The following is a 115,343-nucleotide window of genomic DNA, read 5'->3' as shown; positions in this document are numbered from 1 at the left end:
CTCAAGATATTAGATGGCTTCGTAAAGAGCATGTCCATAATATTTTAGATATGATTTTAATGTATGATCGTGAGGCAAAATATGACCCGACGTTAGAAGAAACATCTGACGATTTGTTAAGGCTATTCCTTGATGAAATTGAGCTGTATTTCCAAAACTATTACGGAACAGGTGCAGATATGGTTGCAAAGAAAGAGAAAGAGATGTTTATGAAACAATTGTGGGATCGTTCGTATGCGAAAGGGTATGTGGATCCAAATAGTGCGCCTTATAAAAAATGGCAAAATGTATTACATGTTCCCGATGAAGAAGAAGTGCCAAAAACGAATGTATAATGAGTGAAAAGGGAATCCTTAAGAATGGCAATACAACTTTAGAAATGAGGGATTCCGATGCCGTTTTTAGGAAGTGTATATCAAATATTTGGATTATATCCAGAAATTTATTATGGAATGATTTCCGCGGAAATTGCAGAGCAACAAATGGAAGAGCAAAAAGGGCAAGAAGATCAAGAGACTGAAGTATAAAACCATGCAGGCTACTCGCCTGCGTGGTTTTTTCGTGTTACAATAAAGCGAATTTTTTAAGGGAGAGAAAGAGATGAAATGGATTTATTTTATTATTATCAACGTTATAGCATTTAGTATGATGGGGCTTGATAAGCGAAAAGCAAAGAAAAAGCAGTGGAGAACGCCAGAAAGTACGTTGTTTTTATCAGCTGCAGCTGGAGGGGCGGTTGGAGCTTGGACTGGTATGTATATGTTTCATCATAAGACACATAAAAGTAAATTTGTCTTCGGTATTCCGGCGCTCGTTATTATAACAGTAGGAGTGTTTTTATACATATAACGGATTGGCAAGAGGAATGTCGAAAGAAATGCAGATTGAATATTGGTAAAGTAAGCATGTGAGACTTTATAATGAAGAAAAAAAGAGAAGAGGAGAAAAAGAAAGATGGGGAGTCAAAAAACGCAGCAAAAGCAGGGGATTATATATGCAGCAGGTGCATATACGATGTGGGGAGTCCTTCCGATTTATTGGAAATGGGTGGAGGAAGTTCCGGCAGATGAAATATTAGCGCACCGCATCGTTTGGGCATTTGTTTTTATGTTGTTAGTTTTAGGAGTAACGAAGAGATTTCGTCAGTTTGGTGGGGAGTTAGTGGCCCTTTTTAAACGACCTAAATTATTAATGTCATTAACAATTGCTTCGGTACTTATTAGTGGAAACTGGTTTGTATACATATGGGCCGTAAATCATAACCATGTAATCGAAGCAAGTCTTGGCTATTATATTAATCCACTTATAAGTATTTTACTTGGTACAGTTGTTTTAAAAGAGAAGCTTAATTTTTGGCAATATGTTGCGGTTGGTTTAGCTGGAGTAGGTGTTGTTATTTTAACAATACGTTTCGGATCAATTCCATGGGTTTCTCTTTCACTTGCCTTTTCATTTGGATTATATGGATTAACAAAAAAATTATTAAATTATGACGCGACAATTGGGCTTACGATGGAAACGATGTTAGTGACGCCATTTGCGCTTATATATTTGTTTATGACAGGAGTTCATGGCTTTGGTTCGTTCGGTTCTATTTCGGCAATATCAACGTTTCTTTTAATAGGAGCGGGTATTGTTACAGCATTACCACTCTTTTATTTCGCTAAAGGGGCGCAACTTATTCCGCTCTATATGATAGGGTTTTTACAATATATTGCGCCGACTATTAGTTTAATTTTAGGTGTTTTCGTCTTTGGTGAGAAATTCACATCAACTCATATGATGGCATTTTTCTGTATATGGGTTGCTTTATTTGTCTTCTCGATAGCGAAAACAAAGTTTTTACTACAGAAACAACCGAAATTTATTAAAAATAAATCAGCAAAAGTATCATAATGCGTAGTATTTTCTACGCATTTTTCTTTATACTTATAATTATATAGAAATTCCATTATAGTCAGTGAGGAGCTGAAAAACATGGAAACAATTTTACATAATGATCCGCTTATGGCAGCTATAATTTCTTGGTTTATAGCACAGTTAACGAAAGTCGTTTTTAAATTAATAAAAACAGGCGAGTTTGATTTTGCTAAGTTTTTTGCTTCAGGTGGAATGCCAAGTTCGCATGCTTCGACTGTTACTGCACTTGCTACAGGTGTCGGAGTTGTGGAAGGTGTGGAGAGCACGGTTTTTGCGGTTGCCGCTATTTTTGCCATTATTGTTATGTACGATGCTTCAGGAGTAAGGCTTGCGGTAAGTAAGCAGGCGAAAATATTGAATGATTTTTTTCATGGTAGACAAACAGAATATAAAAAGTTAAATGAACTCGTTGGACATACACCGTATCAAGTTGTTGTCGGTGCGCTATTAGGAATTGTTGTCGGGGTTGGATATTGTTTGTAAGCAGAATGTGTGTAATGCACATTCTGCTTTTCTTTGTTTTCATACATATTTAGCTGACTTTTCGAATATCGTATACGGACTTAGAAAGGATGGGTGAGCAGTGTGCTACTATATGACAAAGTGCGTGAGGAGATGGGACGTAGAATTACTGCACTTCAAACGATGCAAAGACAAGATGGAACGTGGCGATTTTGTTTTGAAGGAGCACTGTTAACGGATTGTCATATGATCTTTTTACTCAAATTATTAGGGCGAGACGAAGAAATAGAACCGTTCGTGAAAAGGTTAGCGTCTCTTCAAACAAATGAAGGAACTTGGAAATTATATGAAGATGAAAAAGGAGGGAATTTATCCGCAACGATTCAAGCATATGCTACTTTACTTGCTTCGAAAAGATATTCGAAAGAAGATGTGAATATGAGGCGAGCTGAAATGTTTATTAAGGAACGCGGGGGAGTTTCTCGTGCTCATTTTATGACGAAATTTTTATTAGCGATTCATGGAGAATATGAATTTCCTGCGCTTTTTCACTTTCCAACGCCAATCTTATTTTTACAAGATGACTCCCCCCTCAGTATATTTGGGCTAAGCAGCTCAGCGCGTATACATTTAATTCCGATGATGATTTGTATGAATAAGAGATTTCGTGTAGAGAAAAAGTTATTGCCAAATTTAAATCATATTGCAGGCGAAGGTGGGCAATGGTTTCGAGAGGAGCGGTCTCCGCTGTTTCAATCGTTTGTAGGTGATGTGAAAAAGGTAATATCATATCCATTATCGTTACATCATAAAGGATATGAAGAAGTAGAACGCTTTATGAAAGAGCGTATAGATGAAAATGGAACATTATATAGTTACGCGAGTGCTACGTTTTATATGATTTATGCTTTGCTTGCATTAGGGCACTCTATTCAGTCTCCAACTATTGAGAAAGCTGTGACAGGATTAAAATCTTATATATGGAAGATGGACAGAGGAAGTCATTTGCAAAATTCTCCTTCTACCGTATGGGATACCGCTTTACTTAGCTATTCATTGCAAGAAGCTAAAGTTACAAATGAAAATAAGATGATTCAAAGGGCGACAGAGTATTTATTGCAAAAACAACAAACTAAAAAAGTAGATTGGAGCGTACATGCATCATCACTTGTAGCTGGCGGTTGGGGATTTTCAGATGTTAATACGACGATTCCTGATATAGACGATACTACAGCTGCTCTTAGAGCGTTAGCGCGAAGTAGAGGGAATGATAGAGTAGATAAGGCGTGGGGAAGAGGCGTGGAATGGGTAAAAGGATTACAAAACAACGATGGAGGCTGGGGAGCTTTTGAAAGAGGTGTAACGAGCAAGTTACTAGCGAATTTACCGATTGAAAATGCGAGTGATATGATTACAGATCCGTCAACACCAGATATTACAGGTAGGGTGTTAGAATTATTTGGAACGTATGCACCGAATGAATTGCCTGAAGAGCAAAAAAAGAAAGCTATCAAATGGTTAATGGATGTACAGGAACAGAATGGATCATGGTATGGAAAATGGGGGATATGTTATATATATGGTACATGGGCAACAATGACAGGCTTACGTGCATTAGGAGTTCCTTCAACTCATCCATCGTTGAAAAAAGCAGCTTCATGGCTCGAACATTTGCAGCATGCAGATGGAGGTTGGGGAGAATCCTGTCAAAGTAGTGTAGAGAAAAAATTTATTTCTTTACCCTTTAGCACGCCGTCACAAACAGCGTGGGCACTTGATGCACTTATTTCTTACTACGATCAAGAAACACCGATTATTCGAAAAGGAATTTCATATTTGCTCGCGCAGTCTACTATGAATGAAAAATATCCTACGGGTACAGGGTTACCGGGTGGCTTTTATATTCGCTACCATAGTTATGGGCATATATATCCGTTACTTGCTTTAGGGCACTACGTAAAGAAATATAGAAAATAAACCGAGAGATACTCTCGGTTTATTTTGATGGGTAGTAGGTCCCTGTTGAAAAGAATAAGGAACGTTGTAGTGCCTTATTTTTCTGTTGATTGGCGTTTTTGACGTGCATCAGCGGCATTTGCACGTGCGTTTGCTTCTAAGTCATTGTGGTCAGCGAGTTCACGAGAAAACTCAACATCAATGCCATCAGCAGTTTTGTTTCGATCTAAATTCTTTTTTTTCATTCGACACAATCTCCTTGTGTTTTATCCCGCATAACGGGTAGTAAAACTCCCACCTCAAAATTCAGATGGAACAAAGAAGCTAGGTGGGAGATTAACTGCCCGTAAATGCCCGATTGGTGAGGGCTAATAATCAGTGGGGAATGAACAAACTCCCCACTGATTAAAGTTTCACTTTATGCGACGTTGCAAAGTTAGTTTGACACAAATAGACTTTTTTATACAAAGAGGATTTGGAAAGCATAGAGCCGAAATATACAGTATAACGAATAGAAATGGGGGATAGGGATGGACTTGTTGAATGGGAAAACAGCTGTTGTAACGGGTGCTGCGCAGGGGATTGGAAAAGAAATCGCACGAGTTTTTGCAAAACTAGGGGCTAAAGTATTAATTAGTGATGTAAATGAAGAGAAGCTACAAGAAACGACACGTGAATTATCAGATGAAGGGTATGATGTGAGCTTATATCGATGTGATGTGAGTAATCAAAATGAAGCGAAGTCGTTAATTGAATATGCGGTGCAAAAATTCGGTACATTACATATTTTAGTGAATAACGCTGGGATTACAAAAGATGCAATGTTACATAAGATGGAGAAGTCTGCTTGGGAACAAGTATTACAAGTGAACTTAACTGGCGTTTTTTATTGTATGCAGCCAGCACTTCTTTATATGAGACAACAACAGTATGGACGGATTATTAATATTTCTTCTATTAGTAGGGAAGGAAATATTGGACAAGCAAATTATGCGGCTACAAAAGCAGGGGTTGTAGGCTTAACAAAAACAGCAGCGAAAGAGGTTGGAAGTTTTGGTATTACGTGTAATGCGATTTGTCCAGGATTTATGGATACTGATATGACAAAAACAATACCGGATAAAGTAAAAGAGAAAATGGTTGGAGCGATTCCAGTTGGAAGAATCGGAACACCGGAAGATATTGCAAACGCAGCTGCCTTTTTAGCATCAGAGTATGCGTCTTACATTACAGGAGAGGTATTAAATGTGAGCGGTGGGTTGCAAGTGTAAAATACATAATGAAAAGAACCTGACCGAGTAGGTCAGGTTCTTTCTCGTTAATTTAAGTTAATCCAAACGCTCTTCACTTCTGTATAGTTGTTCAGCGCATAAGATCCCATTTCGCGGCCAAGACCAGATTGTTTAAACCCTCCGAATGGAGATGCTGCATCAAAGACGTTATAACAGTTTACCCATACTGTACCTGCACGTACTTTACTTGCGATATAATGTGCCGTTTTTACGTTTTCTGTCCATACACCAGCCGCTAAGCCGAATTGTGATTTATTCGCACGATCAATTACTTCATCAATATCGTTAAACGGTAATGCGGAAATAACTGGACCGAAAATTTCTTCTTTAGCGATTGTCATCTCATCATTTACATCAGCGAATACTGTAGGAGAAACGAAGTAACCTTGGTCGAATGGTTTGTTTCCTCCGCAAAGTATTTCAGCACCTTCTGCAATCCCTTTTTCAATATAACCCATTACACGTTTTTGTTGTTCTTCAGAAACGAGAGGTCCGATTGTAGTTTCTGGATTTAGACCAGCGCCTTGATTTAATTTTTTTGAATATAGAACGAGATCAGCCATGACATTATCGTACATTTTCTTCGGAATAAATAAGCGTGACCCAGCACAGCACACTTGTCCTTGGTTAAACATAACACCAGAAAGCGCAGCTGGAATCGCTCGAGATAAGTCAGCGTCTGGTAAAATAATGTTTGGCGACTTACCACCAAGCTCTAAGGTAACGCGTTTTAACGATTCAGATGCTTGTCTCATAATTTGTTTGCCGACTGGAGTAGAACCTGTAAATGCAATTTTATCTACGAGTGGATGATTAACGAGAGCTTGTCCAGCTGTTTCACCGAATCCAGGAACGATGTTAACAACGCCTTTCGGGAATCCAGCTTCTTCAATTAATTCAGCTAAGTATAGAGCGGATAGTGGAGTTTGTTCTGCAGGTTTTAAAACGATTGTACATCCTGTTGCAAGGGCTGCACCCATTTTCCACATTGCCATAAGAAGTGGGAAGTTCCATGGGATAATTTGGCCGACAACACCAACAGCTTCATGGCGTGTATAGTTAAAATATTCACCAGAAACAGGGATTGTTTGTCCAACGATTTTTGTAGCCCATCCAGCATAATAGCGCATATGTTCAATTGCAAGAGGAACGTCTGCTGCTAAAGTTTCGCGGATTGGTTTTCCGTTATCTAAAGTTTCGAGCTGTGCCAGCTCTTCTTTATGTTCTTCCATTAAATCAGCAAGCTTGTACATAAGGCGGCTGCGTTCAGCGGTGCTCATGCGTGACCAAGGACCTTCATCGAAAGCCATTCGAGCAGCTACAACAGCTTTATGAATGTCTTCGCGACCAGCTTCAGCAACGATAGCGAGTGTTTCACCAGTTGCTGGGTTAGGAGTTTTAAACGTTTTTCCAGAAGCGCTTTCAATGAACGCTCCGTTCACATATAGTTTCTTTGTGCCTTGAAGAAATTTCTCTACCTTTTCATGAAGATTTACAGCTAGTTGACTCATTGTATAACCCCCTTGAAAATATAATTTAAACGCAGTACGAGACGGCGTTTATTCCGAAATCAAGGATGTGGGAACTAGATGAAAAGCCTCTACTTAAAATCATAAATAACAAATGCTGAAAATTCAAATTTCATTTTCATTACAATTGTAAAAAATATGTAATGAAACATTGTATTCTATATAATTACAAAAAATCCTGCGCGTTTTTGTTTTCTAGTAGGAAAAACTAGAAAAACAGTGGTACAATTATACATCGTGAGAGGAGGGAGAAAATGAAGAATTATCATGATGATCCGCGCTTTCGAGTTGCCCATAGAGAAGCGTTAATTGGTCTTGGATTAGCTATTATTAATTTTATAATATGGTATGGATTTGCTTATGGGCTTGGAAGTAAGGATCCGAGTGAATATACATATGTATTAGGTTTTCCAGCATGGTTTTTTTATAGCTGTATCGTTGGATTTATCGTAATGGTTATTTTGCTTATTTTAGTTGTTCGTTTTTTATTTCAAGATATTTCACTCGAAGAGGAAGAAAAAAGTGAGGAATGATAGATGAATTGGTATGTAATAATCCCAATGATAATTTCTTTTATCGTTGTGTTTTTAATTGGTGTATATGCATCAAGACGTGTACAAGCAGCCACTAATAATAAATTTTTACAAGAATATTTTCTTGGTGGGCGTGAACTAGGTGGCTTATTATTAGCTATGACGATGATTGCTACGTACGGTAGTGCAAGTAGCTTTATCGGCGGGCCTGGTATTGCTTACAATATGGGTCTTGGATGGGTGCTGTTATCAGCGATTCAAGTTGTAACAGGATATATCGTTTTGACGGTTATTGGTAAAAAGTTTGCTATTATCGCTAGGAAGATGGAAGCGATTACGCTTATTGATTATTTAAAGGGCAGATACAATAATAAAGCGGTAGTTGTTCTTTCTGCGTTATGTATTATAATCTTTTTGTTCTCAGCAACAGTAGCCCAGTGGGTTGGCGGCGGACGATTAATTGAGTCGCTAACAGGACTTTCCTACACAACGGCACTATTTTTATTTACATTTTCTGTACTTGTGTATGTGTTAATTGGTGGATTTCGTGCAGTCGCTTTATCAGATACGTTATTAGGAATCATTATGTTAGTCGGAACAACAATCATTTTAATTGCTACTGTCATTGCTGGTGGCGGAGTTGAAAAGATTATGCAGGAACTTATTCAAATTAATCCGAATTTAATAACACCGTTCGGAGCGGATGGAAGTTTAACGAAATCATATGTCACATCATTTTGGATTTTAATTGGAATTGGTGTCGTTGGATTACCGCAAATTAGTGTGCGTGCTATGTCTTATAAAAATTCAAAAGCTATGCACCAAGCATTAATCATTGGAACGGTTGTCGTCGGTACAATTATGATTGGTATGCATTTAACAGGTGTGTTTGCAAGAGTAGTCCTTCCAGGCATAACGGTACCAGATAAAGTAATGCCGCTACTCGCGATGGAAGTGTTGCCACCTTGGTTAGCTGGAGTTTTCTTAGCTGCACCAATGGCAGCGATCATGTCTACTGTGAACTCCTTATTATTACTTGTAAGTTCGTCAATTATTAAAGATATATATGTGAACTACATAAATAAAGATGCCGCGGATAGTACGATAAAGAAAGGTAGCCTATGGATTACTGGTATCGTAGGATTACTCGTATATGCTGCCGCTATTAAGCCACCAGACTTTTTAATTTGGTTAAATTTATTTTCTTTCGGTGGTTTAGAAGCAGCTTTCATTTGGCCGATTGTGTTAGGTTTATATTGGAAAAAAGGAAATGCAACTGGAGCTCTCGCGTCTATTTTAGTTGGAGTAGGTTCCTATATGTTTATTCACCTTTGCTACCCTAATCCATTCGGTATACATACAGTTGTTTTCCCGATTTGCTTTGCATTTATTGCTTATATAATTGGTAGTATGGTTACGATGAAAAAAGTCGTATCATAAGAGAAAAACGTAGTTTCTTCATATAAGAATAAACTACGTTTTTTTTGTATAAAATTTTCTTTTTCAGTCTGTATTCCGCCATACATTCATAAAGTAATAACAATTGATAGGATGGAGTTGAGGTCTATGAAAAAAATATTATTTTTAGGAGACCCAGGAATTGATGACTCTTTAGCAATTATGTATGGATTGTTGCATCCTGATATTGATATTGTTGGAGTAGTAACGGGATATGGGAATGTAACGCAGGAGAAGGCGACGAGTAATGCGGCATATTTATTACAGTTAGCAGGGCGGGAAGATATACCGGTTATTAATGGAGCGAAAATTCCTTTATCTGGGGAGTTTGTAACATATTATCCGGAAATTCACGGAGCAGATGGCTTGGGACCTATTAAGCCTCCGAAAGCCTTTTCTCCAAATATAAAATCATTTTGTGAGTTTTTCCGTATTCTTGAAAAATATAAAGGGGAATTAATTATTGTTGATGCTGGTCGATCAACAACATTAGCGACAGCATTTATTTTGGAGAAACCGATGATGAAGTATGTGAAGGAATATTATATAATGGGCGGTGCTTTTTTAATGCCCGGGAATGTTACGCCAGTCGCGGAGGCAAATTTTCATGGAGACCCAATTGCATCACAATTAGTGATGCAAAATGCAAAAAATGTGACATTAATACCGCTTAACGTTACTTCAGAAGCGATTATTACACCGGAAATGGTGAAATATATTACGAAACATTCTAAAACGAATTTCAAGAAATTAATAGAACCGATTTTCAGTTATTATTATAAAGCTTACAAAAACCTGAATCCTAAAATAACAGGAAGCCCAGTGCACGATGTAGTTACGATGATGGTAGCGGCAAATCCATCTCTTTTAGATTACGTGTATCGCCGTGTTGATGTCGATACGATTGGAGCTGCAAAAGGAGAGAGTATCGCTGATTTTCGCCCGCAGCCTGAAGCGAAAGCATTGAAAAATTGGGTGAGGATTGGTTGGTCATTACATTATAAAAAGTTTCTTGAGGATTTTGTGAAAATTATGACGTAGACATAATAGGAACATACAAGTTAAAATAATGGAGATGATTATTAAAATAATCATCTCCATTATTTTGTTTTTAAGAGATAAATAGAGAAGAGTTACACAATAGGAGAGGAATTTCACTTGAAAAAAACTATAGTATGCGCAGTGATTGTGGGTATTTTTGTTTTGCTGATATCAGGTAACTTTTTAGTGAAAAAAGTGTGGAGTTCAAATAATGATGATGCGCAGTACATAGCATCCTTTATTGAAGAACATAAAGATGAAAAGAATAGTGCACTTTTAATAAAAAGAAATGATAAAGTCGTGTATTCTGTAAATCCAGATGTTGTATTGCCAGTTGCTAGTACGATGAAGTTAATTGTGGCGCTTGAATATACGAAACAAGTTACAGAGGGGAAAATCGATCCGTCTAGTTTCGTTTCAATTAATGATGTGAATCGTTATTATGTACCGAATACAGATGGTGGTGCACAAGATAGATGGCAAAATTATTTGCAAAAAAAAGAAAAGATAACTGAAGGAGCGGTTTCTTTAGAAGAAGTTGCAAAAGGAATGGTTAAGTTTAGTTCTAATGCAAATACTGAATATTTAATGGAGGTATTAGGATTAGACAATATTAATCGGAATTTACAAAATTTAGCGCTTCCTGCACATCAACCGCTATTTCCGATCGTTTCATCTTTATACATTCCGGGATATTTGCATAAAGAATTACATGTTCCAAAATATAAAATAGAGAAAAAGTTAAAAGAAATGTCTCAAGAGCAATATCGTGAATATGCTATGATTATTCATGAACGCTTAAAAAAGAAGGGACCATTATTACAGAAGGAAATTCCTCTGTATTTAGAGGAACGTTACGACAAAATTTGGTCGGATAGACTGCCGGCTGCTTCCGCTAACGATTATATGGTACTGCTTCAAAAGGCAAATCATCAAGGCGGTCTTACAGAAGCGGAAGATAAAGTGTGGGCGAATATCGTCGAAACAGATATGAGTGCAAAGAAATATCGTAAAACATTCAGGCATGCTGGGCAAAAGAATGGTTATACACCATGGACGGTAACAAAAGCAGTTTATGCAATGGATAAACGCGGAAACTGTACAGAAATTGTTTTCTTGGCAAATAATTTAAATGAAGATGACAGTGCTGAAATACGTAAACATTTAGCAAATCTACACTTCCAAGTGTTGCAAAGTGATAAGTATGATGCGACTTTTATTAAATAAACTCGGTGCTATGAGCGCCGAGTTTATTTTTATCTCGTAAACGCCTGATTGGTTTAACTAATAATCAGTGGGGGATGAACAAAACCCCTACTGATTAAAGTTTCACTTTATGTACAAGCACTTTTTCACCATCCCTGGGTATGATGGGTAGTAACACTTAGGCGAAAGGGGAAAAGGTGATGAAACAGAGTAAAGAAGAGTTTATTAAGAATGAAGGCGCTGATTTCCCTGGGAAAACATATGTAGATTGTGTATTACAGCACGTATTTAATTTTCAGCGTAATTATTTATTAAAAGATATGTTTCAAGTGCATAGGGCACATATTACTATGTTAACTGAAGAAAAGTTAATGAAAAGAGAAGAAGCGAAAGTTATATTAACCGCACTTAAAAAAGTAGAGGGGATTCCAAAGGAGAAGTTGCTATATACAGAGCAACATGAAGATCTTTTTTTCTTAGTTGAACATTTGCTTTCTCAAGAAGCAAAGTGTGAATTTGTAAGTAATATGCATATCGGTAGAAGTAGAAATGATATGGGTGTAACGATGTATCGCATGAGTTTACGGCAATTTGTATTGCGGTTAATGGAACATCATTTATTGCTGCAAGAAAGTATGCTGGAGCTCGCCGGTGAACATATGGAAACAATTATGCCCGCGTATACACATACACAACCGGCGCAGCCGACAACATTTGGTCATTATGTTTTGGCAATTTATGATACGATGCAACGAGATTTAGAAAGAATGAAAAAAGCGTATCATCTTTTAAATCATTCTCCAATGGGGGCAGCTGCCCTTTCTACAACAAGCTTCCCAATTAAGCGAAAACGAGTGGCACAGTTACTTGGGTTTACAAATGTAATTGAGAACTCATATGATGCTGTTGCTGGAGCGGATTATTTATTAGAAGTTAGCTCATTACTTATGGTAATGATGACGAACACGAGTAGATGGATTCATGATTTTTTACTATTAGCGACGAAAGAATATGATGGGATTACTGTAGCGAAGCCATATGTGCAAATAAGTAGTATTATGCCGCAAAAACGAAATCCTGTTTCAATTGAACATGCCCGCGCTATTACGAGTAGTGCTTTAGGGGAAGCATTTACTGTGTTTCAAATGATTCATAATACACCATTTGGCGATATTGTCGATACGGAGGATGACTTGCAGCCATATTTATATAAAGGAATCGAAAAGGCGATTCGTGTTTTTTGTATTATGAACGCAGTTATTCGAACGATGAAAGTAGAAGAGGAAACGTTAAAAAGTCGTTCATATAAACACGCGATTACGATTACAGATTTCGCAGATGTTTTAACAAAAAACTATGAAATACCATTTCGGCATGCACACCATGCAGCAAGTGCGATTGCGAATATGTCATTGGAGCAGAAAAAGGAGTTACATGAATTACATTTCAAAGACATAAATGTATACTTACAAGAAAATTTGAAAGTAACTTTATTAGAAGAAGAGTGGAAAGAAATTATATCACCAGAAGCTTTTATTCAAAAAAGAAATGTATATGGTGGACCGAGTAAAAAAGAGATGGAGCGTATGATTAATAAACGTAAAGAATCGTTTCGAAAAGAAGAAGAGATATTTGAGAAGGAAAAGAAGAGAGTGTTGCATGCTGAAAATGATTTGAACACATTAGTTTCAAATATTATCGAATCGTAAAAGAAGGATTTAATGAATTAATCGCCAATACTTAATTAAAATATAAATCGAGGGAAGAGATTGTCGATGATTCAATTACACGTATATGAAGAGGTTCTCCGTTTTAAAGAAGATGTTACACCATTTTTAGAAAAGAATGAGCAGGAAAATAATCTATTATTAGGTGTATTACAAGTGGCTCAAGAACCGATATTTATGGGTGTAGCGAAACGAGGAGAAGAAATTACAGTTGTATTTCTTCAAACAGAAGAGAAGATACAAATGATTGTTGCAACTTCTGAAATTTCGGAAGTAGATATAGCGAAACTTGCAAAAGAGTTAACGAAAGTATATCCGGATATTCCTGGATTGATCGGTAATAAGAAAAATGTACAGAAATTAGCGGAAGAGGTTGCGGTGTTAGAAAATAAGAAAACTAATGTTGTAATGGAACAAGGTGTGTATGCATTACAACAAGTTAAGAAAAAGTGGAACGAGGAGGGGATTTTTCGAGAAATAAATAGTGATGAGCTACCATTAATAGAAAAATGGATATATCAATTTTGCGAAGACGTGAAGCTCCCAACTACGAAAGAAGAAGCGAAACAAACCGCACATACATTAATCACTAATAATCGTCTGTTTGGTCTAGAAGTGGATGGTAAACTTGTTTCTGTAGCTGCAAAAACGAGACCGACTACAAATAATATAACAGTCAATTTCGTTTATACGCCGAAAAAAGAACGGAAAAAAGGATATGCATCTATTTGTGTAGCCGCACTTAGTCAACGTATGTTAGATGACGGATACAAAACAACGACATTATATACCGATCTAGCAAATCCAACATCTAATAAAATTTATCAGGAAATTGGTTATGAGAAAATTGTGGAGTCTATACTTATATTTATTGAATAGTAAAAAGGCGCGCTATGAGCGTGCCTTTTTACTATTCATCAATTCGAATAACCTCGCCTTGCGGAAAGTCCGCAGTTTCTAGTAAGTTACGAATAGCTTTCGCAACATATTCAGGTGACAGTAGCTTTCCTTCTTCTTTTAATGCGGTGAATCGATCTAAGTTAATAAAGTCTTCCTTATTTGTTTCACGAATTTGTGCTTGCATATTTGTATCAACAACGCCAGGTGCAAAAGCGACAGTTTTTACAGGATATTCTTTTTCTGCTTCTTCAGTAGCTACGCATTGTGTAAACATATTTACACCGGCTTTCGTTGTACAGTAAGCTCCCCATCCAAAGTAAGGATTTTTTCCTGCACCAGATGAAATGTTTATAACACGTTTATCTACTTTCCAGTCTTTCGTATGTTTCAGGAAAGTGGAAGTAAGAATCATTGGTGCGATTAAATTAATATGAACGTTCGTAATGAATTGTTCACTTTCTGACTTTTCAATAGGTTTCATTGGTGCAACTGTACCCGCATTATTAATTAAATGAATCGATGAGACATTGTCTTTTTGAATAGATGAAAAGACTTCGTTAAAATGAGTTTCTAAATTATGTACATCTTGAAGATCTATGGAATGGAAAATACAATTGCTGTTGTTTTGCTCTGCGAGTTTTGTAAGCTCTTTATTCTCTCTTCTAGAAATAGAGATGACGGTTGTATTTTCTTCTAACAATTGTGTGGCGATTGCCTCACCTAAACCTTGTGAAGTTCCTGTTACGATAACGTAGCGCATAGTGTAGTAAACTCCTCTCCATATATGTGGAATTTTGTTGGACAACGTACATTGTATAGTTTGTCTACATTTTATAGTATAGAGCACTTTTTACTATAAATGAAATGAGATGATTATGTGCCTTTTATGAATCGCTTTACGACAACAGTAACTGGTGCCGTCACGTTCACTGGGAACACGTTAGGACTAAGTCCTACATCGCCTGCACCAAATAATAACTTCGGTACGATTGATGTGTTTACAACGATAAATACATCGCTTCAAGTACCTGGATTCCCGGCAGGAACAACGAATGACTGGCCATTAAATTCTTCAAATGCAATTTTGAACCTTCCAGCAGGGAGTAGTGTTTTATACGCAGAACTAGTGTGGGCTGGCACATACCGGACTGATACTGAAGATGTGACAGCATTTTTAAATGATAATATTTCATTTACAACACCAGCAGGAACATTTTCTGTTACACCAGATCCTGCAACTGCACAACAAGGCTCAGTAGGGAACCAGTTTTATTACGTACGCTCTGCTAACGTAACGAATCTTGTTAACGCAAGGGGAGCAGGAACGTATACAACGGGTGCTGTACCGGCTACAAGAACTTCTGCTGATCCAACAGTTAGTCGTTCAGCTGGTTGGACGCTTGAGGTAGTTTATCAAAATGCAAGTTTACCACTTCGGAATTTGTCAGTGTATGCAGGTCAAGAAATTATCGATGCTTCATCACCACCAGTTGATGCTACTATTTCAGGTTTCGCAACACCATCTACAGGTTCTGTTACAGGAAGAGTACTTGTAACTGCTCAAGAAGGTGATTCTAACATTGTAGGAGACCAACTTCGCTTTGGACCGAATGCGAATGCTACAGTTGCTTTATTCGGACCGAGAAATCCCGCAAATAATTTCTTTCAGTCACAAATCTGTAATGACAGTGGGAATTTAGATACAACTGGCACCTTTGGGGATTTGAATCAGCCGTTAGGGATAGCTTTGGCCGTCCGAAGACAAGGATGGGATATTACGAATGTAGATGCTTCGTCATCCTTAGTCAATAATCAAACGTCAGCGACTGTTCGCTTCGTTACAAATGGAGATGGATATGCTGCAGCTGGTTTTGGTGTTCAAATTGATGCGACAGGGCCAATTATAAATCCTGTTAAATCTGTTGATAAAACCGTTGCAGCAGTAGGGGATATCCTCACTTATACAATTACAGTTCCAAATACAGGAACGGGAAGTGCGGATAACGTTGTATTACAAGATAGTATTCCGAATGGAACGACCTTTATTGCTGGTAGTGTCACAGTAGGTGGGATAACCCAGCCGAGTGCAAATCCAGCCATTGGAATTAATTTAGGGACAATACCTAATAATGCTCAAAGAATCGTTACATTTCAAGTGAGAGTCACGTCATTCCCAAGTCCGAATCCAATTCCAAATCGTACGATGGTGTCTTACCAATTCCGTCCTTTCGTAGGAAGTCCACTCGTTACAAGTACAGCTTCTTCAAATACAGTACAGACGACAATTAATCGTGCGAATTTAAGCTTACAAAAATCTGTAGATTTGCAAACGGCAACAATTAATGACGTATTAACGTACACAGTTAATGTGACGAATAATGGAAATGTCACTGCAAATAATGTTATTTTTGTTGATAGTATACCTGCTGGAACAACATTTGTAGCCAATAGTGTTACGATAAATGGGGTAGCACGTCCTGGAGCAAATCCAGCAAGTAGCATTAATCTCGGAAGTATTAATGCCTCGCAAACGACTGTAGTGCGTTTTCAAGTTCGAGTGACATCTAATCCTCTTGTAAATCCAATTCCGAATCGTGCGAGTGTAACATTTAACTTTATTCCAGTGCCTGGTCAACAACCAATTTCAGGCCAAGCGACAAGTAATACTGTATTTACTACAATTAATATAGCTGATATAAGAACGAGAAAAACAGTAGATAGAGCTTTTGCGACAGTTAATGACGTTCTTACGTATACCGTTACAATTGAAAATACAGGAAATGTACTGGCGACGAACGTTATTTTTCAAGATCCAATCCCGCTTGGAACGGCTTTTATACTAAATAGTGTAACTGTAGATGGAGTTTCGCAACCTGGGGCAAATCCGGCGACGGGGTTTGCAGTAGCTAATATATCTCCTGGCGGAAGTAGGACGGTGACATTTCAAGTTCGAGTTGTATCAGCACCATCAGGTGGTACCGTTGCAAATCGTGGGAATGTATCTGCTAATTTCATCGTAAACCCGAATCAGCCACCAATAACGATTAATAGACAAACGAATACAGTTGTAACGCAAATTAATACAGGCGGTTTAAATGTAATAAAAGAAGTAAATACAACTCAAGCGGCAGTAGGGGATACTTTAACATACACGATTGCCGTCCAAAATACAGGTAACGTTTCGTTAACAAATGTGTTTTTCCAAGATACTACTTCTTCAGCCGTTTCTTTCGTTGCAAACTCTGTAACGATTAATGGAGCACTGCAAAGTGGACTGAATCCGAATTCAGGATTTTCTCTTCCGAATATCCCTGCGGCTCAGACAGTTGTAGTTACATTTGAAGTATTAATTGAGCAGGATCCGCCAAATGAAGATATTTTAAATAGTGCAACTGTATCCGCGAATTTTCAAGTGGATCCGAATGAACCACCGGTTACTATTACTGTTCCGAGTAACGTCGTGAATATGGCTGTACAAACAGGGAGCTTTGAAGTTATAAAATCTGTGAATACCGGTGTTGCAACTGTAGGGGATATTTTAGTATATACAGTTGAAATAATAAACGCAGGAAGTGTGCCAGCTACAAATGTATTTTTCCAAGATGCCATTCCACAAGGGACGTTATTTATTGAAAATAGTGTATTTGTTAATGGAGTTTTACAAGAAGGGGCAGATCCGGAATTCGGATTTACATTAAATGATTTGCCTACTGGTGAGAGTGTGACTGTTACATTCGAAGTATTAATTGATGAAATCCCGCTGGGGAATAATGTTGTAAATAACGCGAATATCACCGGAGATTTTCTTGTAAATCCAACAGAGCCACCAATTACTGTAACAGTGCCGAGTAATACCGTAATGACAGTCGTAAATTCAGCAGGATTAAATGTAATGAAAAGTGTAAATGCAAGTGAGGCTGGTGTAGGAGATACGCTAACATATACAGTTAATATACAAAATAGCGGCACGGTAGTAGCAACGAATGTATCATTTCTCGATCCGATACCAGCTGGTACAACATTCGTAGCGAATAGTGTAACGATTAACGGAACCCCGCAACTAGGATTAGATCCGACTATTGGTTTTCCGCTTGCTAATATTCCGGTTGGATCGATGGTAACAGTCATTTTTCAAGTGTTGGTAACAAGTGTACCGACGAATAGAGTACTTCCGAATAATGCAAATGTCACTGCGGATTTTCAAGTAAGTCCTCTGCAGCCACCGATTACAATTGTAACGATTAGTAATATCGTTGTGACACGAGTAAATGTAGGTTCAATTAATGTAATGAAGAGTGTAAATACGCCGCAAGCAGGTGTAGGAGATACGTTAACGTATACGATTCGTATTCAAAATACAGGAACTGTTCCTGCAAAAAATATTATTTTTCAAGATCCGATACCTGCCGGAGCTGCGTTTGTCGCGAATAGTGTAACGATAAATAGTGTTGTTCAGCAAGGAGCAGACCCTGCGGTAGGTTTTCCAGTTCCGAATATTCCAGTTGGGCAAACCGTTACAGTTACGTTTCAAGTTACAGTGACTAGTGTTCCAAGTGGTGGAAATATAAGAAATCAATCAAACGTTACGGCAAGTTTTCTTATAAATCCGGCAGGACCTCCTGTAACGACTGTGACGGATAGCAATTTCGTCGTGACTCAAGTAAACACAGCACAGTTAAATATACAAAAATCTTCATCTGTACAACAAGCTGCACTCGGAGAAACTTACACGTATTCTGTTGTCATTCGAAATAACGGTACAGTTACAGCAACGAATGTTTCCTTCATTGATACAGTTGCTCCAGAAACAACATTTGTCGCGAATAGTGTAACGATAAATGGAACTCCTCAACCTGGATTGGATCCGAATGTTGGTTTCCCGCTTCCTAATATTGCAGCTGGAACATCATTGACGGTAACATTCCAAGTTACAGTAGTTGCGCCGTCTACGCGCGGAGCGGTATTAAACACGGCGTCTGCTACAGCCACTTTCTTGTTAAACCCTTTACAACCACCTGTAACAACGACAAATTCAAGTAATACAACAGTAGTTACGATACCGTTACCTCCTCCTGGTGAAGTAACAGCAACAAAAACAGTTGACGTTGCAACTGGAGCCGTTGGAGATGTATTAACATATAGCGTGCTAATTACGAATGTAGGAATTATACCTGTTACAGATGTGCTCTTCCAAGATGTCATTCCAGAAGGAACGACATTTGTTGAAAATAGTGTAACGATAGGTGGAATACAGCAACTTGGTTTAAATCCAGAAATAGGCTTTACAGTTATTCCGTTATTAAACCCTAGTGAAAGTATTCCTGTAACGTTCCAAGTAACTATTACAGAAACCCCAGACAATGAAGTGATATTAAATGATGCAGATGTTACATTTACTTCACAACCAAATCCAATGGAACCGCCGATTACGCAAACAATATTAACAAATTTAGTCGTTACGACAATTAATATAGCTTTTATTTTTCCATTAAAAATAGTAGATAAAGAAGTAGCTACTGTTGGAGAAATTTTAACGTATGATGTACTGATTTTTAATTTTGGAACAGTAGCAGCGACAGATGTTCAATTTATTGATTCTAGTTCCACTGGTGTAGCATTTGTTCCAGGAAGTGTGAGCATTAACGGCGTACCAGAACCGGGATTAAATCCTTTCATCGGTTTTACAGTTCCTGATATACCTGTTAATGATTTTGTACTTGTCACATATCAGGAAATGGTAACGAGCATACCAGAAGGTGGTACGATTGTTAACTTTGTGGACGTTACAGCTACATTTGCTGTTAGTGAAACAGAGCCACCTATTACTGAAACGACGACAAGTAATACGACATTAACTAAAATAAATGCATCTGGTTTGAATGTTTTAAAAACAGTAAGTCAACCGATTGTTGCAGTAGGCGACACAATCACATATACAACAGTAGTTCAAGATACAGGGACAGTGGCAGCGACGAATGTTCAATATAGTGATGTATTACCTTCCTCTATAACATTCGTTCCGAACAGTGTAACGATAGATGGTGTGTTACAACCTGGATTCAATCCTAATAATGGATTCCCGCTTCCAGACATAGATCCAGGGGAAAGTGTAGAAGTCACATTTCAAGCAACAGTTGTTAGTGTCCCGTCCAATGGAACAATTGCCAATACGGCAAATGTTACTGGAAGCTTTATATTAGTACCAGGAGAACCACCAGTTGTAGTGAATCAGCCAAGTAACACAACGCTCACAACTGTAAATAGAGGACGCTTTAATATTATTAAACAAGTAAATAGAGCCGCTACCCTTGTTGGAGATGTATTAACGTATACGATACAAATAACGAATACAGGAACAGTGACAGCTAACAATGTTCAGTTTATTGATACGATTTCAGCAGGAGCGTCATTTGTAGATAATAGTGTAACGATAAATGGAGCCGTGCAACCTAACTTAAATCCGATTACTGGATTTCCAGTTGGAGATATACTCGTTGGCGATACAGTTATAGTGACGTTTCAAGCGACAGTTACAACCATCCCGTCATCAGGAACAATTACGAACGTTGCAAATATAACAGGAAGCTTTACTTTAGTGCCAGGAGAGCCACCAGTTATAGTAAATCAGCCAAGTAATACTACAATAACAAGGGTAAATAGAGGTCGATTCAATGTTATAAAAACTGTAAATAAACAAGCGACGAGATTAGGAGACACTTTAACTTACGCTGTGCAAGTAACAAATACGGGAACAGTGGCAGCGACGAATGTTCAGTTTATTGACGTTCCATCAGCTGGTTTAGAATTTGTTCCAGGAAGTGTGCAGATAAATGGGATTCCGCAAGTAGGTTTAGATCCTTTTGTAGGGTTTTCATTACCGGATCTTGCAGTAGGGGATAGCGTATTAATTACATTTGAAGTAAATGTAATCGCAATTCTGCCTTCGAGTAGCATTATGAATACAGCGAGAATAACTGGTGATTTCGAATTGATTCCAGGAGAACCTCCGTTTACAATTACGAATTCAAGTAATACGACAGTCACACCAGTAAATAGAGGCAGTTTAGATATGCTGAAAGAAGTAGACAATTCAATTGTTGGAGTAGGAGATACGGTAACATACAGTGTTCGCATATTAAATACTGGCACGGCTGATGCAAGGAATGTTCAATTTATCGATGTTTTATCTCCGGAAGCTGTTTTTGTACCAAATAGTGTAACGGTGAATGGAGTAGCGCGTCCAGGAGTGAATCCACAGGTTGGATTTACGATACTAGACATTCCAGTCGGTGAGACGGCGATTGTAACATATGAAGCTACGATTACAAGTTTTCCAGATGGTGGTACAGTAGTGAACGTTGCTGGGGCGTTAGCAGAATATATTTTAGTACCAGGAGAGCCGCCAGTTACAGTGATGGACACGAGTAATACAGTTATTGTAACGGTAAATACTGCAATCTTATTTGTTGCAAAAGGAGCAAACTTTGAAGTAGCGATGGTAGGAGATGTTGTCACGTATGGAATTGCTGTTATAAATGATAGTACAGTTCCTGTGACGAATATTGTTTTAACAGATATCGTTGATCCAAATACGTTATTTATAAATGGCACGGTAACGGTAAATGATGTACCTCTTCCATTTGCCAATCCGAATACTGGTATTCCGTTAGGTGATTTTCAGCCAAATGATGCGGCAATTATTAATTTCCAAGTTGTAATAACAGGAGGGCAAATAAATAATTTAGTCACAAATACTGCTACAGTGAATGGACTCGCAACTGTAAATCCGAACCAGCCGCCTGTATTAGTTGAAAGTGATAGCAACACAGTTGTTATCCCATTTATTACGCCGAACGTCTCGACGACAGTTGTAAAAAGGGCAGATCTTCAAACGGCAACGATAGGAGATGCCATTACGTTTACGACCGTTATTACAAATACGGGGGATACAACAATACAAAATATTCGTTTTCAAGATATGCTAGATAGTAGTGTTCGATTTGTCCCTGGAAGTGTTGTGGTCGATGGTGCGACAGTGCCAAATGTAAGCCCTGCAATAGGATTTATTATAGGTAATTTAAATCCTGGTGAAGCACGCACAGTTTCATTTCAAGTAGCAGTCGAGCAAGCACCAATTGGTTCAGGTAATTATATTAATACAGCAAATATTCGTTTTGAATATCAAATAGGTACAGTATTACCACCTGTTACACAAATAATAGAGAGTAACATGGTTGTTATTCCATTTGTTCCAACACTAGAACAAATTTGCGCAACTAACTTTAATTGTTTAGAAAAATTTCCTTTTAAATGTTCTCCATGTAATCACTTTCGGATAAATAAAAAATAAATACCAAAAGAGCATCCTGCAAGAAAGAATAGGATGCTCTTTTTATATTTATCTCACTATTTACGGGCAGTAAAATTTCCACCCAAAAATGCGGCTGTAAAGAAAAGAAGTTAGGTGGGAGTCGGGCTGTCCGTAAAAGCCAAATTGGTGTGAGCTAATAATCAGTGGGGGATGGACCCCCGCTGATTAAAGTTTCACTTTATTGTTCATGAAGATTCTTTTTCGGGAGGATCAAAAAATCATTGATCTTGTTGGACAGTAGATAATGAACAAAATTTACCTATTTTTAATTTCGTTTCATCATTCCACGAAAAAATAGTAGAGCCTACTTTGCTATAAGTATAATCATCAATATCATATTGGGCGTATTCAGGTTTTTGATTTAAACATAACATGATTATTTGGCGTTCTTTCTCAAGTAAGTAATGGATATGGAAGGGGGAAGGAAGATGAATATTCCTGTATGAAACAAAAATATACAAGTTCTTGTGAAGGAAGAAAATAGTATAATAACTTCTGCATGTTAAACTAACGACAGGGAGTGGAAAATATGAGACATCAAATGGGATTATATAATGAACCTTTTCAATCTATTTATTCTGGAAAAAAGGTATTTGAAGTTAGGTTGTACGATAAAAAGCGTCAACATATAAAACAAGGTGATGAAATTGTATTTACTAACCTTGTGACAGCAGAAACAATTGATGTAAAGGTAACAGAGATAAAGCGATACGAAAGCTTTAAACAAATGTACAAACAAATTGATAAAAAATTATTTGATTGCGAAGAAATTAGTATAGAAGAAATGTTAGAAAGTACATACGAAATCTATACGAAAGAACAAGAAAAAGAATGGGGAACAGTTGCGATTGGTGTTGAGGTAATAAAGTGAGAAGAAATCGCGGTGCAGCTATTATTGTACAGGACGGTAAAATCGCTCTTATAAAACGTGTTCGAGAAGATGAGATGTATTTTGTTTTTCCAGGCGGGGGAATTGAAGAAGGAGAAACACCTGAAGAAGCAACGAAGCGAGAGGTTTATGAAGAATTAGGGGTACATATACAAGTGGAGCATCTGATTGCAAAGGTGGAGTATAAAGGTACGGAGTATTATTATAATGCCCATATTACAGGTGGAGTTTTCGGAAGTGGTAAAGGCGAGGAGTTCGAGTTGAAAGATAGAGGGAGTTATATTCCTTTATGGATGCCGATAAATGAGTTGCCAAATGTAAATATAAAACCGTATGATGTGGCCAAAAGTGTATTCGATTATTATAGGGGATAAGGTCTGACAACATACAAAAAAAACCATTGACATAGCCTTCTGATTTAAGTATTGTATTCGAGTATGTTTATAATCAGGAGGTTTATATGAGCAATCAAACTACTACACATCATGTGAAAATGACAACAGCGGATCCATCTGGAATTGGTCTATTTGGATTAGCGATGGTAACACTTGTAGCATCATCTCAAAAGTTAGGCTTAACAGATGGCGTTTCACTTGTATTACCATGGGCAATCTTTTTAGGAGGATTTGCACAAATCTTTGCATGCATTCACGATGCAAAGCATAACAATACGTTCGGTACAACAGCATTTGGTGCGTACGGCCTATTTTGGTTAGGTGTTGGAATGACTTGGTTAATTCAACTTGGAGTATTTGGCGAAAAATTAGCCCAAACTGCAGATTCAAAACAGCTTGGTGTAGCCTTTATCGGATACTTGATTTTCACGATCTTTATGACAATTGGTGCAATGGAAACACATAAAGTATTATTTATGATTTTCGTCCTTATTGATTTCTTATTTATCGGTCTTTCATTAAGTACTTTAGGTGTTATGCCGCACGCAATGCATAATTTAGCAGCGTATTCTGAACTATGTATTTCATTATTATCTTTCTATGGTTCAGCAGCAGCAGTGTTAAATACACACTTCGGAAAAGTTGTATTACCAGTTGGAAAACCATTTGGTATTTTTAAAAAGTAATAAAAAAGAACGGATGATTGTATAGTCATCTGTTCTTTTTTTTATTTTTATTTATTTATTTATTGATAGCTACAGCAGTAGATCCTGTCATCTCGGAAATCTTTTGAGAGCTTGCGGGGGTGCCATCTATCGTTACATGAACTTGTTGCTTAGGGTTCGCGGTAACAACCCAGGCGTTTGGTAAATAGCGTGATTTATGAGATAAGGTTGAAGGGATGTTTAAAATGTCTCCCATTGCGTACAATGTTGCTGACGAGCCCCCGTCCATTGCCATTGCATTTATGGCCCCTTTTTCATAAAGAATATCTTGGCAGTCTCTTAAAGAAGCTCCGATACTATGAGGTTGTCTTCCATCAATGATGAAAAACATAATTGATCCATCTTTTTTCTGAGCCATAATACTTCGGGGACCATAGCCCCATCCGCCATCATTTGTAATCATTTTTTCGCCATTTACAATTAGTTGAGGCATAAAGCCAGCAGCGGAAACGACATTCTTATTTAACAGTTGATTAGCAGAAAACTCTCCTGAAACCATTTGTCCGTATTTTGTAAGTCCACTGACGAGAGTAGGGGTATTAATGTCTTGCGGTGTGTTTATAACCTTCCCGTTTTCCATAACAATACCGATGCCTGTTTTACCACCACCATGCCCCGTTTCATCCCAGAACCCACTAGCATTTACAGCAGCAAGTGCATGATTTCGCTTTGCCATGACATATATTTTTTCCCCAACGTCTTTTCCTTGTGAACCTTGTTGTGTAACGAGCTTTACATTTAATGGATTACTAATAGTCATTAATTTACCTTCGAAAAAATGGTCGTTATATTTTTTCTTAACTGTTTCAATTGAAACAGTTAGTGGTAAATTTTTCTTTCGCTCTAGTTCTTGTTTTGAAAGTTTTGTATTGGCAAACTCGCTATTTTTCCATTTTGGATTTGTAATGGATTGAGAAATATCATTTAACTCTTTATCAGACAGTAATGTAATTTTTGCGTATTGCGGATGTTGAGACGTTAAAATACTTTCTGCTGCGATGACACGTAAATTATGGCCGTATGAAGTGCCAAATAGGATAATGGCACCTACTGTTAATAATAGTGCTGTCAAAAGAGACGATATTTTCAAAAGTCTAATAAAAATTTTTTTCATTATAAAGACTCCTCTTTTTGTAAAATCGAGATTGTTTGTTACCTGAAAATAATGAAATGTGTAAATGGCCTTTCGCATTATATATGCAACATATTAAATGTGAAAGGATGTATATACAATAAGTTGAGAAACTAGATTTGGCAATAGATGAATATGAATGTTAATACTCAAAATGAAAAGGTAATAGTCAGATGTACGATTTCTTTTGACATAAATGAAAAGGATATAAATCGGATGAAAATAATAATTGAAATTGATTCTCATTATTAATATAATGAGAATGAGAATCATTTATTGTAAGAGGGGGATGCCAAAGTGGCGAAAATTTTAATAGCGTATGCAAGTATGTCAGGGAATACAGAGAGTATTGCTGATTTAATTAAAGTAAGTTTAGATGCCTTTGATCATGAAGTAGTATTGCAAGAGATGGAAGGTATGGATGCTGAAGAATTATTGGCTTATGATGGAATCATTTTAGGATCTTATACGTGGGGTGATGGTGAATTACCATTTGAAGCGGAAGATTTCCATGATGAGTTAGAAAATATAGATTTAACGGGTAAAAAAGTGGCTGTTTTTGGATCAGGTGATACGGCGTATGAACTGTTTTGTGAAGCGGTAACGATATTTGAAGAACGTCTTGTAAAATGCGGGGCAGAACTTGTACAAGAAGGATTGAAAATTGAATTAGCTCCAGAAGATAAAGAAGACGTTGAAAAATGCAGTGATTTTGCAATTGCTTTTGCCGAGAAGTTCTAGGAATGGGAGTGTCAACGTGGAAACAATGTTAAGTGCAACTGCTATTACAAAGTTAAGAGATGGGAAGCTTTTGTTAGCTACTACATATAATGGTTTATTCATTGAAAAAGATGGAGAATGGAAACAGGTTTTAACTGGTTTCCAAAAACGAATTCGAGATTTACATAGTGAAGGTAACGTAGTTTACGGAGTAGGAGACGAAGGAGTTTTTATTCGTAGTATGAATGGTGGAGAAACGTGGACGATCCAGCGCTTTCCAACGAAAGCAACGAGCTGGAATGTATGTAGTAATGAGGATGGAACAGTAATTACACATGGAGATAAAACACTGTATCATTCTAATAATTTTGGTTCCACATGGGAGACCATTCAGCCATTTCTTAATTACGGTAGTGATGCACCATCTATTCGTTCATTATTTTTATATAAACATTACTTATTTATCGGTACGAAAATACATGCTAAATATGGTGGTGTTTGGCTTTTTGATTTAGAGACACATAAATTAAAAAGGATTAAAATAGCGATGAATCAGATGATTTCTGCGTTGACTATGCATAATTCTTATTTAGTAGCGGCAAGTGGATCGTGCAAGGGAATTAGCGGGAATATTTCTTTTTGCAAAATAAATGAGAGTATTGAGAATGAAAAAATATGTTGGCATACATGTCAAAATGAGCAAAAAGCTAGTAGCTATTTAGACTTAAGCGTAGATCAACATGTGTTATATACAACGTCAACACAAAATAAGGCGGGAATTAGCACAGTTTGCCGTGTGCTTCTTGATGAAGGAATTGTTACAGTATGTGATTCGGTTAAAGGGCACGGTTGGCGCATCGTTAATGAAAAAGAAGGCTATGTTGTAGCCGGTTCAGGCGAATCAAAAGCGATGCAGTGGAAGGAAAAAGTAATATAGCTTAAAAAAAACTTTACTTTTATTATATTGATATGATATAGTTACTTTAAACCATTTTACTTTTAATAATATAGAGATTTAAATGAGCTGTAACTTCCGAGGAGGATAGCAATGTTAAATCTCCTCTGGGGTTGCAGTTTTTTAATATATGAAGTATTATAGTAAAGTGGTTGAAAATGAATATGTACATATAGGTACATTGTAGGAGGATTTTTAAATGCAAAACGGTAAAGTAAAATGGTTTAACGCAGAAAAAGGTTTCGGTTTCATCGAGGTTGAAGGCGGAGAAGACGTATTCGTTCATTTCTCAGCTATCCAAGGCGACGGCTTCAAATCTTTAGAAGAAGGTCAAGAAGTTACTTTCGAAGTAGAACAAGGTAACCGTGGACCTCAAGCTACAAACGTAAACAAGAAGTAATTATGAAAAAAAGAAGGGCTTGCCCTTCTTTTTTTTTGCGTTTTTTTGATGAGTGAATGTCCTTCTATGTATATTTGCGAATAAGACTGAATTTTTGATTTATATTTAAGTTTATTAAATGTATAAACTGCATGTATAAATAGATACTGAAAATAAAGTGAAGCTGTTAATTAGGCTTTTCATATTAATAGGAATTAGAAAGAGGTATACAAATTGAAAAAGGCTACACATTTCATTGTGTTTGATATTGAAAGGAATTTTAGGACGTATAAATCAGAAGATCCGTCAGAAATAGTTGATATTGGAGCTATAAAAATAGATGTGAGTACAATGAAGGTTATTGGAGAATTTTCAGAGTTAGTAAAACCAAGTGCCCCATTAACTCGTCATACAACAAAATTAACTGGAATTACAAAGAAAGATTTAATTGGTGTAGAGAAATTCCCTCAAATTATAGAGAAATTTATTCAGTTCATCGGAGAAGATTCTATATTTATTTCATGGGGAAAAGAAGATTATCGTTTTCTATCTCAAGATTGTACATTAAACGGTGTAGAATGCCCATGTATGAAAAAAGAGAGCAGGTTTGATTTGCAAAAGTTCGTTTTCCAAGCGTATGAAGAATTGTTTGAACATACGCCAAGTTTACAGTTCGCAGTAGAACAAATCGGTTTAACATGGCAAGGAAAGCAACACCGAGCTTTAGCAGATGCTGAGAATACAGCAAATATATTTCTTAAAGTATATGGCGAGAGAGATATTAACAAACGATATAAAAGACATGGTGATCTTGAACTTGTAAAGAACGGGAAACTAACAGAAAAAGCGAAAAAAAAGATGCGGAAATGGGTATTTAAAGAAATGAGAAAAAATACAGAGCGTCCTTTTGTATGGAGTGCATTCGAAAGTAGTGACACGTGGGAAAGTGTAACGGAAAGATATTATATAAGTGAATCTGCAGTAGAACTTCTGAAAAAACACTTTCCTACGGCGGTGAGAAAAGCGGAGCGGCAGTTGAAGTATTTGGCTGAGATGAAGAAGCTGGAGGAAGAGGGAAAGGTAAAGTAAGCGTATTAAGGTATCTAAGGCTAGTCCTCTTTTTATGAGGAGAATTTATTGGTGAGCAATGTAAAAACTCCTATTCCATTTATAGATATAGGAGTTTTTTAGTATTTACTTTTTAAGTGAGTTGTTCACTCTTTATATTCTCGAATAAACTCACTGACATTATCTGAAAGAAGAAAATGTAAAGACGCCGTGATAGTAGATATATCCCAGTCCCACCAGGAAATTTGTTGAAGTTCTTCAATCACTTCTGGTGAGAAACGATACCGAACCAACTTTGCTGGATTACCTGCTACTATTCCATATGGCGGGATATCTCGTGTTACAACGCTTCTTGCGCCAATAACAGCTCCGTTTCCGACTTTGACTCCAGACATAATCATAGCGCCACTGCCTATCCAAACGTCATGCCCAATAATTACATCTCCCTTAGTTTTGGGATGACCGCTAAACCCCGCACCCTCGGGAACTATCACATTAAATGGATAGGTACTAATCCAATCTGTTCTGTGTTCGCCACCTAAAAAGACTGTTACATGGTCGGCTATGGAACAGAACTTACCTAATTTAAGCGAAGCTCCTTCCCCCCAAGTACGAACATTAAGGTCCCCATATGACCAATCTCCTATTTCATACGAAGCAAGCTGTGGATTTTGATTTAAGAACAACCCCTGCACCTCCCAAATAGATATAGTATCTTATGTATATGGGTTTAGAGGGGAGGAAAGTAGTGAATGGTAAAATTAAATCTATAAAATGATATCTTGTTTCTTTAAATCACACAAATATATTAGTATCCCTGCTTCTTCTCAATTCGCTCAATCACGTCTTGCAACTCATCCGGCTTCAAAAACTCAATCGGAGAGAACCCTTTCTCAAACGTAAGTGTGTCTGCTTCAATCATTAATACATATCGGTCGTTTACCTTAGCAATATGTATTAGATCTCCGAAATCAGCAAGCAGAGCCTTCACAGAGATATGATCTGCTTTTAACGTTAATTCTACTTCTGGGGCGTGCTCGACGATCTGAGCGGTAGCTTCCATTACTTCTTCGGTTGAAAATTGTTCCATAATTTCACGTTTAGGACTAGCAGCCCATACTTCCATTGCTTGGTCGAATTGTTCGCGTTCTTCAGTACCTTCTTCAAAGACGTCTTCAATTTGGTCGTATACCATGTCCATTACTTGTGTTTTCATAATTTCAGGCATAGAGCGCTCGTATTCGACGAATTTTAAGAAGTCTTCAAAGTAACGGGCGTGTGATGCTTGGTGTATTTTTAGTTCGCCAGGCTCTACCATACCTTCTTCAGGCATGTATGGATATTGGATAGATTTCATATTCTTTGTTGTGATGGCCATTTCAACGTTACGAATAAGCGTTGATTCATCAGAAATGGAAGCAACCTTTGGTTCGAAGTCACATTTCATTACGAATACGAATGGATCATCAAAGTATTTGCTTAGTTTTGCTTGAGCGATTAAAAATACACCACCACGTACAGCGCTTGTGTCAAGGTATGTATAAACGAGAGGTTCGCTCATATCTTTGAAGTTTTCTTTTGTTTCTGCAAAACGAATACGATTAAATAAGTTGTAATGAGGGTTTGAATCGAGTTCATGCCCTTCTTCTACAATAAAGCGACCAATCTTTGTTGGGGCTTGTTCTGTTTTTGCGTGACGTTCTACTTTTCGCTTTGAAATTTTTAATAATTCACCATTCAAAAATTCTTTTAAAGAGCTATCTTCATACTCTTCAGCGTCTAATGTTTGAAAATGTTTATAGCGTTTATCAACTGCTTCACCTTTTCCTTCAACTTGTACCACATAAAAGGAAAGAAAATTTATTTCAAAATCCATATTTATCACCTTGTTTCATTTCATTAACTCTTATCAGTATAGAGATGGAGAAAACTTTCGTCAATTTATATAAGGAAGGGGGCGTCCCTTCCTTATATATTTTTTATTTTCGAAATTAAAATCCGTCTTCTAATGCTGAAAATGGAATGTTTAGTCTATTTTCTACTGTACGTAAACGCTGATTTAAGCGGTTTAATCTACGTATATGACGCTCAACTGTGTTTTCTAGTTGACGTACTCTTTGCTCAAGCTCATTTACTCGTCTTTCTAATTGACGGTTTCCAGTACCAGGAAAAGAGATTGGAAGTTGAAATTGGCGATTTGAATCATATGGATTAATTTGCTCTGTTTGATCTATATATTGTTGGTATTGTGCCTGTAAATCATATTGAGGTTGGTACCCATATTGGTTATATGGATCATAAGGATTGTAGGGATACATAAAAACATCCTCCGTTTCTTAAGGGTGGGTTGAATTCATCATAATGTATGTGCAAAAGCGGAGTAGTGGCACGGCAAATACCTATATACGCTGAAGTGAATGATTGTTTTTACCTATAAAAACTCGGTTAAGTTGTTTAATAATGATCACATATGAGAAGGTGGTATTACGGTTTCTGAAGTATGCAGGTGAATAGAGAGGTGAAATGAAAGAGTTTTACATTTGTATTTCATCTGTTTAATGGTATATACTGGATAGAAATAGGTTGCATAAAAGTTACAATCATATCAAACTCAAAAATTTATATAAATATGTATAGACATTTACAAAAGAAAAGAGTAGTTTATATAGAGTAAAAAATAACTTGTAACATTTTCTAAATATATTGTAAAATGATTGTAACAAAACATACATAAAAATGAAATAATACATAAGAAATGACGTTGGGGAAAAGGAGAGAGTATATTGTTCCGTAAAGTAAAGGGTATATTAGTAGGGGTGCTATGCGTAGCTGTAGTAAGTGGTTGTGGTACAAAAGTAAGTGATGTGGCATTAGTAAGTGATATCGGTGGAAACGTTGTAGAAGCTAAGGCTGAAGTGCAGGATAACATTAGCTTAGTGGATGGTCGTACGGGTACTGAAGTAAAGAAACTAGATTTATCGAGTTTAGGCTATTTTGAAGATGAAGCGAAATTCAAAAAATCGGTAACGAAGGTTGCTGGTGAGGTTGGGAAAAGCGTCGATAAAAAGATGGTTGCTTCACGTATAGCACCTGATGGAACATGGCAAGAAGGAAAGCCTTCTTATGAATTAATGGAAAAAGAATTAGTAGACAAATTATTAAATGTAGGTATGTGGGATTCTACGTATCAGTTACCAATTGTGGAAAAAAAACCTGTCGCAACACTAAGTGATGCGCAAGGAAGTGGTACTGTAATTGGTAGATATGAAACGAATTTAGGTGGATCAACAGGTGGCCGTATTGAAAATATTCGTTTGTCTGCGGCAAGCATAAATGGAGTTGTTTTAGCGAAGGGAGACAGTTTCTCTTTTAATGCACTAATCGGTGATACAACACCAGATAAAGGATATCAATTAGGAAAAGAAATTGTAGATGGTAAATTAGTAGATGGTTATGGTGGTGGCGTTTGTCAAACATCATCAACGCTATACAATGCAGCAGATCAAGCTGGTTTGAAAATGGTAGAGAGAACTACACACTCTAAAACAGTAGGTTATGTACCACAAGGAAGAGATGCTACAATTGCATATCCATATTTAGACTTAGTATTTGAGAATACGAATGATGCTCCTGTTAAGCTTTATATGGGCATTCAGGGTGGAAAGTTAGTTGCTGAAGTACATAAGATGAAATAAATATTATAAGCTATAAAAATAAAAATGCAGCCATTATTTCTAAGTTTGATAGAAGTAATGGCTTTTTGTGTACAGTTTATTAAGGATAGTAAATTAATGTATTACTAGTATATTCGAAAAAGGGGTGGGTTTAATTCTTAGTTTTCCTATTGACATTGTTTTAATTTGGCTGTATTCTTCATAATAACAACTAAATAAATGGAAAAATTTATTAGTTTTCTTATCAAGAGAGATGGAGGGACTGGCCCGGTGAAATCTCAGCAACAGGCTAAAAAGCACTGTGCTAATTCCAGCAAACGAAAAAAGCGTTTGGAAGATGAGGGGAAATGGATTAACATTCAACTCTTCTTATATGTGTAAGAAGAGTTTTTTGTCTAGAAAGGGGGGAGCAAAGTGAAATTTGATGTGGCGTATTTTTTAGAAAGCTTTCCGCAATTATTTAAGTATGTATACATAACTTTAGGGATTACTGTTGTTTCAATGATTATTTCTTTCGTTATAGGGATTGGCCTGGCGATCATTACAAAAAACAAAACGAAATTTTTATATCCAATTGCAAGGGTGTATATCTCTTTCTTTAGAGGAACACCGTTATTAGTTCAATTGTTTGTGTTGTATTTCGGATTGCCGCAAATATCTCCGGCTTTTACAGTACTTACAGCTATGCAAGCAACTTTAATTGGTCTCAGTTTAAATAATGCTGCTTATTTGTCAGAGATAATTCGAGGTTCATTAAATGCTGTGGAATCAGGGCAAATGGATGCTTGTTTATCAGTAGGGATGACAAAGGCGCAAGCGATGCGACAAATTATCTTTCCGCAGGCTATTCGTGTAGCGGTGCCGTCACTTGGAAATAATTTTGTTGGATTGTTAAAAGAATCTTCGTTATCTTTTGCACTTGGGGTCGCTGAAATTTTAGCGCAAGCGAAAATGCTAGCGGCACAATCGTATCGTTATATGGAAAGTTATTTAGCGGTAGCGATTGTGTATTGGATTATTACAATCGTAATTAGCTGGGGACAGAAAAAGCTAGAAAAGAAACTCGACGCACCGTATTTATAACAGAAATGAGGTGGTATATGTGATTGAGATAAGTGATTTATATAAATCCTACAAGCGTAATGAAGTATTAAAAGGAATTTCACTTACTGTAGAAAAGGGGGAAGTGGTAGTAATTATTGGACCTTCTGGTTCAGGAAAATCGACACTACTAAGATGTTTAAATTTATTAGAACAACCGGATGATGGCAGTATTAGAATTGAAGATTTAGAGATTCATACGAAGAAACTTTATCAAAAAGAAATAATAAAATTACGCCAAAAAACAGCAATGGTTTTTCAAAACTATAATTTATTTAAAAATAAAACAGCATTGCAAAATATTACAACACCATTAACGGTTGTACAGAAAAAAAGTGAAGAAGAGGCAAAGGGAATAGCGAGAGAAATATTAAAACAAGTAGGCTTAGCTGATAAAGAAGATTTTTATCCGGCAATGTTATCAGGCGGGCAACAGCAAAGGATTGGGATTGCTAGAGCAATGGCTTTAAATCCAGCTGTATTATTGTTTGATGAACCGACTTCAGCACTTGATCCAGAATTAGTTAATGAGGTATTGCAAGTTATTAAAGAATTGGCAAGACAGCATATAACGATGGTTATTGTTACACATGAAATGAATTTTGCAAAAGAGGTGGCGGATCGCATTATATTTATGGCTGATGGAATTATCGTAGAGAAGGGAACGCCAGAAGAGATTTTCCGAAACCCACAAAATGAACGTACGAAAAAGTTTTTACGGCAATTAAATGCTTCTGAAGAAGGCAATCATTTCGTTATTTAGGAGGAAGAGTTATGAAAAAATCGTCATTATTACTAACATTAGCATTAACGGTATCGGTAGGGATTTTGTCTGCTTGTGGTTCTAATACAGCAAGTGAAAAAACAAATGAAAAAGTAGTGAAAGTCGGGACTTCTGCAGGTCGTAGCCCATTTATTTTTAAAGAAGGTGAAAAAGTAAAAGGTTTTGATGCTGAAATTATTGAAGCAGCTGCTAAAAAAGCTGGATATAAAGTAGAATGGAATGTTTCTGATTTTGAAGGGTTATTTGGTTTATTAGATTCAGGTCGGATTGATACGATTGCAAATGAATTATCTGTTTCTCCGGAAAGAAAAAAGAAATATGATTTTTCGATCCCGTATGTGTATTCAGGTTCTGTTTTTGCGGTGAAGAAAGATAATCATACAATTAAATCGCTAGAGGATCTAAAAGGAAAGACTGTAGGTGTTGGACTTGGTACAGCAGGAGAGCAAGAGCTAAAAGCTTTAAATAAAAATAATGCTTTTACGATTAAAACGTACTCAGAGGATCCAACGGCGGAATTGAACGAAGTAGGATTTGGACGCGTCGATGCTTATTATAATGATAAAGTTCAAGTGGAAACAACAATAACAAAGGCGAAACTAGATAATGTCAAAGTAGGATTTGGTCCACTTGAATGGGGAGAGATTGCATTTCCATTTGCAAAAAAGAGTGAAAAGTTAGAAGATATAAATAAGGCGCTAAAAGAATTAGAACAAGCTGGAACATTAAGCGAAATATCGAAAAAATGGCTAAAAATTGATGCTACAAAAAAACAAAATTAAGGTGTATTTGTTGAATGGGCCCATTGCCTATCAACTTACATAAAAAACTAAAGGGAACTGGAGAGGAAGTTATTCATGGTACAAATTCATCCGAAAACACGTATTGGTCATGTTGAATTTAAAGTAAAAGATTTAGATCGTCAAATTGCTTTTTATGAGAATGTAGTAGGGTTAGAAGTAATTAAGCAAAAGGGGAATAAAGCATATTTAGCAGGAAAAGGTGGTAAGAATACGCTACTTGTTCTTGAAAAGTTAGAAGATGGAGCACTGCAAGAACCACGTACGACTGGTATATATCATGTTGCCTTTTTAGTTCCGACTCGTGAAGCCTTTGCTTCGGCACTATTTGGTGTGATTCGCAATAAGAACGTCATTGATAGTCCGGCTGAGCAAGAAGGACGTTATACATATTCAAATGAAATTTTGCCAATTTCAAGATTTAATAGCGCAAGTGATCATACGTATAGTGAGGCGTTTTATTTACAAGATTTAGAGGGAAATGGTATCGAGATTTATGCAGACCGTCCACGTGATCAATGGGGAGAAGGGCCAGGAGGAAGTACGCCGCTTGACTTAAAAGAACTGGCAACGCTCGTTGATTATGAGGTCGATGGATTACCAGCTGATACGGTTGTTGGACACGTACATTTACGAATAGCTGATGTAGAAAAATCTCATGAATTTTATGTAGAAACAGTAGGTTTTGAAGTGCAGCAGCGTGAAGATGATTGCTTATTCATTTCGGCAGGAGGGTATCATCACCATATCGGTGCAAATACGTGGAACGGGGTAAATAATCCGCACCCGCCAGCACATGCAACTGGATTAAAAGTGTATACCATTGTACTACCACACAAAGAAGCGCTAGATGAAGTAAAAGGAAGATTATTAGAAAGACAACATGAAATAAATGAAACTACAAATGGATTTACAGTAGTAGATCCGAGTGGTATTACAGTACAGTTTGAAATAGAAGCAGCATAAAACAAGCCAGAAAGTGTGCAATCACTTTCTGGCTTGTTTTTACTTATTCACAGCTCAACCCAATACCTTCTTACAACATTACCATCTTCTTCAGTGAAATCTTCATCACGGAGACCGCCGTTATGTAAAATTGTTTTCTCTGAAGCAGTATTCACTTCGTCGCAAACGACAAGTACTTTCTTGATGCTTAATTCCTTCGTTTTCTCTAATGACAACTCGAGTAACTTCGTAGCATAGCCTTTTCTTCTTTCAGAAGGGCGAATACCATAACCGATATGACCTCCAGCATTAAACAAATGATCTGTTAAACTATGACGAATATTAACAGCTCCTACAATTCTATTTTTATCTGTAACGAGCCAATACGTAGAGTCTGGTACCCAAGTTTCAGGAATATTTATTCCGTTATGTGCATCGTGTAATTCTTGAATCATTGCCGTGAAATTAGAAGGGTCTTTTGAAATAACCCATGGGATCATCGTTTCACCGCTATCTTTCCATTCGGTATAAAACTCTAAGTATTCTTCTTGTAAATCGGTAGTAGGTGTAAGTAAAGAGACGTTCATTGTTAGTAAGCTCCTTTTATTTATATTTTATTCCACAAAATTGCGTTATGAAATGAAAGCGTTTTCCGTATTTCTCAACCTCATTTTATGAAATCCACATTCTGTTTTTAAATAAAAAATAGTTTTGCTTTGAAATTTAAAGTTTTAGGTATTAAAAGTAGGGTATTTTTCATTTATGTTAATATTTTAAATATTAACATAAATGAGTCGGGATATTAAGTTTATTTTAATGAAATTCTTTTATATCGATAAATGGATGTGCGTGATAATTTTTGTTTTATCTATCTATAATGAATGAAAGGGGGAAGTGTTCGTGAGTTTAGATATTGATTTTATTATACGAATAGGGGTTGCTGGATTATTAGGAGCGATGATCGGTATTGAAAGAGAAATTCGTTCAAAAGAGGCAGGACTAAAAACGCACTTCTTAGTGGCGGTAGGAAGTGCTTTAATAATGGTTGTTTCGAAATATGCTTTTTCGGATGTTGTGTTTGAAGACCATATGTCTCTTGATCCGAGTCGTATTGCAGCACAAGTTGTTAGTGGAGTAGGGTTTTTAGGTGCGGGTACAATTATTATTCAAAAGCAGGCAGTGAAAGGATTAACGACAGCGGCGGGTTTATGGGCTACAGCAGGAATTGGATTAGCAATTGGAGCAGGTATGTATGTAGTGGGCGTTGGAGCGACGATTCTCGTTTTAATTGGTTTAGAGATTGTAAGTCGTATTTTTAAGTTGCGATTTTTATTTCCGCAAAATATAACAGTGCAAATTTGTATGAATAAACATGAAGCGGTACAACAAATATTAGAAACGCTACAAGTGAAAGGTATTTCAATAATTACATATGAAGTTGAAGCTTTACAGCACGATACAGGTGTGGTTTATAAGGTAGGAATGCAGCTGAAAAATATATCACCTGAAGAAAAGAATGCATTTATTCAGCATATGCAAACATTACCGGAAGTCACGTTTATAAAGTTAAAATCATAGCGTTGACAAAGAGGATAGATATAGCAGGAATTTCGCTATTATCTATCCTTTTTTGATACAAATCGCATGGGAAGTCAAGCGTTAATTTTGCTTTGAACGGATACATGTGTGAACGTTACCTTATTTTTTCTCAATACAGAATAAATAGTCAGAATAGTAAAATAATGAAGTGGGACACTAAAAAATGTAAGGTAGGGGAGAGCATGAAAGGCTATTCAAAAAAAGTGTTAGTAGGGGTAAGTTTTGCTAGTTTAATGTTAGGTAGCTTGCAAGGAAACATATCGGCGGAAGATAGTAAGGGAGCGCAAGCTTCTTATCGAAATGTGCTCAAAATGGAGCCAGTTGGTGTACAACTGCCAGTGCAAGAATTAGCTCATTCATCGAAAGTGCTAGAAAATAAATCTTTTGAGAAAAGGCTACAATTTGCTGATTTATCGCAAAGACCACCTGAAGTAAAAAAGGAAAGTAAGCAATTAGCTGTAGCGAAAACTTATACAATTGCTGAATTAAATCAATTAAGCAATCAGCAGTTAGTAGATTTACTTGTAACAATCGATTGGGAGCAAATTACGGGGCTATTTCAGTTTAATAAAGACAGCCTTGCATTCTATCAAAATGATAGTAGGATACAGGCGATTATTGATAAATTGAAGCAGCAAGGACAAACGTATACGAAGGATGATTCAAAGGGGATTGAAACATTAGTAGAGGTATTGCGATCTGGGTTTTATTTAGGGTTTTATCATACAGAATTAAGCAAATTAAATGAGCGAAGCTACCATGACAAGTGCTTGCCGGCATTAAAAACGATTGCGAACAATTCAAATTTCAAACTCGGTACGTTAGAACAAAATAAAGTTGTATCATCATATGGAAAAATAATAGGAAACGCTTCTAGTGATGCGGAAACGATTTCATCGGCTGCGAATATTTTCAAACAATATAATGATAATCTTTCTACATTTATAGATAATCGTTCAGCAGGTAATGCAGTGTACGATATTATGCAAGGTGTAGATTATGATATTCAATCGTATTTATATGACATGGGAAAAGCGCCGAAAGATACACTATGGTATCAGAAAATAGATAGTTATATTAATGAGTTAAGTAGATTTGCGTTAATGGGAACGATTACAGAGAAAAACGGATGGCTTATTAATAATGGCATTTATTATATAGGTAGACTCGGTACATTCCATAGTACAGGGACGAAAGGGCTGCAAGTTGTAACAGATGCGATGAAAATTTACCCATATTTAGGTGAGCAATATTTCGTAGCAGCTGAGCAAATTTCAACGAACTATGGCGGAAAAGATGCAAATGGTAAAGTGGTTGATTTGGACCAAATACGAGAAGAGGGTAAGAAAAAATATTTGCCAAAAACGTATACGTTTGATGATGGTGCAATTGTTTTAAAAGCTGGAGATCAAGTGACTGAGGAAAAAGTAAAACGGTTATATTGGGCGGCAAAAGAAGTGAAGGCTCAATTCCATCGTACGGTTGAAAGTGACCAACCTTTAGAAAAAGGGAATCCAGATGATGTATTAACGATGGTTATTTATAATAGCCCAGCTGAATATCAATTTAATCGTCAATTATACGGATATGAAACAGATAATGGTGGTATGTATATAGAAGGAACAGGAACGTTCTTTACTTATGAACGTACACCAGAAGAGAGTATATATAGTTTAGAAGAGTTATTCCGTCATGAGTTCACGCATTATTTACAAGGTAGATATGAAGTGCCGGGACTTTGGGGACAAGGTAAATTCTATGAAAATGAGAGGTTATCTTGGTTTGAAGAAGGGAATGCTGAGTTTTTTGCAGGTTCAACGAGAACTGATAATGTTGTACCAAGAAAGAGCATTATTGGAGGATTATCTTCAAATCCAGCCGAACGTTATACGGCAGAACGGACGTTAAACGCAAAGTATGGAACGTGGGATTTTTATAATTATTCCTTTGCCTTACAATCGTATATGTACAATAAGAGATACGATATGTTTGATAAAGTTCATGACCTTATTAGGAAAAATGATGTAACAGCATATGATGCATACCGCTCTGCTTTAAGTAAAGATGCGAATTTAAATAAAGAGTATCAAGACTATATGCAAATGTTAGTAGATAATCGTGAGAAATATAATGTGCCACTCGTGTCAGATGATTATTTAGCAACTCACGCACCGAAACCAGTTTCGGACATTGTGGCAGAAATTACAGCGGAAGCGAAATTAAATAATGTATCGGTAAAGAAAAATAAATCACAGTTCTTTAATACATTTACACTGCAAGGAACGTATACAGGTACTGCTGCAAAAGGAGAAAATGAAGACTGGAAAACAATTACGCAAAACGTTAATGATACGTTAAAACGTTTAAGTGCGAAAGAATGGACAGGCTATAAAACAGTAACAGCTTATTTTGTGAATTATCGTGTGAATGCATCAGGACAGTTTGAATATGATGTTGTGTTCCACGGCATTAATACAGAAGGAGAAGGTGCAGCGAATAAAGCGCCAGTTGCGGTTATTAATGGTCCGTATAGTGGAAATGCGAATGAAGCAATCTCGTTTAAAAGCGATGGATCAAAAGATGAAGATGGGAAAATTGCTTCTTATAAATGGGAGTTTGGCGATGGTACTGTAAGTAGTGAACAAAATCCAACTCACGTTTATACAAAAGAAGGAACGTATACAGCGAAATTAACAGTAACAGACGATAAAGGAGCAGCTAATACTAATACAACGAGTGTAACTGTTCAAAAGAAAGAAGATAACAGTGTAGAAAAAGAGCCGAATAATTCATTTAAAACAGCGAATAAACTGCAGTTAAATCAATTGTTACGCGCTAGTTTAGGAAACGGTGATACAAGTGATTACTTTGAAATAAATGTAGAAACTGCGAAAAACCTTCAAATTAATGTAACGAATGAAAATAATATCGGAATAAACTGGGTTCTTTATTCAGAAGCAGATTTAAATAATTATATTACGTATGCTCAGCCGCAAGGGAATAAATTAGTAGGCAGCTACTATACGTATCCAGGAAAGTATTATTTACATGTGTATCAGTATGGCGGGGGAACAGGGAATTATACGGTAGAAGTGAAGTAGTAAAAGGGGCGCCTGTGAATGGCGTCCCTTTTTTATTATGCGTTATACCCGAATAATTTTAGTTCTTCTTCTGAGTCTGAAATTATCTTCTCAAATCGTAAACCTACTTTTTCTAAAAGCTTTCCTGAATCAGTGTTATCTATAGAAGTAATTGCTACAATTCGTTTAAGACCTAGCTCATTTGTTCCATACGCTATTACCGCAGAAGCAGATTCGTAGCCGTATCCTTTTGAACGGAATTTTTCTGAAAACGCAAAGCCGATATCAACGTCTTCTAATGAATCTCTTTTAATAAGACCGCACATACCAAGTGGCATGAGATCTTCTTTTCGTTCTACTAGGTAAAGGCCGAATCCAATTGTGTTATACATAGCGACCGGTCCATTTACAATATAGTTTTTTGCGTCTTCTAAGTTTCTAACCCCTTTATCACCGATAAACTGAATCCATGCAGGATCGTTTACTAACTCGAGAATAAACGGAGCATCTTTTATATCCAACCAACGAAGATTGAGGCGTTCAGTTTCTAAAACTATCAATCTATTGCACCACCTTTAAAAGTTATAACAATTAGTATGGAGTGTGTAAAACAAAAGTGCAACATATTTTAATGGAGCTTTACTTGTTCACATAAAGTTCGATTGTTTTGCATAGAAGGATATTTTATAATTAGGATGGATTGTAAAGAGTGAGATACTTATACAATGACTCCTAGGCAACTAGGAGTTTTTACTATATAACTATCATTATTACTAAATATGACACACTACACATTCTACTTAAGGAGGTACATAATGAAAAAATTATATAATGCATCGTTTACTTATTTGATTATCGGTTTATTATCAGGGATTTTTGCTAGGGAGTATGGAAAGTATAAAGGGATTTTAGGATCTACACTATTAAATCTTTTGCATACGCATACACTGGTACTTGGCTTTTTCTTCTTTTTAATTGCTTTAGGATTAGCAAAAGTATTCGCTTTTCATGAAGTGAAAGGATTTAATAACTGGTTTATTTTACATAATATCGCATTAACTTTAATGTTAGGTTCGCTGGCAGCGAGAGGTCTTCTTCAACTAAATGGAGCGAAATTTAAAGGGTTAACTTATATTGTAGGATTCTCTCATTCTATGATGGCATTTACTTTAGTTTGGTTTATGATTTTATTGAAGAAATCGTCTAAAATATAGTTTTATAAAAAAGAACTTGTAGGGAATACTGCAAGTTCTTTTTTATATATAAAATTACAGGAGTCTCACTATTCTGATTATTTTGTATAAAAATGGTATAATTAATGTGGCGTAAATAATATAAAAGGAGAGTACGTAATGGAAATAACAATTGAACGTTTAGTAAATGAATTAAAGGATGTACTTCCTGAAGATCAAGTAGTGGTTAATAAGACAGTTAGAGAGTTACATAGTAAAGATGAATCTTACCATACTAGTAGTTTGCCGGATGTAGTTGTGTATCCGAAAACGGCTGAGGAAGTTAGCGAGATTATGAAAGTAGCGAGTCAGCATGGAAAGGCTGTCGTTCCATTTGGAGTAGGCTCCAGTTTAGAGGGCCATATAATTCCTTATGAAAAGGGGATTACGGTTGATTTTTCATTAATGAACAAAATACTTGAAATAAGAGAGAAAGATTTTCTTGTGAAAGTACAACCAGGAGTGACTCGCTCTCAGCTCAATAAAGAATTGAAAAAGTACGGTCTGTTTTTTAGTGTAGATCCAGGTGCAGATGCAACATTAGGAGGCATGGCTGCTACGAATGCGAGCGGAACGACAGCGGTTAAGTATGGCGTAATGCGTGATCAAGTTCGTGATTTAGAAGTGGTACTTGCTGATGGACAAGTGATACATACTGGCAATTTAGCGGCGAAGTCATCATCAGGTTATCATTTAAATGGTATTTTCGTAGGATCAGAGGGTACGCTTGGATGCTTTACAGAGCTAACAGTAAAAGTATACGGCATACCAGAACATGTTATGGCTGCGAGAGCATCGTTTCCAACTATAAATGATGCAGTAGAAGCTGTTATTAATATACTGCAAGCTGGCATCCCAATTGCGAGAATAGAACTTGTTGATGAACTATCTATGAAACAAGTAAATCATTATAATGAAACAAATTACAGAGAAGAACCAACACTGTTTTTAGAGTTTCACGGAAATGAAGCAGGTCTAACGCAAGATATCGAGTTTACGAAGGAAATTGTTTTTGATCATAAATGTAAAGAAGTTGCTTTTGAAACTGAAACTGCGGCAAGAAATAAATTATGGGATGCAAGACATAACTTAGCTTATTCTTACGTTCATAGTTATCCTGGTAAAAAACTAATGAGCACGGATGTTTGTGTACCAATTTCAGAATTATCTGGCGCAATACAACATGCGAAAGAGACATTAGATAAAGTTGGTCTTGTAGGTGGTATTCTTGGCCATGTAGGAGACGGGAATTTCCACGTACTCTTAATGATTGATCCAAATGATAAAGATGAAGTGAAAAAAGCGGATGAAATAAACGAAAGTATTGTACTGTATGCTCTTAAGCGTGGCGGAACGTGCACAGGAGAGCACGGCGTTGGAATAGGGAAGCAGAAGTATCAAGAAGAAGAACATGGGGCTGCGCTTTTAGTAATGGAAAAAATAAAGAAAGCTCTTGATCCGCAAAATATTTTAAACCCGAATAAAATTTTTAAGTTAAAAGATAAGGAATGATGAAGTTTGGAGAAACGAATTATACATTTTGAAGGATTGGTCGTCTTATTAGCTGCGATTTATATATATGCATTATGTGGATTTAGTTGGTTATTATTTATCGTATTACTTTTTACGCCTGATTTAGCAATGGTGGCGTACGCTATTAACAAACGTGTCGGTGCACAAATTTATAATCTATTTCACACATATATCATATCAATATTACTTGTTTTAATAGGGGTCTATTTAAAGATGGATACGATTTTAATGGTTGGTTTAATATGGACAGCACATATTGGGATGGATCGAATGCTTGGATATGGATTAAAGTATGAAACTGATTTTAAGGATACGCATATTCAGAGGTTATAAAAGTGATTTAAGAAGGATGGATCAATTGAAACGATTTATTACTATTGAGAAATATAATACACAATGGGAAAGTGAATTTTGTAAATTACAGACGTTGATTAATAACGTAATGGGAGAACTCATTTTTTCTATAGAGCACGTTGGTAGTACATCCGTTAAAGGGCTTGCTTCTAAACCAATATTGGATATAGATGTTGTAATAGAAGATTATGAGGTTTTTCCAAAAGTAATAAAGAGGCTTGAAAATATAGGGTATTTTCATCAAGAAGAGTGGAGTTTTAAGGGGAGAGAGGCTTTTGGGAGAAAGGATCAATATGTTCCGAGGGATGGAAAGAATACAATTTGGATGGAACATCATTTATATGTATGCGATAAGAATAGTGACGAGTTAAGAAGACATGTAGAGTTTCGTGATTATCTTCGTGGAAATCCAAACGTTGTTATTGAATATGGGAAGTTAAAGAAAGAATTAGCAGAAACGGCGGAAAATAGAGCAAGTTATAGTTTGGGGAAAACGGAATTCATTAAAGGTGTATTAGAAAAAGCCATGAAGGGTAGTTAAATAGAGGAGCTTGTATCAATAAAAAGTTGACTAAGGTGGCAGAAATCATTTGATGCCACCTATTATTTTTGAAACAAAGGTTTTACTATATGAACTGCCCTTATAAAACAATTATAATCTGTCCCTGCCAAATAATAAATCACATAAATATAATTAGGAAATAAGAAGATAAGAAAAGAGGGCGTTTATGTATATACCAAAACATTTCACTATACAAGATGAAGAGACGAAGTACGAAATTATTGAACAAAATAGTTTTGCAACTTTATTTTCTCAACATAACGGAGATCCATACGCAACGCATTTGCCGTTATTGTTAGATCGGGAAGCACTTACTTTATATGGCCATTTTGCACGTCCAAATGAGCAGTGGAAAGATAGTGGGAATAAGCAGGTGTTAGCTATTTTTCAAGGGCCACATAGTTACATCTCTCCGTCATGGTATGAAACAAATAAAGCAGTACCAACATGGAACTATGTTGCGGTGCATGTATATGGTGAATTAGAAATTGTTGAAGATGAACAGGAATTAATAGATTCACTTCAAGATTTAGTACATAAATATGAAAATCCAAAGAGCACCTACTCACTGAATGATGTAGATCCGAATTATATGGAAGGATTAAGTAGGGGAATAGTTGGGTTTAGAATAAAGATAAATAAAATAGAAGGAAAAGCGAAGTTAAGTCAAAATCATTCTGTGGAAAGAAGAAAGTTAGTTGTAGAAGAACTTGAGAAAGTTGGGAGTGAGGGGAGCAGGGGGATTGCTGATTTGATGAAAGAAATAGAGTGAGAGATTTCATGTGAAGCAAAGGGATATTTCTATTTTTGTAGAAATATCCCTTTGCTTGAAAGAAAAATGCCTCTGTAGCTCTAGAAGCGGGTCGCAAGGCAAAGGTTTCAGAAGCACCGAAAAGCAAATAAGCTGAGATAGGTGAAATTCCTATCGGTGAAATTTCGTAGGGAAGCGTGTTCCCCTTAGCTTATGCTTACGAAAGGAGTGCGGGTTCGAATCCCGCCGGAGGCATAGCGTATTAGAGGAATGGGATATCAATTCGGAATTGTATTACTTTATTAAGTGTTGTAATAATAGGTGGTTTAGTATCTCTTGCGCTACCATTTGTTTATTAAAAAGTACTCGATACATCAACAAAATAAGCGCATTTAAAACGACCTTCTTAATCGAAGGTCGTTCATTTTTTTGGTATTAAAATGTTTTTTCAGCAGTTGTTGGGTTGTAGTCTTTACTAACATCAACTGATTGAACAAAATCAGGTCTTTGTGGTGCAGGAAGATCGGCATGACTTGCTTGATATGTAAATGAACTATTTATTCCAATAGACACAATACCAATAACAGATAATCCTAAAACGAGAGAACTAATTTTTTTAATCATTTTAGAGCTCCTTTCTCAAACGTTTTTTCTTTTGCTTGTAACGCTTTATGAAAATATTCACTCGCCTTTATATGATTATTTTCATCATAAAATTTAACAGCTAGTTTCTCTGAATACTCTTGAGTGTAGTTATATAAAGATTCTTTGTCGAAATAAGTAATTCCTTCAAGAATAATTTTTTCTAGATCTTCAGTTGACTCATTATTGTTAAATGAATTTAAATTTTTAAAATGAAGTATATATTCTTCATTATTTAGTTCTGTACAAACTTTTAATCCTTTTTTAATAAGTTCTTCAGCAATATTTATTTCACCAAGTTTAGAATGTTCTCTAGCTTGTAAAAAGGTCGCTTTAAAATGTGTAGGTATTTTTGTTGTAACTTCTGATAAATGTCGAATTGCTAGAGGAGAAAGGTTTTGACTTGCATAGAGCCAACCTAGATTATTGCGAACACTTAAAACTAAAGCATTTTCGTTGAATTTTTGTAAAATAGAAAGAGCAGAATTGAATTTTTCCTCTGCTTGTTCATATTGTTTTAAAAATACACATGAAGAACCAATTATGTTGTCACAAAGGGCTAATTTTATTTCAAATCCTTTTTCAGTAATGAAAATTTCTCTGGCTTTTGTTGCTTGCTGAATTGCTTCAATAGGTTTATAAAAATGTTGATTAAAGATAGCGAATCGATAATTGAATTCGGCTTCCTCTAGTTTATCTGAAATATTGACTAATAGTTTCTCTGCCTTTTCATAATGTTTACTCGCTAAGTTATAATTTGTTGTTAAAGTAGCATAAATCGCTTTAAACAAATTATAGTAATAAGAAAGTGGATGATTAGATGAGATGGAATAAGAATCTATCTTATCAAAACTATCTTTTGTAATACTTAAACTAGCTGTTAAAATTTTATAGCGAAAATCTAGTAAGGAATAGTATAATGCTAAATTTTCGTCTTCTTTAAAATGTAGTTCCTTTTCCTCAATTTCATGCTTTAAATTCGTCGCCTGTGAAACATCTTGCTTTAGCATAGCTAAATACCAATCATTAAATAGTTTTGTAATTTGTTCATTACCTTGTAGTTGAACGTTCATGAAATCCCCTCACTTTTTGAATATTCTTATAAAATATATTATCAAAAATAATAATATTTAGAAATGGGGTTTTATATTTCTCAATATTTGTTTAGTGGATTTATTATTAAACAAATTGGAATAAAGTTAGTTTTGTTCTTTAGTTTAAGGGAGGGGAGTGTGGAATATAGTAAGGATAACTATAAGATGCTTCAGTCTGTCTTTTTAAAAGGGAAGTGTATAAAAAAGGTGTGTTCATACAATTTGTATGAACACACCTTTTTTATGTTAAATAATCACGTCCCACAAAAAGTACGATAAGGGCGATTCGTCGGCGCTGGAGGCGTGCAGTAATCCGCTTGTTCTTGAGAATATTCATAAGGATTTGCTAAAGCTTGAAGAAGTTTCTCCATAACGCTATAGTCTCCATCTTTAACAGCTGCTTCTAGTGCTTCTTCTATTTTGTGGTTTCGAGGGATGATTACTGGGTTGTTATTTTTCATTAATTTGTATGCATCATCTTTCGATTCTTTTTGTTTTTCTAACCGAGATTGCCATAGCTCGTACCATTCTTTAAATTCGGGACTTTCAAATAAAGGTGTATTTTCTAATGTAGTGTCAGTTAATGAACGGAATGTATTTGTGTAATCTGCTTTATATTTTTCCATTGCTTTTAAAAGTTTCTCAATAAGTGATTGATCTTGCTCTTCATTGCTAAATAGTCCTAATTTCTTCTTCATTCCGAGGAACCAATTGTTTTCGTACTGCACGCTAAACTTTGAAATTTCATCTTGTGCAATCTTTAGCGCTGCTTCTTCATCTTCGTGTAGAATCGGCATTAAAGATTCGGCTAATCGTGCAAGGTCCCATGCAGCCATATACGGCTGATTTCCATATGCGTAGCGACCTTGGACATCAATAGAGCTAAATACTGTTCCTTGGTCATAACTATCCATAAAGGCACAAGGGCCATAATCAATCGTTTCGCCGCTAATCGTTATATTGTCAGTGTTCATTACGCCGTGAATGAAGCCGACGAGTTGCCATTTTGCGATAAGGCTTGCTTGGCGTTTAATGACTTCTTGAAGCAATGCAACATATGGATTTTCAGTAGATTCAATTTCTGGATAATGTCTCTTTATCGTATAATCAGCTAAAGCTTTGAGATCCTCGATTGAGCCGCGAGCAGCCGCGTATTGGAATGTTCCAACGCGTATATGACTACTTGCAACTCTAGTTAAAATTGCCCCAGGTAACTTTGTTTCACGATAGATTGGTTCGCCAGTTGAGACTACTGCTAAACTGCGAGTAGTTGGAATATCAAGCGCGTACATCGCTTCGCTAATAATATATTCACGTAGCATCGGACCGAGTGCAGCGCGGCCATCACCACGGCGCGAATATGGAGTTGGACCGGAACCTTTCAATTGAATATCAAACCGTTCGCCTGAAGGAGTAATTTGTTCTCCAATTAAAAGGGCACGACCATCTCCTAACATGTTGAAGTGACCAAATTGGTGCCCAGCATACGCCTGAGCTAGTGGATGAGCTCCTTCTGGAATAGTATTACCAGCTAAAATGGCAATTTCAGCGTCCTTTTTTAGTTCCTCAGGATTAAAACCAAGAGATATTGCTAATGAATGATTTAATTTAATTAACTCCGGTGAACGTACAGGAGTTGGGGGGATTTCAGTGAAAAATGATTTTGGAAGGTCGGTATAGCTACTCTCTAAATTCCAACCAGCTTCGTTTTTATTAGTCATCGTATCTCCTCCTTTTTGTGTATTTTTGAAATTTGAATTGTAATTGGTTTTTAATTATTTTCTTGTACTTATATGTATTCTGTGTGAGGTTAATTAAAAATATTATACGTTTATTTTGAAAGATCCCCTTGAAATCTATTGTAAGGACTTCATTACATTGTGTCCATAGAAAGTCTATACTACGCTTCTGCTTACAAGAGAAATACAAAAATATTACAAAGTAAAGAAAAAAGTTGTCAATTTGTGGATAATATTGTTATTATATGTAACGAGTTTTAGTTTTTTGTGTTAGAATTATACACATAATTCCTAATATCTGAATATACTCTTATGAATTCTCATGCGTATTAGAAGGCGGGGTGAGAATGATGGATGCAAAAACCAAGTGTTTTATACAGAACCTAAACGAGAAATTGCAATTTTGTACATACGAGCTTGTTAAACTAAAAGACTGTGGAGAAAAGGAGCAGGTTGAGAAAGAGCTGCAAACGATCTTATCAGATATCGAGAACATGATTCATTTAACAGAACTTTTTATGTTAATAGAAGCAAAAGAAATTTTTGAATTTTAATTCCTATATTTACCAACTTTTGTTAGAAAAGATGATATACTTACAATAGTTGGGATACCATCAGCAACATTACCTCATTAACCCCACACTGATGGTATCATTATAAATATATTTATTAAAAAGGATGCGAATCATGGAAAATTACGAATGCAAAAACAGAGAAAACATTCTTGAACAATTCAATTTGACGACTCCCATTTTCCAAGCATTGGGCGATGTAAATCGGCAACAAATTATCATGATTTTACTTAAAACCGATGGTTTAAATGTAACTCAAATAACAGAACAAATGTCAATTTCTAGACCTGCAGTATCACATCATTTAAAAATATTAAAGCAAGCAGAATTGGTTAGACCAAAGAAACACGGAAAAGAAGTATATTATTCTTTGACAACTAGTAATTTCGTTATTTATATGAAAGAATTAGTATCTGCGATTGAAGCAGGATATTAATTTTTTTACATAACATGTTTATAAGTTTGAACCTGTAAACACGAAACTTACACATTTAACTAAATAGGAGGTACAAAGATGCAAAATCAAAACCAATCAAACAAGATTTATTTCTTACTTCTACTAGTTCCTTTGTTTTGGGGCGGTTCCTTCTCGACAGCTGAACATGTTGTAACTGAAATCCCGCCATTAGTCGCAGCTACTCTTCGTTTCGGTATCGCAGGTGTCATCCTTATGGTGTATTTAACAATTAAATCGGAATGGGATATGGATTCTATCAAGAAAGGATGGAAAGGACTATTACTCGTTGCGTTAACTGGTATTTTCGGCTATAACGCTCTATTCTTTTTAGGTGTACACTATACGTCCGCTATCAATGGTTCATTAATTATTGCAACCATGCCAATCTTCGTTACACTAGGTTCGATTCTTTTTTTAAATGAAAAATGGAACAGTAAAGTCGGAATCAGTTTAGTACTATCTTTAGTCGGTGTTATTATCGTGATTACAAAAGGATCTCTTGATATGTTACTTTCCTTAGCATTTAATGTTGGGGATTTATTGTTTTTAGCAGCTCTAGCATGCGGCGTTATATATGGTTTAGTAGGGAAAGCTGTCATGAAAGACGTTTCACCATTATTTGCTACGACAATAATGACTGTTATGGGTTCTGTTTTCCTAGCAATCTCTTCCTTATATGAAGGGGGTTGGGACAAAGTACCTAGTATGTCTGCACAAAGCTGGTTAGAAATGTTTTATATGGTTGTATGTGGTACGCTCGTTGGATATATTATTTTCAATAAAGGTGTAGAACAAATCGGGGCGAGCAAAGCGAGCATGTATCTGAACCTTACACCAATCGTTACGACTTTAATTTCTGTCGTATTCTATGGTTCTGTCATGAGTTGGAAAGAAGTAATCGGTATGTTATTTGTATTAATCGGTGTATATATCGCGACTGCAAAATCGGCAAATCAAAGCAAGAAAGTGGCTTTAAATGATTAAAGGAATAGGCATCGATATTACAGAGATTGAAAGATGGAAGAATAAAAAAGCACTTCAAAAGCTATTTACAAAGCAAGAAGTACTGTGGGCAAAAGAAAATTACATCAATTATTCTATTATGTGGTGTATCAAAGAAGCGACAGTAAAGGCAATCGGTACTGGCTTTCAAAAGAACACCATGTGGAAAGATATAGAGATAGTAAACATTGATGGAAAATACGAAATACATTTTAGCGCAGCAGCAAGACAAACCTGTCACATTACGGCAGAAGATCAATTTCATATTGATGTGACAAGAAACAGTACGAATGTGATATCACAAGTAATTTGGACTGATACTCATTTTGCGTAATTAATCTACTATTATAATAGAAGGAAATGAACAAAAAACCTATGCATGGGCATAGGTTTTTTCTTATCAATCTAATTAACTTAAAGTCAATGCATCATTCATTCTCCGTATCTCATTTCTATCGTTGGTTCCATTATAACGAGGTTTTTTGATAAAAATACACAAAAAACCCGAATCATGGGGCTTTTTTAAGTGTCCATCCATGATTCGGGATACAGTTCATATAACGAAGGCCCTTTTTGTTTTTTTTTTCCTTTTATTCATACACAGTCCTCATAGTTGTAGATGTATAAAAGGAAAAAGTAATTTGGGGCGTAATCTATCTATATGATAATTCAAAATGAAATATAAGTCTATATTTTTGTTTTTTTTTTGATTATATTTATGTCACTGAGCTCAGAAGAATATATGCGGAGGGAAAATATATGAAATCGAAACACGTACCAGTTTTAATTGTTGGAGGGGGATTATCAGGATTAGCGTCTGCGTTATTTCTTGGAAAACAGAACATTGAGTACTTACTTATTGAAAGGCATCCGTCTACTGCAATTCATCCGAAAGCAGGCGGGATTACTTTTCGTACGATGGAGTTATTTCGAGCATTAGGTCTAGAAAAAAGAATTCGATTAGCTGGTAAAGCATTAGAGAATTGTCGCGGGAGAATTGCGGTTCAAACAATAGCTGAGGTGAAGAATGAAGAGTTGGAACAAATGAAGGCCACTCAGAACGAGAATGATGAAAAGTCAATTCGTAAAGTGGAAGAGATTAGTCCATCAAAACAAACTGCTTGTTATCAAATTACTTTAGAAGAGATGATGCTGCAAGAAGCACAGAGATTAGGCGGGAAGCTATCTTTTTATCATGAACTAGTTTCTTATGAGCAAAATGGAAACGGAGTAATAGCAACGATTCGAAATCGTAAAACGAAAGAAGAGAGCATGATTCATTGTGATTATGTAATTGCAGCAGATGGGGCGAAAAGTAACATACGTGAAGAGTTAGGGATTTTAACCGAGGGCCGTGGTACGATCGGTGGTTATTATATGAACATATATTTTGAAGCGGATTTGAGTGGATTTATAAAAGGAGACGCATTTGGTTTTACTATGATACTACATCCAGAAGTAATTGGTGCGCTTATTCCAGTCGATAACGTGAGTAAATGGATTTATCATGTAGCTTATGATCCAGTAAAAGGGGAGCGACCAGAGGATTTCTCTATAGAACGCTGTAAACAAATTATTCAAACGGCAATTGGAAGCACAAATGTTGAACCAGAAATATTAAGTGTTTTACCGTGGGAAGCAAGTGAAAGTACAGCGATAAAATTTCAAGATAATCGTATTTTTTTAGTTGGTGATTCTGCACATATTATGCCGCCAACAGGAGGATTTGGTTCAAATACGGGAATACAAGATGCGCATAATTTAGCTTGGAAGTTAGCTGCTGTTATAAAAGGGAAAGCAAATCCAAAATTGTTAGCAACGTATCATGAAGAGAGATATCCTGTTGCAAAATTAACGACGGACCATGCGAGTAGTATATTATTTCGTGCTGCGGGCAGAGATGAAAGTAATTTGAGCAATATGGATAGTTTAGCTATCACTGCTGGTTATCAGTATTGCTCAGAGGCGATTATAGATGAATGTACCACTCCTCATAGAATGGATATAGTAGATTTGAACGGACGCCCGGGAACGCGTGCGCCACATTTTTGGGGAACTTATGAAGGGAAGGAAGTTTCTATACTTGATTTATTCGGTAGCAACTTTGTGTTACTTACTGGGACAGAGTCTAGTGATTGGACTGAAGCTGCACATGTTGTTTCATCTCGATTAGGAGTAAATATAAAAGTGTACCAGGTTGGTTTAACTGGAGATTTTATTGATCAAAGTAATAATTTTAGTGAATTATATGGGATAGAAAACGGAGGAGCGGTAGTAATAAGGCCAGATGGATTTATAGGATGGCGTACGGAAAACGAGGTCTTAAAGCCGAACGAATTACTTGAAGACGTAATGAACAATTTATTGTGTAATTAAACAAGAAGCACCGCCTATACTTCACAAGCGGTGCTTTATAAAAATCCACTTTTAGCTTACTAAGTTTTTCAGCGGTGAGTTTATGTAAAAGGAAAAGAGCGTTAAAAATGTAAACTTTTTATGAAGAAAATATAAAGAAATGTCGGATGAGTGACATTTTTTTTTAATATGCTGTATAATCAATAAAGAAATGAGATTCGTTTTCATTAACGTTCATTTCCTCTTTTGAAATTGCCGGTAATTTTAGCTATAATAAGTTGTTTTTCGTTATTTGCTCGATTTATTTTTCTCGAAAATTTTTCAGCGTCATTTCCTTTTAAAATTATAATCTTTTTTATGCAATATTCAATTATAACTATGTTTTTGTTGCTCGATAATGAAACCTCAAATCATCTAAACGATTGTGTTTATCAGTATTTTTCAAATTAACACCTCCATTCTTGCCAATGTGTAACGAATGTTACATAAGAAATTGAAATTCAAGTTAGATGTATCCGATTGTAAGGTGGAAATTTTGCAAAAAAGAAATACAATAGAGAGTAGTCAAAATTTGAATGCGAGAAAAAGGAATCTAGTTTAATATGATGAATATTGGATAGATGATATAATTATAAAATGTTTAGAAATTAATAGATATAGAGTGGGAATAGAATGGAAAAGTATAAAGTGAAACTGGATAAAAGAGGGTCCCTATATGTTTAAGAAATGGCTAATTGTTTTCTTTATTTTTGCTATTTTTTGTGGGAGTGTCGCTGCTCTCATACATGCAAATAAAGATAAGAAATATAATTTGAAGGCATTTTCAGATTATAAGAATAAATTTAAAAATGATAAACCGAAAGTCGATGCGAATCAGCAAAAACGTTATGAGATAGCAGCAGCAAAACTAGATCAGTATTTAAAAGATAAAGGATTTAATGGAACGGTCCTTGTAGCTGATAAAAATAATGTGGTTTTACGAAAAGGATACGGATATGCGAATGTAAAAGATAAAATTTTTACAACGCCAAGAACAAAATATCGTATCGGTTCCATTACAAAAACAGTAGTTGCAATATCTATATTACAGCTAAGAGAAAAAGGGAAATTAAATATAGAAGATAATGTGAATAAATATATCCCGTCGTTTCCGGCAGATAAAAATATTACGTTGAGAAATTTGCTAACGCATACTTCGGGGTTACCTGAGCAAGGACAAGGTAGAGTTGAGGCAGCATCACGCTTAAAGTTAGTAACATGGATTGGATCTCAAAAGCTTGAATTTCCTGCAGGGACAGGGTGGAGATATACAGACTATAATTATATGGTGCTTGCATATATTGTAGAAAAGATATCGAATAAACCGCTCGCTGAATATGTGAATGAAAATATTTTTACTCCTGTTGGGATGCATGAATCTGGGATGGGTGCAACGTTGCCTGGGGATATGTTTTTAGCAGAAGGTTATACGAAAAAAAATAATGAGTTAGTAACAACGCCACGTTTAAAAATGAGTTGGTTATATGGTTGTGGTGAAATGTATACAACTGTTGATGATATGAAAAGGTTAGATGAGGCAATTGTGGATGGTAAATTACTTTCTAAACAAAGCTTATCAGATATGTTTACCGTATCACCCGCTAGAAAGTATGGATTTAGTTTCTATATTTACCCAGATTATAATCATAATCATGGGGTGTTAGCTGGTTGGAACACTTTTAATAATTTTAATGGGGATAAACGAACTTTTGTAATTCTTTTCTCAAACGTACAAAATGGAATGAACGATGCATTTAATCAAGAGTTTAGAAAAATGGCGAAAGATTTAATAGAAGGAAAATAATTATTTTAAAATCGGTATTGATATGTAATTATCAATACCGATTTTTTTATTTAATAATGTTTTATTTAGTGAAGAAGCAGGTATGAGAGGGGATTAATATTAGAATAAATTCATGAAGGAAGTCAAATGATATTAATGTTAAATATAGGGAATGTACTTTGTGAATGTCATCTATTTGTATTGAAATTATGTGATTATCATGCGGAAGAATAATTGGTAATTTTTACATTGATGAAAAAGCTTGAGCTTCACACTATGTGAAGCTTTACATTATTGGAGACATGAACAGGAGGTTGAAAAATGAAAAAAATAGTAAAGTTTTGTTTAATAGCTACATTATCTACAACGATTATTAGTGGGTGTTCTTTTGAAGGGGGTAATGAAAATGCAAAAGGGAAAGAGAGTGAAAAGGTAGAGGTACAGAAAAACGCTGGAAAATATACGATGCCGGATGAAAAAGATAAACATGAAGGTACATGGCTACAATGGCCACATGAATACACATATGGTCAAGAGTATAAGCAGGAAGTTGAACCTATTTGGATTAAGATGGCAAGCGCTTTAACAGAGGGTGAAAAAGTCCACATTGTTGCATACGATGAGGAGGAGAAAGAGCGCATCAATAAGCTTTTAATAGATAAAGGGCTAAATATGGAGAAAATTGATTTCTTTATCGCTCCTACTGATGATGTATGGGCAAGAGATAGTGGACCAATTTTTGTTTATGACAATAATAAAAATCTAAAAATATTAGATCCAGCATTTAATGGTTGGGGGAAGAAAACTCCTTATAAAAATGATGCCCGTGTACGTGAGAATGTTAGTAAACAATTAGGGATTGAAAGAATTGATTGGGGGAAATTCGTCCTTGAAGGTGGCGCAATTGAATTAGACAGCAATGGGACTGCTTTATTAACTCGAAGTGCAGTAACGAATAAAAATAGAAATCCTGATTTATCAGAAAAGGAAATTGAAAAATATATAAGTGACCTTGGAGTGACAAACTTTATTTGGTTAGACGGAGTGCCTAATTTAGATATTACGGATTTTCATATTGATGGATTTGCTAAATTCCATGATAAATCTACTATTGTAACGATGAAAGAAGATGACTTGGCTGAATGGGGCTTGTCAAACAAAGATATGGATAAATTGTTAGATGCAAAAAATGCTTCAGGAAAGAAATATAAATATGAATACTTACCGCTTAGTAAAGATAAAGTTACTTTAGAAAGTGGAAAAACTCTCGATTATAAGGGATCGTATATCAATTATTATATTGGGAATAAAGTTGTATTGGTGCCTAACTATAATGACCCTAATGACAAAATTGCAAACGATACGATTCAGAAGTTATATCCAAATCGCAAAGTAGTGGGAATTGACGTGAGAGAACTTTATAAAAATGGAGGAATGATTCATTGTGTTACACAGCAACAACCCATTAATTTGAAATAATTGATTGGAAGTTATTATTTTTTGGACAAAATAGGTAAAATTTTACCTTTACCTATTTTGTTATGTTTTATTGCCTGCAATAAGAGTAAGTGAAATTTAATTTCAATATAATGATAAACAAATTATGAGTGTAATGCCGCTTTCGTTTTATCATAAAAGGAGAAAAATTTTTGTGTTAAAGAATTTTAAAAAAGTTTTTTTGTTGTTCCCTATCGTTCTACAGTACATTTTAAATGTTGCTTTGATTTGCTTAGGGATTGTTCTAAGTGTGTTTCTGATGAAAGAAGTTATTCAATTTATACAAGAACTTAAATTAAATAGTGAGGAATCTAGTTATCATTTGATTGATAGTATCGTCGTATTCTTTTTATATTTTGAATTCATCGTAATGATTATAAAGTACTTTCAAATGAATTTTCATTTTCCATTACGTTATTTTATATATATAGGTATAACTGCTATCGTTCGTTTAATTATTATAGATCACGATAGTCCAATAGATTCATTGTTATATGCCTGTGCGATTTTTGTATTAATAAGCGCTTTATTCATTGCAAATTCTAGAATAATGCGTCGTGATTTAGAAGAGTGAATAATTGTTGTTTAAATCAAAAACGTGTTATATCTTTTGACCAAAAAGGAGTAAAGGTATTGAAAGAAATAATTTTAACCAGTTTCCTAATGATAGGGTTTATGATTCTACTATTTAATTGTATACTTTCATAATTTTTAAGATGAAAGAAAGCATAAAATAGTAGTCAAGAAAGAGGTTTTGGTAAATATGGTACATTACAATAATCAAAATAGTTTACATCAAATATTTACATTAAAGGGAACAGTTATAAGAGATATTTTCCCGCAGATTTTATTATATATATGCGTTTCAACGATAGTAACTGTAATTAATTATTATGTAGAAATAAAAATTAATCAAACTCCTTGGGTAATTGTTGGAGGGGCTTTAGGTCTACTGTTAGTTTTTCGTACTAACACTGCTTATGATAGGTATTGGGAAGGTAGAAAGTTATTTGGCACGATTGGTGCTTGTACTAGAAATTTGGCAGTTAGTTTTTTATGTTATTGGGAGTCCGAAGGGAAAAAGACGGATCAGGAAAAATTGAAATTTTTACATTTATTAATTGCTTTTCCAAAGATAGCGAAAGGACATTTGAGAGACGAAAAAGATTTATCCGAAATAAAAGCTTTGTTTGATATTTGTTCTGAGAAGGAAAAAGAAATGTTGACTGAGTCTATTCATTTACCGATTAGTATAGTTTTTATGTTAAAAACTATACTATCAAAAGGTTTGAAAACGGGTCAAATTCATCCAAATGCAATAATTAATATGGAAGCTGATTTGAATAATCTGCTTACGGCTGTGGGTGGATGTGATCGAATCAAAACAACGCCTATTCCTTTTGCATATTTTGCTCATATTAAAATTTTACTACTCATATTTTGCGGGACTTTATCGATTGGTCTTGTTGATAGTCTTGGATGGTTTACAGTACTTGCAACTACGTTTATAAGTTTTGCATTTATAGGGATTGAAGCAATAGGGGTTGAAATTGAGGATCCATTTGGTCAGGATCCAAACGATCTTCCACTAGAAGGAATTTGTATAGGGGTAGAAACACATTTAGTGAATTTATATAATCAAAACGCCCTATTAGAAGTAATGGATTTGAATCTTGATAAAAAAATCATCTAATCCTTCATTGTGTACGACGATTAAAATTAAAAAATCTTGTCAAGAGTCAGTTTACGGCTTAACGACGGCTTTATATTTTTTATATAAATATATAATATTTCTCCGTGCTATAATCCATTCATGAAATGTGCACGTTTCAAAAATTGTAATGAAAAGAGAAATGAATTGGGGAATAGTTGGCTGATTGAAATCAGTTATTTAATCATTATTAAAAAGCGAGGTAAATAATATGGAACAAAAACATAGTGGCATTATTTTTACTGCAATACCAGATGAATCGAATGAATATTATCAACCATTTTATGAAGACATTATTTACTTTAATGAATACTTAAATGAAAATAAAGCATTTACCGATCAACTTATATCTTTATCTGTTGAAGAGCAAGACTTTCATACAAACTTTTTTGAGTATGATGATATTTGGCTAAGAGATGTTGCGCCAGTTGTAACGAATCATCTTGTTAAATTTAAATATCGCCCAAATTATTTAGCAGATGATCAAGGACGATATTTAGATCAGCAATTCAATAAATGGTTGAAGAAAAATGACTTTGAGTATGTGAAGTCACCATTAATATTGGATGGTGGTAATCTTATTTGGAATAAAAAAGATACCGTTATATTAACAGAACGCATATTTGATGATAACGATGATTGGACAGAAGAGGAAATTATTGAGCAATTAGAGTGGGATTTAGATGTGAGTCGGGTTATTGTTATTCCTGCTGAAGAAGGAGATGTACTTGCACACGCAGACGGAATGGTTAAATTTATTGATGAACATACAATGTTTATTAGTGACTTTTTAGGGGATCATGAATTTAGATATAATGTTCAAGAGATTATTCAAGAGCAAATGCCAGAAGCTGAATTTATAGTTGTTCCTTCATCATATACAGAGAAAGGACAATATGATCAAGAAATAGCCTCGGCAAAAGGTTTATATATAAATATGTTAGAAACATGTGACGCCCTTTATGTTCCTAAGTTTGGATTAGCTAAAGATGGGGAGGTTTTACGATATATTCAACAGCATACGGAGAAACAAGTCATTCAAATTCATGTAGGAGAAATATCGACAATGGGAGGCGCAATGAATTGTTTAACGTGGTATTGTCCGAGTCATTTGTTGCCTTCAAAAATGAAAAGATTGAACAATCAGAGTGAAGGTTCTTCAATTAGAAAACTTTTTGATTGGTTTTAATAAATAAGCTTATAAGAAAATGTATTCAAGGGGTATTTATATGTATACAATTACTGAATTTTCGCGGATTTGTAAAATGAGTACACGGATGCTAAGGCATTATGACAAAGAGGAGATATTAAAACCAGCATATGTAAACCCGGTAAATGGATATAGATATTATGAACAAGGACAGCTAGAAATAGCATTGAAAATTAAAAAGCTGAGGGAGTACAAGTTTCCTTTACCGAAAATTAAAGTAATTCTCCAGTCAGCAGATCAAAATTCATTTATTAAACATATGCAAGCGCAAATTATAGAGTTGTCTCATGAGGTGAAACAAAATTTACAGGTTATTTCTGAAATGAATGAAATGGTAAGTATGAATAATGGTCTGAATATTGCTCGTCATAGAAGTTACGATATATTAATTGGAACGAGAAATGAAATAACGGTAATTGCTCAAAGATTACAAATAGATATAGATGATATGGATGATTATTTTTATGACTTATATGAAAATGTACAAAAAAATAGCTTTCAAATAGTCGGTTCTCCATCCGTAGTTTTTTATGATAAAGAGTATATTCCAAATCACAGTGATATTGAATTAAGAATTCCGGTTATGTATGAGGACAATAAAGGCGTATTACAAGAGTGCGAAATAAAAAAGCTAAATCAGCATCAAATCGTTACTACTATGCATTATGGCAGCTATGACTATATAGGTTATGCTTATATGGCATTAGAAGAGTGGGTGGAAAAGAATGGATATATAATAGATAGTCACCCATATGAAGTTTATATAAAGGGACCTGAATGTGATTGTTTGGTAGAGGAGTATGTAACACAAATTTGTTTTTTAGTTACGAAAATAGAATGAGAATAAGGATTGACATTAACATTATGTCAATCCTTATTCTATATATGTAAGCAATTTATCATAATAAAAAGGAGAAAGAATATGAAAAGAAAAATTTTACTTATTTGTCTGATTCTTAGTATGGTATGGATCTCAGCGTGTACTCCTGAAGTAGGAGAAGGTGGGAATGGTAGCTCTGTTCTACCTAATCAGTTGCCGAAGAATGTAGTATTTAAAAATGGTACAATCTATACTGCAAATGGAAAGCAAGACATCGTAGAGGCTGTAGCCGTTAAAGAAGGGAAAATTACATTTGTTGGTTCAAACAAGGATGTAGAGGGATTTATAAATGAAGATACGAAAGTGGTGGATTTGCAAGGACGTTTTATCCTCCCTGGTTTTGTGGACAATCATAATCATATATTTGAAGCGAAATCACCAGCAGCAGGGAATTGTAGTGTCTCACCAGATGCTTCCCTGCAAGGACAACGCTCGTATTTAAAAGCGTGTAAAAAAGATGTAAAGGAAGGGGAATGGATAAGCGGAACTGGATTTAGTTTAGAAGAGCTGTTAAAAGATATGGACGAAAAATCAGAACAACAAACTCCATTACAAGTTCTAAATGAGTTATTTCCTAATAATCCAGTATTAATTATGGAAAGAACCTCTCATTCTGTATGGGTTAATTCGAAAGCATTGGAGTTAGCTGGGATAAATAAAGATACGAAAGATCCGCAAGGCGGAAGAATCATTCGAGATCCTGAATCAGGAGAACCATTTGGTATTCTTTATGATACAGCTGGAGACATTGTGATGGAAAAAGCATGGAATTCTCAGCCGAACCTCTTTGAAAAAAACTATGAAGGTTTGTTGGACGGATTAGATGAGGTTGCGAAGAATGGTATTACTACAGTCGGTGATGGACGCCTCTATTGGAAGCGAGGCTGGTTAGATGTTTGGAATAAAGTTTATGATGAAAAAAAGCTAACAACGCGGGTAGTACTTCGTCCATGGGTATATCCGAATTTAAATGAAGCAGAACAAATGGAGTATTTCAAAAAAATTAAACGTGATGACTTGTCATCCCGAATGCTTATAAATCAAGTGAAAATGTATAGTGATGGAATTAGTATTAATAGTACAGCTAAAATATTAGAAAAATATAAGTTTGAGTGGTTTAAAGGAACTCCATATGGTTTGAACTATATTCCAGAAGAAAAAATGAAATGGTGGTTAACTGAACTTAATAAAATTGGTTACGGTGCACTTATTCACGCGATTGGAGACGGCGGGGTAAGAGAGAGTTTAAATGCAATTGAAGCGGCGAAAAAAGAAGGGGCGAATCAGCCTTATACGCTCACGCACGTGGAAATGGTAGAAGATAGTGATATAAATCGTTTTGCTAAATTAGGTATTAGCGCTGATTTTCAAGTAGGTCATGATTTTGCGGAAGATCCAAAACAAAGCTGGGCAAGTACGTATTTTTCAGATCAACAGATGAAACGAATTATGCCGTTAGGACGAATTTGGAAAACAGGAGCAAATGTATCACTTAGTAGTGATTGGGATGTAAATGAACTGAATCCACTTGTTACGATTTCGAATGCATTAAGCATTGATGACAAGGGTTTGTCTGATGTATACGCAGCTATTGATGCCTATACAATTAAACCAGCTAAAGCGCTAGGCCTTGATAACACTACAGGTTCGATTGAAGTAGGGAAATCAGCTGATATGGTATTACTAAATGAAGATATTACTAAAATGAGTGCCGATAAGATTCCGAATGCGAAAGTTTTAGTGACGGTTTTACAAGGAGAAGTAGTGTATCACAAGGAGAAATAAAGAGTCACCTTATAAAGTTGCTACAAGTAAATGAATATATTTCTGTTGACCTTAACACGATGTCAAAGTATAGACTGGACATATATTCATAGAAGGGGTGAACACGTATGAGAAATATAGAAAATAGTTTGTTTTATATGCCTGCTGAATGGGAAAAACATGAGGGGACATGGCTCCAATGGCCTCATGACAAAACTCATAGAGGTGAAAGTTACAGAGCTAAGTTGGATGATATTTGGGTAGCGATGGCAAAGGAGCTTCATTACGGAGAAAATGTGCATATTGTTGTATATGATGATGAAGAAAGAGCGCATGTCGAATCGAAGTTAATTGAAGCGAAAGTAAATATGGATAAAATTGATTTTTTAATTGAAGAAACTGATGATATTTGGATAAGAGATAATGGGCCTATTTTTGTGAAAAATCAAGAAGGAAATCTTTCGCTAACACATTGGATTTTTAATGGTTGGGGGAGCAAATATCCGTATAAAAAGGACGCCGTTATTCCAGATAAAATAAGTGAAGTATATAACATTCCAAAGGTAGAAGTCAGTGTTTGTTTAGAAGGTGGAGGAATAGAGATAAACGGAAACGGAACCTTAATGGCAGCAAAAACTTCTATCATAAATGAGAATCGAAACCCTACGCTGAGTCAGGAAGAAATTGAAATGGAGTTAACGAAGTATTTAGGAGTAACGAATTTTATATGGATAACTGGTATTCGCGGTGAGGATAATTATGATGAAGATACGGATTACCATATTGATGGTGCAGCACGTTTTGTAAATGAAAATACGATTCTTTATGAATATGATCCTTTTGGGGAAGGCGAAGCGTACCTTTTGGAGGCGTACGAAAAGCATTATCAAGAATTGCGACAAGCGAGAAATATAGATGGAAATCCATTTCAGCTCATCCCAGTACCGGTAACAAGAAAAGTGGTAAAAGAGGCAGACTGTAAAGGTTCGTATTTGAATTTTTATATTGGCAATGAAGTTGTATTGGTTCCTATATACGGTGATGAACATGATAAGTTAGGACTTCAAATCATTGAAGGGCAGTTTCCAGGAAGAAGAATTGTCGGTATATATGTTAACAAATTGTATGCCTACGGTGGTATGATTCACTGTGTGACGCAGCAACAATTGAAATAAACGAAATCTTTAATTTTTATATAGAAAAGCATGCAGAATGTACACTCTGCATGCTTTTTTTTATAATGTTGAAAATTCTTCAACAAGTTGAGTAAATCGATTCAGTGCACTTTCGATTGGTTCTGGCGTTGTTAAATCGACGCCGGCTTTTTTCAGTAGGTTTAGTGGATAATCGGAACTTCCGCCTTTAAGGAATTCGATATAGTTTTTCTGAGCATCCGGATCGCCGCTTAATAATTTATCGGCGATTTGGATTGCAGAGGCGAAGCCCGTTGCGTATTTGTAAACGTAAAATGGACGGTAGAAATGAGGAATTCTAGACCAGCCATATTTTACTTCTTCGTCAAATACGAGGGAGTCGCCATTATATTCTCTAAATAACTTTTCATAAATTTCACTAAAGACTTGGGCATTTAATGGTTTACCTTGCTCAGCCATTGAATGTGTGATTTTTTCAAACTCAGCAAACATGATTTGTGTAAAGAAAGTACCTTTAAAGCTATCGATAAAGTAGTTAATTAAATGATTACGCACGTTCGTTTCTTTTGCCTCTTTTAATAAATAGTGAATTAATAACACTTCATTTACTGTAGAAGCGACTTCTGCAACAAAGATAGTATAGTGTGCAGAAATTCTTGGTTGGTATCCGTGCGAGTAATGCGTATGCATACCGTGACCGCATTCATGAGTAAGAGTGAAAAGGCTATTTAAATCATCGTGATGATTTAAAAGAATGAAAGGATGAACACCGTATACACCAAAGTTATAAGCGCCAGAACGTTTTCCTGGTGTTTCTCTCACATCTATATAGCGTTTATCTTTAAAGCTTTTTAATGTTTCAATATATTCTTCACCTAAAGGAGCTAGTGATGCGATCATTATATCAAACGCTTCGTTGTATGGAATGTCTTGTTTTACACCTTTTACTAAATCAACACTCAAGTCGTATTGTCTTAGTTCATCTACATTTAATTTTTCTTTTCTAAGTTCATTATACGTATGTAATGATTGGATGTTTTTCTTCGTCGTATCGATTAAATTTTCATATACTTCTTTCGGAACAATGTCGCCAAATAATGATTTTTCTAAAGCAGATGGATATTTTCTTAGCTTTGAAACAGTAACATTATTTTTAATAGCTGCAGATAAAGTAGAAGCAATGGAGTTTTTTAACTGAACATATGGCTTGTAATAAGCTTTATAAGCTTCTTTACGTTTCTCACGATTCTCATCTTCTATTAACTTTGAATACATTCCACGTGTTAAGTTTACTTTTTCTCCATCATCAGTAGTCACTTCACCAAAAATTATATCTGCATTATTTAACATGCCGAATGTATGCTGCGGGGAGGAGAGTGCTTCACCCATTTGTGATAAAATTTCTTCTTGGTCTTTATTCAAAACGTGTTTTTTATAACGGTATAATTCGAATAAGTCTTCTTTATAATATTGTAAGCCTTCTGTTTCTTCTATGTAAGAATGTAATGTGTTTTCATCTACACTAAGCAAGAATGGGGAAAAGAAAGATTTAGCCGCACTTACTTTTACATGTAATTGTGATACTTTATCGACAAGAGCTTGGTTTGAAGTATCACGTGTATCAAGGTCAGATTGTAGTCTTGCATAAGCGAACATTATTGATAGTATGCTAGATATTTCGTCACTTTTTGTTAAGTAAGCTAGCAGACTCTTCCCATCATGAATATTTTCGTTAAACTTATTCAATTCATTCGTTAATACTTCAATTTTTCTATAATCACTTTCCCAATCTTCAATTGTATGGTAAATGTCCGTTAAATCCCATTTTTCTTTATCGAGTACTTGTAGTCGATCTTTATGTTCTGTCATAATCATTTCCTTTCTAAACATGTAGTTATATTTCTATATAACTATGAAATACAACAAATTGCAAAAAATCCCTGCTGGAAAATAAAAAGCCTTGCGGGAAATGACAAGGCTTTAGAAGTTATAATGTAATGCCGAACGTCGAATGTAAAAGGTTTTTATATTGCTCCTCAGTAAGTGATTCTTTAAGTTTCTTACCTTGCTTTGTTAAAGTGAGGCTATCTTTCGTTAAAGAAGCATGCCCATTAGGAGTTAGTTTTACGATTAAAGGAACTTTATTGAAAGGTGATTTCTCGTGCTCTACAATAATTTTTTGCGCTGCATTTGCCTTTGTTTCATCCACTTCTTCCAAGTAAAATGCATAACCTACTGTCCAATCATCAGTAGGAGATTGATCTAGAAACTCATTGCTTTTACGCATTTCTAAAATATAATTACCTTTTTCAGTCGCTTCTTTACGAATACGATAGTCGCCTGTTACAGAATGAACGATCTCACCTGAGAAAGGAACAGGAGTAAGAGGTAAGTATGATCCGAATCCAACTTCAATTAAATAAAGTTCATTATGATGTTTTAATACGGTTGCGATATGTCCGGAATCAACAGCCCATATAGAATGTGCAACGCTATAAACTGTCCCCGAAACTAAATGAACATCGAACCCCAAGTCTTTAAGGAAGTAATACATAGTAGGATTTAATTCATAGCAAAGACCGCCTCGGTTGTTTAGTAAAATTTTTTCTTTCAGATTTTCTTTTGATATTTCTTTAAAGTTCTTTTCAAGAATATTTAAGTTTTCAAATGGAACAGTTTGTGCCATTGCATACATAATGTGAGCTAAATCTTCAAATGAAACTGTTTCTATTTCTTCTATATGTAATCGTGCGAAAAATTGTTTTTGAAAGTCTGTCATATAAATCCCTCCGTTAAACGATTTATATATATTGTATATAATATTGAAAGGGAAAACATCTGCATATGTGCGTACGACTAAAGTATGACACCTTTACTTCTTGCAACACATATAGTATGATGATTTCAATAAATTAGATTTCAATGACTATAATATAAATTAATGAGAGGTGCTTTTTGTGAGTGCGGTAGGTTCTAAATAGGAAAAATTTAATGAAATAAATCGGATAAGACCAGGGGATTTTTATGTATATCATACCCCTAACTTTGTCATGGATTTATTTCGAACCCTATGAAGATACCTACAATACTTTATAAAGCGTGTAATATAAGGAGTGCCATATACTTTTTAGATGGTTTATTTCCTCATACGTTATTACACTTGCCTTGTAAATGTAAAAGCTGCGGTATCCCCGCAGCTTTTTTGTATATGTTTTTAATGTATAAAAATGGTAATTAAATAATGTAGAGCTCATTGGAATCTAATGAGTAGGTATCTTCATTGATGATAAAAATCAATCATAGTGAGGAGAAACAAAATGAATACGATGACTTTTGAAAAGTTACAATATAACGAATTAATGGAAATAGTGAAATCTTATTGTGTAAGTGGTTTAGGTAAGGAGTTATTAAATAAATTAGAGCCGAGTACGAGTGTAAAAGTAGTGAGAAATCGCTTAAATGAAACGACAGAAGCACGAGCTATAGTAGATGCAGAAGGGCATGTTCCTTTCTTCGGAATTTCTAATATTGCTAGTACAATTCAAAAATTAGAAAAAGGGATGATTTTAGACCCAGCAGAGTTAGTGAGCGTTTCAGACTTTTTACGTGGGTGTAGAAAGATTAAAAAGTTTATGCTGGATAAAGAATTTTTTGCGCCAGTATTAGCTTCCTATGCAAATTCAATGACTGAATTTAAAAGTATTGAAGAAGAAATTAATTTTTCGATTAAGGGAAATAGCATTGATGCAGCGGCTAGTAAAGAGTTGAAACGAATTCGAAATAACATTGATTCTGTAGATGGAAAAATAAAAGAACGTTTAACGAAGTTTTTAAATAGTAGTGCAAATAAGAAATATATTCAGGAATTCTTTATTAGTAAAAAGGATGATCGCTATACGATTCCAATCAAATCTACCTATAAAAATCAAGTTGCGGGAAGTATTGTTGAAGCTTCTGCTAAAGGTTCTACTGTATTTATAGAACCAAATACCGTTACAAAGTTAAATGCGGAACTCACAAGTTTGAAAGCAGAAGAAGCGATGGAAGAGTATCAAATTTTAGCGACATTATCAGGAATGGTGTTAGAAAACATTTATCATATAAAAATTAATATGGAATTGATTAGTCAATATGACATGGTATTTGCAAAAGCAAAGTTTAGTAAATCAATCGATGGCATAGAACCGAAGTTAAATGATCATGGCTACATTCATTTAGTGAATTGTAAGCATCCACTTTTAACAGGGCAAGTCGTACCGTTAAACTTTGAAATTGGTCAAGAGTACCGTAATTTAATTATTACAGGACCGAATGCGGGCGGGAAAACAATTGTGTTAAAAACAATCGGATTGTTAACATTAGCGACAATGTCAGGCCTTCATATCGCTGGAGATAAAGATACAGAAATCGCTATTTTCGAAAATGTGTTTGTAGATATTGGTGATAATCAAAGTATCGAAAATGCACTAAGTACATTTTCATCTCATATGAAAAATCTTTCCGAAATCATGAGGTTATCAAATAATAATACGCTTCTATTATTTGATGAAATAGGAAGCGGTACAGAACCGAATGAAGGTGCGGCACTTGCGATATCTATTTTAGAAGAGTTGTATCTTGCGGGATGTATTACAATTGCGAGTACGCATTACGGTGAAATTAAACGATTTTCAGAAATGCATGGTGATTTTATGAACGCGGCAATGCAATTTAATAGTGAGACATTGGAGCCGCTTTATAAATTAATGATCGGTAAATCTGGTGAAAGTAATGCACTTTGGATTGCTAATAAGATGAATGTAAAAGAACATGTACTGAAAAGAGCGAAAGAGTATATGGAGAATAAAGAATACGCTTTAGAAAAAGTGAATGAAAGTAAAATTAGAAAACCGAAATTCGTGCAAGAAAAAAGAGAAAATGACTATGAATATAAAATTGGAGACCGTGTGAATTTATTGGATCATGATGATTTTGGTATCATCTATAAGGAAAAAGATAATTTCTATAATGTCGTTGTATATTATAACGGCGAATTCAATGAAGTGAATGTAAAACGTATTACTTTAGAGGTAGCGGCGAAGGAATTATACCCAGAAGGATATGATTTAAATACACTATTTGTCGATTATAAAGAAAGAAAAATGCAACACGATATTGAGCGAGGATCGAAAAAAGCGCTTCGTAAAATTGAAAAAGAAATTAGAAAGAATAGAGGATAATATAGAATGGTAACGATTAGACAAGAACAACAAAATGATTATAGTAAGACTGAAGAAGTTGTAAAAGAAGCGTTTTTAAATGAAGAATTCAGTGATAAAACAGAACATGAACTTGTGAGTCGCATTAGAAAATGTGATGCATTTATTCCGGAACTATCAATAGTTGCGGTAGATGAAGAAATAGTTGGCCACATTATGCTATCAAAAATCATAATAGAACAAGACGGGACTTCTGTAGATTCATTAGCACTTGCACCGGTTTCGGTTGCTCCAAGCCATCAGAAGAAAGGGATTGGCGGAAAGCTTATCTCATTGGCTTTAGAAAAAGCGAAAGAACTTGGATATGGATCAGTTGTAGTGTTAGGGCACCCAGAGTACTATCCGAAATTTGGTTTTAAGAAAGCAAGCGAGTGGAATATAAAAGCACCATTTGAAGTGCCAGATGAAGTGTTTATGGCGATGGAATTAAGAGAGAATTCTCTTCAAGGCGTAGAAGGAATTGTACAATATTCGAGTGCTTTTGCTGAATAAAAGTACCGATTAAGAAGTGTAATCATAAAAAATGCTATCTTTTTGTAGGGATGTACAGAAAGATAGCGTTTTTTTTATTAAGCAAATCTACTTACGTATATTTTGCTCAATGAATAATTGAGATGGTAATATTGATACAGAAATGTAAAGGGAGAGAATATGATGAAGAAGCGAGAAACAGATAGCGATGAGAATGTAGTTACGTTATATGTTACGAGACACGGTAAAACGATGTTGAATGCAAGTAAACGCGTACAAGGTTGGGCGGATTCTCCGTTAGTAGAAAAAGGTGTTGAAGTTGCCGGGAATTTAGGAACTGGATTAAAAGATATTCATTTTACTAGTGTATATAGTAGTGATAGCGGCCGAGCGATTGAAACTGCTAATTTAGTATTAAAATATAGTGAGCAATCAAAGTTAAAGGTTGAGAAAAGAAAAGACTTACGTGAATTGAATTTTGGCACTTTTGAAGGTGAAAAAGTTGAAAATATGTGGGATGCTATCGGAAAAGCGGCGGGTGTTACATCAGCAGAAGAACTAATGAAGTTTTCTATTGAAGAAATTATTAACCTCATTAGAGCGGCAGATCCTACAAAACAGGCAGAAGATTGGGAAGTGTTTTCTACTCGTATAAAAAAAGAGATTCATAAAATTAGTGAAGAAGCTGCTCAAAATGGAGGAGGCAACGTTTTAGTTGTAGTTCATGGACTTATGATTACTGCATTAATAGAAATGTTAGATCGTAGTAAAACAAAACTCGGAGTGCAAAATGCCAGTGTAACAAAAATTCTATATCAAGATGGGAAATATACAGTCGAATCGGTTGGAGATATGAGTTATGTTGAAAAAGGAAAAGAAAGTGTGGAGATATAATAATATCTCAAATAGAAATAAGAAAAGGAAGCTAGCGAAATCTAGCTTCCTTTTTAGTTAGTTGAATCATGGAATTAATAAAATCTTCCCAGTACTTTTACGGCTCTCTAATAATTCATGTGCAAGAGCACCATCTTGTAAAGAGAATGTAGTAGGACTCGCAATGTTTAATTTTCCAGTAGTGATCCAATCAAATAATTGAGTAGAGCGTTGTTTGCGTTCTTCATACGTAGTAAGAACGTTCCAAAGGTCTCCGCCAGTTAAAGTTTTTGAAGTATCCATAAGCATACGCGGATCAACGGGCGCAGGATTACCACCAGCCATTCCGTAGAATACGACAGTACCACCAGTTTTAGTAGCATTAAAACTTTCCGCGAGTGTAGAACCTACTGATTCATACACAACATTTACGCCAGTACCATTTGTTATTTCAAGTACTTTCGTATGCCATGATTCAGTATATAAAAATACGTGATCAGCACCAGCGAATGCGGCTACTTTTGCTTTTTCATTTGATGACGTTAGGCCGATTACTTTTCCGCCTTGTAGTTTAATCATTTGAATAAGAAGTTGACCAACACCACCAGCTGCGGCATGAACTAAAGCTATATCACCTTGTTTTATTTGATAGCTATCTTTCGTTAAATAATGTGCTGTTAGACCTTGCAATAATACAGAAGCGGCAGTTTCAAAAGAAATAGAATCTGGAAGCGGGATTGCTTTTTCTGATGGAACGGCAACTAATTCTGCATTTGCGAATGGAACATCAGCAAATGCAATGCGGTCTCCAGGGATAATAGTAGTAACGTTAGCTCCTACTTTTTCAACAATACCAGCCCCTTCATAACCTAATATATAAGGCGGGTTACCAGCGAGATGATAATCGCCGCGGCGTCTATAAATATCAGCAAAGTTTAAACCGATTGCTTTCGTGCGTACAAGAATCTCATTTGAATTTATGATTGGATCAGGTATTTCTTTATATTGTAGTACATCAGCGTTTCCGAATGTTTCGAAACAAAGTGCTTTCATATGGAATACCTCCATTTATATTGTTTGTAGATGTTCTTTATCATACAATATAACTATCAATAGAAAAAGAAGATTATTTCGATGGAATCAATCGGAAATACCGATTGAAAAGAGGGATGATAAATGGAGATAAAACAATTAATTACATTTAAAGTAGCGGCAGAGACTTTGAACTTTACACAAACTGCGAAGAAATTAAACTTTGCACAATCGAGCGTAACAGCGCAAATTAAAACGTTAGAGGCTGAGCTCGGTACGCCGTTATTTGAGAGATTAGGAAAACGCCTTTTCTTAACTGAAGCAGGAAAGAAGTTTCAACTATATGCCGATAAGATGATTGCGCTTAGTAATGAAGCGAAAATGGATGTGAAAGATGATGAGGAAATAGCAGGTACGTTAATAATCGGCGCACAAGAAAGTCAATGTACATACAGGCTTCCTTCTATATTAAAGAGGTTTAAAGCACAATTTCCCCAAATAAAGCTTATATTTAAACCTGCGCATTCCAATAAAGATGCGAAGGAACAATTGATGGAGGGGAAAGTAGATCTTGCATTTATTTTGGACGAATGTAAAACAGAAGATGTTTTGCATGTGGAACCACTTATGAAAGAAGAATTAAAAGTAGTAGCAGCTCCGGGGCATCGTTTACTTGAACAACCGTCCGTTTCTACAAAAGATTTAGAGAGTGAAACACTTTTACTAACAGAACTCGGTTGCTCGTATCGGACTTTATTTGAAGAGTTATTTCGTGCGGAAGATGTATATCCGGCAAATAAAATTGAGTTTGTTAGTGTCGAGGCAATTAAACAATGTGTCATAGCCGATTTGGGTATAGCCGTTTTACCGGCAATAGTAGTAGAAAAAGATATACGAGAGGGGACGATAAAAGAGTTGCATTTAGAAAATACAATCGATCCAATTTATACACAAATTGCTTGGCATAAAGACAAATGGATGACAGCGCCGTTACAACAGTTTATTGATGTAACGAGGGAGTCTTTTAATTAACAGGTGTTATAGGTGACAAGTAATATAATAAACGATTAACTTATTTACGGAAAGCAAGAGCATGTTTTGAAAAAGATTAATCAAAACGTGCTCTTTCACTATTTGCGGACAGTAAGACTCCTACCTCAAAATTCGGCTGGAGCAAAGAAGTTAGGTGGAAGCCTTATTGCCCATAAACGCCTGATTGATGAAGGCTAATAATCAGTGGGGGATGAACAAAACCCCCACTGACTAAAGTTTCACTTTATTAAGTTCAGTTGTAGTAATTAACTAAGGTCTGTGTCAGGAGGAGTATATCCGAGGTGACGAGCCATCGATACAATCTGTCCCTTATGATGAAATTCATGTGTCTCCGTATGAGTTAAAAGCCATAGCGGAGTTGTGCTCCAAGGTTCTTTTTGCCATTTCACTTCATTTGCTATATTTTCGAGCCACCGGTCATTGTATTCATCTAAAAAACGTTGGACAACTTCATCTACTAACTTAAATCTAGCACGAACTTTTTCGACATCTGCATGTTCAATTTCATAATCGCTAGCAAATGAAAAATCTGCTCGTTTTTGCCTAAATCCGAATGATCCAAGCCAGTATCGATAGCAATCGGCTACATGAATATGGGTCTTTATAATGCTGCCGCTTCCGAAGTTTGGAACTGTACTATGCAATTTTTTTAGTGGAATTTCTTCCAAAAACGTAAATAGAGTTTCTCTTGTAGAGCTAATAAGGCGGTATTGCTCTTTTAGAACATTTAACATGTAATTTCACTCCTCTTTTGTTCACCCAAATATTCGTTATGTGAAGTAAACAAAGAGTAATTCTACATCCATGAGGGTTAGACCTTTTTCTCTTTTAATATTGTATTGCTGAAATTCGTTAAGCATATTAGATGTATTTCTTAATTGTTTCTGGTAGATTAAAATAAACTGTATATAAGAAAGGAAATGATAAAATGAATAGACTAGTTGGTTTAAAACAATTTGAAATAACGCGTGGAGCGCTACTTAAATTTATGGAAACTTTAGATGACAAAACTGCGGATAAGCAGCCGGATGGCTTTAATAACACAATCCGCTGGCATATCGGTCACGTGTTAAGTGCAGCAGAAACTTTCATGTTTGGAAGAGAGTTTAAACACTTACCAACTGAATATCCAGGTATGTTTGGATATGGATCAAGACCATCTAAATGGGAAACAGAAGGACCATCATTAGAAGTATTAAAGTCTCAGTTACAAGAACAAGCAAAGCGCATTAATGAAATTCCAGCAGAAGCATTTGAAAATAAACTTCCAGAGCCATTTTTAGGATTGGAAACGGTAGGGGAGCTTTACGGTATGATGCTTTATCATGAAGCAGATCATATTGGGCAAATGAAGGCGATGGAACGTATTATTAAATCGCTATAGATTTAAAAAAGCTAAAAAACGAAATCCTAGATGGATTTCGTTTTTTTATTGAGCAAATAGAGAAGATGAATTGATTCTAATTTTTCAAACGTAATCAGTATTATCTTTTCGACCCCTTCAAATGTTTGAGCTGTGTAACAATCATAATGCTAATGACAACGAGTAAAAACCATGAGCTAATTTTGCTAAGGTGAACGAGGTTCCATGCTTCCTGTTGATTTGGATATTGCCATGCTCCGAAAAATGTTGCGATGTTTTCCGCAATCCAAATAAAGAATCCGATAAGGAAAAATGAGAGTACGAGTGGCATTTTATATGTAACTCCTTGTAATGAAAATTCCACAAATGTGCGAAAGAAAACAATAAATAAAAGTAAAGTTAATGCCCATCTAAAGTCATATAGAAAATGGTGTGTGAAAAAGTTGAAGTAAATCATTGCTCCTAACGGCACAGTAAAAATAGCTCTTGGCCAATGATACATTTGTAAATGCAATCTTCTCCACGCTTGGCATATGTAACTTGCAACACTTGCATACATAAAACCGCTGTAAAGCGGAACTCCGAAAACTTTTGAATACGCCTCTTCAGGATAACTCCATGATCCAAAGTGCACTTTATATATTTCTAGTAGAAGTCCGATAAGGTGAAAAACGGTAATTACTTTTAGTTCGTCTTTTGTTTCAAGTCCGGTTTTATACATTATATATTGCATAAGAAGACATACGATGAGTATGAAATCATAGCGATATAACCCCGGGATAGAAATGATTTTTGAAAGGGCAAGTGTTAAAAAAATAACGACTGGGAATAAGCAAGATAATGCTTGCTCGTAAGTGAAATGTAGTAGTTGTTTTATATAGAACATTGTGTCACCTTCGATACATTTATTAGAAAAATCAAAATAATGACTAAGTATACTACAATTTTAAAAATAAAACAGTAGTCTATTTTGCATGTATTTGTAAGTTTTAGAAGGGAATTGTAATAAGTGTTTTAATATTTTAACAAAGTGAAAAAATAGTTTGCTATTTAAAAAAGGTGGGGATATAATATCTAAATGAAAATGATAATTATTATCAATAATGATTATAAATAAAAAATAATTATAAAAAACAACTGAATATAAAGGATGAAATGAAACATGTTACATAAGTCCACTGTACATGCTGGCAATAATCGCCGGATACATATTAAGTTCATATGTTTCATGAGCTTAACAATTATATGTTTAATTGGAGCTATATTTTTAGCCGTTGCATTTGGTGCAAAGGATATCCATTTGCAAACTGTGTGGGCAGCGGTTTTTGATTATAATCCGAAATTAACACAGCATCAAATTATTTATGAATTAAGGCTCCCAAGGGTAATTGGAGCAGCAGTTGTAGGCGCTGCTTTTGCAGTCGCTGGGGCTGTGATGCAAGGGGTAACCCGAAATCCTTTAGCTGATGCAGGTGTGCTCGGAATAAATGCGGGTGCGATGTTTGTAGTAGCACTTAGTTTTGCTTTTTTCCCGCATATGCCGTATTCCTACTTAATGATTGTTTCCTTTATTGGAGCAGTTTTAAGTACCGTACTCATTTTTATTATCGGATCGGCAACATCAAGCGGGTTAACACCGATGAGGTTAACGATTGCAGGAGCAGTTATGGCAGCGCTTTTACATTCGTTAAGTTCAGGTGTTGCAATTTATTATGATTTAAGCCAAGATTTAGCGTTTTGGTATGCTGGTGGTGTTGCGGGGGTTAAGTGGGAACACTTGAAATTTTTAGTGCCTATTATTCTCATAACGATTGTTTTTGCGACAGTGCTAGGGCGATCTATTTCCCTCATATCAATGGGAGATGATGTTGCTACGAATTTAGGCGTAAAAACGAACCGTACAAGAATACTTGGGATGATTATAGTAGTCATTCTTGCAGGCGTGTCTGTTTCAGCTGTTGGTTCCATTGGATTTGTAGGACTTGTCATTCCGCACATCGCTAGAAAATTAGTAGGTGTTAATTATCGACTTATTATTCCTATGTCAGCATTATTAGGAGCTATGTTATTAGTGTTAGCTGATTTAGGGGCAAGAACAGTAAATCCTCCTAAAGAACTTGCGATAGGAATTATGGTAGCTCTTGTTGGAGTTCCATTCTTCCTTTATATAGCACGTAAAGTTGGGAGGGAGTTATAGGTGAAGGATCTTTTTAACACGGATAAAAAGAGAGCTATTACTGTAACTACAATATTCGGTTGTATGAGTATTGCTGTAATTTTAATTAGTTTAAATACAGGTACGCTGAGCATCGCACCGCTCAAAGTAATTCAAACGCTTTTTGGTTATGGTGATTTTGAGAGTGCAACCGTGCTATACGATTATCGTATGCCAAGAATTATCATCACAATGTTAGCAGGTATCGGCCTTGGAGTTTCCGGTGCGATTTTGCAAGGGCTATCTCGTAATGCACTCGCAGATCCCGGTATTCTCGGACTACATTCGGGTGCATCTTTCGGGCTTATTGTATTTGTTACTCTCTTTCATTCTATTAACGAGAGTGCATCGATTTTAATACCGTTATTTACATTTGGCGGAGGGGTGTTAGCTGCATTTCTTATTGTTTTGCTTGCGAGTGATCGGTCAAAAGGTTTACTTCCCATTAGACTTATTCTTGTTGGTATTGCAGTTTCAGCTGGTTTTAGTGCGCTTTCGTTATTTTTCTCGCTCAAGTTAAATGATGAGACGTATACATTCGCTTCTAGATGGTTAGTTGGTAACGTGTGGGGAAGAGATTGGATTCATGTCCTAGCATTATTACCTTGGATTTTGATACTAACTCCGTATGCATGGCTGAAATCTAAAACGTTAAATGCACTGTCACTAGGTGATAGTGTAGCAGCAGGACTTGGTGTATCTGTTCAAAAAGAAAGGTTACTGCTTTTAGCTACAGCGGTAGGATTGTCTTGTGCAAGTGTATCAATGGCAGGGGGAATTGGCTTTATCGGCTTAGTTGCTCCGCATATTGCAAGGAAGTTAGTAGGTAGTACATATCAGCACTTCCTTCCGTTAGCTGGCATTATTGGAATGATTATTTTAGTACTCGCAGATACGATAGGTCGTTCTGTATTCGAGCCAAACTCTATTCCAGCTGGTGTAGTAGTAGCGGCTTTAGGAGCGCCGTATTTTCTTTATTTACTTACAAAAACAAAATAAATACTTCAAAGAGGAGAACATATGAAAAAGAAACTTTCCATTTTATTTAGCATTATGTGTATTTTAGTATTAGTAGCATGTGGTCAATCGAAACCTAATGAAGAGGCAACTAAAAAAACGGAAAAAAGTAATGATCCAAAAATTGCTTCAATGTCTATTCACTTAACAAATGATTTACTTGCATTAGGAATTACACCAGTAGGTTCTGTTATTGGTGGAGATTTAAAAGATTTCTTACCACACGCAAAAGAGCAGCTGAAAGATACGAAGAAACTTGGCGTTGTAACAGATCCCAATATGGAAGCATTACTTCAATTAAAGCCAACTGAAATTTATGTGGATGAAAAATATGCTGGCAAAGATTTAGCGAAATACGAAAAAATTGCAAAAACACATTCTTTCAATTTAGATGAAGGTACGTGGAGAGATCATTTAAAGCAAGTTGGTAAGCTTGTAAACCGTGAGAAAGAAGCAGATAAATATATTCAAGACTATGAAGAGCAATCAAAACGAGTAAAAAGTTTAATAGATAAAGAACTAGGTAATAACGAAAAAGTAATGGCAATTCGCGTTACTGCAAAAGAATTACGTGTATTTAGTACGAAAAGACCGATGGGACCAATTTTATTCCAAGACTTAGGATTACAATCTGCAAATGGTGTAGAGAAAATTGATGGAAACCGTCCTTTCGAAGTCATTTCACAAGAAGTATTACCTGACTTTGATGCAGATGCGATTTTCGTTGTCGTAAATAGAGATGATAAAGCGAAAGAAGCATTTAAACAACTACAAGAAACACCAATTTGGAAAGACTTAAAAGCTGTTAAAGGCAAGCACGTATACATTATCAATGATCAACCATGGCTTGACTATTCTGCTTTAGGAAATAAAATGGCGATGGATGAAGCGGAGAAAATGTTTACGAAATAATACAGTGTTATTGTTAGGAAAGGCCCTCTAAATTTGGAGGGTCTTTTTATTGTCGTTATTGTTAGAATAAATAAAAAATTATACAATGAAGTGAATTCAATGTAGAGGAGATGTGCCAATGTCAGCGCTTATTGTAAGTATCCCGTTAATACAAGAGTATATGGAACAAGGGGATAAATAGGCAGGCTAGAATTATTGTCCCCGCTATTTAAAAAAGGGGGAGTTTCAGATGACAATTAATCTTTTTCAAAATAAAACTATTAAATTATCAGCTAGTAGAGAAGCAGATGCTGAAGTAATGGCTATGTGGCAAGAGGATAGTGAGTATTTAAGAAATGTAGATACAGACTTAGCATTCCCGCAATCGTTACATGAAATAGCGAGTGATGGGCTATTAAAGGGGCGGAGATCCAATAGTGTTTCTTTCATGTTAAGGACAGTTCAAGATGATCGCTTAATTGGTTTTGTTGCAATTCATGGCATAGAGTGGAATAACAGAACGGGTTTATTAGCAATTGGTATAGGGGATGCAAATGATAGAGGGAAGGGGTATGGAAGAGAAGCAATTCATCTTATTTTAAAGTACGCATTTTATGAATTGAATTTACACCGCGTTGGCCTTGATGTTATTTCTTATAATAAAGCTGCTATTGAGTTGTATAAAAAGATGGGTTTTCAGATGGAAGGATGTATGAGGGAAGCAGTTCAAAGAGATGGAAAGTGTTTTGATCGTATGATCATGGGGATATTGCGGGATGAATGGATTGTACTGCAAGATTAAAAGTACATTCCATATTATATATGTAGTATGCAGGAGATATAATGATAATTGGCGAAAATTTACAGTGTGCTGATTGAATTTATAAGGGGGATTTAACAGTAAGTGAAAAATCTGGTAATCATAGACATATGTATTAAAATATAATTATGAAACAATAAAAGTCGAAAGAATTTTTAGAAATGCTTAACGTTTCCGTTAAAACATTGCAAAGATGGAGTAATCAAGTTTTTTTAACTGCTTACGGAAACACAAAAAGAAAATGAAAAATGATCTCCAGAAGAAGAACTTGTTCAAAATTTGCTATCTATCATTCATGTATGTATTCGTAGGATATATGATTGAGAAAATACAAAAATGTCGAAGGATAAAGAGATATGAAAAGAGCATATTTTATAGAGATAAAACCGACAAATGAACAAATAATCAAGATCAATCAAACAATTGGAGTGTGTAGGTACGTTTACAATCTGTATCTCTCCAAAAACAAAGAGATGTATGAATCAGAAGGAAAGTTTTTGAGGGGATATGATTTTTCTAAATGGCTAAACAATGTCTATACAAAAGAATGTAGCCAATGGATTAAAAAGGTATCTAGTAAAGCGGTAAAACAGGCAATTATGAATGGAGATAAAGCTTTTAAAAGATTTTTTAAGGGTTTATCTGGATTTCCGCGTTATAAGAAAAAGAAGAATCAAGATGTGAAATGCTATTTTCCTAAAAACAACAAAACAGATTGGACAGTAGAAAGACATAGAGTAAAAGTCCCAACGATTGGTTGGATGAGGTTAAAAGAATATGGGTATATCCCCAAAAATGCGATTGTAAAAAGTGGAACGATAGGTAAAAGAGCAGGAAGATATTTTGTGTCTGTGCTTTGCGAATTGGAAGAAATAGAAACGAAGCCAACTCTCAATCAAACAGGTGTAGGGATTGATTTAGGGGTGAAGGATTTCGTTATACGTAGCGACGGTATCGTTCATGAAAACATTAACAAAACAATACAAGTAAAAAAGATAGAACAACGGTTAAAACGTGAGCAACGTTCTTTATCGCGTAAATTTGAAAATATAAAAAAGAGAGGTGAACAATCTGTTACTAACAAAAGAGCGAATATAGATAAAAATATTCTTAGGGTGCAAAAACTACATGGCAGGCTAGCAAATATTCGGTTAGCGTATGTAAAGTCTGTTGTAAATGATGTGGTGAAAACCAAGCCAACGTTTATTACAGTGGAAGATTTGAATGTGAAAGGTATGATGAAGAATAAACATCTATCTAAAGCAGTTGCTAAGCAGTGCTTTTATACATTTCAAACATGGTTATTGACGAAATGTGAGGAATATGGAATCGAACTACGTCAAGTAGATACATTCTATCCCTCGTCAAAGTTATGCTCATGTTGCGGTCAAAAGAAAGTAGACTTAAAGCTATCCGACCGAGTATATGAATGTGACTGTGGAAATGTAATAGATAGAGATTTGAACGCGTCAATCAACCTTTTACAAGCAAAAAAATATACAATACTAACGTAAATAGATTGTATATATGTACGGTGGGCTACATCGGAATTTACGCCTGTGGAGTGTTACAGCAAACTGTAGTAGCGAGTTAGTGGCGAGACAGGACACATAGAGGCAGGAATACTCTAAGAATATACATTTGTCTATATTTTTAGTAGCAGTTATGCGAGATGAACTTAGAAAAAAGTAAGCCAGTAAACGAAGAGGTCGCTGAATTAAAAGAACTTATTAAAGAACTACACGGAAGTGTTCACCAACTTCAAAGTGAAGTGCAGCAACTAAGGCACGAAAGGCCGGTTGTTGAAGTGAGAAAAGGTGTTCAACTATCACCAACAATTATCGGACAAATTGGTGGTATGATTTTAGGTGGATTAGCAATTATAGGTATATTTTGGTGATGAAAAAAGGTTTGCAGCACTATGCTGCAAACCTTTTTTGTTTGACGATATAATTTCATACCCCGCAACGTCTACATTAAATAACGTAAATAAATGTAAGCATGTGATAACAATAGCGCAATGATCGTTAAGGGGAAACCGATTTTTAAGAAGTCCATATAAGAGAATCCATGTCCTTCACGTTTTGCAATACCAGCAACGACTACATTTGCTGATGCTCCGATTAACGTTCCATTTCCTCCTAAGCAAGCTCCAAGTGATAATGCCCACCATAGTACTTCAATTTGCGGGGAATCGACAGATAGTCCGAGACCTGTAGCTAAATCTTGAATAAGTGGAATCATCGTTGCGACAAATGGGATGTTGTCGATCGTCGCAGATGCGATGCCAGATACCCATAAGATAAGTATAGCAGCGAATCCGATATCACCATTTGTTACGTCAAGTACTTGTTGTGCAAGAGAAGAAATGAGCCCGATATCAATTAATCCACCAACGAGAACGAATAGTCCTGCGAAGAAGAAAATGGTTACCCATTCAACGTGGGCAAATACATCTTCAATATCATGTTCTTTCACGCCGATTAACATGAGAAGTGTAGCACCTGTCATCGCAATAACGGCAGCGTCTACATGAATAATAGAATGAAGTACAAAGCCTAAAATAGTTAGTCCTAAAATCGTAATGGATTTTAAAAGGAGGCTTTGATCTTTAATATAATCTTTTTCATTTAATGCCATTAATTTTTCAATTTGTTCAGGAGTTGTTTTTAGTTTGTTACGATACATGAAGTAAATAATGCCAAGTGTAACGATAGAAATAATAATTACGATTGGAGCTAAGTTAAGTAAAAAGGCATTAAAGTCTAAATGTTTATTAGCTGATCCAATCATAATGTTCGGCGGGTCACCGATTAGTGTTGCTGTTCCGCCTATATTTGAAAATAGTACTTCTGAAATTAAATAAGGAACAGGATTTACTTTTAAAATACGTGTAATGGATAGTGTAACAGGAACGATTAACAATACGGTTGTTACGTTGTCCAAAAATGCAGAACCAACAGCGGTTAATAGGGATAGTAATAATAAAATGCGGATTGGTTTTCCGCTAGCTGCTTTTGCTGCTTTAATGGCTACAAATTCAAATACGCCCGATTGACTCGTAATATGTACGAGAATCATCATCCCAATTAAAAGGGTGATCGTTTCCCATTGAATATGTGATGTGAAAGCAGTATGTAAATCTACAATTCCAAAAATAATCATAATAGCAGCACCGAATAGTGCGATTACAGCACGATTCAATTTCTCAGAAATAATAAAACCGTATGTGACTAAAAAGACGGAAATTGCAAAATAATATTGCCAATTTGCTACTTCATGTGCTGAATGTTCCAAGCTTGTCACCTTCTTTAAAGTATGTATTCAATTGTAAAAATGCATCCCTCTGCATAATTTATATTGTAGCAAATTCAAAAAAGAAAGAAAACTATTTAACGAAGTGAAGGAAAAAATGTGATTTTTACATATCATATAAAAAATATAAAAAACACAGTGCAAATTATTAGGAAAAGTGAGCGTTGTCCTCTAATATAGAGATAGCAATTTACATTATTTTTGCGTAAAATGGTTTAAAGAGGTGAATTCCGATGGAAATAGTAAAAGATAGTTCTCTTATTCAAAATGAAATTGAACGTTTTGTAAATAAAGATGTATATATTCATTTAGAAACGACGAACGGAGCGTATGCATCCCACATAAATGAAAAGATGATGACAGTTGGTGCTTTCATTCGAAATGCAATTATCCGTTTTGAACGCGGGAAAATAACTGGAACAAATCCATACCGAGTTGGTCTGAAAATGGATCATGGCTGGGTATATGCAGAAGGTATTACGCACTGGGAAGTAGACGATCAAGAGCGTTTATTACTAGCTGGACATGATAATTTAGGCCGCCTAGCAGTTGCGCTTGAGTTAAGCTTAACACCATTTAAGTAAGAAGGAGGGAAACTTATGGAGAGACATGTACTTGTTGTATTTCCGCATCCAGATGATGAAGCATTTGCTGCGGGAGGAACAATTCGCTTATTAACAGATCAAGGAGTACCTGTAACATATGCATGTGGTACTCTTGGACAAATGGGACGTAACATGGGGAAAAATGTATTTGCTAACCGTGAAACGATTCCAAACGTCCGTGAAAAGGAATTAAAAGATGCTTGTGAAGCGATGGGCATTCAAGATTTAAGAATGCTTGGTTTCCATGATAAAACGTTAGAATTTGAAGATGTTGATTTTGTTGCAGATAAAATCGAAGCGATAATTCAAGAAGTAAATCCATCTCGAATTATTACATTTTATCCAGAACACGGCGTACATCCAGATCATGATGCATTTGGCCGCGCTGTAGTTCGCGCTGTATCACGTATGCCGAAAGAAGAACGTCCAGCCATTCATGCCGTTGCGATTACGAAAAATCGCGAAGCGGTACTCGGTGAGCCGGATGTTGTAAATAATATTAGTGAAGTATTTGAACATAAATTAGCTGCACTAGGCGCGCATCGTTCACAAACAGAAGCAATGCTTGAAGAAACACATGCAAAAATAAAAAACAAAGATGCAGCAACATTAAAATGGCTGCAACTTGAACAGTTTTGGACTTATAAATGGGAGTAGGCTAGAAGGATATCTTCTAGTAGCTCTTACATATAAAAAGCGCCGTCACTTTGTGATGGCGCTTTTTTTGGGTGAAGTGTGGTGTGCTATTTTTTCGTACTAGCCAAATACATTAGCATGTGGAATTTTTCGTCTCTTACATGATAATCGAAATAAGGTCCTGGATCTGTACAGTAACCGATATTTTCACTCTGCGTGATTTGAAATCCGTTGACTGATAAATTTTCTTCTAAGTATTTTGGATATAAAATATGCTCATGGGAATTTGGATATAAGGCTGAAATATTTTTCAAGGATTTGGCCGAGCTATCATAATACGAGTATCCGCCGACAATTGTTGAACTGTTATGTAAATAGTTTTTTAGAACGTGAATTGGGAACTGCGGATTGAGCAGTGAAAAATCAGTTACTGTAAAACTATCCACAAAAACATCGATACTAAGCGGTTTCAATGGCAGATTTAAATCAGAATTCAAAATATAAAGGACGCGTGGCTTCGGATTCATACGCTCAATTCTGTTTCTAACCTTCTTGAGCATCGCAAGCGAATAGCCACTGAATATATAGGATGCGCTCGTTTCAAGAACATCGATATATTTGGGTAGTGACACAAAAGCGTCAACGTTTGTTTCCACGATTAATTTGTTTTTCAAATCTATATTTTGTAGAACTTTTTGAAATTGAAAATTACTTTTTTCAAATAAGTTAATCATTTTGGGATTGATCTCTTTAATCGTTTCTTTATCGTAAAAATAAGATGGATAAGGAGACGTCTCGTACAAGTTCGCGGTAATAATAATACCATCCTCGATAGCTGCCTCGTATCCACAGGTACAAGTTAAACTCCCCGTGTGAATGTAGACTTTTTTAATTGTTACATCCTTCATTTCAAGTGGAATGCGGCACTTCGGACAATAAAGCAGATTTACAAAGGAAAGAGGGATCCCTGTAATATTCTCTTCTTTGGATGAAGGCGAGCTTGTTTGAACCGCTTTTTCAATCAATTGGATAGCTTTTGATATGTCTTCTTTTTTCTTGGTCAGCTCGTTCTTTTTATCAATGAGCAAGTTGTTGTAGTAGTCGATATCCTCATGATCCGAGAAGTTTGTGACACGCCGATACGATAAAATTCGTTGGATTTCTAGCAATGAAAAATGAAGTTTTTTCAGCTCAGTAATAAAAGCCATGTCGTCAAAACACAATTGGTTCATTTGATACTGGGTGTTTTTTTTGTCTGGTATTAATAATCCAAGTTCAATGTAATAACGAACGGTATCAGTCGTAACATGAAAAAGTTTCGCAAATGTACCAATCTTCATAGATGTCCCCCCGATGAAAAAAGTGGAGTTACTCCACTTTTTTCGTAAAATGAATGCAAAAAACTCTCAAATGGCTATTGACTTGGAGGAAACCCCAAGTCATATTATTAATTCAATAAATGTGAATATTTTGAATATTTTTGACTGTATTGTAACATACATGTCACGAAAGGAGAAGGATTAGCTATGGATAAGATGGATCATATGGATACTCTCTCACTTTGGAAAGCGACTGCGAACAGCTATGACAAAGGAAAACCTCTTGAAGGAAATGAAGAGGCGGATGTTGTCATTATTGGCGCAGGTTTCACAGGTCTTTCTTCTGCATATCATTTGCAAAAATTAGGGAAGAGTGTCATTGTCCTTGAGCAGGAAACAATCGGATATGGTGCAAGCGGTCGTAACGGCGGGATGGTATTGCCAGGCTATAAGCCGACGATGCAGGAGCTTGCCAAGAAGTATGGTGCTGAAGAGGCGAGACAGCTTAACGATCTTTCTCTGCTTAGTGTTGAACTAGTTAAAAACATCATCAATGAGCATCAAATCAACTGTAACTTTAGAAAGACAGGTCACATTGTGGCGGCTTACAAAGCCAAGCATTTTGAAGGGTTAAAACATGAAAGCGAATACTTAAACAAAAATTTCGGGTATGAATGTAGCGTGCTTGACCGAAGTCTGTTGCATCAAGAAATCGATTCCCCGCATTATTATGGCTGCTTAGTCGACAACTCGAGTTACTCGTTCCAACCACTGAATTATGCAATTGGTTTGGGAGAAGCAGCTAAATCAATTGGTGCAAAAATCTTTGAGCATTCGAAAGCACTATCTATTGAGTACGGGCGAAACAGTGTGAAAGTTGTAACAGAAAAAGGTGCAGTTACTGCGAAAGACATTATTGTGGCTACAGATGGTTACTCTGGAAAAATCATGACTGAACTGAATAAAGGCGTACTTCCAATTTCGGCACGTATTATTGCTACTGAACAGCTTCCAGAATCACTGGTGAATGCCGTCATTCCTAAAGATCGCATGGTTTTTGATACAAGCAGTTTCCTTTACTATTTCAGGCGTACACCAGATAATCGGATCGTATTTGGCGGTGGTGATATTCGTCCGAACTTAGGTGATGCCGTTTATCAAAGTGTTTACGATGCTATGGTTAAAATAATGCCAAAACTAGAAGGAAGCAAGATTGATTACAGGTGGGGTGGATTTATCGGTGTGACAATTGATACGTTCCCGGTTATCGGTAGATCTAAAGAAGGCGCATATTTTGCAACTGGTTATACAGGCCACGGCGCGTCTCTCTCAACATTGTTTGGTAAGTTATTGGCACAATGGATTGTTACGGGGAATGCAGGTGGATATCGATTTGAAAAGGAACGCCTCAAATCATTCCCGTTCTATAATCAGAAAACGATGCTGGTCAATATAGCACATATTGGTTTCAAACTAGTAGATATTATTGCGTAAAGGAGAGGTGTTTATGAAAATTAATATGTTCATTGACGGGAAATGGGTAGAAGCATTATCGGGTGCTAGACGAAACATTATTAATCCTGCAACTGGAGAGATTATCGCAACGTCTGCTCATGGATCGGCAGACGATTCGAAGATAGCAATCAAGGCGGCTCGTAAAGCATTTGATAGCGGGATCTGGTCGGATTTATCGGCTGATGAAAGAGCTGACTATCTATATAAGATTGCAGACCGTCTTGAAGAGAAGACAGCTGAAATTGCCCGTTTGGAAACGGCAAATAACGGTAAGGTTATTCGGGCAACAACCCATGTAGATATCCCGGTATCGATTGAATGCTTCCGCTATTATGCTGATTTGATCAGAGGTATGAAGAAGGAATCTTACACTCGTGCTGATGCTTCGGAAACGATTATTATTCATGAACCGATTGGTGTTTGTGGACTTATTGTACCTTGGAATTTCCCGCTTATGTTAGCTGTTTGGCAAATTGCTCCTGCACTTGCCGCAGGGAATACAATTGTAATTAAGCCTGCTGACGTCACTCCTGTAAGCGTATTCAAATTGTTTGAAATTATCGAAGAGGTTGGACTTCCGGACGGAGTGGCAAACTTGGTATTGGGACCTGGCTCAAAGGTTGGGAATGAGCTTGCAGAGAGCCATGATGTTGATAAAGTTGCCTTTACCGGTGGAACAAAAACAGGTCAAAGTATTATGCGCGCAGCTGCGGGCAATATGAAAAAAATCACACTTGAACTAGGTGGGAAATCTCCACTTATTGTGTTCGACGATGTGGATTTTGAAACCGCAGTCGATAATGCGATGTTTGGTATTTTCCACAATGCTGGGCAAGTTTGTTCAGCTGCATCCCGTTTGCTTGTACAAGAGACTATTTACGATAAGTTTGTTGAAAGATTGGCCGAGCGCGCGAGTAAAATTGTAGTTGGTAACGGGGAAAGTGAGAACATTGAAATGGGAGCCCTCACAACCGAGTCTCATATGAATGAAGTTTTACATTATATAAAGAGTGGAATCGAAGAAGGTGCAAAATTAGTATGTGGTGGTAAGCGCTTAACAGAAAACGGGCTTGATCGAGGATTTTTCATTGCGCCAACAATCTTTGCTGATGTAAATGCGAATATGTGCATTGTTAAGGAAGAGATTTTTGGTCCAGTCCTTGTTGTACAGAAATTTAAAGATGAGGAAGATGCCATCCAAAAAGCGAATGATTCCATTTATGGATTAGCCGGCGCTGTATTTACTGAAGATATGGACCGAGCAAAACGTATCATTAGTAAATTGCGTGCGGGCATTACTTGGATTAATAGTTATCATCTCGCTTATGTTGAAGGTCCTTGGGGAGGATATAAGCAAAGTGGAATCGGCAGAGCGTTAGGTGCTACCGGGCTGGAGCACTTTATGGAAACGAAGCAAATCAATGTCCACCAGCATGCCCAGCCTGTAGGTTGGTATGCGAATTAATTGAGCTTAACTTGCTATATAAATTATTTATAAGGGGATATGCTCATGAAAATAGAGCAACCAGAAGTAATAAATAAGCCGGTGGATGATTCAGTGCTAGGAACCAAAAGTATTCCGTTACTATATTTACGGTTTGCTTTGGCAGGAATTATGGCCAACGTAATTCTAGGAGTTGTATCGGTTATCGATGGCTATTTCGTCAGTGGCTTTCAGGAGCTGGAAATCGAAGGGATCGGAATTGGATTTACGGTCATGGTTATTACCCGTATGATTGGTGTTCTTTTAGGTGTGGGAGCTGGAGCGGTCATTTCACTTCGACTTGGAAAAGGGAAAATAGAAGAAGCTAGAGGTATTATGGGACAAACTTTATGGTTTACTCTTTTCCTGTCCACTTTGATAGCTGTACTTGGATTGGTCTTTGAAAATGAAATTATGATTTTATTCGGAGCAAGTGATGAAGCGCTCCCGTATGCGGTGCAATATAGCCGACTACTATGGATTTCATTGCCATTAACGATATTGGCCGTTGTATTAAGTATTTTAACTAATATTGATGAAAAACCTGGATTATCAATGAACAGTTGGTTAGTCGCAGCAGTTGTTGCTGGGATTACAGAATGGATTATGGTAACGAAGTATGACATGGGGATGATGGGTTCTTCATGGGCCAATACGATTTCGCAATCGATCCCTGTTCTCCTAATCTTTTATTTCTGGTTTGGTAAAACAAAACTTAAGCCGAAAATGAAAGATATGATGATTAATCTCAAGACGATTGGTGAAGTAGCTTGGACGGGCTTTGCATCTTTCTCGAGTCAGTTTATGATGTTTTTTGCCATTATTATCGTCAACAACTTACTACAAAGCTACGGTGGTGGGCTGCACGTTGCCGCTTTCACGATTCAAAACGGTTATATTACAAATTTGCTCGCCTTAGCAGCGCTCGGTGGGATGACAGGACTTCAACCGATTATTAGTTATAATTACGGTGCGGGAAACCTTGATCGTGTTAAGCAAGCAATTAAGATGGGGCTCATTTTTACAGTTTCCTTCTTTGTGATTGTGACAGCCATACTAATCATTTTTGCAGATCCAATTGTGTCATTTTTCTCCGGTGGTAATCCTGAATTGCAGAAGCTGGGCATTTGGACGACAGTTGTATTCAATTCTTTGTTTATGCTTAATGCAGTCAGTTTACTTATCTCCGGTTATTTCGAATCACAAGAGAGAAATTGGATCGCAACGTTTATTAATGTTAGTAAAATGTTGTTGTTCTTGTTCCCATTTCTATTTATTTTCCCGAAATTTTTGGGGGTGGAAGGTGTATGGTACGCAGGTCCTGCTGCAGAAATTCCGGGCGTTCTCATTGCCATATACTTTATGAGAAAAGAATTCAAACGTTTAAAAGTTACAAATGTTAAGACGGTAGATTTATAGAATTGATTCCTTCAAAATTACGAATAAGAAAGAGAGAGGATCATCATGTTTTTTGCGAAAAAACTTACGGCAGAAGAAGCAGGGCAACTAGGTGTTAACACATGGGAACCATGGGTAGGCGAACCGAATAAAGGAACGTGGCATGTAGAAGAGCAGGAAGTTTTCTATGTGACAGACGGTGAAGTGTTTATTACTGTTGATGGAAAAAGGTATCATGTTACAAAGGACTGGATTGTTTCCTTGGCTAAGGACCTTGTTTGTGAATGGGATTGTCCAGTATTTTTGAAAAAGAATTACAAAATGAACCATGAGATTAATCTAAAATAATGTGAAATGGGGAGTGGGCAAATGTTAATCAGATGACTGTTCCTGCGTATGCAATGGATAAGATTAAGATTAGTAATGTTGAAGAAATGTATTGTAAATAAGTTTACATACCGTCAAATGAATACGCTTTCTTTTTTGGGTGCAATAACATAGGATGGTTATCTTAAAATAGGAGGTTTCACCATGGTAGTAACGAAAAATGTACAAACGTTGAAAAATTATATTGGCGGACAATGGATAGAATCAACAAGTAAACAAATTGAAGATGTACCAAATCCAGCAACAGGAGAGATTATTGCTCGTGTGCCGCTTTCGACTAAAGAAGATGTAGATAGAGCTGTAGCAACTGCTAAAGAAGCATTCAAAACATGGAGAAGGGTCGCTGTGCCTCGGCGTGCTCGGATTCTATTTCGCTATCAACAGCTATTGATTGAAAACTGGGAAGAGTTAGCTAAACTCGTTACTTTGGAAAACGGAAAAAGTTATCAAGAAGCATACGGTGAAGTACAGCGGGGGATTGAATGTGTTGAATTTGCTGCAGGTGCACCGACTTTAATGATGGGAGAGCAACTTCCCGATATTGCTACCGGTGTTGAATCAGGGATGTATCGTTATCCGATCGGAGTAATCGCAGGAATAACGCCATTTAACTTTCCGATGATGGTGCCATGCTGGATGTTTCCGCTCGCGATTGCATGCGGAAATACGTTTGTATTAAAACCATCTGAAAGAACACCATTGCTGGCTAATCGCATAGCTGAACTGTTTAAAGAAGCAGGTCTTCCAGATGGAGTACTAAATGTTGTGCATGGTGCACATGATGTCGTTAACGGCATTCTTGACAATGAGGATGTGAAGGCTGTATCTTTCGTTGGTTCTCAACCTGTGGCTGAGTATATATATAAAACAGCAGCAGCTAACGGCAAACGTGTACAAGCTCTTGCAGGGGCAAAAAATCATTCGATCGTATTAAAAGATGCGGATCTTAGTTCTACAGTGAAAGAAATTACAAATGCTGCCTTCGGTTCAGCTGGTGAACGATGCATGGCTGCGGCTGTTGTTGTTGTGGAAGAAGATGTTGCAGATGAGCTCGTTAATAGACTGCTTCAAGAGGCAAATGCGATTACTATTGGTAATGGCCTGGAAGAAGGTGTTTTCCTTGGTCCCGTTATTCGTGACGGACATAAAGAGCGGACACTCGGATACATTCAATCCGGTGTAGAGCAGGGAGCGACACTTATTCGTGACGGACGTGAAGACGATGCAGCAAACAGCCAAGGTTATTTTGTTGGCCCAACGATTTTTGACAATGTGACACAGGAAATGAAAATCTGGCAAGATGAAATCTTCGCACCGGTTCTTTCTGTTGTACGCGTAAAAGACTTGATGGAAGCGATTCATGTTGCTAATGCATCACCATTCGCAAATGGTGCATGCCTGTACACCGATAGTGCTAAAGCTATTCGTGAATTCCGTGAAGAAATTGATGCAGGTATGCTTGGGGTTAATCTTGGAGTTCCTGCTCCAATGGCATTCTTCCCATTCTCAGGTTATAAGAAATCTTTCTATGGTGATCTCCATGCAAATGGAAAAGATGGCGTAGAATTCTATACTCGCAAGAAAATGCTTACGGCTCGTTATTGAAAGAGTGATATGAAATCATAAAAGAATAGAATGGAGTTGGTGATTGTGCAAGCGACAGAACAAACACAAAGTTTGAAAAAAGCAGATGAAAAGTACCTTTGGCATGCAATGAAAGGAGCAGCCCCTAATCCAACGAATTTAATTATCACAAAAGCAGAGGGGGCATGGGTGACGGATATTGATGGAAACCGTTATTTAGATGGTATGTCCGGTCTTTGGTGCGTGAATGTTGGATATGGTCGAAAAGAGCTTGCAAGAGCGGCTTTTGAACAGCTTGAAGAAATGCCATATTTCCCTCTGACACAAAGCCATGTTCCTGCTATTAAATTAGCAGAGAAATTGAATGAATGGCTTGATGACGAATACGTCATTTTCTTTTCTAACAGTGGATCGGAAGCGAATGAAACAGCGTTTAAAATTGCTCGTCAATATCATCAACAAAAAGGTGATCATGGACGCTATAAGTTTATTTCACGCTATCGTGCTTACCATGGTAACTCAATGGGGGCTCTTGCAGCAACAGGTCAAGCACAGCGAAAGTATAAATATGAACCATTGGGGCAAGGTTTTCTGCATGTAGCACCGCCTGATACGTATCGCAATCCAGATGATGTTCGTACACTGGCAAGTGCTGATGAAATCGATCGTGTCATGACATGGGAGTTAAGCCAAACAGTAGCCGGCGTGATTATGGAGCCAATTATTACCGGGGGCGGAATTTTAATGCCTCCTGATGGATATATGGCAAAAGTAAAAGAAATTTGCGAGAAGCACGGTGCGTTGCTCATTTGTGATGAAGTTATATGTGGATTTGGCCGGACAGGGAAGCCATTTGGATTTATGAATTATGACGTCAAACCAGATATCATTACAATGGCAAAAGGCATTACAAGTGCGTATCTTCCTTTGTCAGCAACAGCAGTTAGACGAGAAGTTTATGAGGCATTCGTGGGCAGTGATGATTATGATCGCTTCCGCCATGTAAATACGTTCGGAGGAAATCCTGCAGCTTGCGCCTTAGCTTTGAAGAATTTAGAAATTATGGAGAATGAGAAACTCATTGAACGTTCCAAAGAATTGGGTGAACGACTGTTATATGAACTTGAGGATGTAAAAGAACATCCAAACGTAGGAGATGTTCGCGGAAAGGGCCTTCTTTTAGGCATTGAACTAGTGGAAGATAAGCAAACAAAAGAACCGGCTACCATTGAAAAGATGAACAAAGTCATCAATGCTTGTAAAGAAAAAGGTCTAATTATTGGTAAAAATGGTGACACTGTTGCAGGTTACAATAATATTTTGCAGCTTGCTCCTCCATTAAGCATCACAGAGGAAGACTTTACTTTTATCGTTAAAACAATGAAAGAATGTTTATATCAACTTTAATTAATTATTAATAAATCTTGTTTAAAAGAGGAATAGCCTATCGAGAGATAGCGCTTTAAATACTAAACCAATCACTCTAAAACAGTAATTCCGAAAGGGCTGAGTTTATGAAAGCTGATGTTGTATTGATAAATGGAGAAGTTATTACAGTAGACCAAAAGAATACAGTAGTCGAAGCTGTTGCAATAAAAGATAATCGTATCGCAGTTGTTGGTTCAAATCAGGAGGTTAAGAGTTTAATAGGAGAAAAAACGGCTGTAATTGACCTGCAAGGAAAAACACTTCTTCCTGGATTCATTGATTCTCATATTCATCTCATCGCTCATGGGTTGAATCAGTTGGCGGTAAGTTGTAAAGCTGAACATATTGATTCTATCGAAGCTTTGTTAGAGGACTTGAAAAAGAAGGCCTTAGAAACTCCAAAAGGTGAATGGATACGTGCCTGGGGCTTTAATGAAACCGCTGTGAAGGAAAAGCGTTATCCAACAATTACTGAGCTGGATGAAATTTCAGTTGAGCACCCTATTATTGTATCACGTACTTGCAACCACATAAGCGTAGTGAACAGCAAAACATTAGAAATTGCGAAAATTAACGAGAACACACCGAACACGAGTGGAGGAGTTATTGAAAAGAATCAGGCTGGAAAGCTTACAGGAAAGTTAATTGAAGCAGCAAATATGGAAATGAGCGAGGTTGCTAGTTATACAGAAAGTGAAATGCTGAAGGCTATGAAAATTGCATCAGATCATTTCGTTGCAGCGGGCATAACAAGCATACATGACGCAGGTGGATTTGGACCGGAGAGTTACCGTTTACTACAACAAGCTGTGAAGAGTAAGGATATTCGTGTCCGAATATATGCAATGATATGTCAGTTAAATAACTCCCATGAATTTGTTAATAAAATGGTCGAAGCTGGTGTGGTAACTGGTACCGGAGATGAGAGATTCAAAGTTGGACCAGCTAAAATGTTTACAGATGGAAGTAGCACTGGGCCTACAATTGCAACCCGTGAGCCGTACTCGAGTGACTCTAACAATTCTGGCATTCTTTATTATAGTGAGGAAGAAATCTATCAGGTTTTAGGTGAAGCTCATAAAAAAGGCTATCAGATCACTGTACATGCACAAGGTGATAAAGCCATTGAAATGTATTTAAATTGTGTAGAAAAGGCGCTTCAGGAATCACCAAGAAAAGACCACCGTCATCGAATCGAACACGCGGGAATTTCTTCACCAGATTTACAAGAGAGAATGAAAACACTCGAAGTGATTCCTATTCCAAACCCTCCATTTCCATATGAATTCGGAGAGATTTATGACCGGCACTATGGTGATCGTGTTAATCACATGTACGCTGTTCGTGATTTTATTGATCGTGGCATCATTGCAGCAGGTGGATCGGACGCACCAGTTACTGACTATAATCCTTTATTAGGAATTCATGTTGCTGTAAATAGAAAAACCAAGTCTGGAATGGAGTTTGGTACTAATCAATCTATAAGCGTAATGGAAGCTATTAAACTATACACATGGAATGGTGCTTATGCGAGTTTTGAAGAAGAGATAAAAGGAAGCATAGAGGCCGGAAAGTTAGCGGATTTAGTTATACTAAATGACAGCATTTTAAGTATCAATCCAAATCAAATTAAAGATTTAAAAGTAGAAACAACTATTATTGATGGTGAAATTATCTATCAAGAAGAACAATCAGTGAAAATTTAATATGTTATAGTTTGCACACCACGTAACTCTTGTAATGTTACGTGGTGTTTTATCTAAATAGGTACCCAAAATTAGTTGAAAGGAAGGTTCTGGTGTAAAAACTTTAAAATTGATGCAAGTAATCTCTAAAACTTAGACATACTGATACTAGCATTCTAAAATATTGTTGATTTATTTAGAAGGATAACTATTAATTTTGGTGTTTAGTAATGGCTATAAATCACTATTTGAATGAAATAATAATTTGTATTAAAGTATATTTATATAAATAGAATTAATTTAAAGTATTCGCTATCAAGCTAACAAAACAAAATTCCCCTAAAATGAAAAAATACGCTATTCTTTCTGTAGAATTCTAGGAAAGGATGGCGTTTTTGATATGAACCTATCAATTTTTGATGAACTAGAATTGTTTTCTAAAGAGTTGCAACGATATATGTCACCTGATGCTTTAGAGTAATTAGCTAAAAGGGTCAGGAAAGCATCATGATAAAACTTATGGTAGCGTATTTTCAACCAACCGATGTATGTATACGAGAAATGGTATAAAGAAAAAACAAAAAAAGGAACATTCGTTCCTTTTTCGTTTTTTCTTTATAAAGGGACTTTCTTGCATACAGAATTATCTTGAAAAGCGATAGCTCCATCAACCATCGTTAAGACTACTCGAACGTCTCGTATTTCTTCAACTGAGATTTCGAAGAGGTTTCTGTTTAACACAACAAGATCTGCCAGTTTTCCCACTTCAAGTGTGCCTAATTCCTTTTCTCTGAATGATCCATAGGCAGGGGATAACGTATAATCTCTCAAGACTTCGGATAGTGACAGCCGTTCCTGCGGATTCCATCCTTCTGTCGGTGATCCATCATATCCAATTCTTGTTAGCGCACGGTAAATGCCTAGCATTGGATTTAATTGTACAATTGGATAATCAGTACCAAAAGCCAACATTGCACCTGAATCCTTTAAAGTTTTCATTGCAAAAACAAAGGGCTCACGTTCTTTTCCAATACGTGAAACATAAGTTACCCGTTGCTCCTTACTAAGACCCAAATGTTCTGGTTGCATTGATGCGATCACTCCAAGTTTTTGGAAACGCGCGATCTCATCCGGATGAATAACCTCTACATGTTCTACACAATGCCTTGCATCTCGCTTACCGTTCTTTTTCTGTGCTTCCTCAAAAGCATCCAAAGTTAGGCGAATCCCACCATCACCAATCGCATGAATACGGATTTGAAAGCCTTCTCGATCAGCCTCTACTATCCATTTTTTCATCGTATCTGGAGAAACAGCTGTTTCCCCGAAGGTTTCTGGTTTATCTGAATATGGTTCAACTAAATATGCAGTATAGCCAGTTAGTACTCCATCAACAAACTGTTTCAGTCCCGATACTCGAAGCTTGCCTGAAGCATAAGTATCACGCAATTGTTTCGCACGCTCCATATCATCATTTAAGGGAGGTGAAAGATGAATTCGCGCAGTTAATTCTCCGTTCTTATCCAGATCACCAAGCAATTCATAATCCTGTAATTTTTCCATAGCAGGCGATCCGTATAAATCGTTAACCGAAGTCACACCCAGCGCAGCCGCCTGTCCGAGAAATCTTTTCATCATTCTCATACGGTGTTCCCTTGAAAAATTAAATGCATGATTCGACACTAGTGCAATCGCTGTCTCATACAAAATACCAGTTGGTTCTCCATTTTCATCTTTTGCAATAATTCCGTGGGGCGGATTATCTGTATTTCGATTAATACTCGCAATCTCAAGCCCTTTGCTGTTTACCCAGACATAATGCCCTTCCATATGAAAGAGAATAACAGGACGATCAGGGAGCGCGAGATCGAGTGCAGAACGATTGGGAAGCCCCTTGTTGTCCCAATTGTTTGAATCCCAGCAAAACCCAATAATCCATGGATCTTCCGGTCTTGAATCAGCAAAATCAGTTACCATTTTTATCGCTTCATCTTCTGAGCGTGCATCGGCTAGAAAAACACTGTCTTCTGCAAGACTTCCAAATAACATATGCAAGTGAAAATCATGAAAGCCAGCCATAATCAGTTGATCGGAATAATGATGTACTTCAGTATTTGGTCCGATCAACTGATTCACGTCCTTTTCAGAACCAATGGCTGCAATCTTATTATTAATAATGGCGATATAAGCAGGGATGGGCTTATCCGTAAGACCTGTAAAAACAGCATTACTTGAAATAACAATGTCAGCTTTTTGATTTATGTTCATTAGTGACCTCCTGAATTTTTAATATTCTGAATTTAATTTCTGTAACATGAGCAACAATCGCATATGACGAAAGATTGGATACCGCTCACAATTTCACATTATTTCAAATTGATCTCATGGTTCATTTTATAATTTTTTTCGCAAAAAAACATTCTCATCATCTCTCTTTCTTGTAAATAATTTTAAAAGATGAATTGATATGAGTATGCTTATGTTACTTTTGCTTCCTTTAAACGTTTCAACTCTTTTCGAAGAAAATAAATCGCAATAAGAACACCTGGAATTTCAGCAGCTGGAGCGGAATACCAAATACCATCAACTCCCCAGTATTTTGGGAAAATAAACATGAACGGGAATGAAAAAAACAACATTTTGCCCACATTAATAAACGTTGCGGACCAGTTTTTCTCTTGTGATTCGAAATAACCAGCGATAAGCAAACTAACGGCATTTAATGTAAACATGCAATTAAATACGATTGTCGTCCAGATTCCTAGTTTCTGTAGATTCGGATTACCTCCAGAGAAAAATGACATAATTGGATCTGCAAAAATGATTAGTAAAGCTGTCACAATCAAAAATAAGGTAACAGTAAAAATGATCCCAATCTTAATTGCTTGTTGAACACGATCAAGATTGCCTGCACCGTAATTAAAACTAATAATTGGTTGAAGTCCTGTCATCCCACCGAGTGCTACTAAGGCGAGCAGATTTGTAATGTAACCGTTTTGAACTGTGAAAGCAGCAACGTGCAGCCCACCACCGTAGCTTTGCAATAAGTTATTGAAGAAAATAATGGAAAAAAACATCATGAGCTGGCTCGAAAAAGATGCAAAGCCTGTCCAAGCCACCTCACCAATTACCTTGAGATTAATCATCATATCTTTTATTTTTGGCTTAAGCTTTGTTTTACCGAACCAAAAATAAAAGATGAGTACAACAGGGATCGATTGCGCAATTGTATTCGCCCATGAGGAACCCATCATCCCCGTGTCATATTTCGTTACCAGAATCCATTCTGTAATTCCGGCAACAACCGCCGCAATTAACCAACTGTTCATTGATAATATAGGTTTTTCATCGATATTGGTTAAAATACTTAGTACAACTGCCAATATCGTTAATGGCAATGCAACCCACAATGGTCGGCTGTATTTCAACGCATATGGAAGTGAATCTTGACTCGCTCCGAATAAAGTCATGATTTGATTATCAAAGACTACCCCAAGTACAGCTAGCAAAATGGAGAAAAAAAGAGTAAACCATAAAGTTTGTCCCATAATACTCCTGGCTTCTTCGATTTTCCCTTTCCCAAGTCGAAGTGAAATGACCGCTCCGGCTCCTATCCCAAAAAGAACGCCAAGCATACGGGTAATAACCGTGACCGTAAATCCAATTCCGATCCCTTCGATTTCTAGCTCCTGAAAGCCGCTGACGAAATAACCATCGACAATCGCTACCACTCCAAGAATCGCATTCGCCATAATTCCTGCCAAAGCAAACCGTAAATATAGTAACGGAATACTTTTGGTTCCTAGTTCCGAATCATTTACTGGCTTATTCATTATTTCTGCTTTTTCTTTCTTTGATGAGGGGTGGTTTCCTGATATTTCCATACTTGTACCCTCCTGAAAATTATTTATACAGCTTGATTTACAGGAAATCTTCTATTAGAAATCAAGTGTCTAACTCATGTAACTGTTATTATAGTTACGCGCTATTTGTACTGAACACAATGAATCATCAAACATTTTTAATAAATATGTTTGGGACCTTAAACCTGATTCCTTATGTCGCTATTTTCACGATTACAGTTCCCAAAATATTACTGATTAAAAGTACTTTTATCTATATCCTCTTTTCCACTTACAATACTTAATTCATTTTGTCTGAGAGATAGGATAACCGCACAAGCCAAAATCGCTAATGCACCAATCACGAACATCCCGTTTGAAATGGCTAATTGTCCGAAGATCATTGGGCCAAAAAATCCACCTAAACTCGCAAATGCATTAACCGTTGCAATGCCGGCTGGTGCAGTTGATTCCGTGAAAAACAGGGTCATAAATGAGAAAAAGGCGCCTACAAATCCATACAGTCCAATCGCTGCGAAAGCAATCAACATGATCATCGTCAATGCACTATCAGCAAACCCACACATAATAAAACCTGAAGCTGCAATAAGGAAGCTTACAATCAAATGTTTCTTATGCTCATTTCTTTTATCAGAACTCCATCCAAAGAGTAACATGGAAGGGATCCCGATTAGTGCCGGTATAATCGTTAACCAGCCAATTTCCATATTATTCGAACTAGTGATAAATGATTTAATGATACTCGGAAGCCAAAAACCAAGACCGTACATTGCTGTATAATTAGCAAAGTAAATAAAAGCCAATTTCCATACCTTCGAGTCTTTAAACATTTCTAATTTCGATACTTTATTTACTGCAAGGCTTTGACGTCTTTCTCTATCCAGTTCATTTTCTAGCCAATTTTTTTCTTCCTCTTTTAACCATGTAGCATCTTTCGGACGATTATTTAAGTAAAACAGCGTGACAACTCCTAAAATAATGGCTGGGATGCCTTCGAGAATAAACATCCATCTCCAACCAACTATCCCATACCATGCAATGTTATCCATAATCCAGGTTGATAATGGGGCTCCTATAATCGTACCAATCGGTAAAGCCATAACGAGAGATGCGGAAGCACGTCCTCTTTCTTTATTTCGAAACCAATATGTAAAATATAAAATAATTCCTGGGAAAAATCCTGCCTCAGCAATTCCGAGTAAAAAACGAGCAATATACAAATGTGCGGCCGATTGTACAAATGCTGTTAAAACTACTATGATACCCCATGAAATCATAATTCGAGCGATCCAAACTTTCGCGCCAACTTTGTGCATGATCATATTGCTGGGTATTTCAAATAGGAAATACCCAAGAAAGAAAATACCTGATAATAACCCAAAAGCTTCTGCAGATAACCCCAGCTTTGCATTCATTTCCAAAGCTGCAAAGCCTAAATTCACACGATCCAAATAAGCAATGACATAACATATAAACGTAAATGGTAAAATGCGTATCATTGTTTTTTTGATTGTTGTACTCTCAATTGATTGATGCAATGAATTCATATTATACATTCCCTCCTAAAATAACGAATTATCAGTAGGCTCTACAATATTTAGCAAATTACTTTGGTGAATATACTCACAGATCTGACGGATTTTCCTAAATCGCAAATCAGAGAGCATTTCCAGTCAGTTTCGCCTTCATTTTAAATCTAGGTAAACTCCCATCAAGAACTAACAAAACTTCTGCTGTAAAAGATAATTTTGTTAGTAGTAGGACATATTTTAGCTTTAGCGGAATTACTTTTCGGTGTAAACGCTAACATTTTTGGGTTTGCTAAATATTTAATATCTAATCTACGGATTCCATGTTTAGCAGATTACTATTTATAAAAATTGGATTTCTCAAAAATATAATCCAGCTGCTTAATAAACTTCTCATTACGGTATTTTTGACTTTGCGCTTCTACTTTTCCTTTTTCTCTTTGTAATTTCAAAATAATCACCCCCTTTTTAATAATTGGATTGATAGTAACACGGGCTTTTGTCGTATATAAATAACAAAATTCTGCTATATGACAATCCTGTTTAATTTTTCTAAAAATTAAGAAAATAATGTTTTTTATAAACGATCTATCGATATCAGTTAAAATATTTCTTTTCGAGCAGGGGATTTTATCAATAATAAGAGGCTTATCCATCTAAACAATGTACGAGAGCCTGATTAGACGGATAGAGTAAAAAAGTACATTTGAGCTATCCTTTTTGTTATTCTATTGATAGAAGGCTTTTGAGAAAGGAAAAAAATTTCTTATTACATTTAACAATTGCTAAAATCTGATATAAAGAAAGTAATATGTATTACAAAGTAGTTGAGAATTTAAAGGGGTGAATGAAATTAATAGAGATTATACAATTCAGACTGTGCAAAACGCTATGCAAATCTTACGTTTGTTCACAGTAGAAAAACGGGAATGGACATTGTCAGACATTGCTAGAAAAAAATCCATGAGTATTAGTACTACAAAGCGCCTTTTGAATACGTTGGAAAACTATGGGTATTTGGAGAGGAGGTCAGGAACTAAAAAATATAGGCTTAGTCTGTCGATCTTAAAATTATCCGGTATTGTCAAAACAACAATGGAAATTCACCGAGAAGCTCGTCCAATTTTAAAAAAACTAGTCAACGATTTTGGTGAAGCTGTTCATATTGGAGTTTTAGAAGGAACAGAAACGATTTATTTGGACAAAATGGAAGGGTTACATCCAGTCCGATTATCTTCCCATATTGGAAAGAATAATCCAGTATACTGCACTGGATGCGGAAAAGTTATTCTTGCTTTTGAAGAGCAAACAGAACAGGAAAAAATTATTAAAACGATTGAACTGCAACGATTTTATCAGTTTAGTTCAAAAACGGTTAGAAATGTAAGAGAATTAAAGAGTCATCTTAGTCAAATCAAAAAGCAAGGATATGCAGTTTGTATAGATGAATTTAGCGAAGGCATAACCAGTATTGCAGCTCCTATCTACGATTATAATGAATCTGTCGTCGCTTCGATCAGTATCACTGGCCCTAGTAATCGGATAGACATTTCACAAATTGTAGAAGGTGTGGTGAAAGCAGGAAAAGACATTTCGAAAAGTCTCGGATATATTTATTAATATGATTATAGAATAAGAAGGAAGGAAGGAAAGGTAATGGAACGAAGAAGCTTTTCATCACTTGAAAATGCATTACGTATACTGGAGGTATTTAGCGTTGAAGAACCAGATTTTAGTGTGAAAGAGATTGCAGATCGGCTTTCGATTGCTGACAGTACAGCTCATCGATTGCTGTCCACGCTTAAAAAGGAAGGATTCATTGCAAAAGATAATATAAATAATAAATATCGTCTCGGTATTTCTATACGTGCATTAGAATCAGTTTTAATAAAAGATTTGGCCCTATATAATGCATCTACGTCAATTTTGTATGCACTGGCTAAAAAGGTGAACGAGGCATCCTCGCTCTGCATTTTATATAATAATCAAACTTTTTATGTTAATACAGTAGATTCCGATCGCCCTATTTATGACGGATTGACGTACGTAGGAAAATCTCAGCCTATCTTAAGTACAAGCGCAGGAAAGGTGTTAATTTCCACTAAATCGGAAGAAGAAATAGAGGGAATTATTTCTATGGAAGCAACATTTAATAAAATAGATAAGCTTCAGTATGATTTAACAGAGTTATTGCACGTTCAAGAAAAGGGGTACGCAATTAGTTATAACAACTTTTCCTCTGGATTAACATCAATTGCTGCACCAGTAAAAAATGAGAGCGGAGACATTATAGCTGCCATTGAATTAATTGGTCCTGAGCAACGTATTCAGCCTTCCTCTGTTAATACATATGTAAAAATGGTGATAGAAGCCACGATAGAATTGGAAAAATCTTTATACAGGAATAATTAATAAAGAATAAGTATCAAAAAAAGTTTTCTTACTGTTCTGACGATAAGAAAACTTTTTTTGTGTCCTGCACCTTTAACCATTCACCGTGTTGATTTGTAGCAATATAAAGCGACGAAGAAAGGTTAAGTTATGAAGACTGTTTTATACAAGAAAATATTTTTGATTGAATATTCTAAAAATAAAAATAAAATTACCGCATAGAAGAATGTTCAATTTATAAATGACAAAACATTGTGATAAAATTCAAAATAGTAATTATGAAAACAATTACATTAAAGGGAGAACGATAATGATGATCTCTGAAAAGAAAAAAGAAGTTTTTATGGAGCCTACCATTCACGTAGAGGATATTCAATCTCAAAAACTTCAAAAACAACTGGATTATATTTTTGGGAATTCGAAATTCTATCAGAACAAGTTTAAAGATCTAGGTATTGAAAGAAGCGATATTAAAGAGTTAACTGATTTAGCAAAACTGCCGTTTACCTATAAGCAGGAGATCAGGGAAAGCCAAAATGTATTGCCGCCACTAGGTTCGCATGCGATTGTCGATATGAAAGAAGTTGTTCGTGTGCATTCATCGTCTGGCACGACTGGCCGACCGACTTATGTTGGAATCACGAGACATGATTATGATGTTTGGACAGAGATGCTAGCAAGAGCTGCATATACTCATGGGATTAGAAAAGAAAGCAAAGTTGTTTTCGCGATGGGCCTTTCCTTCTTTGTTGGAAGTTCCTTCAAGGATGGAATAGAAAGGTTAGGCGCCACTTTTATTCCGATTGGTACAGGTGCTTCGGATCGGGTCATCAGAAGCATCATCGACTTCGAAGCTGATGCTTTGTTCTGTACGCCATCTTATGCATCCCATTTAGCTGAATTTGTCAGAAAAAATTACAATATGGAGCCTTCCGAGTTAAGTATTAAACTCATGTCTGTTGGTGGAGAGCCAGGTGGGGGATTACCTGAGGTTCGTAAAAAAATTGAACAGGATTGGGGTTGCAAAGTCGTGGAAGCGATGGGAAATGCCGATATGGCTCCCGTGATGTTCAGTGAATGTCAAGAGCAGAATGGTATGCACTTCATCGGATCGGATTACGTCATTTGCGAAATTATTGATCCTGAAACAGGAGAAGTTGTTCCACATAGCGACCATATGAAGGGCGAACTGGTTTATACAGCTATTGACCGCGAATGTGTCCCGCTTGTCCGATTCAGAACAAGAGATTTAGTTCAAGTTGATACAACGCCATGTAAGTGTGGGCGACGTAGTTTCCGTCTGCGCTGTGTTGGCCGAACTGACGATATGTTAATCGTTCGTGGAGTGAATGTTTTCCCATCAGCGATTAAGGATGTAGTAAATAGTTTTAGGCCGAAAACAACAGGTGAAATTCGGATTCTACTAAAAGAGAAGCCACCTTTAGCGGAGGCGCCGCTTCCAATTAAAGTGGAGTATTCAAAAGGCTTAAATGAAAACGAAAAAGGCACATTGAAGAAAGAAATCGAATCTGTGTTACGAGCTAAACTATTTTTTACGGCTGATGTTCAACTCGTTTCAGAAGAATCGCTACCACGTTTTGAAATGAAAGCAAAATTAACCGAGGATTTATATGAAAAGTAAAAAACATCTTGAAATGAAAACGCTTAAATGAAGAGGGGATGGATAAAGTGAGCAATATCGTACTGATAGAAGGGGCACGTACTGCATTTACGGAAATTTCAGGCACATTTAGAGAGATTTCCGCAATAGATTTAGGAGCAGAAGCAGCCCGAGAAGCGATTCGTAAAGCGAAAATCGATCCAGAGGAAATAGATCAAGTCGTATTTGGAAATGTCCAGCAGTCCAGTAAAGATGCACATTATCTCGCTCGTCATGTGGGTTTAAAAGCAGGACTTCCCATCCATGTACCTGCATTGACAATCAATCGCTTATGTGGAACTGGTGTAGAAGCCATTTTAACGGCCGCACGCTATATTATGAACGGTGAAGCAAAAGTGGTGTTGGCCGGAGGAACGGAAAGTATGAGTCAAGTCCCGCACGTGATTCCTGGAATGAGATGGGGGAGCCCGTTGGGTGGGCCTATTATAGAAGATTGGGTGTGGGATGGATTATATGATACGTATGGTGGATGTAGTATGGCTGTTACTGCGGAAAATTTAGCAGAAAAATATAGAATCACTCGTGAAGAAATCGACAGTCATGCATTATTAAGTCATGAGCGGGCGCTGGCAGCGATGGAAAAAGGATATTTGAAGGAAGAAATCGTTCCGATAACGGTTCCGGACAGAAAAGGAAGCAAAGTGGTTGAAGAAGATGAACATGTTCGGAAAACGAGCATGGAAAAGCTCGGTAAACTAAAGGCCCGCTTTATCGAAAATGGCGTTGTAACACCTGGGAACGCGAGTGGCATGGTTGATGGTGCTGCGGCTGTTATTGTCACATCAAGCGAATATGCAGAAGAGAACGGCCTGAAACCTATTGCGAGACTGGTTTCCTGGGATGTGGTTGGTGTTGACCCAAAATACATGGGTATTGGACCAGTACCTGCGATTCAAAATGCTTTACAAAAAGCGGGATTAAGAATGGAAGATTTAGACTTAATTGAAATCAATGAAGCTTTCTCTGCACAGTATTTAGCATGCCAGAAAGAGCTAGGCTTTGACCCAGAGAAAGGAAATGTGAATGGCGGTGCGATTGCGCTAGGTCATCCACTTGCAGCTAGTGGCACAAGAATTACCCTTTCCCTTGCTTATGAATTAAAAAGGCGTAACAAAAGGTATGGAGCTTCTGCTGTCTGTATTGGTGGGGGGCAAGGGATAGCATCGATTTGGGAACGATTGTAATAGAGCGATAAATTATTTTACAGAAATAGATCGTTGGGATTTTTCGTCAATAATTCATTGAATATTCAATGAATTATTGACGAAAAAGTATAAAGGAGTTGGTGGAAATGATCGTAGATTACAAGTTTAGAGTAAGATGGGGAGATACCGATGCCGCGGGAATTGTATTTTATCCGAACTTTTATAAATGGATGGATGATGCCACACATGAGTTTTTAGCTGCTATAGGGTCGCCATCATCTACCTTGTACGTTGAGCAGCAAATCAGTGTTCCACTTCTTGAAGCGAATTGTCATTTTAAGAGTCCGCTATTTTTTGAAGATCATGTGACTGTTCGCAGCTCAGTCGTGGAATTGCACCAAAAAGTATTCAAAATAAGCCACATGTTTCTCAAAGATGAAAAGATGGTAGCGGAAGGATATGAAATTCGGGCTTGGACATCATTTAAAGAAAAGCCGAAAGCTCATCCAATTCCGAACCATATCCGAGAAAAAATGATGCCTGAAAATGTAGAGATAGTGAAGAATTGAAGCAATTGTTGACAGATAAGAAAGAAGTCAATCACCTTTTTACCATTTAATTCAGATGATACTCCTAAAACAGTAATAGATTTTAGCAAGTTCATCATTCATAGCTATAACCTTTTATCTTTATATATGCCATAAAACTTAGAAATGGGGCGTAATTTCATGAATAGTGTAAATAAATGTGATGTGATTGTGGTTGGAGCTGGGCCAGTTGGGTTGACAGCCGTGTTGGCGCTACAAAAAAAAGGGATCTCATGCGTGATTATCGAAGCGGAACCGAAAGACCGTCCGCGTCCAGGCAGCCGTGCAATCTACCTACACAGCGTTACATTAAAACTGCTGGAAGAAACATCAAAAGGACTAGGATTTGAATTAGCCAAAAACGGAATTATCTGGCCAGTAAAGCGAACGCTTTATAAAGGAAAAGAAGTATATGTGAAAAATTATGGGGTCACCAACAACCAAGATCCAAATAAATTGCCGCATTTTACTGCGCTTCATCAAGACCATATTGAAAAACATATTTATAACGCCTGCATTGAAGCCGGAGTACAGTTTGTATGGGGAGCACCTGTCGCTAAACTAAACATTCAGGACAATAGGGTTACATTAATTACCGAATCAGGTGATGTTTGGGAATCGAAGTATATTATTGGAGCAGATGGCGCCCGTTCAGTGGTTCGTGAACAGGCGGGTCTTAAGCTAGAAGGACCACGCACAAACGATACATTCCTCGTTGTGGATGTCAAGGAGGACGAAGAAAGTCCCCTTCCTCTTGAACGAATTTTCCATTATCATCACCCAGCAATGGATCGCCGTAACGTAATGCTCGTTCCTTTTAAAGGTGGATGGCGCGTTGATCTTCAATTACTTGAAGACGACGACGTTGAAGAATTTACAAATATTGAAGGTGTGAAAAAGTGGCTGTCTAAAGTAATGGATCCGAAATATGCAGAGCGCATTACCTGGGTATCTTCTTATCGTTTCCATCAAGTAGTCGCTAATTCATTTACGGATGAAAAGCATCGAGTTCTTTTGGCTGGAGAAGCAGCTCATTTGTTTGCACCATTCGGTGCTCGCGGACTGAATTCCGGTGTGCCGGATGCGATTATTGCGGTACGCGGCATTGAAAAAGCCCTTAGGGCGGATACGGAGGAAATACGTCGTGAAGCGATCGGAGCTTCAGCAACAGAACGGAGAATTGCAGCCCAGTGGAACCGCGATGGATCTACAACCGCACTCCACCATTTGCAGGGAGAGGCAAAAGAAATTGATATGAAACGAGCAGTCGCTGCTTCGCTCACATCCATTGTCCCAAGACTTGGTCGCTGGCTTGATGAAGGTCCGTATGGTCCGAAATTTGGTCCACCTGAACTGACAACGAAATATTAATGCAAAGAGAGAAGCCAATTCTCGCGAAAAAGCGGACCTGAGCATAAGGACAAAGGAAAAAGGAGAGGAACTTAATGGTAGTTATGCTGAATGAGGAGAAACATGGGACGGGTGCTCGTACAGTGAATGATTGGATAGAACGTTTACTAGCTATTGATTGGTATAAACAGGCAGGTCAACAGCCAGAAGGTGCAGTGGAGAAGGTAAATCAATTTATGCGAACACTGGGTGTAAATGAATATGAAGTAAAATGGTTGTCCAAAGATCAGGTGTCCGATGCCATCCAACGTCTTACCTTTGAGGGAAGTAACCTTTGGAGAATTTTAGAAAAAGTACCAGGTCAATTGAAAGCTAAAATAAATAAAACTGGTAATGAATCATTGCTTGAGAAGGTAGTGGATATCGTACCAGAAGCGGTATTTCATAATGCTTTTGCAAGAGCTTTCCATACGTTTGGTGAAGAAAAAACGGTTCAGTTTCTTGTAGGGCATGCGATGTATGTCAGTATACTGATTTGTACAGCTGTACTAGCTGAAGAACCGAATATTTTTTTACCTATAGTAGAACTGCTTGAAGCAGGTTACCTGCCACTTGGGCCAGAAGGGGATACATTTTATCTCGTTTAAGACGCATGAAGAAGCTTTATAGAATAAGGGAATCGTTGTTTGGAAGAGCCTACTATATATGTTGCTGACTATATAGAAGCCTTAAAGTATCTTATTATCTTTCACGAGATTAGCGGATATCTCCCAGCAATTAAAGCAAATACTTAATAATGAAGAATGATATGAATGGAGGATATGGAAATGAAATTAGTTACATTTAGCCGCGAAGGAATGACACAACGTGTTGGAGCGATTGTCAACGAAGAAGTCATCGATCTGCATGTTGCCTATAAGTCTTTACTTGCATCAGAAGGGAAAATTCGCGCCCAACAAATTGCCGATGCATTTGTTCCGGCAGACATGACTGGATTTTTACAAGGTGGAAAAGAAAGCTTGGAGCTTGCTCAAAATGCAATTGACTATGCAGTAGAAAATAAAACCGACAATGGATACAGACTTGTATATGATTTAAATGAAGTAAAAGTTGAAGCACCAGTGCCGGTACCTGGAAAAATAATCTGTGTTGGTCACAATTATCGCGAGCATATTTTAGAAATGAAACGTGAGCTTCCATCATACCCGGTTGTATTCGCTAAATTTGCTAATACGGTCATTGGCCCACAAGATGACATTCCATTTTATCCAATTTCAGAACAGCTTGACTACGAAGCAGAATTTGCTTTCGTAATTGGAAAACGTGCAAGAAACGTATCACAAGAAGAGGCCCTTGAGTACGTAGTTGGATACACTATTGCTAATGATGTAACGTACCGCGATCTTCAAAGGCGCACTCTTCAATGGCTGCAGGGTAAAACTGTTGAAGGAAGCGCACCAATGGGACCGTGGTTAGTAACATCTGATGAACTTCAAAATCCTGCTAGTCTAGAAGTTATTTTAACTGTTAATGGTGAAGAACGTCAACGTTCTAATACTGCCAATCTAGTATTCTCTGTTCAGTACTTAGTTGAATTTTTATCAAACTTAATGACGCTTGAGCCTGGAGATATCATTTTAACAGGTACGCCAGGAGGAGTAGGAGTTGCACGCGTTCCACAAGTCTTCTTGAAAGAAGGAGACGTTGTCAAAATTGAGATTGATAAAATTGGTGCTCTTGAAAACCGTGTAACGAGTGTCAAAGAAGTAGTTGGGATAAAAAAATGATGACTATTTTAAAGATTAAAGATTCCGTTAAATCCGTTCAACAGTCGCTTGATCAAGTAATTCAAAAAGCAGAAGGGCTCTCCGACGATGTACTTCGTTGGAACCCTAATGAAGAAGAGTGGTCTGTTATGCAAATCCTTTGTCATCTCGTCGAAGCGGTTCCTTATTGGCTTGATGAAATTGAACAGCTTTTAGAGACTTCAGGTAAAGAGTGGGGGCGAGGTTTGCAGAATGAGGAACGTTTAGCTGCTGTAAACAAAAGTAAGGTTGACAACACTTCTTCATCCGATGTTTTAAAAGAGTTGGAAGCGCTAAAACCACAAGTAGAGCAAACGCTTAACAAATTAGATGAGGAGAAATTAGCGATGAAGGCACCTAGCCGAAATCCTCGTTTTGGTACAAAGTCTATTTTATTTATCGTGGATCATTTACTTGTTGAACATACGAGTAAGCATTTAGGACAAATTGAGCGCAATTTATCCAAGGTCAATAAGTAATGGAACAGGAGGAATAGAGAATGGCAGAAAAAATGGATTTTTTTAAAAGTAAAATAGTTCAGGACTTTACAAGAGATATTCGACAATACAATCTTGGGCCACTTTGGGAGGCAATTCCAGAATTGATGCATCATCAGCCTGAGCCACATGCACAGGCATATCTCTGGAAATGGGATTTACTCGAGAAAAAATTAGGAGAAGCGGCACAAATTTTCACTCCTGAGCGCGGTGGTGAACGAAGAGCAATCTATCTTCAAAACCCTGGTTTAGACTATCGTCAGCCGTGGGGGTGGGCATCTACTTCACAAACGCTTTATGCAGCAGTCCAACTGCTTCAGCCGGATGAAATAGCCCCTTCTCATCGTCATACACAAAATGCCCTTCGATTTATTACACAGGGTGAAGGTGCTTACTCTATTGTTGAAGGGGAACGTATTTTCATGGAAGAAGGAGATTTCGTTATTACCCCAAAAAACCTCTGGCATGGCCATGGCCATGAAGGTACTGAGCCGATGATTTGGATGGATGTTCTCGATATCCCGACAATCTATATGATGGGTGGTACGTTCTTCGAGTCTTACCCTGAAAGAATCGAACAACCGAAAGTACCAGATAACTATTCTGCACAGCGCTATGAAGGTGGTATGGTTCGCCCAATTTCCGATCGTCATCCTAAGGCAGCCCCACTTGGTGCTTATAGATGGAACCAAACATTGAAAGCTATTGAGGGATTATCGCGCTTTGAGCCAGATCCATATGATGGTTATGCCGTAGAATTTATTAACCCATCAAACGGTCAAACGGCGAATCCAAATATTGGAGCATGGATGCAGAAGCTTCCAAAAGGATTTCATTCAAAAGCTCACCGCCACACGCATTCGACGATTTACCAAGTGTTTAGAGGTTCAGGTTACAGCATAATTAACGGCGTTCGATTTGACTGGTCACAAGGTGATTACTTTATTATTCCGAACTGGGCAGTCCATGAACACGTAGCGTTAGAAGATACGTTCTTCTTCTCTGTGAACGATTTACCGATTATAGAAAAATTTGATCTTGAGAAAGAGAAGCCATATGAAAGCAATAATGGTTATCAGGAAGTAACGGGTGAGTTTAAACCTATCATTTTAGTATAAACTCTGATATGTTTCAAGGTTCTGGTGCAAACACCATTTGATAGGGATATAGAACCTACATGGACTGTCCAATGACCGATTATGGTGCAATTCGAAATAACTTATATATGAATCCAACTCGTAAGCCAATTAACTTAAGAAACAAATAATCCCAAACCGATAATATTTAGTGTTTTTCTATCCAAATGGAACCGAAATTTTTGTTATGGGGGTGTCTCAAAATATTAGCTTGATGGGTATGGGGCACCCCCTCTTTTTATTATGTAAATGAGAAGCTATAGATTTGGCATTTATTTTTCTACCTTCATTACCATCTAAATATCGCCTTACCGCCTGTATTTTTCTTTTTGAGAAAATTTAGCCATAAAAAAAACTGCACCTCCAATTGTTAAACATTGTTTAACAATTGGAGGTGCAGTTCAGTTACTTAGTTGAGCTTTTTAAACCCTGTCTACTTGACAGCGGTCACTGCATTATATTTTTGATTGGTCAATTCATAATTGTTAAAGTACGAATGCAAGAATTATTTTTCATCTGCATACTTTTCCTCTAAGGCAATTAATAGAGCAATTAACCCATTTACTACAATAATTGAAGTAGTTATAAAAGATTTAGAAAGAGTAAAGGAACCTTCTATTAAAGGTGATAAAAATTTAAATGAAAGTATACTAGCTATAATGGCCCCTCCTGTTCCGTAGCTAAGAAAGTCTTTTTATTTCTGAGATTTTCAAAGTTATAGGAGGATATTAAAAATGAAAAAAGTCTCAGTACCATCACTTTGGTTAATGATTATTCTTGTAGCATTTCCGCAAATTAGTGAAACTATGGTAGTTTTCACTCGAGTATGTATTTTGAATGATAGAGCTGAAAATTCTGTTTAAGTATATAAAAAAGAGAGTCTCATTGAAAAATGAGACTCTCTTTTTTATAAAAATTATCATTCGTGCTGATAATTTTTAGTACTACAGTTTTACAAATTTTATTTATTAAACAAGAGATTTTTTTAGCAACTGTTTTTTATCATCTACAATAAATTGTGAATATAGTTGCCATGTGGGGGGATATAAGATTTTATCTAAAACTTGGTATTGGCCTGTGTTTGTGCTACGTTTGGTTTATATTTGGTTTATATTTGGTTTATGTTTGGTTTATATTTGGTTTATGTTTCGTTTTCGTTTGGTTTATGTTTGGTTTCATTAATTACAAAATCAGTTACAAAAGTTACAAAAGCTATTTTTGTTATCAAAATAGACTTATATTACGGAGGAGAGCATGAAAAATGTCTTTAGGAGGGGACAAAAAATTTTGGTGAATAAAAATGTATTATCAAACTTGGACATACTCATGTTATGAATCTAAACATAAAGGGAAATAGTATGAATAAACCAATAGCATTTAAATGAAAACATTATTAATCAAAAATTTATGCTCATTTTAAGATGGAAGATATGATACAACATAAGATTTCGAGATTTGATAGGGATGATGAAACGTTGTAATTGCTTAGTTTGTAAATATTAAAATTAGTAAAGATAATAGGGAAATATAGATTATTTTTTGTTTGTACAATGATTATAAACTAGGTTTATCAGTATGATTTAGAATTAAATAGTTTATATAAAAGTAAGAAGATAATAGATTTACTTATAGCGTGCCGTTGATTAAGAAAGAAATACAATTGATTTTTATTTAGGTGAAACAAGAAAGTATAAGGCCGCAGAGCGTTTTTTAAGAAAGCTTTGCGGTCTTTTATGTTTTAAACCCTTGTTTTATTACTCTATACAAGTACGCGGTTAATCCTATGGTAATTCAGAACAAGATTATCATTGTAATAGGTAATTGTTAATTGTTTCTAGTTTGAAAATTTATATTGGGAGTCTTAAAGATATAGTAAATATAAAGGAGATGGGTTAAATAATGAAATACACACTTAAAGATCTTATAAATATAAACGAGTTTAAGAATATAACAGAGCAATTTTATAATTTAACTAAAGTTCCATTCTGTCTCCTTGATAATAATCAAAATATTATATTTTCCAAAGGTGACCCTTTTTTTCGTAATCAAAAAATCCAATTTTCCCAAGAAATTCATATTCCCATCATTATTGAGCAGGAACGTATAGCAACCTTTGTTATAGGAACAAGTATTAATAAAGAGGTTATTGCGGATTCTCATATAACATATTTTAAATGCATTGCAAATCTAATTGAAGAGATGGCAACACAACAATTACACCTTAAAAAAATTCATGAAAAAGATTCACAAATGAATGCGATAACAAATCATGAGGGAAATTGTTTAGGCAGTATATTACAAAATATGCCGATTATGATTAATGCTATTGATGAAAAAGGAAATATTATTATGTGGAATCGGGAATGTGAATTAGTAACTGGATATAATGCAGATGAAATAATTAACAATCCAAAAGCGATGAAATTGCTAGATCCTCATAGACCTAATCGTAACGATTTGTTGCGAAATGGTCACGATTTTAGAGATTGGGAGATGGATATCACATGTAAAAATGGTGAGATAAAAACTATTATGTGGTCCAATATTTTACATAGTATTCCAACTTTAGGATGGAGTGTCGGAGCAATTGGAATTGATATAACTAAGCGTAAGAGGATGGAAGAGAAACTTAAACAAACCTCGACTGAACTAGAATTAATTTTTAAAGCAATTCCTGATTTGTATTTTTTATCAGAACTTGATGGGACCATTAAGGATTGTAAAGTAAATTCTATATCCAAATTTTATGTTCCAATTGAAGAATTTATAGGGAAGAAATTCCAAGAGATATTACCAGTTCCTATCATAAAGCAATTTGAGAAGGCTATTAATCAAATAAAAACTTCATCCGCTCCTGTATTAATAGATTATTCTCTACAACTAGATGATGAAATTTATTATTTTGAAGCAAGACTTTTACCGCTTTTTGAGGATAAAATTATGATTATTGTACGTGATATTACAGAGCGTACAATAACGACGGAATTATTAAAGAAATCAGATACCCTTAATGCAGTAGGGCAATTGGCAGCTGGGGTCGCTCATAAAGTTCGTAACCCATTAACAGTAATTAAAGGGTTCATGCAATTATTGCAGCAGGAAGTAGGGGAGGATAAAGAATATTTAAGCCTAATACTTTCTGAAATCAGCAGTATTGAAACAGTTCTTCAAGAATTTTTATCTATTGCAAAACCGAATGCTGCAGTATTTGAGCCTAAAAACCTTTGTACTATATTAAATAATGTGGTCGACTTAATAAGTACACAAGCAATAATGAAGAACATTCGTATTACATTAAATGTGGATGTTGAAAACTTATTAGTTGAGTGTTGCGAAATTCAATTAAAACAAGTTTTCTATAGTATTTTACAAAATTCTATTGAGGCTATACAAAATGGTCAAGAAATCATTATTAATGTGAAAAAACATAATAGTACCGAGGTCAAGATTTGTATTTTAGATAAAGGGGTAGGTATTCCTTCAGAAAGAATTAAAAGACTAGGTGAACCTTTTTATAGTACAAAAGAAAAAGGGACGGGTGTTGGGCTCATGATGAGTTATCGAATTATTGAAAGTCATGGTGGGAAAATAAGTATAAAAAGCCAAGTTGGGAAAGGAACTACTGTTACTCTGTTTTTCCCAATTTATAACGGTGACTGAGTTGGTGATGTTAGTCCAAATAGCATGTAATCATAACTAGCAAATAAATCTCTGAAAATGAAAAATCAAACTATTATCTTGTAGAAATATAGGTGGTCTGAAGTGATTTGATCAGGCAAAGAAAAATGGATTTAATAGAGATAATGTAACTTGAATTTGAAGTACAACTTCTAGTTTCAGTAGACGTTATATTTTATGCATAGAAGTAAGAGGCTCCTTTCAAAATTCACTTAAAAAGTTAGATTTATAATGTAACGGGAGATAAAAAATTAATTTAGGGAAAAGAAGATTGCTCTAAATACCATTTAGGTTAAGTCACATGTATATCTTTAAAGTGAAAAGTTTCTTTTTCTCAGCTATAGAAAAAGAAACTTTTTTACTTGAGTGATAATTTTTTATGATATTTGTGAAAGGGTTTTGTTATATTTTTGAAAGAAAAATGTAATGTATATAAACTAATATGAACTTACGAATATTGATTTTATATCATTCGCCATTGATGAGGGAACAGAGGAGATTTAATGTATGAAAACAAGAATTGCAATTATAGAAGATGAAGATAATATACGGGAGATATGTAAACGGTACTTAGAAAGGGAAGGGTATGAGGTATACACTGCTGTGAACGGAGCAGAAGGATGGAATGTATTTCAACAATTTCAACCAGATCTAATTATTTTAGATTTGATGATGCCAGAAAAAGATGGTTGGGAACTATGTGAGGAAATTCGCCAACATTCCAATGTACCTATTATTATGTTAACCGCGAGAGGAGAAGAAAGGGAGCGGATTTTAGGATTAACAATGGGGGCAGATGATTATGTAACAAAACCCTTTTCGCCTCGTGAATTAGTATTAAGGGTACAAATTATACTAAGAAGAGGAAATCAAGTAACACCTCAAGGAATAGAGCCTGAATCAGGAATGATAGAGTTTCTAGATTTGAAAATTGATCCAACGAAAAGACGTGTATTTGTTTGTCAATATGAAATAGAGCTAACGGTGAAAGAGTTTGAGGTGCTTTATCTCATGGCAAAACATCCTAAACAGGTGTTTTCAAGGTCTCAACTTCTTGAACAAATTTGGGGATTTGAGTATGAAGGCTGCACAAATGCAGTAACTGTATTAATGAGTCGTTTACGTGAGAAATTGGAGAAGCCTACAACAAAGAATCGTTGGGTTCATACGGTTTGGGGCATCGGTTATTGTTTTGAACCAGATGGAGGAAACGATAAATGAAGTTACGAAATCAACTTTTATTGATGAATCTATTAAGCACGGGTATCATGGTAATTTCTATATGGTACAGTGAAAGACAAATGTTACTTAGACCAGAACAGACACGATTATTAATAGTAATAGTAATTGTAGCCATGATTATTTCTACGATCATTTATTGGTTAATGACACGTCCTATAATGAGATCTATTCAAAATTTAATTGCCTTAACCAAACAATTTAGTGATAGACAATTTGGAACGATGTACATAATAGGGAAAGAACCAGAAGAGTTTAAAGAATTAGCGGAAGCGTTTCAAGAAATGGCCAAAAAACTAAACGAAAGTTTTGCTAAGTTAGAAAAAGGAGAAAAAGCACGTACAGAGCTGATTGCGAATATTTCCCACGACTTACGAACACCCATGGCTAGCATACAATTGATGATAGAAGCGTTACAAGATGGATTAATTGAAGACCCTGATATGAAACAACAATATTTAAAGACAATCCTAAATGATATACAACGATTAAGTGGATTAATTAATGATTTATTTGATCTTTCTAAGTTAGAGCTTGGACAAGAAGTTTTTCATCCAAGTTTAATACATGTAGATAGCATTCTATTAAAAGTAATAGATTCACATGATATCTTATTGCAAGATAAAGAGATTGATTTGCAATTGCATGTTTCTGAGACATTACCACGAATTTGGATTATGCCATGTAAAGTAGCACGAGTTATCAATAATTTGTTGCATAACGCGATTCGGCATTCTCCTACATGTGGAACAATCGAATTAATTGTAGAGGAAAATAAACAGAAGCAGCAAGTTCAATTCACTTTGTGTGATGAAGGAAAAGGGATTTCTCCAGATGATCAATTGCGTATATTTGACCGTTTTTTTAGAACGGATCCATCAAGAAGTTCACAATCTGGAGGTTCTGGGCTTGGTTTAGCTATTGCAAAATCGCTAGTTGAACTGCATAAAGGACAAATTGGTGTTCGGGACCGCCAAGATGGGAAACAGGGATGTGAATTTTGGTTTACTCTTCCTGTTACTTCAGAACAGAAATAAGATCGTTGCAAGACTTTTGTAATAGTTATGTTATCGAAATGATAGACTTCCTTGTTAACATACATGTAAGCATTATGTTAGAGGG

102 protein-coding genes, 4 pseudogenes and 1 riboswitch (1 of these 107 running past the window's edge) are annotated in these 115,343 nt (G+C 36.1%); of the genes and pseudogenes, 82 read left to right on the top strand and 24 right to left on the bottom strand.

The genetic code is table 11. From position 1 onward, the window contains the following. The 6 genes from FT637_RS22345 to FT637_RS22320 form a co-directional block, all read left to right on the top strand. On the top strand, window positions 1-335 hold the final stretch of the coding sequence (locus FT637_RS22345) for a tubulin-like doman-containing protein (protein WP_193648166.1). Its footprint begins 3,028 nt before the window's first position; 335 of the gene's 3,363 nt are visible here — the last part of the coding sequence; its start codon lies off the left edge, out of view; its stop codon occupies window positions 333-335. Window positions 336-392: 57 nt separating this feature from the next. Next, window positions 393-527 (top strand): phosphonate ABC transporter permease, encoded by a 135-nt coding sequence (locus FT637_RS22340; protein ID WP_193648165.1) that lies wholly within the window; start codon window positions 393-395, stop codon window positions 525-527. A 73-nt stretch (window positions 528-600) separates the two neighbouring features. Next, complete coding sequence (locus FT637_RS22335) at window positions 601-849, top strand: DUF1294 domain-containing protein (RefSeq protein ID WP_193648164.1); 249 nt, start codon at window positions 601-603, stop codon at window positions 847-849. Between the two features lie 105 nt (window positions 850-954). Next, window positions 955-1,896, top strand: a complete 942-nt coding sequence (rarD, locus tag FT637_RS22330; RefSeq protein ID WP_193648163.1) for an EamA family transporter RarD — start codon at window positions 955-957, stop codon at window positions 1,894-1,896. Window positions 1,897-1,977: 81 nt separating this feature from the next. Continuing rightward, on the top strand, window positions 1,978-2,403 hold the full coding sequence (locus FT637_RS22325) for a divergent PAP2 family protein (RefSeq protein WP_193648162.1): 426 nt from the start codon (window positions 1,978-1,980) through the stop codon (window positions 2,401-2,403). A 102-nt stretch (window positions 2,404-2,505) separates the two neighbouring features. Then, a complete protein-coding gene (locus FT637_RS22320) occupies window positions 2,506-4,359 on the top strand; it encodes a prenyltransferase/squalene oxidase repeat-containing protein (RefSeq protein WP_193648161.1) in 1,854 nt (617 codons plus the stop codon). 74 nt (window positions 4,360-4,433) lie between these two features. On the opposite strand, the gene FT637_RS22315 is transcribed toward FT637_RS22320, so the two are convergent. Next, window positions 4,434-4,583 (bottom strand): YfhD family protein, encoded by a 150-nt coding sequence (locus FT637_RS22315; RefSeq protein WP_193648160.1) that lies wholly within the window; start codon window positions 4,581-4,583, stop codon window positions 4,434-4,436. A gap of 285 nt (window positions 4,584-4,868) precedes the next feature. On the opposite strand from FT637_RS22315, the gene fabG reads away from it, so the two are divergent. Further along, window positions 4,869-5,609 carry a 3-oxoacyl-ACP reductase FabG gene (gene fabG / locus FT637_RS22310; protein ID WP_002111090.1) on the top strand — a complete coding sequence of 247 codons (741 nt, stop codon included), beginning with the start codon at window positions 4,869-4,871 and terminating at the stop codon, window positions 5,607-5,609. Between the two features lie 47 nt (window positions 5,610-5,656). Here fabG and dhaS read toward each other — a convergent pair whose 3' ends face one another. Next, window positions 5,657-7,141, bottom strand: coding sequence for an aldehyde dehydrogenase DhaS (dhaS, locus tag FT637_RS22305; protein WP_193648159.1), 1,485 nt, complete (start codon window positions 7,139-7,141; stop codon window positions 5,657-5,659). 272 nt (window positions 7,142-7,413) lie between these two features. On the opposite strand from dhaS, the gene FT637_RS22300 reads away from it, so the two are divergent. The 6 genes from FT637_RS22300 (at window position 7,414) to FT637_RS22275 (ending at window position 14,003) form a co-directional block, all read left to right on the top strand. Next, entirely contained in the window at window positions 7,414-7,692 is a 279-nt protein-coding gene (locus tag FT637_RS22300; protein WP_002146375.1) for a YhdT family protein, read from the top strand. Between the two features lie 3 nt (window positions 7,693-7,695). Then, window positions 7,696-9,132 carry a sodium/pantothenate symporter gene (gene panF, locus FT637_RS22295; RefSeq protein ID WP_193648158.1) on the top strand — a complete coding sequence of 479 codons (1,437 nt, stop codon included), beginning with the start codon at window positions 7,696-7,698 and terminating at the stop codon, window positions 9,130-9,132. A 126-nt stretch (window positions 9,133-9,258) separates the two neighbouring features. Further along, a complete protein-coding gene (locus FT637_RS22290; RefSeq protein WP_193648157.1) occupies window positions 9,259-10,191 on the top strand; it encodes a nucleoside hydrolase in 933 nt (310 codons plus the stop codon). A 117-nt stretch (window positions 10,192-10,308) separates the two neighbouring features. Further along, window positions 10,309-11,418 (top strand): serine hydrolase, encoded by a 1,110-nt coding sequence (locus tag FT637_RS22285; protein ID WP_193648156.1) that lies wholly within the window; start codon window positions 10,309-10,311, stop codon window positions 11,416-11,418. A 179-nt stretch (window positions 11,419-11,597) separates the two neighbouring features. Further along, entirely contained in the window at window positions 11,598-13,106 is a 1,509-nt protein-coding gene (gene argH / locus FT637_RS22280) for an argininosuccinate lyase (protein ID WP_193648155.1), read from the top strand. Window positions 13,107-13,166: 60 nt separating this feature from the next. After that, complete coding sequence (locus FT637_RS22275) at window positions 13,167-14,003, top strand: GNAT family N-acetyltransferase (protein ID WP_193648154.1); 837 nt, start codon at window positions 13,167-13,169, stop codon at window positions 14,001-14,003. Between the two features lie 31 nt (window positions 14,004-14,034). On the opposite strand, the gene FT637_RS22270 is transcribed toward FT637_RS22275, so the two are convergent. Next, window positions 14,035-14,784, bottom strand: coding sequence for a (S)-benzoin forming benzil reductase (locus tag FT637_RS22270; protein ID WP_193648153.1), 750 nt, complete (start codon window positions 14,782-14,784; stop codon window positions 14,035-14,037). Between the two features lie 117 nt (window positions 14,785-14,901). Here FT637_RS22270 and FT637_RS22265 point away from each other — a divergent pair, with 117 nt between their 5' ends. Further along, window positions 14,902-22,374: a DUF11 domain-containing protein gene (locus FT637_RS22265; RefSeq protein ID WP_193648152.1), complete on the top strand. Its 7,473-nt coding sequence runs from the start codon at window positions 14,902-14,904 to the stop codon at window positions 22,372-22,374. A gap of 263 nt (window positions 22,375-22,637) precedes the next feature. Here FT637_RS22265 and FT637_RS22260 read toward each other — a convergent pair. Next, window positions 22,638-22,769 (bottom strand): annotated as a pseudogene (locus FT637_RS22260) (antibiotic acetyltransferase); the annotation flags it as partial. A 155-nt stretch (window positions 22,770-22,924) separates the two neighbouring features. Between FT637_RS22260 and FT637_RS22255 the strand changes: the two are divergent. The 3 genes from FT637_RS22255 (at window position 22,925) to FT637_RS22245 (ending at window position 24,365) form a co-directional block, all read left to right on the top strand. After that, complete coding sequence (locus FT637_RS22255) at window positions 22,925-23,266, top strand: ASCH domain-containing protein (RefSeq protein ID WP_193648151.1); 342 nt, start codon at window positions 22,925-22,927, stop codon at window positions 23,264-23,266. Beyond that, a complete protein-coding gene (locus FT637_RS22250; RefSeq protein WP_193648150.1) occupies window positions 23,263-23,658 on the top strand; it encodes an NUDIX hydrolase in 396 nt (131 codons plus the stop codon). The genes FT637_RS22255 and FT637_RS22250 overlap by 4 nt, the downstream gene beginning before the upstream one ends. An 86-nt stretch (window positions 23,659-23,744) precedes the next feature. Then, window positions 23,745-24,365, top strand: a complete 621-nt coding sequence (locus FT637_RS22245; RefSeq protein ID WP_000070943.1) for an acetate uptake transporter — start codon at window positions 23,745-23,747, stop codon at window positions 24,363-24,365. 55 nt (window positions 24,366-24,420) lie between these two features. Here the strand turns inward: FT637_RS22245 and FT637_RS22240 are convergent, their stop codons facing one another. Then, a complete protein-coding gene (locus tag FT637_RS22240) occupies window positions 24,421-25,518 on the bottom strand; it encodes a phosphodiester glycosidase family protein (protein WP_193648149.1) in 1,098 nt (365 codons plus the stop codon). Between the two features lie 315 nt (window positions 25,519-25,833). On the opposite strand from FT637_RS22240, the gene FT637_RS22235 reads away from it, so the two are divergent. From FT637_RS22235 to FT637_RS22220, 4 genes are all read left to right on the top strand, one after another. Then, window positions 25,834-26,277 carry a flavodoxin gene (locus FT637_RS22235; protein ID WP_001062757.1) on the top strand — a complete coding sequence of 148 codons (444 nt, stop codon included), beginning with the start codon at window positions 25,834-25,836 and terminating at the stop codon, window positions 26,275-26,277. 16 nt (window positions 26,278-26,293) lie between these two features. Next, the gene (locus tag FT637_RS22230; RefSeq protein WP_193648148.1) at window positions 26,294-27,193 is read left to right on the top strand and encodes a WD40/YVTN/BNR-like repeat-containing protein; all 900 of its coding nucleotides are present in this window, start codon (window positions 26,294-26,296) and stop codon (window positions 27,191-27,193) included. Window positions 27,194-27,410: 217 nt separating this feature from the next. After that, a complete protein-coding gene (gene cspB, locus FT637_RS22225; RefSeq protein ID WP_001179147.1) occupies window positions 27,411-27,611 on the top strand; it encodes a cold shock-like protein CspB in 201 nt (66 codons plus the stop codon). Window positions 27,612-27,824: 213 nt separating this feature from the next. Beyond that, window positions 27,825-28,679 (top strand): exonuclease, encoded by an 855-nt coding sequence (locus FT637_RS22220; protein WP_193648147.1) that lies wholly within the window; start codon window positions 27,825-27,827, stop codon window positions 28,677-28,679. 125 nt (window positions 28,680-28,804) lie between these two features. Here the strand turns inward: FT637_RS22220 and FT637_RS22215 are convergent, their stop codons facing one another. The 3 genes from FT637_RS22215 to FT637_RS22205 form a co-directional block, all read right to left on the bottom strand. Continuing rightward, window positions 28,805-29,344, bottom strand: coding sequence for a CatB-related O-acetyltransferase (locus FT637_RS22215; RefSeq protein ID WP_002199728.1), 540 nt, complete (start codon window positions 29,342-29,344; stop codon window positions 28,805-28,807). Between the two features lie 122 nt (window positions 29,345-29,466). After that, window positions 29,467-30,534, bottom strand: coding sequence for a DUF3900 domain-containing protein (locus FT637_RS22210; protein ID WP_193648146.1), 1,068 nt, complete (start codon window positions 30,532-30,534; stop codon window positions 29,467-29,469). 115 nt (window positions 30,535-30,649) lie between these two features. Beyond that, window positions 30,650-30,976, bottom strand: coding sequence for a hypothetical protein (locus FT637_RS22205; RefSeq protein ID WP_193648145.1), 327 nt, complete (start codon window positions 30,974-30,976; stop codon window positions 30,650-30,652). A gap of 465 nt (window positions 30,977-31,441) precedes the next feature. Between FT637_RS22205 and FT637_RS22200 the strand changes: the two genes are divergently transcribed. The 5 genes from FT637_RS22200 to FT637_RS22180 all read left to right on the top strand — a co-directional run bounded on the left by FT637_RS22200 (window position 31,442) and on the right by FT637_RS22180 (window position 35,983). Continuing rightward, window positions 31,442-32,353 carry a VanW family protein gene (locus FT637_RS22200; RefSeq protein WP_193648144.1) on the top strand — a complete coding sequence of 304 codons (912 nt, stop codon included), beginning with the start codon at window positions 31,442-31,444 and terminating at the stop codon, window positions 32,351-32,353. 217 nt (window positions 32,354-32,570) lie between these two features. Beyond that, window positions 32,571-32,676: riboswitch (SAM riboswitch) on the top strand. Between the two features lie 70 nt (window positions 32,677-32,746). Next, window positions 32,747-33,415, top strand: a complete 669-nt coding sequence (locus FT637_RS22195; protein ID WP_193648143.1) for an amino acid ABC transporter permease — start codon at window positions 32,747-32,749, stop codon at window positions 33,413-33,415. 19 nt (window positions 33,416-33,434) lie between these two features. Continuing rightward, window positions 33,435-34,196: an amino acid ABC transporter ATP-binding protein gene (locus tag FT637_RS22190; RefSeq protein WP_193648142.1), complete on the top strand. Its 762-nt coding sequence runs from the start codon at window positions 33,435-33,437 to the stop codon at window positions 34,194-34,196. Between the two features lie 11 nt (window positions 34,197-34,207). Then, window positions 34,208-34,999 (top strand): amino acid ABC transporter substrate-binding protein, encoded by a 792-nt coding sequence (locus FT637_RS22185; RefSeq protein WP_193648141.1) that lies wholly within the window; start codon window positions 34,208-34,210, stop codon window positions 34,997-34,999. 75 nt (window positions 35,000-35,074) lie between these two features. Further along, the gene (locus FT637_RS22180) at window positions 35,075-35,983 is read left to right on the top strand and encodes a VOC family protein (protein ID WP_193648140.1); all 909 of its coding nucleotides are present in this window, start codon (window positions 35,075-35,077) and stop codon (window positions 35,981-35,983) included. A 47-nt stretch (window positions 35,984-36,030) separates the two neighbouring features. Here FT637_RS22180 and FT637_RS22175 read toward each other — a convergent pair whose 3' ends face one another. Next, window positions 36,031-36,549 (bottom strand): GNAT family N-acetyltransferase, encoded by a 519-nt coding sequence (locus tag FT637_RS22175; RefSeq protein WP_193648139.1) that lies wholly within the window; start codon window positions 36,547-36,549, stop codon window positions 36,031-36,033. A 313-nt stretch (window positions 36,550-36,862) separates the two neighbouring features. Between FT637_RS22175 and FT637_RS22170 the strand changes: the two genes are divergently transcribed. Beyond that, window positions 36,863-37,540 (top strand): MgtC/SapB family protein, encoded by a 678-nt coding sequence (locus FT637_RS22170; RefSeq protein WP_193648138.1) that lies wholly within the window; start codon window positions 36,863-36,865, stop codon window positions 37,538-37,540. A 203-nt stretch (window positions 37,541-37,743) separates the two neighbouring features. Beyond that, window positions 37,744-40,662, top strand: coding sequence for a collagenase ColA (colA, locus tag FT637_RS22165; protein ID WP_193648137.1), 2,919 nt, complete (start codon window positions 37,744-37,746; stop codon window positions 40,660-40,662). Window positions 40,663-40,697: 35 nt separating this feature from the next. Here the strand turns inward: colA and FT637_RS22160 are convergent, their stop codons facing one another. After that, window positions 40,698-41,201 (bottom strand): GNAT family N-acetyltransferase, encoded by a 504-nt coding sequence (locus tag FT637_RS22160; protein WP_193648136.1) that lies wholly within the window; start codon window positions 41,199-41,201, stop codon window positions 40,698-40,700. A gap of 255 nt (window positions 41,202-41,456) precedes the next feature. Between FT637_RS22160 and FT637_RS22155 the strand changes: the two genes are divergently transcribed. From FT637_RS22155 to FT637_RS22135, 5 genes are all read left to right on the top strand, one after another. Further along, on the top strand, window positions 41,457-41,855 hold the full coding sequence (locus FT637_RS22155; protein ID WP_193648135.1) for a DUF2871 family protein: 399 nt from the start codon (window positions 41,457-41,459) through the stop codon (window positions 41,853-41,855). Window positions 41,856-41,993: 138 nt separating this feature from the next. Next, window positions 41,994-43,385 carry an FAD-binding oxidoreductase gene (locus FT637_RS22150; protein ID WP_193648134.1) on the top strand — a complete coding sequence of 464 codons (1,392 nt, stop codon included), beginning with the start codon at window positions 41,994-41,996 and terminating at the stop codon, window positions 43,383-43,385. A 6-nt stretch (window positions 43,386-43,391) separates the two neighbouring features. Then, complete coding sequence (locus FT637_RS22145) at window positions 43,392-43,739, top strand: DUF4260 domain-containing protein (protein ID WP_193648133.1); 348 nt, start codon at window positions 43,392-43,394, stop codon at window positions 43,737-43,739. A 25-nt stretch (window positions 43,740-43,764) separates the two neighbouring features. Next, entirely contained in the window at window positions 43,765-44,301 is a 537-nt protein-coding gene (locus FT637_RS22140) for a GrpB family protein (RefSeq protein WP_193648132.1), read from the top strand. A gap of 187 nt (window positions 44,302-44,488) precedes the next feature. After that, a complete protein-coding gene (locus FT637_RS22135; RefSeq protein WP_193648131.1) occupies window positions 44,489-45,094 on the top strand; it encodes an FMN-binding negative transcriptional regulator in 606 nt (201 codons plus the stop codon). Between the two features lie 414 nt (window positions 45,095-45,508). Here FT637_RS22135 and FT637_RS22130 read toward each other — a convergent pair whose 3' ends face one another. The 3 genes from FT637_RS22130 to FT637_RS22120 form a co-directional block, all read right to left on the bottom strand. Next, the gene (locus FT637_RS22130; RefSeq protein ID WP_016091949.1) at window positions 45,509-45,697 is read right to left on the bottom strand and encodes a Phr family secreted Rap phosphatase inhibitor; all 189 of its coding nucleotides are present in this window, start codon (window positions 45,695-45,697) and stop codon (window positions 45,509-45,511) included. Beyond that, the gene (locus FT637_RS22125) at window positions 45,694-46,788 is read right to left on the bottom strand and encodes a hypothetical protein (RefSeq protein WP_193648130.1); all 1,095 of its coding nucleotides are present in this window, start codon (window positions 46,786-46,788) and stop codon (window positions 45,694-45,696) included. The genes FT637_RS22130 and FT637_RS22125 overlap by 4 nt, the downstream gene beginning before the upstream one ends. 275 nt (window positions 46,789-47,063) lie before the next feature. Beyond that, entirely contained in the window at window positions 47,064-48,530 is a 1,467-nt protein-coding gene (locus tag FT637_RS22120; protein WP_193648129.1) for a protein adenylyltransferase SelO, read from the bottom strand. A 365-nt stretch (window positions 48,531-48,895) separates the two neighbouring features. Between FT637_RS22120 and FT637_RS22115 the strand changes: the two genes are divergently transcribed. From FT637_RS22115 to FT637_RS22095, 5 genes are all read left to right on the top strand, one after another. Beyond that, complete coding sequence (locus FT637_RS22115; RefSeq protein WP_227493911.1) at window positions 48,896-49,102, top strand: hypothetical protein; 207 nt, start codon at window positions 48,896-48,898, stop codon at window positions 49,100-49,102. A gap of 133 nt (window positions 49,103-49,235) precedes the next feature. Next, window positions 49,236-49,556 (top strand): ArsR/SmtB family transcription factor, encoded by a 321-nt coding sequence (locus tag FT637_RS22110; protein ID WP_000432919.1) that lies wholly within the window; start codon window positions 49,236-49,238, stop codon window positions 49,554-49,556. 78 nt (window positions 49,557-49,634) lie between these two features. Further along, window positions 49,635-50,561: a DMT family transporter gene (locus FT637_RS22105; protein ID WP_193648128.1), complete on the top strand. Its 927-nt coding sequence runs from the start codon at window positions 49,635-49,637 to the stop codon at window positions 50,559-50,561. Next, window positions 50,554-50,913, top strand: a complete 360-nt coding sequence (locus FT637_RS22100) for a 4'-phosphopantetheinyl transferase superfamily protein (RefSeq protein WP_090813960.1) — start codon at window positions 50,554-50,556, stop codon at window positions 50,911-50,913. Before FT637_RS22105 ends, FT637_RS22100 begins: the two co-directional genes overlap by 8 nt. A 425-nt stretch (window positions 50,914-51,338) precedes the next feature. Continuing rightward, on the top strand, window positions 51,339-52,955 hold the full coding sequence (locus tag FT637_RS22095; RefSeq protein ID WP_193648127.1) for an FAD-dependent oxidoreductase: 1,617 nt from the start codon (window positions 51,339-51,341) through the stop codon (window positions 52,953-52,955). 206 nt (window positions 52,956-53,161) lie between these two features. Here FT637_RS22095 and FT637_RS22090 read toward each other — a convergent pair. Beyond that, window positions 53,162-53,379, bottom strand: a pseudogene (locus FT637_RS22090) (hypothetical protein). Between the two features lie 270 nt (window positions 53,380-53,649). On the opposite strand from FT637_RS22090, the gene FT637_RS22085 reads away from it, so the two are divergent. The 8 genes from FT637_RS22085 to FT637_RS22050 all read left to right on the top strand — a co-directional run bounded on the left by FT637_RS22085 (window position 53,650) and on the right by FT637_RS22050 (window position 62,993). Beyond that, window positions 53,650-54,777, top strand: coding sequence for a serine hydrolase domain-containing protein (locus FT637_RS22085; protein ID WP_193648126.1), 1,128 nt, complete (start codon window positions 53,650-53,652; stop codon window positions 54,775-54,777). Between the two features lie 300 nt (window positions 54,778-55,077). Then, complete coding sequence (locus FT637_RS22080) at window positions 55,078-56,235, top strand: agmatine/peptidylarginine deiminase (RefSeq protein WP_193648125.1); 1,158 nt, start codon at window positions 55,078-55,080, stop codon at window positions 56,233-56,235. Window positions 56,236-56,407: 172 nt separating this feature from the next. Then, window positions 56,408-56,827, top strand: a complete 420-nt coding sequence (gene psiE, locus FT637_RS22075; protein WP_193648124.1) for a phosphate-starvation-inducible protein PsiE — start codon at window positions 56,408-56,410, stop codon at window positions 56,825-56,827. Window positions 56,828-57,016: 189 nt separating this feature from the next. After that, the gene (locus FT637_RS22070; protein ID WP_193648173.1) at window positions 57,017-57,946 is read left to right on the top strand and encodes a bestrophin family protein; all 930 of its coding nucleotides are present in this window, start codon (window positions 57,017-57,019) and stop codon (window positions 57,944-57,946) included. A gap of 229 nt (window positions 57,947-58,175) precedes the next feature. After that, entirely contained in the window at window positions 58,176-59,153 is a 978-nt protein-coding gene (locus tag FT637_RS22065; RefSeq protein WP_193648123.1) for an agmatine deiminase family protein, read from the top strand. Window positions 59,154-59,193: 40 nt separating this feature from the next. Further along, window positions 59,194-60,015, top strand: a complete 822-nt coding sequence (locus FT637_RS22060) for a MerR family transcriptional regulator (RefSeq protein ID WP_193648122.1) — start codon at window positions 59,194-59,196, stop codon at window positions 60,013-60,015. A gap of 81 nt (window positions 60,016-60,096) precedes the next feature. Continuing rightward, the gene (locus FT637_RS22055) at window positions 60,097-61,839 is read left to right on the top strand and encodes an amidohydrolase (protein ID WP_193648121.1); all 1,743 of its coding nucleotides are present in this window, start codon (window positions 60,097-60,099) and stop codon (window positions 61,837-61,839) included. A 107-nt stretch (window positions 61,840-61,946) separates the two neighbouring features. Further along, window positions 61,947-62,993, top strand: a complete 1,047-nt coding sequence (locus FT637_RS22050) for an agmatine/peptidylarginine deiminase (RefSeq protein ID WP_193648120.1) — start codon at window positions 61,947-61,949, stop codon at window positions 62,991-62,993. Window positions 62,994-63,053: 60 nt separating this feature from the next. Here the strand turns inward: FT637_RS22050 and pepF are convergent, their stop codons facing one another. After that, window positions 63,054-64,841, bottom strand: a complete 1,788-nt coding sequence (gene pepF / locus FT637_RS22045; RefSeq protein WP_193648119.1) for an oligoendopeptidase F — start codon at window positions 64,839-64,841, stop codon at window positions 63,054-63,056. A gap of 118 nt (window positions 64,842-64,959) precedes the next feature. Continuing rightward, window positions 64,960-65,751 carry an arylamine N-acetyltransferase family protein gene (locus tag FT637_RS22040; protein ID WP_193648118.1) on the bottom strand — a complete coding sequence of 264 codons (792 nt, stop codon included), beginning with the start codon at window positions 65,749-65,751 and terminating at the stop codon, window positions 64,960-64,962. Window positions 65,752-66,289: 538 nt separating this feature from the next. Between FT637_RS22040 and FT637_RS22035 the strand changes: the two genes are divergently transcribed. From FT637_RS22035 to FT637_RS22025, 3 genes are all read left to right on the top strand, one after another. Continuing rightward, window positions 66,290-68,191 carry an endonuclease MutS2 gene (locus tag FT637_RS22035; protein ID WP_193648117.1) on the top strand — a complete coding sequence of 634 codons (1,902 nt, stop codon included), beginning with the start codon at window positions 66,290-66,292 and terminating at the stop codon, window positions 68,189-68,191. Between the two features lie 6 nt (window positions 68,192-68,197). Further along, window positions 68,198-68,722, top strand: coding sequence for a GNAT family N-acetyltransferase (locus tag FT637_RS22030; RefSeq protein ID WP_193648116.1), 525 nt, complete (start codon window positions 68,198-68,200; stop codon window positions 68,720-68,722). Between the two features lie 162 nt (window positions 68,723-68,884). After that, window positions 68,885-69,595: a histidine phosphatase family protein gene (locus FT637_RS22025; protein WP_193648115.1), complete on the top strand. Its 711-nt coding sequence runs from the start codon at window positions 68,885-68,887 to the stop codon at window positions 69,593-69,595. A 66-nt stretch (window positions 69,596-69,661) separates the two neighbouring features. Here FT637_RS22025 and FT637_RS22020 read toward each other — a convergent pair whose 3' ends face one another. Continuing rightward, window positions 69,662-70,627: a quinone oxidoreductase family protein gene (locus FT637_RS22020; protein WP_193648114.1), complete on the bottom strand. Its 966-nt coding sequence runs from the start codon at window positions 70,625-70,627 to the stop codon at window positions 69,662-69,664. Window positions 70,628-70,750: 123 nt separating this feature from the next. On the opposite strand from FT637_RS22020, the gene FT637_RS22015 reads away from it, so the two are divergent. After that, window positions 70,751-71,638, top strand: coding sequence for a LysR family transcriptional regulator (locus FT637_RS22015; protein WP_193648113.1), 888 nt, complete (start codon window positions 70,751-70,753; stop codon window positions 71,636-71,638). 266 nt (window positions 71,639-71,904) lie between these two features. Here the strand turns inward: FT637_RS22015 and FT637_RS22010 are convergent, their stop codons facing one another. Beyond that, complete coding sequence (locus FT637_RS22010) at window positions 71,905-72,393, bottom strand: DinB family protein (protein WP_193648112.1); 489 nt, start codon at window positions 72,391-72,393, stop codon at window positions 71,905-71,907. A gap of 194 nt (window positions 72,394-72,587) precedes the next feature. Here FT637_RS22010 and FT637_RS22005 point away from each other — a divergent pair, with 194 nt between their 5' ends. After that, window positions 72,588-73,043, top strand: a complete 456-nt coding sequence (locus FT637_RS22005) for a DinB family protein (RefSeq protein ID WP_193648111.1) — start codon at window positions 72,588-72,590, stop codon at window positions 73,041-73,043. Window positions 73,044-73,143: 100 nt separating this feature from the next. On the opposite strand, the gene FT637_RS22000 is transcribed toward FT637_RS22005, so the two are convergent. Then, entirely contained in the window at window positions 73,144-73,908 is a 765-nt protein-coding gene (locus tag FT637_RS22000) for a DUF817 domain-containing protein (protein WP_193648110.1), read from the bottom strand. A gap of 276 nt (window positions 73,909-74,184) precedes the next feature. Between FT637_RS22000 and FT637_RS21995 the strand changes: the two genes are divergently transcribed. From FT637_RS21995 to FT637_RS21970, 6 genes are all read left to right on the top strand, one after another. Next, window positions 74,185-75,219: a FecCD family ABC transporter permease gene (locus FT637_RS21995; protein ID WP_193648109.1), complete on the top strand. Its 1,035-nt coding sequence runs from the start codon at window positions 74,185-74,187 to the stop codon at window positions 75,217-75,219. Then, window positions 75,220-76,236 carry a FecCD family ABC transporter permease gene (locus FT637_RS21990; RefSeq protein WP_193648108.1) on the top strand — a complete coding sequence of 339 codons (1,017 nt, stop codon included), beginning with the start codon at window positions 75,220-75,222 and terminating at the stop codon, window positions 76,234-76,236. A 21-nt stretch (window positions 76,237-76,257) separates the two neighbouring features. Continuing rightward, window positions 76,258-77,166 carry an iron-hydroxamate ABC transporter substrate-binding protein gene (locus FT637_RS21985; RefSeq protein WP_193648107.1) on the top strand — a complete coding sequence of 303 codons (909 nt, stop codon included), beginning with the start codon at window positions 76,258-76,260 and terminating at the stop codon, window positions 77,164-77,166. Between the two features lie 229 nt (window positions 77,167-77,395). Further along, complete coding sequence (locus FT637_RS21980; RefSeq protein ID WP_193648106.1) at window positions 77,396-77,947, top strand: GNAT family N-acetyltransferase; 552 nt, start codon at window positions 77,396-77,398, stop codon at window positions 77,945-77,947. A gap of 374 nt (window positions 77,948-78,321) precedes the next feature. Beyond that, a complete protein-coding gene (locus FT637_RS21975) occupies window positions 78,322-79,479 on the top strand; it encodes an RNA-guided endonuclease InsQ/TnpB family protein (RefSeq protein WP_193648105.1) in 1,158 nt (385 codons plus the stop codon). Between the two features lie 158 nt (window positions 79,480-79,637). Then, a complete protein-coding gene (locus FT637_RS21970) occupies window positions 79,638-79,865 on the top strand; it encodes a hypothetical protein (RefSeq protein WP_002033458.1) in 228 nt (75 codons plus the stop codon). A 71-nt stretch (window positions 79,866-79,936) separates the two neighbouring features. Here FT637_RS21970 and FT637_RS21965 read toward each other — a convergent pair whose 3' ends face one another. Continuing rightward, a complete protein-coding gene (locus tag FT637_RS21965) occupies window positions 79,937-81,262 on the bottom strand; it encodes an ArsB/NhaD family transporter (protein WP_193648104.1) in 1,326 nt (441 codons plus the stop codon). 251 nt (window positions 81,263-81,513) lie between these two features. Here FT637_RS21965 and FT637_RS21960 point away from each other — a divergent pair, with 251 nt between their 5' ends. Together FT637_RS21960 and bshB2 are read left to right on the top strand one after the other, a co-directional pair. Then, on the top strand, window positions 81,514-81,864 hold the full coding sequence (locus FT637_RS21960; protein WP_000407045.1) for a YojF family protein: 351 nt from the start codon (window positions 81,514-81,516) through the stop codon (window positions 81,862-81,864). A gap of 15 nt (window positions 81,865-81,879) precedes the next feature. After that, window positions 81,880-82,542 carry a bacillithiol biosynthesis deacetylase BshB2 gene (bshB2, locus tag FT637_RS21955; RefSeq protein WP_193648103.1) on the top strand — a complete coding sequence of 221 codons (663 nt, stop codon included), beginning with the start codon at window positions 81,880-81,882 and terminating at the stop codon, window positions 82,540-82,542. Window positions 82,543-82,628: 86 nt separating this feature from the next. On the opposite strand, the gene FT637_RS21950 is transcribed toward bshB2, so the two are convergent. Then, complete coding sequence (locus FT637_RS21950; RefSeq protein ID WP_193648102.1) at window positions 82,629-83,861, bottom strand: MerR family transcriptional regulator; 1,233 nt, start codon at window positions 83,859-83,861, stop codon at window positions 82,629-82,631. Window positions 83,862-84,047: 186 nt separating this feature from the next. Here FT637_RS21950 and FT637_RS21945 point away from each other — a divergent pair, with 186 nt between their 5' ends. The 7 genes from FT637_RS21945 to FT637_RS21915 all read left to right on the top strand — a co-directional run bounded on the left by FT637_RS21945 (window position 84,048) and on the right by FT637_RS21915 (window position 93,341). Further along, a complete protein-coding gene (locus FT637_RS21945) occupies window positions 84,048-85,334 on the top strand; it encodes an NAD(P)/FAD-dependent oxidoreductase (protein ID WP_193648101.1) in 1,287 nt (428 codons plus the stop codon). Window positions 85,335-85,347: 13 nt separating this feature from the next. Next, window positions 85,348-86,820 carry an aldehyde dehydrogenase family protein gene (locus FT637_RS21940; protein ID WP_193648100.1) on the top strand — a complete coding sequence of 491 codons (1,473 nt, stop codon included), beginning with the start codon at window positions 85,348-85,350 and terminating at the stop codon, window positions 86,818-86,820. Window positions 86,821-86,865: 45 nt separating this feature from the next. Further along, on the top strand, window positions 86,866-88,257 hold the full coding sequence (locus FT637_RS21935; RefSeq protein ID WP_193648099.1) for an MATE family efflux transporter: 1,392 nt from the start codon (window positions 86,866-86,868) through the stop codon (window positions 88,255-88,257). A gap of 45 nt (window positions 88,258-88,302) precedes the next feature. Then, window positions 88,303-88,584, top strand: coding sequence for a cupin domain-containing protein (locus FT637_RS21930; protein WP_193648098.1), 282 nt, complete (start codon window positions 88,303-88,305; stop codon window positions 88,582-88,584). Between the two features lie 183 nt (window positions 88,585-88,767). Then, window positions 88,768-90,228: a CoA-acylating methylmalonate-semialdehyde dehydrogenase gene (locus FT637_RS21925; protein WP_193648097.1), complete on the top strand. Its 1,461-nt coding sequence runs from the start codon at window positions 88,768-88,770 to the stop codon at window positions 90,226-90,228. Window positions 90,229-90,258: 30 nt separating this feature from the next. Further along, the gene (locus FT637_RS21920) at window positions 90,259-91,614 is read left to right on the top strand and encodes an aspartate aminotransferase family protein (RefSeq protein WP_193648096.1); all 1,356 of its coding nucleotides are present in this window, start codon (window positions 90,259-90,261) and stop codon (window positions 91,612-91,614) included. A 107-nt stretch (window positions 91,615-91,721) separates the two neighbouring features. Next, window positions 91,722-93,341 (top strand): amidohydrolase, encoded by a 1,620-nt coding sequence (locus tag FT637_RS21915; protein WP_193648095.1) that lies wholly within the window; start codon window positions 91,722-91,724, stop codon window positions 93,339-93,341. Window positions 93,342-93,935: 594 nt separating this feature from the next. On the opposite strand, the gene FT637_RS21910 is transcribed toward FT637_RS21915, so the two are convergent. The 3 genes from FT637_RS21910 to FT637_RS21900 all read right to left on the bottom strand — a co-directional run bounded on the left by FT637_RS21910 (window position 93,936) and on the right by FT637_RS21900 (window position 98,730). Continuing rightward, on the bottom strand, window positions 93,936-95,588 hold the full coding sequence (locus FT637_RS21910; protein ID WP_193648094.1) for an amidohydrolase: 1,653 nt from the start codon (window positions 95,586-95,588) through the stop codon (window positions 93,936-93,938). 209 nt (window positions 95,589-95,797) lie between these two features. Next, the gene (locus FT637_RS21905) at window positions 95,798-97,204 is read right to left on the bottom strand and encodes an MATE family efflux transporter (RefSeq protein WP_193648093.1); all 1,407 of its coding nucleotides are present in this window, start codon (window positions 97,202-97,204) and stop codon (window positions 95,798-95,800) included. A 209-nt stretch (window positions 97,205-97,413) separates the two neighbouring features. Beyond that, entirely contained in the window at window positions 97,414-98,730 is a 1,317-nt protein-coding gene (locus FT637_RS21900; RefSeq protein ID WP_193648092.1) for an MFS transporter, read from the bottom strand. 825 nt (window positions 98,731-99,555) lie between these two features. Here FT637_RS21900 and FT637_RS30680 point away from each other — a divergent pair. The 16 genes and pseudogenes from FT637_RS30680 to FT637_RS21835 form a co-directional block, all read left to right on the top strand. Then, window positions 99,556-99,729: pseudogene (locus FT637_RS30680) on the top strand (helix-turn-helix domain-containing protein); the annotation flags it as partial. Window positions 99,730-99,807: 78 nt separating this feature from the next. Beyond that, a complete protein-coding gene (locus FT637_RS21895; RefSeq protein WP_227493913.1) occupies window positions 99,808-100,332 on the top strand; it encodes an IclR family transcriptional regulator in 525 nt (174 codons plus the stop codon). Between the two features lie 36 nt (window positions 100,333-100,368). After that, window positions 100,369-101,124 carry an IclR family transcriptional regulator gene (locus FT637_RS21890; RefSeq protein ID WP_193648090.1) on the top strand — a complete coding sequence of 252 codons (756 nt, stop codon included), beginning with the start codon at window positions 100,369-100,371 and terminating at the stop codon, window positions 101,122-101,124. A 289-nt stretch (window positions 101,125-101,413) separates the two neighbouring features. Next, window positions 101,414-102,745, top strand: coding sequence for a phenylacetate--CoA ligase family protein (locus FT637_RS21885; RefSeq protein WP_227493910.1), 1,332 nt, complete (start codon window positions 101,414-101,416; stop codon window positions 102,743-102,745). A gap of 47 nt (window positions 102,746-102,792) precedes the next feature. Continuing rightward, the gene (locus FT637_RS21880; protein WP_193648089.1) at window positions 102,793-103,968 is read left to right on the top strand and encodes an acetyl-CoA C-acetyltransferase; all 1,176 of its coding nucleotides are present in this window, start codon (window positions 102,793-102,795) and stop codon (window positions 103,966-103,968) included. Between the two features lie 107 nt (window positions 103,969-104,075). Beyond that, entirely contained in the window at window positions 104,076-104,498 is a 423-nt protein-coding gene (locus FT637_RS21875; protein ID WP_227493908.1) for an acyl-CoA thioesterase, read from the top strand. A 159-nt stretch (window positions 104,499-104,657) separates the two neighbouring features. Then, window positions 104,658-105,887: an FAD-dependent oxidoreductase gene (locus FT637_RS21870; RefSeq protein WP_193648088.1), complete on the top strand. Its 1,230-nt coding sequence runs from the start codon at window positions 104,658-104,660 to the stop codon at window positions 105,885-105,887. Window positions 105,888-105,961: 74 nt separating this feature from the next. Beyond that, on the top strand, window positions 105,962-106,513 hold the full coding sequence (locus tag FT637_RS21865; RefSeq protein ID WP_193648087.1) for a hypothetical protein: 552 nt from the start codon (window positions 105,962-105,964) through the stop codon (window positions 106,511-106,513). Window positions 106,514-106,693: 180 nt separating this feature from the next. Then, window positions 106,694-107,653 carry a fumarylacetoacetate hydrolase family protein gene (locus FT637_RS21860; protein ID WP_193648086.1) on the top strand — a complete coding sequence of 320 codons (960 nt, stop codon included), beginning with the start codon at window positions 106,694-106,696 and terminating at the stop codon, window positions 107,651-107,653. After that, a complete protein-coding gene (locus FT637_RS21855) occupies window positions 107,650-108,150 on the top strand; it encodes a DinB family protein (protein ID WP_227493907.1) in 501 nt (166 codons plus the stop codon). Before FT637_RS21860 ends, FT637_RS21855 begins: the two co-directional genes overlap by 4 nt. A 20-nt stretch (window positions 108,151-108,170) precedes the next feature. Beyond that, entirely contained in the window at window positions 108,171-109,286 is a 1,116-nt protein-coding gene (locus FT637_RS21850; RefSeq protein ID WP_193648085.1) for a cupin domain-containing protein, read from the top strand. Window positions 109,287-110,038: 752 nt separating this feature from the next. Next, window positions 110,039-110,167 carry a hypothetical protein gene (locus FT637_RS30345; RefSeq protein WP_264675742.1) on the top strand — a complete coding sequence of 43 codons (129 nt, stop codon included), beginning with the start codon at window positions 110,039-110,041 and terminating at the stop codon, window positions 110,165-110,167. A gap of 784 nt (window positions 110,168-110,951) precedes the next feature. Next, window positions 110,952-111,037: pseudogene (locus tag FT637_RS30675) on the top strand (IS6 family transposase); the annotation flags it as partial. A 166-nt stretch (window positions 111,038-111,203) separates the two neighbouring features. After that, the gene (locus FT637_RS21845; RefSeq protein WP_193648084.1) at window positions 111,204-112,964 is read left to right on the top strand and encodes an ATP-binding protein; all 1,761 of its coding nucleotides are present in this window, start codon (window positions 111,204-111,206) and stop codon (window positions 112,962-112,964) included. A gap of 525 nt (window positions 112,965-113,489) precedes the next feature. After that, window positions 113,490-114,203: a response regulator transcription factor gene (locus FT637_RS21840; RefSeq protein WP_193648083.1), complete on the top strand. Its 714-nt coding sequence runs from the start codon at window positions 113,490-113,492 to the stop codon at window positions 114,201-114,203. Continuing rightward, on the top strand, window positions 114,200-115,258 hold the full coding sequence (locus tag FT637_RS21835) for a sensor histidine kinase (RefSeq protein ID WP_193648082.1): 1,059 nt from the start codon (window positions 114,200-114,202) through the stop codon (window positions 115,256-115,258). Before FT637_RS21840 ends, FT637_RS21835 begins: the two co-directional genes overlap by 4 nt. Window positions 115,259-115,343 lie beyond the last annotated feature (85 nt).

Origin of the sequence: Bacillus cereus, from assembly GCF_015071065.1 — a bacterium.
Taxonomy (GTDB): Bacteria; Bacillota; Bacilli; order Bacillales; family Bacillaceae_G; genus Bacillus_A; species Bacillus_A cereus_BA.
The sequence above is the reverse complement of the archived record's forward strand: the minus strand, read 5'-3'. Positions and strand labels throughout refer to the sequence as shown.

Excerpts from the sequence above, each read along its gene's own strand:
- FT637_RS22155 (WP_193648135.1), top strand. The coding sequence starts at position 41,457 with ATGAAAAAATTATATAATGCATCGTTTACTTATTTGATTATCGGTTTA.
- FT637_RS22030 (WP_193648116.1), top strand. The coding sequence starts at position 68,198 with ATGGTAACGATTAGACAAGAACAACAAAATGATTATAGTAAGACTGAA.
- FT637_RS22095 (WP_193648127.1), top strand. The coding sequence starts at position 51,339 with ATGAAATCGAAACACGTACCAGTTTTAATTGTTGGAGGGGGATTATCA.
- FT637_RS21905 (WP_193648093.1), bottom strand. The coding sequence starts at position 97,204 with ATGGAAATATCAGGAAACCACCCCTCATCAAAGAAAGAAAAAGCAGAA.
- FT637_RS21985 (WP_193648107.1), top strand. The coding sequence starts at position 76,258 with ATGAAAAAGAAACTTTCCATTTTATTTAGCATTATGTGTATTTTAGTA.
- FT637_RS22290 (WP_193648157.1), top strand. The coding sequence starts at position 9,259 with ATGAAAAAAATATTATTTTTAGGAGACCCAGGAATTGATGACTCTTTA.
- FT637_RS22270 (WP_193648153.1), bottom strand. The coding sequence starts at position 14,784 with ATGCGCTACGTTATCGTAACAGGAACTTCACAAGGTTTAGGTGAGGCA.
- FT637_RS22255 (WP_193648151.1), top strand. The coding sequence starts at position 22,925 with ATGAGACATCAAATGGGATTATATAATGAACCTTTTCAATCTATTTAT.
- FT637_RS22205 (WP_193648145.1), bottom strand. The coding sequence starts at position 30,976 with ATGTATCCCTACAATCCTTATGATCCATATAACCAATATGGGTACCAA.
- FT637_RS21970 (WP_002033458.1), top strand. The coding sequence starts at position 79,638 with ATGAACTTAGAAAAAAGTAAGCCAGTAAACGAAGAGGTCGCTGAATTA.
- FT637_RS22245 (WP_000070943.1), top strand. The coding sequence starts at position 23,745 with ATGAGCAATCAAACTACTACACATCATGTGAAAATGACAACAGCGGAT.
- FT637_RS30345 (WP_264675742.1), top strand. The coding sequence starts at position 110,039 with ATGAAAAAAGTCTCAGTACCATCACTTTGGTTAATGATTATTCTTGTA.
- FT637_RS22100 (WP_090813960.1), top strand. The coding sequence starts at position 50,554 with ATGATTAAAGGAATAGGCATCGATATTACAGAGATTGAAAGATGGAAG.
- FT637_RS22055 (WP_193648121.1), top strand. The coding sequence starts at position 60,097 with ATGAAAAGAAAAATTTTACTTATTTGTCTGATTCTTAGTATGGTATGG.
- FT637_RS22065 (WP_193648123.1), top strand. The coding sequence starts at position 58,176 with ATGGAACAAAAACATAGTGGCATTATTTTTACTGCAATACCAGATGAA.
- FT637_RS22080 (WP_193648125.1), top strand. The coding sequence starts at position 55,078 with ATGAAAAAAATAGTAAAGTTTTGTTTAATAGCTACATTATCTACAACG.
- FT637_RS21930 (WP_193648098.1), top strand. The coding sequence starts at position 88,303 with ATGTTTTTTGCGAAAAAACTTACGGCAGAAGAAGCAGGGCAACTAGGT.
- FT637_RS21960 (WP_000407045.1), top strand. The coding sequence starts at position 81,514 with ATGGAAATAGTAAAAGATAGTTCTCTTATTCAAAATGAAATTGAACGT.
- FT637_RS21835 (WP_193648082.1), top strand. The coding sequence starts at position 114,200 with ATGAAGTTACGAAATCAACTTTTATTGATGAATCTATTAAGCACGGGT.
- FT637_RS22040 (WP_193648118.1), bottom strand. The coding sequence starts at position 65,751 with ATGACAGACTTTCAAAAACAATTTTTCGCACGATTACATATAGAAGAA.
- bshB2 (WP_193648103.1), top strand. The coding sequence starts at position 81,880 with ATGGAGAGACATGTACTTGTTGTATTTCCGCATCCAGATGATGAAGCA.
- FT637_RS21910 (WP_193648094.1), bottom strand. The coding sequence starts at position 95,588 with ATGAACATAAATCAAAAAGCTGACATTGTTATTTCAAGTAATGCTGTT.
- FT637_RS22105 (WP_193648128.1), top strand. The coding sequence starts at position 49,635 with ATGCAAAATCAAAACCAATCAAACAAGATTTATTTCTTACTTCTACTA.
- FT637_RS21865 (WP_193648087.1), top strand. The coding sequence starts at position 105,962 with ATGGTAGTTATGCTGAATGAGGAGAAACATGGGACGGGTGCTCGTACA.
- FT637_RS22035 (WP_193648117.1), top strand. The coding sequence starts at position 66,290 with ATGAATACGATGACTTTTGAAAAGTTACAATATAACGAATTAATGGAA.
- FT637_RS22340 (WP_193648165.1), top strand. The coding sequence starts at position 393 with ATGCCGTTTTTAGGAAGTGTATATCAAATATTTGGATTATATCCAGAA.
- FT637_RS21935 (WP_193648099.1), top strand. The coding sequence starts at position 86,866 with ATGAAAATAGAGCAACCAGAAGTAATAAATAAGCCGGTGGATGATTCA.
- FT637_RS21890 (WP_193648090.1), top strand. The coding sequence starts at position 100,369 with ATGGAACGAAGAAGCTTTTCATCACTTGAAAATGCATTACGTATACTG.
- FT637_RS21940 (WP_193648100.1), top strand. The coding sequence starts at position 85,348 with ATGAAAATTAATATGTTCATTGACGGGAAATGGGTAGAAGCATTATCG.
- FT637_RS21950 (WP_193648102.1), bottom strand. The coding sequence starts at position 83,861 with ATGAAGATTGGTACATTTGCGAAACTTTTTCATGTTACGACTGATACC.
- colA (WP_193648137.1), top strand. The coding sequence starts at position 37,744 with ATGAAAGGCTATTCAAAAAAAGTGTTAGTAGGGGTAAGTTTTGCTAGT.
- panF (WP_193648158.1), top strand. The coding sequence starts at position 7,696 with ATGAATTGGTATGTAATAATCCCAATGATAATTTCTTTTATCGTTGTG.
- cspB (WP_001179147.1), top strand. The coding sequence starts at position 27,411 with ATGCAAAACGGTAAAGTAAAATGGTTTAACGCAGAAAAAGGTTTCGGT.
- FT637_RS21875 (WP_227493908.1), top strand. The coding sequence starts at position 104,076 with ATGATCGTAGATTACAAGTTTAGAGTAAGATGGGGAGATACCGATGCC.
- FT637_RS21925 (WP_193648097.1), top strand. The coding sequence starts at position 88,768 with ATGGTAGTAACGAAAAATGTACAAACGTTGAAAAATTATATTGGCGGA.
- FT637_RS22175 (WP_193648139.1), bottom strand. The coding sequence starts at position 36,549 with ATGAACGTCTCTTTACTTACACCTACTACCGATTTACAAGAAGAATAC.
- FT637_RS22125 (WP_193648130.1), bottom strand. The coding sequence starts at position 46,788 with ATGAACGTTCAACTACAAGGTAATGAACAAATTACAAAACTATTTAAT.
- FT637_RS22210 (WP_193648146.1), bottom strand. The coding sequence starts at position 30,534 with ATGGATTTTGAAATAAATTTTCTTTCCTTTTATGTGGTACAAGTTGAA.
- FT637_RS22185 (WP_193648141.1), top strand. The coding sequence starts at position 34,208 with ATGAAAAAATCGTCATTATTACTAACATTAGCATTAACGGTATCGGTA.
- pepF (WP_193648119.1), bottom strand. The coding sequence starts at position 64,841 with ATGACAGAACATAAAGATCGACTACAAGTACTCGATAAAGAAAAATGG.
- FT637_RS22335 (WP_193648164.1), top strand. The coding sequence starts at position 601 with ATGAAATGGATTTATTTTATTATTATCAACGTTATAGCATTTAGTATG.
- FT637_RS21850 (WP_193648085.1), top strand. The coding sequence starts at position 108,171 with ATGGCAGAAAAAATGGATTTTTTTAAAAGTAAAATAGTTCAGGACTTT.
- FT637_RS22180 (WP_193648140.1), top strand. The coding sequence starts at position 35,075 with ATGGTACAAATTCATCCGAAAACACGTATTGGTCATGTTGAATTTAAA.
- FT637_RS21885 (WP_227493910.1), top strand. The coding sequence starts at position 101,414 with ATGATGATCTCTGAAAAGAAAAAAGAAGTTTTTATGGAGCCTACCATT.
- FT637_RS22025 (WP_193648115.1), top strand. The coding sequence starts at position 68,885 with ATGAAGAAGCGAGAAACAGATAGCGATGAGAATGTAGTTACGTTATAT.
- dhaS (WP_193648159.1), bottom strand. The coding sequence starts at position 7,141 with ATGAGTCAACTAGCTGTAAATCTTCATGAAAAGGTAGAGAAATTTCTT.
- FT637_RS22020 (WP_193648114.1), bottom strand. The coding sequence starts at position 70,627 with ATGAAAGCACTTTGTTTCGAAACATTCGGAAACGCTGATGTACTACAA.
- FT637_RS22085 (WP_193648126.1), top strand. The coding sequence starts at position 53,650 with ATGTTTAAGAAATGGCTAATTGTTTTCTTTATTTTTGCTATTTTTTGT.
- FT637_RS21915 (WP_193648095.1), top strand. The coding sequence starts at position 91,722 with ATGAAAGCTGATGTTGTATTGATAAATGGAGAAGTTATTACAGTAGAC.
- argH (WP_193648155.1), top strand. The coding sequence starts at position 11,598 with ATGAAACAGAGTAAAGAAGAGTTTATTAAGAATGAAGGCGCTGATTTC.
- FT637_RS21860 (WP_193648086.1), top strand. The coding sequence starts at position 106,694 with ATGAAATTAGTTACATTTAGCCGCGAAGGAATGACACAACGTGTTGGA.
- FT637_RS21845 (WP_193648084.1), top strand. The coding sequence starts at position 111,204 with ATGAAATACACACTTAAAGATCTTATAAATATAAACGAGTTTAAGAAT.
- FT637_RS22325 (WP_193648162.1), top strand. The coding sequence starts at position 1,978 with ATGGAAACAATTTTACATAATGATCCGCTTATGGCAGCTATAATTTCT.
- FT637_RS21900 (WP_193648092.1), bottom strand. The coding sequence starts at position 98,730 with ATGAATTCATTGCATCAATCAATTGAGAGTACAACAATCAAAAAAACA.
- FT637_RS22010 (WP_193648112.1), bottom strand. The coding sequence starts at position 72,393 with ATGTTAAATGTTCTAAAAGAGCAATACCGCCTTATTAGCTCTACAAGA.
- FT637_RS22300 (WP_002146375.1), top strand. The coding sequence starts at position 7,414 with ATGAAGAATTATCATGATGATCCGCGCTTTCGAGTTGCCCATAGAGAA.
- FT637_RS22120 (WP_193648129.1), bottom strand. The coding sequence starts at position 48,530 with ATGACTAATAAAAACGAAGCTGGTTGGAATTTAGAGAGTAGCTATACC.
- FT637_RS21895 (WP_227493913.1), top strand. The coding sequence starts at position 99,808 with ATGGAAATTCACCGAGAAGCTCGTCCAATTTTAAAAAAACTAGTCAAC.
- FT637_RS22000 (WP_193648110.1), bottom strand. The coding sequence starts at position 73,908 with ATGTTCTATATAAAACAACTACTACATTTCACTTACGAGCAAGCATTA.
- FT637_RS21995 (WP_193648109.1), top strand. The coding sequence starts at position 74,185 with ATGTTACATAAGTCCACTGTACATGCTGGCAATAATCGCCGGATACAT.
- FT637_RS22015 (WP_193648113.1), top strand. The coding sequence starts at position 70,751 with ATGGAGATAAAACAATTAATTACATTTAAAGTAGCGGCAGAGACTTTG.
- FT637_RS21840 (WP_193648083.1), top strand. The coding sequence starts at position 113,490 with ATGAAAACAAGAATTGCAATTATAGAAGATGAAGATAATATACGGGAG.
- FT637_RS22150 (WP_193648134.1), top strand. The coding sequence starts at position 41,994 with ATGGAAATAACAATTGAACGTTTAGTAAATGAATTAAAGGATGTACTT.
- FT637_RS21855 (WP_227493907.1), top strand. The coding sequence starts at position 107,650 with ATGATGACTATTTTAAAGATTAAAGATTCCGTTAAATCCGTTCAACAG.
- FT637_RS22315 (WP_193648160.1), bottom strand. The coding sequence starts at position 4,583 with ATGAAAAAAAAGAATTTAGATCGAAACAAAACTGCTGATGGCATTGAT.
- FT637_RS22060 (WP_193648122.1), top strand. The coding sequence starts at position 59,194 with ATGTATACAATTACTGAATTTTCGCGGATTTGTAAAATGAGTACACGG.
- FT637_RS21980 (WP_193648106.1), top strand. The coding sequence starts at position 77,396 with ATGACAATTAATCTTTTTCAAAATAAAACTATTAAATTATCAGCTAGT.
- FT637_RS22135 (WP_193648131.1), top strand. The coding sequence starts at position 44,489 with ATGTATATACCAAAACATTTCACTATACAAGATGAAGAGACGAAGTAC.
- fabG (WP_002111090.1), top strand. The coding sequence starts at position 4,869 with ATGGACTTGTTGAATGGGAAAACAGCTGTTGTAACGGGTGCTGCGCAG.
- FT637_RS22070 (WP_193648173.1), top strand. The coding sequence starts at position 57,017 with ATGGTACATTACAATAATCAAAATAGTTTACATCAAATATTTACATTA.
- FT637_RS21975 (WP_193648105.1), top strand. The coding sequence starts at position 78,322 with ATGAAAAGAGCATATTTTATAGAGATAAAACCGACAAATGAACAAATA.
- FT637_RS22130 (WP_016091949.1), bottom strand. The coding sequence starts at position 45,697 with ATGATTAAAAAAATTAGTTCTCTCGTTTTAGGATTATCTGTTATTGGT.
- FT637_RS22240 (WP_193648149.1), bottom strand. The coding sequence starts at position 25,518 with ATGAAAAAAATTTTTATTAGACTTTTGAAAATATCGTCTCTTTTGACA.
- rarD (WP_193648163.1), top strand. The coding sequence starts at position 955 with ATGGGGAGTCAAAAAACGCAGCAAAAGCAGGGGATTATATATGCAGCA.
- FT637_RS22115 (WP_227493911.1), top strand. The coding sequence starts at position 48,896 with ATGATGGATGCAAAAACCAAGTGTTTTATACAGAACCTAAACGAGAAA.
- FT637_RS22005 (WP_193648111.1), top strand. The coding sequence starts at position 72,588 with ATGAATAGACTAGTTGGTTTAAAACAATTTGAAATAACGCGTGGAGCG.
- FT637_RS21945 (WP_193648101.1), top strand. The coding sequence starts at position 84,048 with ATGGATAAGATGGATCATATGGATACTCTCTCACTTTGGAAAGCGACT.
- FT637_RS22110 (WP_000432919.1), top strand. The coding sequence starts at position 49,236 with ATGGAAAATTACGAATGCAAAAACAGAGAAAACATTCTTGAACAATTC.
- FT637_RS21920 (WP_193648096.1), top strand. The coding sequence starts at position 90,259 with ATGGAGTTGGTGATTGTGCAAGCGACAGAACAAACACAAAGTTTGAAA.
- FT637_RS22050 (WP_193648120.1), top strand. The coding sequence starts at position 61,947 with ATGAGAAATATAGAAAATAGTTTGTTTTATATGCCTGCTGAATGGGAA.
- FT637_RS21870 (WP_193648088.1), top strand. The coding sequence starts at position 104,658 with ATGAATAGTGTAAATAAATGTGATGTGATTGTGGTTGGAGCTGGGCCA.